This window comes from Pseudoalteromonas sp. 1181_04 (assembly GCF_052850545.1).
Genome location: NZ_VXCS01000008.1, coordinates 57,672 through 173,014 on the forward strand (window position 1 = coordinate 57,672; position 115,343 = coordinate 173,014).

Genomic DNA, 115,343 nt, shown 5'->3' on the forward strand with positions numbered 1-115,343 from the left:
ACCCAGCCAATCGCATTACGTGCCTCAGCCCCCGCTCCGGTTGATAATATTAGCGGCAGTGCACCTAGTAAGGTTGATATCAAGGTCATAGTAATTGGTCTTAAACGTACTAATGCTGCTTGCTCTACAGCTTTACGAACTGTTAAACCTTGGTCGCGCAATTGGTCAGCAAATTCAACTAACAAAATCGCGTTTTTCGCGATTAAGCCAATTAACATCACCAAACCTATTTGCGAGTAAATATTTAACGAAGTACCAGTTAAATACAGCGCTAAAATTGCTGATGTAATACCAAACGGTACTGTTACCATCACCACCACAGCACTATTAACATTTTCAAACTGTGCGGCTAATACTAAAAATACGATTAAAAATGCCAGTATGTAAGTGATAAATACTTCATTAGAAGTTTCTTCAAAGGTTAAAGCTTCACCTTTAAATGCCAAGCTAATGCCACTTGGTAGCGTTTGCTCTGAAATATCACGTAATTGCGATACCAGCTGTGCAATACTCATGTCCGCCGGCAGTTCCATATCAAGCTCGATAGCACGACGCTGTGCGTGGCGTTCAAGCTCGGCGGCAACACCTTCTTCTGTAATGGTTGCAACGCTACTCAGTGGTACTAACTGACCGTTATTTGCACTGATATATAAATTAGCGAGATCACTGGGATCTTTAATGGTTTGATTTTGTGCTTGCAGAATAATCGGTACCGATTGGTCACCAATATTTAAATCTGCAATATCATCGCCATTTATCGCAGCACGCAAGGTGATTGATATATCACTCAGTGACACTCCTAATTCCTCTGCACGACGTCTATCAATATTAACGCGCAATTGCGGCTGTGATGGCTGATATGAAATACGCACGTTGTCAATCGACGGGATAGTCTGCTCAACCTGGGCAGCAAAATCTTGTGCGGCCTTATAAATCTGCAGGTAATCTTGCCCTAATAGTGCCAGCTCAATACCGCCACCTTGACCGCGTAAATTTAAACTATTTGACCCAGACGGATAACCTGCCGCCCCAGGAATATTACCCAGCGGACCTCGAATTTTATTAATGATCTCTTGCTGTGAAAAATGACGCTCATCCCAGTGTTTTAAAGGCACGGTAATAAACACAATATTTGGATCCCACTGCCCTACAACAGTATAAATAGATTCAATTTCGCCGCTTTGCACATACGGCAGCAAAATATCTTCCATTTGCATTGCTTGACGGTCCATAAAATTCAAACCAACACCGTCAGGGCCCCGAGCAAAGATACGTATTTTTCCGCGATCTTCTGAAGGCAGTAATTCATTATCTAAATTGAGATACAAAGCACCCGAACCCGCAGCGACTAATATACTAGCTATAAACGTAAGCCACGCATGATCAAGCACCCAATGAATGGTTTTAGTATAAATATTAGCAAGCCAATGACCTATTTTAGCAAATGGGTGTTTACCACCTTGTTTGAGTTTTAGCTTTGAGGTGAGCGCTGGCACTAATGAAAGCGCTACAAAGCTTGAAATGATCACCGCTCCCGCAAGTACCCCACCAAACTCTCTAAATAATCGCCCTGCTGTTGAGGGTAAAAATGCGATAGGAACAAATACCGCCGCTAACACCGCTGTCGTTGCGACAACAGCAAAAAACACTTCTCGCGTGCCAATTACCGCAGCAGCACGGCGGCCAAGGCCTAAACCGCGTTGACGTTGAATGTTTTCGCTGACCACAATCGCATCATCAACAATCAACCCCGTTGCTAACACTAATGCCAGCAAAGTAAGTATATTGATTGAAAAACCCAGTGCCCATATCAACGCTAATGAACCAACCAAGGCAACAGGAATTGCAAATGCAGGCACTAAAGTCGCGCGCCAAGAGCCGATAAATACCCATAATGTAATGATCACCAGCAGCACAGTTAACACCAGTGAGTAAATCACCTCATCAACTGAGCTCCTGATAAATTGGGCATCATCAGAAGTTAAAGTAAATTTCAGCTCCGGAAAACGCGTTTGCATTTTTGCTAATAAACTTAATACTTCGTCAGATATTTCAATGGTATTTGACTGTGCTTGACGTATAACTTCCATGCCAATCACTGGCTGGCCGTTTAAGCGCACCATAGAGCGAGGATCCGCAGGACCAAAATACACCGCCGCAATATCACCAATACGCGTACCATCACGAATAATAATATCGGCCACTTGCTCAGCGGTAATTGAGGTTGCATCTGCGCGCACTATAATTTGTTGATCCGTCGATTTCAAACTACCGGCAGGTACGTCAAATGGCGCTTGGCGCAGTACTTGGGCTACATCAGGAACGGTTAAATTAAAACTGGTTAATTTAAGTGGATCAAGACGCACCCGTAAAACACGTTTTCGGTCACCATTTAAACGTACATCGGCCACACCTGGAATGGTTAAAAACTGCGGTGCTAAATCAACCTCAACCAGTTCAGTCAACGCTTCAAGGGCTATGGTATCGCTTGATACGGTTAGCGATACCACCGCCTCAGCATCATTATCAGCCTTGATAATAGAAACGCGCTCAACTTCTTCTGGCAACTCCCGTTGTACACGTGCTACCGACTCACGGGTTTCATTCGCAGCATCATCAAGGTCAACACCAGCACGAAACTCAACAACAATCCGTGCATTGCCTTCTTCACTTTGTGCGCGAATAGTTTTTACACCACTTACGCGGGCTACCGCCCCTTCAAGTTTACTGGTTACTTCGGTATCAACAGTCTCTGGAGAGCCCCCAGGAAATGAAGCCGACACCGTGATCCTTGGCGTATCAACATCAGGCAGTTCACGAACTTCAACCCCAGCAATGGCTGCAATACCCGCAATAATGATCAGTAAATTAAGTACTACAATAAGCACTGGGCGGCGAATGGCCATTGAAGGGAGATCTTGCATCATAGGTTGTTGTTTCATACCTACTCCTGCGCTGCTGCAAGCGGCTTGATATAATTAAGCTCTTGCGCTTGGCGTAAACGTTGTACGCCTTCAACTACCAAAATATCGCCTTCGTTTAAAGGCCCAGATACGAGCAAACGACCCGCTAAACGTTGCTGGATTTTAACATCAACGCGAGTTGCCTTTTGCTCAACACTTTTCCATACATAGGGGCCGGTTGCCCCCCATAAAAGCGCAGCTTCAGGCACTGCAGCTAAACTCTGCCCTAATACCTCAATATGTACTCTAAAACTCATACCCGGTAAAAATTGTGCTTGTGCATTATCCAGTTTTGCTTTGACACGCAGCGTACGTGTTTGTGGATCAATGCGTGAGTCAAGATAAGCGACTTGCGCATTGATCGCATCGCTTCCTTGCCACGGCATCACAGTCACGTTACCGCTAGTTCTGAGCATTGAAATAGCTGAATCTGGTGCATTAAAATTAATGTATAACGAACGAGTATCATCAATACTGGCGATGGCTGTTTGTGTGGTAATTCGATCGCCAACTTCGACATCCGTTAACCCCATGGTGCCACTAAAAGGCGCTCGTACTTGGCGATCTTCTAATTCGGTTTCGGCTTTAGTCACCGCAACCTTAGCTAACTCATACACAGTTTTTGCATCATCTAGATCGCTTTTTGGCACCGCGCCTTTAGCATGACTTTGCTGTAAACGTGTTTGTATTCGTTCACTATCTGCAAGCTTTATTTTCGCTTCATTAAGCGCCGCTTTTTGTCTGCGCGAATCGAGCTCTAATAAAATAGCTCCTGCGGTTACCTGATCACCGGGTTTAAAATGCACAGCCGTCACTTTATCCCCCACTGCAGGATAGAGGATAACAGAGCGAATCGCTTCGGCATTACCAACCGCTTGAACTTGCTCTTTTGCACGTTCCATCGCAACAGGTTCAACAATTACGTTAGCAGCAAATGCCGATGGCATTACCGCTGAACAAGTAATAAAAACACTGACTAAAAGAACTCGTAATTTCAAAAAGATCACCTAATTAATTATTATTTCCATTATGGTACGCAGTGTAACAGTGTTTTGATCAATAAAAAGTCTAGTTCGATTAACTGTCAAAACAATACGTTGAAATACCTTTATAGGGGAAAGTAACTAGGGCAGTGTATTTAATGCTAAGAGGCTAACTAGCTATAAATACCCTATACATAAACAGCCTAATTGGTCAGAATAAGGTATTGTCTTAAATTTACTCATAATGGTAGTTTGAGCTTTTAGAACTAAAAATTGTTGAATTTACGGGTTAATAAACCCTGAAAGTGGTCAAAAATATCTAGTTTATTGCTAAGTACTTTTGAGTAAGTGGGCAAACAGGTATAGTATGCAACAATAGTTTTTATTAGGGTCCACTCTGCTAGTTTATATTTAAAAGGACAATTATGTTTAAGCAAAAATTTACCGATATACATGGTATTACACACCAAGAAGCCGTATTTTTGGTCAACCTTATTAACATCAGTGAACAGCTTTCTAAACAACTACAATTCGATCACAGCGGAGAAGTTAGCGTTGAGTCTTACGAACATGGCAATGTTGAATTTTCAGCCGTTTATTGGACATCAGCAAAAGCTAAAGAGGACGGTTGTGAGCCGCTGATTTTTATGTATAAAAAAGATGTGTACACACTAGAGCAATGCACTATTGCTGTAGATAACGCTAAAGACATGACACCTGAACAGCTCACCAATGCCGCCGAAGCGCATTTAAAAACATTAATCTAAAGTTGGCATGTATACATGGTGATTTAATAAAAACATCACCGTGTTAACACGCTTATTTAGAACTTAAGATGACACCTATCACAATTATTTACCTAAAACAGGTTTTCACCACATAAAAATGCACGACGCACGCAGCGAAAAACGCAATGCTAATAACCGGATCTGAATACTAAATCAATAAAGTTGCTGTTGCTCGAATCATAAAATACTAATAGCTTAATCGCTGATGTAATAACTGTGCTTAAAGCTATGATTTTTAAAAATTTGTGCCTGTCCCATTGTTACAGATTAACGCTTACCTGCTAGTATAAAAATTTATATTATTGAAGCCTGATTTCAATCAAGGCGTTAAATAACATCTCTTTGTCTGCTCGTGTTAAATATCGAGAATTTAGTGTGCGTTCAAAAACTTTAAATTCTTGCTGTGAAAAAACGCCTCCATGACGTAAATACTGTGTAAGTTCAATATTGATGTCTTTCCCTAGCTTTATCAGTGCAGGACGGAAACAGTATCTAAATTTCTAGGCTCTTTATCTGTTGGCTTACTAAGCAAGTCAGCGCGGTATCTGTATTGTATAGCCTTAGCCGCAGATATTTGGGCACGAAAAAACGCGAGGACACTTTCTTTGTTTAAGCCTTGTTTTTCTGCTGACAAACTTGCATTGTTAATAACAATTAGCTCACGCTCTTTATCTTCAATGGCTTGGTTATTATTACTCTTATAAAGCGCAACATCTTCCATGTAACTCAAGCGCAAGTTTATTGTTGAAAAAAGCTCTTGTGCTGTACTTGCAGCAAAAGAATTAGTTGAAAGCAGCATAGCTGCAAAGATTGAGATGATTCGAAACATAATATCTTACCTTATGATGGGGACTGTTATCGTGCAATAAAAACCTAACGATTAAAATTCATTCAATCTTGGTTACCTTAAAAAAGCCCCAGACAACGCTGAGGCTTTATAAAACGGTAGTAATAGCTCTACTAAATTACTTTTTACGCTGTGCGTCTTTTTGCGCTTTTTTAGCTTCTTTACGCTTTTGTAAAACGGCTTGTGCTTCGTTGCCAATATGGCCTTCGCCACGAGCTTGCGCTAATTCAATTTGCTTTTGACGCTCAGCAAATCGTTCACGTTGTTCGTCGGTAACATCATCAATACAATGATGACACGAGACACCTTCCATGTACTCTGGTTTGAGTTTTTCGTCTTCAGTGATTGGCATACGACACGCATGACATTGATCGTATGAGCCTTTTTGCAAGTCGTGATCGACTGCTACGCGATTATCAAATACAAAGCACTCACCTTCCCACATGGTTTCTTCTTTTGGCACTTCTTCTAGGTATTTTAAAATGCCGCCTTCAAGATGGTACACATCTTCAAAACCTTGCTCTTTCATGTAAGCAGTTGATTTTTCACAGCGAATACCACCAGTACAAAACATAGCTACTTTTTTATGTTTGCTCGGATCGAGGTTTTCTTTTGCCCACTGCGGAAACTCGCGGAATGTTTTAGTATTTGGGTCTACTGCGTTTTGAAAAGTACCAATTTCGATTTCATAATCGTTACGGGTATCAACTAAAATAACCTCAGGATCTGAGATCAATGCATTCCAATCTTGTGGTTTTACATAACTGCCAACCACTTTCAGCGGATCAATCCCTTCAACACCCATTGTGACGATTTCTTTTTTTAGTTTTACCTTAGTACGGTAAAACGGGCATTCATCATCAAATGATTCTTTGCTAACAATGTTATCAAGGTTTGGTTGGCTGTCTAACCAGCTTAAAAGGTTGTCAATGCCTTCACGCTTGGCAGAAACTGTGCCGTTGATACCTTCTGCGGCAATTAATAAAGTACCACGTACTTCATTGGCTTCCATCACATCTAACAATGGTTGGCGTAGGGCTTCGAATTCAGGTAAAGAAACAAACTTATAAAGTGCACATACAACAAAGTGCTCGCTGGTTACATTGTCTTTATGGACAGCAGTCATGGTGATTCCTATTTTGCTTTAGCCGTTATTGGCGGTAACCGAATCGTAAATCCGGCGCATAATACATATTGAGGGCCGGATTTTACGCTTTTTCTAATTAAATGCAAAAAAAGCAGTGATAATTGGCTTTTTACTATTAGCCGCACTCGGGACTGCGCTATAATAGCGAAATTATTTATACCCAAACAAATTGCTCATTTTGGAGAAACACACTTTGCATTTTACTGATCTTGGGATTGATACTCGCCTTGAAACACAATTAGCGCATCAAGGGATCACCCAGCCCACTGATATTCAGGCCCATGCAGTGCCCACCGCACTGGCAGGCCATGACATTTTCGCCCAGTCTAAAACTGGGTCGGGCAAAACCTTGGCATTTTTATTACCTGCTGTTCAACGGGTTATGAAACAAAAGGCGCTCAGTAAACGTGATCCTCGTGTGCTTATTGTGGCGCCTACTCGTGAACTGGCGACCCAAGTATTTACCCAACTTCGCCTGCTAATTGCAGGTACTAATATTAAAGCGGTGAAAATATTAGGCGGTGAAAACTTTAATGATCAAATTAAAGCACTGCGTAACGACCCGCAATTTGTTATTGCTACACCGGGTCGTTTAGCCGATCACTTAACTCAGCGTTCATTACAACTAAGTGGCCTTGAGTTACTTATTTTTGATGAAGCTGACCGTATTTTAGATTTAGGTTTTACTGCACAGTTAAAGATGATCAACGAACAAGCAGATCATCGCCTGCGCCAAACATTATTGTTTTCAGCGACACTGGATCATGCACAAGTCGATGCGTTATCACGTAATTTACTGAAAAAGCCAAAACAAATTACCCTTAGTGCGGCTAACGAACAACATTCAGATATTAAACAAAGCTTATATTTAGCAGATCACCTTGATCATAAAGAAGCGCTGCTTGAGCATTTTTTAAAGCAAGACGAGGTCGGGCAATGCATTATATTTACAGCGACTCGTACAGATACCAGCCGTTTAAGCGAATCACTTAATGCTAAAGGTTTTAAAGCCCAAGCATTAGCAGGTGATTTAGCCCAAAATAAACGTTTAGATATCATGGACGGCTTTAGCCGTGAAAACTTTAAAATTTTAATAACCACCGATGTTGCCTCTCGTGGTCTTGATTTACTGAGCGTAACTCATGTAATCAATTTTGATTTACCTAAACACGCTGAAGAGTATGTGCATCGTATTGGTAGAACTGGTCGAGCTGGCTTTAAAGGCACCGCTATTTCACTGGTCGGTCCTAAAGATTGGTTAAGCTATAAAGCAATTAAATCATTCTTAAATGATGAACTTGAGTTTCATACCGTTGCAGGGTTAAAAGGTAAGTTTAAAGGTTTACGCGAACCAAAACCTGATGCAACATGGGCTAAAGCACAAGAAAATGTAAAGCCTAAAGTAAAAGCTGTGACTAAACGCAAAGCAAAACCTAAAAAGCCACAAGCGCCAATCAAAGCCCCTCTTAATATTGATGGTGATGCACCAATGCGCCGTCGTAAAAAGCCAGAACAGGAATAATTATGAGTTACCTTGGAACCACCCAAACCCTATTCGTTAACGAAGTAAGTAACGAAGGCGCGTACCTTGATGGTCATGATCTGGGTGAAGTTTTTTTACCAAGCAGTGAAATTAAACATGAGCTAGAAGCTGGCGACAGTGTCAGCGTATTTATCTTTTTAGATAATGCTAATCTCGCCACTGCAACAACTAAAAAGCCGTTAGCTCAAGTAGGTGAATACGCCCTACTTCGTGTTAAAGAAATCAACAGCATTGGCGCTTTTTTAGATTGGGGGCTTGATAAAGATGTACTAGCACCGTTTAACGAACAAAAGCCAAGAATGCAAGAAGGCTATTCTTATTTAGTACGTTTGTATTTAGATAACGCCAGTGGCCGTATTTGTGCATCAAATAACTTTAATCGTTTTATCAATAAAACGGAGCCTGAGTACGCCCCGCTGCAAGAAGTACAGTTAATTGTCGCTGGCAAAACCGATATTGGCTATAAAGTATTAATAGAAGAAGCACATTACGGCGTTATATTTTACAACATGGTGTTTAAAAACATGTTTGTTGGCCAACGCTTAACTGGATTTATTCAAAAAGTACGTGAAGACGGAAAAATTGACGTTATTCTTGAAAAACCAGGTATGGCTAAAGTAAGTGACTTGGGTGAGAAAATAATGGATAGATTAAAATCCGAAGGCGGTGTTATTGCTTTAGGTGATAAATCGGATCCTGAGACAATTAAAAAAGTTTTCTCAACCAGTAAAGCAAATTATAAAAAAGCCATTGGCGGTTTGTTTAAGCAAGGCTTAATTGATATTGAAGCTAAGGCTATTAGGCTTAAGTAAGCGGTCAGCGGTCAGCGGTCAGCGGTCAATTCAAAATGATATAGAAAAGAGTAAAGTGAAAGCTTTACTCTTTTTGTTTATATAAGCTTCAATGACAAGTGTGAGCGTGAAGCGGACGCCGATAAAAGTTAAACTTAAACATGTGTTGATGTGTAGGATGTAATTTTTGTCAGGTAAGATTATTAACAGCAGTTTTGGTGTGTTATAAACCACCAAAATGGTGTTCAATAAGATGTCATAAAAATTATTTAGGCTCGGTAATATGAATACACAAGTAGAAAGATTGGGCGTCGCACGCTTAGATATTTATTTCTCACAAAATGGATGGCTTTTTCGAGAACAATCCATACATGATTATGGTATAGATGCTCAGGTTGAAATAACTGATGCTAACTATCCTACAGGTGATTTAATTGCAATACAGATTAAATCAGGTTTAAGTTTCTTTAAAGAAGAGAAACTAAATAGTTATGTATTTAGAACAACAAGTAAGCACATTGAATATTGGGCAAATCATACACTTCCTGTCATTTTAGTTCTTTACCACCCAAAGCAAGATAAACTTTATTGGCAGGTGATCAATGATCAAACTGTAACTAGTACAGGTAAAGATTGGAAAGTTCATATACCAAAAACAAATGAACTCAATGATCAAAGTTTTTTTCAACTTAGTAAGTTAATCCAACCAGAGCCTTACATAAAAAGAATTAATAAACTTAAGCTAGATTCTAAATGGATTAAAAAACTTCACGAAGGTGAAGAAGTATTCGTTAGTTTTACTGATTGGGTTAATAAATCATTACCACGCTATAAAATAAAAATTTCATGTTCTGATAGTTCACAAATTTGGCCGATGACTTATGCTCCAAATATGTCTATTGAAGAAGCTTTAGAGCACTTCATTCCTTGGGCAGATTTTTCAATGGATATTGAGCATCATAGAATGCAAAGCGAATCACAATGGTCTGCTGAATGTTATGTTGGCAAAGATCCTGAAACTGGAGATGTTTATTTTGGTGAAGACTTTGATGACTGGTATGTTGAACCTGATGAAAGTGAAATTTTGCCAACACATGAAGATGGTGAATGTGCATATTATTCCTTAAAACTTAACCTGAACGAATTAGGTGACTCATTTTTAATTCTTGATGATTATTTATCTGAAGTTTCCCCATTCGATAGTAGAACATTCACAGAAGAAGATTTGAACTGGTAATTTTTATAATCGGGTAGCCGGAGGTCTCCTCCAGCTCCCACACCAGCCATCATCAACTTTTTTATTAACAGGAAGTGCAATGGGCGGTTCATCTCCCGTGATGAATATTGATCCAAATATCCCTCAATGACACTAAACCTTGTGAAGCCAATTAGTCATTGCCTAGCGCGAGGTTTACGCCACTACTGTCAGTAGCACATTCTTATCCTTCAGCGTATCCAGTGTTCTAAATCCACCGTTAGCTGATAAGCGTTGGCTATTAGGTAGTAGTGTCCCCAGACGCGCAAATACTTTTGGGCCTAGAACCTGTATTACTCTTAAGCGCAGCGCCTCTTAACCTCTTTGTGAATAATTTACTAAGTTTTTTGCACAAAGAGAAGGGAATGAGAAATAAATGAGGGGAAACTTAGCGCTTAGTATTTGCATGCTTAATAATTTAACACGAATATTACTAAGCGATTGAATCAAAATAGCAACTCGGCTATGGTTATTGCATCAATAAAAATAAATTAAAGACGAGTAATTCTACAGGCTCGTTAAGCCTCATCTATTCCAGCGTAGGTGCACAAGGATAATTAAGTGGAAGAATTAAAGCACCAAATAAAAATGCAAGCTACCGCCAACATTTTTCAAACTATGGGAAGAGAAGTCGCAGGACATAAAGTTATTGAGCAATTTAAAAGCATGCCTGATGCTAAGTTAAATATGCTCGGATTTTATGCTGGTATTAAAAGTGAACACTTACCGATATATAGAAAGTTAACTCGCGGTGAAAAAAACGAGTTTACTGAAAAACTAAATACCTTTAAAGATGAGCTGAAAACAGGGGATGTCGTTCTTGTTACAGGTACTTCAAACTCATCAAAGATACTAGCAAGCTTACAAAAAACGGTTTACTCAAACGCCCGTTCGAGTCATGTTGTGATTGTTCAAGCTGATTTTATATGTATAGATGCAGTGCCTAAAATAGGTGTTTCGCTTAAACTAATCTCTGAAGTTTTAAAAGACGTTAAAGATGATTGGCGTATTATTAGATTTAAAGGGTTAAAAGAAAAGGACAATGAGCTACTTAGTAAGACGTGCGCTTATTATATTAAGCAACCGTATGTGATTTTACCAAAAAGAAAACCAGCCAAAAAATTCTCATATTGCTCTGAATTAGCACGTAAAGTCTATGTTGATAGTAAAATTAAAAATACTGGAATTCCGAATAGTACAATTATAAAATCATGTGATTTCGATAAAATCGCTGACCAGAATAGTCAGTGGCTAGACATAACAGACTCTGTTAAACCATACATAGAGTTCTGTATAAAGTATGAAGACATTTTAAAGTTTATATCTAAGAGCTTTACACAAGGTATAGACCTAAATCGACAACGATTTAGTGAGCGCAGAAAAACAAAAGAAAGCATATCAAAAATGCATAAAAAAGGTGAAATCTCATCTTCAGGTGCAGCCCAGATTAAAAATAAAATAGAATCCCTAGAGAAATCATTAAACTATAAGTTTTGGGATCACCAATAAAGCCTAATCGGGTAGCCGAAGCGGAAAATGGGGTCGCGGAAAATGGGGTCGCGTCTTGCCTTTTGCCACATTGTGTTTTGAATAACCGCAACTGACATATTCCAGCCTATTCATCGCCAAGTTATTAAGTTTGTATACCCAGAAACAGAAAGAGCAAAGTAAATACTTTGCTCTTTGTTCTTAGTAATAGTAGTAATAGTACCAATTAAAAGACCGCTGTTTATTTTATCGAGTCATTAATTTCTTTTAATGTTGCAACAGGGTCTGCGGCTTGTGTGATTGGACGGCCAACAACTAGGTAATCACTGCCATCTTCAATCGCTTGCTTTGGTGTCATAATACGCTTTTGATCGCCTGCATCACTGCCCGCTGGGCGAATACCTGGCGTAACTAATTTAAACTCTTTCCCTAAAGCAGCCTTTAAACTTTGCGCTTCTTGTGCTGAGCACACTACCCCGTCAAGGCCTGACTCTTTTGCAAGTTTTGCTAAATAGATAACTTGCTCAGCAGGCGTTTTTTCAACACCTAAACGCTTTAGTTCGTTTTCATCCATACTGGTTAAAACGGTAACGGCAATTAATAATGGCGCTTTATCACCAAATTGCTCAAGCGCTTGTTTGGCTTTAGTCATCATTTCAACACCGCCACTGGCGTGAACATTAACCATCCAAACACCCATTTTGGCAGCTGCGGTAACCGCTTTGGCAACCGTATTTGGAATATCATGAAACTTTAAATCTAAGAATACGTCAAAGCCAAGGTCAATTAATTCTTTTACAAAAGCAGGTCCAAAATAGGTAAACATTTCTTTGCCTACTTTTAAACGACATGTATCAGGCGATAATTGCTTTACAAAGTTTAAAGCGGTTTGCTGATCATCGTAATCGAGGGCGATAAGAACTTTTTTTGAATGTTCGAGAGACATAACTTTCCTAAAACTGATTGTAGAAGTAAGTGAATATTTTTATAGAAAACTAAAAACCGTCTAAACCACGGCTCGGTACTATGGTTTCCCAATGTTTGCACGAAGGACAAACCCAATAAATTGTATGACTGGTAAAGCCACAGTGTTGGCACTGAAAATCTGGCTTGGTCGCAATATAAGATGTGACCAGTTTATCTATTTGGTCTAGTACATCTTTAATATCATTATTTTGTTTTGCTAATAGCTGTAATAAAAAACTAAAGCCACGAATTGTCGGCTGACGTTTTAAACTATCAGTTAAAAATTTAATTGCTTGTTCGGTATGCCCTTGCTCAAGTAATGCTTGGCAATGTTTTATTTTTATTAGCACCCCACCCTTATCAAGTAGCTGCTGTAATAATTCATGAAATTGGTGGGTTAGGTTTAATTGCTCATAACTGTGAGCTAAATCATCTATAAACAAGGGAGCAAAAAAAGTGAAACTACAGATCAGCTCACGCCAATAATAAATTGCTTTTACGTAATCTTCTTTTGCAAATGCTGATTTACCTAATTCATATAATGGACGGATCGCTTTATGATTTAGGCTAATGGCTTTGCGCATAATTTGCGGATCATTGCTAAGCAACGCAGCTTCACAATAAAAGTTAGCGATGGCTTTGAAATGTTGCGGCTTTGAAAATAAATCACTGTGTGCTTCGAACATATTGATACCCTTTTCCCATTCGCGTGTTTGCGAATATAAATTAAGTATCGGCTCTAATGCATCACTGTGGTTGGCTTTTACTAACCACACTAAATGTTCTTCGGCGCCATCAAGCAAACCCGCCATAATATAATCTTCAGCAAGTTCAAGGCGACTAGCAGCAGCTTGTTGTTCATTAAGGCTTGGGTGTTTGAGCAGTAATTCGTGGATTTTTATTGCACGATCTAATTCACCTCGGCGGCGAAACATCGTTGCTAATGTAGAATAATGTTCAACAGAGTCAGCGGCGACTTCAAGCAAGTTGATGAGGTGCTCAAGGCCTTGATCTTCCTCTCTGTCGAGTAAAAACTTTAAGCCTTTACTGTATTCAGATGTGATCTGACGATTAAGTTGATGAGCTTGGTTTTTAGCGCTATTTTTACCCATGATCCAGCCATAACCAGCCGCAACAGGTAAAAGTAAAAACAAAAGCTCAATCATAGTTAGGTGTCTTTATTAGCAACAAGCTTATTATTATCTTTTTCAGGCGCTAATTTTTTTTCCAAACGATAGTTTTGCCACTTTAATTGCGAAAACAATTTAAAGCTAATAAAACAACCAATTGCGACACCTAAAGCAAAGCAGATACTTATTATCATTGCGAGGGGTAAAGTATTGCTGGCAATAATATAATTTATTTGCACTAACTGTGGATTTTGCGAACCAAGTACAAATGCAAAAATTAAGCATATTGCTACCAGGATAATTTTTAATACCCTAAACAAGTAACTACTCCAACTAAATAACTAGGCAATGCTCGCGTTTACGCGATCTCGTAACTCTTTGCCTGGTTTAAAATGTGGTACGTGCTTACCTTCTAACTCAACCGTGTCGCCAGTCTTTGGATTACGACCTGTGCGAGGTGAACGAAAGTGTAATGAGAAACTACCAAAGCCACGGATTTCAATACGATCTGAGCTTGATAATGAGCCGGCCATTTGTTCAAGAATTTCTTTAACAGCATTCTCAACATCTTTCACAGGTACATGCGCGTGTTGCTCGGCTAATTTTTCTATCAATTCTGACTTAGTCATAACGTTTCCTTAAAAAGAGATAAAGGAAGGGCAACACTGCCCTTCCAATTAAGACTGATTAATTAGTCTTTTTGTGCATTTGCGAATGCAGCTGCCATTGCGTTTTCGAACACTGGCTCTTCTTTCTTAAGCTTTTCTAGTACTTCTTTCTCTTCTGCTTCGAAAAGAGCTTTAACTGAAAGGCTTAAAGTGCGGTTCTTACGATCAACACCAACATATTTCACTTCAATTTCGTCGCCTACAGAAACAACAGTAGTTGCATCTTCAACGCGCTCTTGAGCGATATCAGCTACACGGATGTAACCTTCAACGCCTTCGATAAGTTCAACAGTTGCGCCTTTCGCATCAACTTCTGTCACTTTACCTTTAACAATAGCACCTTTTTTGTTTGCATCAAGGTAGTTATTGAATGGGTCAGCTTCGATTTGCTTAACACCTAGAGAGATACGTTCACGCTCTGGGTCAACTTGCAATACGATAGCAGTGATTTCGTCGCCTTTCTTGAATTCACGTACAGCGTCTTCGCCAGGTGTATTCCAAGAAATGTCTGAAAGGTGTACAAGACCGTCAATACCACCGTCAAGACCGATAAAGATACCGAAGTCAGTGATTGATTTGATCTTACCAGTAACTTGATCGCCTTTGTTTTGAAGACGAGCAAATTCTTGCCAAGGATTAGCAATACATTGCTTAAGACCAAGTGAAATACGACGACGTTCTTCGTCGATTTCAAGAACCATAACTTCAACAGTGTCGCCTAAGCTAACAACTTTAGAAGGATGGATGTTCTTGTTAGTCCAATCCATTTCAGAAACGTGTACTAGACCTTCAACGCCTTCTTCGATTTCTACGAAGCAACCGTAATCTGTAAGGTTAGTTACACGACCAGAAAGTTTAGAACCTTCTGGGTAACGACCAGCGATAGCTGCCCATGGATCTTCACCAAGCTGTTTAAGGCCTAGAGATACACGAGTTTTATCTTTGTCGAATTTAAGAACTTTAACTGCGATTTCGTCGCCAACATTAACGATTTCTGAAGGGTGCTTAACACGCTTCCACGCCATATCAGTAATGTGTAGTAGACCATCAACACCACCAAGGTCAACGAATGCACCGTAGTCAGTAAGGTTCTTAACGATACCTTTAACTTCTTGACCTTCAACAAGGTTAGCAAGAAGCTCTTCACGTTCTTGTGAGTTTTCAGATTCGATAACTGCACGACGTGAAACTACAACGTTGTTACGTTTTTGATCAAGCTTGATTACTTTAAATTCAAGCTCTTTGCCTTCAAGGTGAGTTGTGTCACGTACTGGACGAACATCAACAAGTGAACCAGGTAGGAAAGCACGGATTGAATCAACTTCAACAGTGAAACCGCCTTTAACTTTACCGTTGATAACACCAGTAACAGTCTCTTGCTCTTCACATGCTTTCTCAAGACGGATCCACGCTTCGTGACGCTTCGCTTTCTCACGAGAAAGGATAGTTTCACCGAAACCGTCTTCAATTGCATCTAGTGCAACATCTACTTCGTCGCCAACAGCAACTTCTAGTTCACCAGCAGCATTTTTGAACTGCTCTGCAGGGATAGCACTTTCTGATTTAAGACCAGCATCTACAAGTACAATGTTGTTCTCGATAGAGATAACTGTACCTTTAACGATAGAGCCTTGCTCTGCTTCAAAACCCTTTAAGCTTTCTTCAAATAACTGCGCAAAATTTTCTGACATACGAATATACGTCTCATATATTATTACCAATAAGCAACCATGCTGCATGGGGTTGTTAAAATAGCACTGGCATCCTGCTGGCGCATAAATAGTTTATCGTCGTTTTGGAAGTTTACCTTCGACGATCGCTGCATCTAATAAAGTCATAACCTTATCAAACACTTGCTGTGCATTAAGCTCGCTAGTATCGAGTTCAATAGCATCGTCAGCTGGTACAAGCGGCGCAACGGCACGATTCATATCGCGGTCATCACGTGCTTGAATATCTTCTAATAGACCACTTAGTGTAACATCAAGACCGCGTTCATTCAACTCAACAAAACGTCGGCGCGCGCGTTCTTCTGCACTAGCGGTTAAATAAATTTTTAATGGAGCATCTTGGAACACCACAGTGCCCATATCGCGGCCATCGGCTATTAGCCCATTTTCAGTTCGAAATGCACGTTGGCGCCGTAATAATGCTTCTCTAACGCGCGGTAAGGCTGCTACTTTTGAAGCGGCAGCTCCTACTTCTTCATTTCGAATTGTTGTTGATACATCTTCACCTTCCAGAATAACCTTTCCAGCGTTAGTTTGACTATCAACTAAAAACTGCACATCTAAGTTAGCAGCTAAAGGCACCAATGCCTCTTCGTTGTCTAGTGCAATTTGGTGATGAAGTGCTGCTAGTGCTAATACGCGATAAATCGCGCCACTATCCAGTACATCCCACCCTAATTTATCGGCTAACAAGCGACAAACAGTTCCTTTACCTGAACCACTTGGGCCATCAACGGTGATCACGGGCATTAATAACGCCTGCATTTAAACCTCCTGCAATGCACACCAAAATAAAACTGCGACATTATACGTTACTTAATTAAATATATCCGCTTTTTGTATGTAACTTTTTATATTTCAACTTTAGTCATTTATTGACTAACTGATGCTAGTACATTGAAAAATGTTGGAAATGTCTTGTATGTACACTTAGGATCATTGATAGTTATTGGCTTGCCGCCTACCGCTACCATGGCAAAACACATCGCAATACGGTGGTCGTCATAGGTATCAATCGCCACATCGTTAAAGTGTTTTGGCGGTGTTATTTCGATGAAATCTTCACCTTCAACTACCTCAGCGCCCACTTTACGCAGCTCCGTCGCCATTGCATGTAAGCGATCAGTTTCTTTTACGCGCCAGTTATAGATATTACGAATAGCGGTTGGACCATCTGCAAATAACGCCACTGTCGCAAGGGTCATCGCCGCATCAGGAATAGCATTGGCATCGATATCCACACCTTTTAATTCGCCTTTACGTACCACTAAGCGCTCGTCATACCAATCTATTTTAGCACCGACCTGCTCCATCACTTTTGCAAAGCCAATATCGCCTTGCACAGATTTTGCGCCTACGCCTTTGATCTCTATTTCACCACCGGCAATTGCCGCCGCAGCGACAAAGTAAGATGCACTTGATGCATCCCCTTCAACCATAATACGCTCAACAGCTTGGTATTGCTGCGCACCTTTTACAGTAAAGGTTTTATAGTTATCGTGAGTTACCGATATGCCAAAGCGAGCCATTACATCTAAGGTAATATCAATATACGGTTTAGATACCAGCGTACCCTTAATTGTAATGCACGTATCGCCATTAAATAACGGCGCAGCCATTAATAATGCGGTAAGAAATTGGCTCGAAATACTGCCATCAATTGCAACGTTGCCGCCATTAATTTGCCCACCAACAATTTTAAGTGGCGGATAGTCTTTATTTTTTAAATAACTAACATCCCCACCGAGCGCTTGTAATGCATCAACTAGGTGACCAATTGGACGTTCCTCCATACGTGGCTCGCCAATTAGTTCATAGTTTCCCTTCACAGCGGCTAAAACCGCAGTCAGTGGGCGATACGCAGTGCCTGCATTACCTAAAAACAATGGCTCAGCTGGAGTCAAAAACTGCCCGCCAACACCTTTTACAGTGGCTACAGTTTTATCATCATTAAGACTGACATCAACGCCCAATAATTTTAATGCACCAAGCATATGACGAATATCATCACTGTCTAATAAGTTTTCTACAACCGTTGTGCCTTGCGCAAGTGCCGCTAACAATAAAATACGATTTGATAAACTTTTTGAGCCAGGTAAGGTAACACTGCCATTTACTAGATTAATTGGCTCTAAGCGTAACTGCTCCATTAACTGTGCTCCTTGGCAAATTTCGCCATAAAGTCAACTAACGCTTGTACACCGGCAAGTGGCATGGCGTTGTAAATACTCGCACGCATACCGCCAACAATACGGTGACCTTCAAGTGCAAGTAAGCCAGCTTCTTTTGCTTGGGCTAAAAACTGTGCATTTAAGCTTTCATCATTGAGCCAAAAAGGCACATTCATACGTGAACGACAATGCTTAGCAACCTTATTGCTATAAAACGGTGATTCATCAATAAAGCCGTACAGCAGTTCGGCTTTTGCTATATTTTGCTGTTCCATGGCTTTAACACCACCATTTTTCTCAAGCCAGTCAAATACTTCTGCCGCTAAATACCAAGCAAACGTAGGTGGCGTGTTATACATGCTGCCTTGTTTTACTTCGAGTGCGTAATCAAATATACCTGGCTTTGCAACCCCTTCACGCTCAAGCAACGTTTTACGAATAATCACAATGGCAAGGCCTGATGGACCAATATTCTTTTGTGCACCAGCGTAAATTAAATCAAACTGATCAACATCAAACTCACGCGATAAAATAGTTGATGACATGTCTGCAACGATCGGCGCTGTTGGGTGACTTGGTACATCAAACACTTCAATGCCATCAATGGTTTCATTTGGACAATAGTGGATGTATGAAGGATCGGCTGGAAATTGCCACTCACTAACTGGTTTGATAGAAAATTGCTCATTTGTGTCATTACGGACATCAAGCTCAGTGACGGTAGTAAATTTAACCGCTTCGTCAACCGCACCTTTAGACCACACACCATTTTCACAATATACGGCGTCTTTACCTGCTTGGTGCAGGTTCAGTGGCACTGCAGCAAATTGGCCTCGACCACCGCCATGCATAAACAGCACTTCAAATTCATCGCTGATATTCATTAACCGGCGTAAGCTTGCTTCACATTGTGCCGTTAATGCTAAAAATTCTTTACTACGGTGACTGATCTCCATCACCGATACACCTAAATCTTGCCAATCAAGAAATTCTTTTTGTGCTTTTTCCATCACAGCTGGCGGTAACATTGCAGGCCCAGCACAAAAATTATATATACTCATTACCTTTCCTCATTCCAGTAATTTAACAATTGTTTTTAATTGCTAATTTTAACAATTAATTTTTTTGATTTTTATAGTAAAAAAAAGCGGCCGAAGCCGCTTTAATGATTAATGTTATGCCTCTGGAGGATTATCCCCAGCGTCATCATTAACAGTGTCGACTAGTTCAACGCTTTCACCTTCGATAATAGCGTTAAGCTCATCGATTTCGATCTCTTCGATACGTTGTAAACCAACTACTTGCTCTTCGTCAATAGTTCTTATCAAAATAACACCTTGGGTATTTCGCCCAACGGTAGAAACTTCATTAACGCGAGTTCGCACCAGAGTACCTCGATTAGAGATAATCATGATTTCATCGTTATCGTCAACTTGTACAGCACCAACTACAGCACCGTTACGCTCACTTACTTTGATTGATACCACACCTTGAGTCGCACGACTCTTAGCAGGGTAGTCACTGAGCAATGTACGCTTACCGTAGCCGTTTTCTGTCACGGTTAAGATAGCACCATTCGTCTTAGGTACAATTAATGATACAACACGTTGGCCTTCAGCCATCTTAATACCACGAACACCTGTTGCAGTTCGGCCCATCTGACGAACACCCTTGAACTTGATTTCCGGGTTACCGTTTTCATCAAGTACTGGGTTGCCGTTTTCATCTAAAACAGGTGATTCTTCGGCTTCTTTAAAGCGAACAACTTTACCAGCATCAGTAAACAACATGATTTCGTTGCTACCATCAGTGATATCGACACCAATCAAGCTATCACCGTCGTTTAAGTTAACGGCAATAATACCGCTAGCACGTTGACGGCTATACGCAGTCAATGGTGTTTTCTTCACGGTACCAAATGCAGTTGCCATAAAGATGTATTTATTTTCTTCATACTCACGTACTGGCAAGATAGCCGTAATACGTTCGTCTGCTTCAAGCGGCAATAAGTTTACAATTGGCTTACCACGGGCTGCACGACTGGCAAGTGGTAATTGATACACTTTAAGCCAATATAAGCGACCTGCCGTTGAGAAACATAAAATAGTATCGTGAGTATTAGCAACTAGTAGACGTTCAATGAAATCTTCATCTTTCATCTTGGTTGCTGATTTACCTTTACCACCACGGCGCTGTGCTTCGTAATCAGACAATGGCTGATACTTCACATACCCTTCGTGAGATAGGGTTACTACTACGTCTTCTTCTGTGATCAAGTCTTCAAGACTAATATCATGAGCCGCTGCATTAATTTCAGTACGACGTTCGTCGCCGTATTGCTCTTTAATTTCAACTAACTCATCGCGGATAACTTCCATTAAACGCTCAGGATTAGCAAGAATATATAAAAGCTCGGCAATTAAATCTAATAACGTTTGGTATTCGCTTAGAATCTTTTCATGTTCAAGACCAGTAAGCTTGTGTAAGCGTAAATCTAGAATTGCTTGGGCTTGTTGCTCAGAAATATAATACTGACCATCACGAATGCCTAAGTCATCCGCTAACCAATCTGGACGGGCAACATTTGCTTCACCGGCTTTTTCAAGCATGGCTTTTACATTACCTAATTCCCACGGGCGGCTAGCAAGTGCTACTTTAGCTTCAGCTGGCGTTGGTGAGTTACGAATAAGCTCGATAATTGGGTCAATGTTAGCAAGTGCAATTGCTAAGCCTTCAAGCATGTGTGCACGATCGCGGGCTTTACGTAGGTCAAATACCGTACGACGAGTCACTACTTCACGGCGGTGAATGATGAATTCTTCAAGCATTTCTTTTAAGTTGAAACACTTAGGCTGGTTATTGATCAACGCAACCATGTTCATACCAAACACAGTTTGTAACTGAGTTTGCGCATACAGGTTGTTTAAGATCACTTCGCCTACGTCACCACGTTTGATCTCGATAACGATACGCATACCGTCTTTATCTGATTCATCACGTAATGCACTAATGCCTTCAATCTTCTTATCTTTAACAAGCTCAGCAATCTTTTCAATTAAGCGGGCTTTATTTACTTGATAAGGGATCTCGTGAACGATGATCGTTTCACGATGGGTTTTTTCGTCAACTTCAATTTCCGCACGTGCACGCATGTACACTTTGCCACGGCCAGTTAAATAGGCTTGTTCAATGCCTTTTTTACCGTTGATAATTGCCGCAGTTGGAAAATCTGGGCCCGGAATATAATCCATTAGTTCATGAATGGTTAATTCAGGGTTTTGAATAAGTGCTAAACAGCCATTCACAACTTCAGTTAAGTTATGAGGAGGAATGTTCGTCGCCATACCTACCGCAATACCCGATGAACCGTTCACTAATAAGTTAGGAACTTTGGTCGGTAATACGTCAGGAATTTGCTCTGTACCATCATAGTTAGGTACAAAATCAACAGTCTCTTTTTCAAGATCAGCCAAAAGCTCATGAGACATTTTCGCCATACGGACTTCGGTATAACGCATTGCTGCTGCTGAGTCACCATCAACTGAACCAAAGTTACCTTGGCCGTCAACTAACATATAACGTAAAGAGAATGGCTGGGCCATACGTACGATTGTGTCATACACCGCACTGTCGCCATGGGGATGGTATTTACCAATTACATCACCAACCACACGGGCTGATTTTTTGTAAGGCTTATTCCAATCATTATTAAGCTCGTTCATAGCAAACAAAACGCGGCGGTGAACAGGTTTTAAACCATCACGTACGTCTGGTAGTGCTCGTCCTACTATTACGCTCATTGCGTAATCTAAATAGGAGTTTTTTAACTCGTCTTCAATATTGACTGGCAGAATTTCATTGGCGAAATCAGTCATTTGATATCACATTCCTTCAGTATTGACCCACGAAAGTGCCACATATGGGCGCTTGCGGGGATTTAGTTATTATTACCAAGTCATGCTACCACAATTTATTTAGATTTACAGGCGCTAAATCTTTGCGATTTATTAATTTACCCCTATATAATGGCCTGAGATTGACGAGGAAGTTTTTTATGACCGAACATCAAAATGTAGATAGTGCAGAAATTGCAAAGTTTGAAGCCATCGCTGAGCGTTGGTGGGATCGTGAAGGCGAATTTAAACCCCTTCATGAAATTAATCCATTAAGATTAGATTTTATTGCCGACAAGGCCAAAGGCTTATTCGACAAAGAAACACTCGATGTCGGCTGTGGTGGCGGTATATTGAGTGAAAGTATGGCGCGAATGGGCGCACATGTGACTGGTATTGATATGGGTCAAGAGCCGTTAACCGTTGCGAAACTGCACAGTTTAGAAACCGGTGTAAACGTTGACTATATAAAAATACCTGCCGAACAGTATGCCAGCGAACACCCTGCCCGCTTTGATACTATTACTTGTATGGAAATGTTAGAGCATGTGCCAGACCCTGCATCTATCATTCATGCAGTAGCAGAATTAGCGAAACCTGGTGCTGATGTATTTTTCTCTACATTAAACAAAACCCCAAAAGCATATTTGTACGCAATTATCGGGGCAGAAAAATTATTGAAGATGGTGCCTGATGGAACCCATGATCACAAAAAGTTTATCAAACCAGCACAACTCATTGCATGGGCAGAACAAGCAGGCCTCAAAGTACGTGCTAGTGCGGGATTGAGTTATAACCCTTTATCAAAGCAGTACAGCTTAAATACCGATGTAAGCGTTAATTATATTCTGCATTTTGAGAAACTAGCGTAATGGCTGGTTTTAACACAGCAACCCCCGCAATTGATTACGACGCCTTTATTTTTGATTTAGACGGTACATTACTCGATACCGCAGATGATTTAGGGGCTGCGCTAAATTACGTACTCGCTGATCATAACCAACCATTAGTAACCGCTGATATATATCGTCCTGCAGCTTCTAACGGTGCAATGGCGCTGCTTGCAGCTGGATTTGGTCAGCAATGGCACGATCACCCAAATCAAGCTGACTTACGCCAGCAGCTATTAACGGCCTACGCAGATAATATTGCCACCCATAGTCAATGCTTTACTGGAATTGCACAATTATTGATCGCGCTTGATCAACAACAGATCAAATGGGGGATCATGACTAATAAACCTGAGTTTTTGACTATTCCATTAGTTGCTGCAATTGCTGAACTCAAAGATGCACAGGCAATTGTCAGTGGTGACACCCTCGATATCGCTAAACCATCTCCTTTACCTTTACTGCATACAGCCCAACTGTTAGATGTTGATCCGAGTCGTTGTTTGTATATCGGTGATGCGCAGCGTGACATAATTGCAGCCAAGGCTGCAAACATGCACAGCGCTGCTGCGTTGTGGGGCTACATCCCTAGTGAAGCTGAAGCATTGAGTTGGCAAGCCGATTTTAATTGGCAATCACCTATTGATGCATTTAACCATATATAGTGCCATGTTAAATTTTAACCACTACATATTGTGATCGTGTTACTTTTTGCACATTGTTTGTTGATAAAAAAAGCAGCCAAAATTTATTTTTAAAATGCGTAAATTTAATCGATCATCAGTTGATTTTTATAAATTTCATTTTAATCAGATGGTCAAAGGTTAATGGCTACTAACACAAGCGTGTTATCCCAACGTTATCCACAATTAGGGGCGTTTATGCCCCTTGCAAATGATCGCATACCACACTATCTTGTGATCTAGAATTTGATGAACACCAGATGTTGTGGCTAAATGTTATTCAATTAAATTCGCGCTAATACAGTTTTATTGCAATAAAAAATTTATTTTAAGAAAAATGTGTCACTAAAAAATATTATATCCCAAGGAATACAGGCAAAACTATGAACCAACAGCTATCTGTAAGCAAACGTGACGGCCGTAAAGAGTCACTTGATTTAGATAAGATCCATCGCGTTATTGCTTGGGCCGCCGAAGGTCTAAATAATGTGTCTGTCTCACAAGTTGAGCTGAAATCGCACATCCAGTTTTATGATGGTATTCGTACTGAAGACATCCATGAAACCATCATCAAAGCGGCCGCTGATCAGATCTCTAAAGAGTCGCCTGATTATCAATATTTATCAGCCCGCTTAGCTGTATTCCATTTGCGTAAAAAAGCCTATGGTCAATTTGAGCCACCGCGCTTGTATGATCATATCGTTAAGTTAGTTGAAGATAAGCGTTACGATGCACACTTACTAGCTGACTACACAGAGCAAGAAATTGATCAACTGGATGAATACCTTGATCATGGACGTGATTTAAACTTCAGCTATGCTGCTGTTAAACAGCTTGAAGGTAAATATTTAGTACAAAACCGTGTTACGGGTGAAATTTATGAAAGCGCACAGTTTTTATATATTTTAGTTGCAGCCAGCTTGTTCTCTGATTACCCAAAAGAAACGCGTTTAGACTACATAAAGCGTTTTTACGATGCAGTGTCATTGTTCAAAATTTCATTACCTACGCCTATTATGGCGGGAGTTCGTACCCCTACGCGTCAATTCAGTTCATGTGTACTGATTGAATGCGGTGACAGCCTAGATTCAATTAATGCAACCTCATCAGCGATTGTAAAATACGTATCGCAACGTGCAGGTATTGGTATTAATGCTGGTCGTATTCGCGCACTAGGTAGCCCTATTCGCAATGGTGAAGCATACCACACCGGTTGTATCCCGTTTTATAAGCACTTTCAAACGGCTGTTAAAAGTTGTTCGCAAGGTGGTGTCCGTGGTGGCGCAGCAACCCTGTTCTATCCACTTTGGCATCTAGAAGTTGAAAACTTATTAGTGCTTAAAAACAACCGTGGTGTTGATGATAACCGCGTTCGTCATTTAGATTACGGTGTACAGTTTAATAAACTAATGTACTCACGTTTGATCAAAGATGATTACATCACATTATTCAGCCCGTCTGATGTGCCTGGTTTATATGATGCATTTTTTGAAGATCAAGATGAATTTGATCGTCTTTACGTACAATATGAACAAGACGAGTCAATTCGTAAAAAACGTATTAAAGCTATTGAGCTGTTTTCAATGTTTGCACAAGAGCGTGCTAGCACTGGCCGCATCTATTTACAAAATGTTGACCACTGTAATACACACAGCCCATTCATTGCTAAAGTGGCACCAATTCGCCAATCTAACTTATGTTTAGAAATTGCATTGCCAACTAAACCACTTAACAATGTTAATGATGAAGAAGGTGAAATTGCACTGTGTACGCTGTCGGCCTTTAACTTAGGTGCGATTGAGTCACTGGATGAACTTGAAGAGCTTGCAGAACTTGCGGTACGTGCACTTGATAACTTACTGGATTTCCAAGACTACCCGGTGCCAGCAGCACATAATGCAACTATGGGCCGTCGTACACTCGGAATAGGCGTAATCAACTACGCATATTACCTTGCTAAAAATGGCAAACGTTATTCTGATGGCAGTGCCAATGCATTGACTCACAAAACATTTGAAGCAATTCAGTATTACCTAATGAAAGCCTCAAATGAACTGGCTAAAGAACGTGGTGCATGTCCTAAATTTAACGAAACAACGTATTCGCAAGGTATTATGCCAACCGATACGTACAAACGTGATTTGGATAAAATTTGTGATGAACCATTGCATTTAGATTGGGATACATTACGTGCCAATATCAAAGAGCATGGTATGCGTAACTCAACGTTATCTGCGTTGATGCCATCTGAGACATCGTCGCAAATTTCAAATGCAACGAATGGTATTGAACCACCACGTGGTCATATCAGTGTTAAAGCCAGTAAAGATGGTATTTTAAAACAAGTTGTACCTGAGTATGAACGCCTTAAAAATAACTATGAATTATTGTGGGATATCCCATCAAATAAAGGTTATTTAGAATTAGTGGGTATTATGCAAAAGTTTGTTGACCAAACAATTTCTGCCAATACTAACTACGATCCAAATAAGTTTGAAGGTGGTAAAGTACCAATGAAGGTCTTATTACAAGATTTACTGGGTGCTTACAAACTTGGCGTTAAAACCCTTTACTACCATAACACCCGTGATGGTGCATCTGATATGCAAGAAGATACACCAGAAGTGGAAGATGATGATTGTGCAGGCGGTGCGTGTAAAATCTAATCGGTAATAAATATAAATTGGAAGCGGGCTATACGCCCGCTTTGCCCTGTTCGTTTTTTGAGTGATCTTATGTCTTATACTACTTTTAGCCGAAACCATAATAACCAACTACAAGAACCGATGTTTTTCGGCCAAACCGTTAACGTATCGCGTTATGATCAACAGAAGTACCCTATTTTCGAAAAGCTAATTGAAAAACAACTATCGTTTTTTTGGCGTCCTGAAGAAGTCGATGTAAGTAAAGATCGGTTAGATTTTCAGGCCTTACCTGATCACGAAAAACATATATTTTTAAGTAACTTAAAATATCAAACCTTACTTGATAGTGTGCAAGGTCGCTCGCCTAATGTTGCGTTACTGCCAATTGTGTCGATCCCAGAACTTGAGACCTGGATTGAAACATGGGCATTTAGTGAAACAATCCATAGCCGTTCATATACACATATTATTCGTAACGTTACCCAAGCCCCTGAGCTTATTTTTGATGATATCGTTAGTAACGAAAAGATCAGTGAACGTGCTGATGCCGTAACTAAATATTACGATGAATTAATTAATAAAGTGGCTGTGTATAACTTATACGGTGAAGGTAAACATGAACTTAATGGCGAAACAGTTCATATCAGTTTATTTGAACTTAAAAAGCTTTTATACCTTGCAATGATGTCAGTGAATATCTTAGAAGCGATCCGTTTTTATGTCAGTTTTGCCTGTTCATTTGCGTTTGCAGAGCGAGAATTAATGGAAGGTAACGCTAAAATTATTAAGCTGATCGCCCGTGATGAAGCGCTTCATCTTTCTGGTACTCAGCATATTTTGAATATTATGCAGGATGGTAAAGACGATCCTGAAATGGCTATCGTAGCAGCCCAGTGTCGTGATGAAGCGATCAAGATGTTTGTTGATGCTGCTGAACAAGAAAAAGAATGGGCTGAATACCTGTTTAAAGATGGTTCAATGATTGGCTTAAACAAAGATATTTTATGCCAATACGTTGAGTACATTACTAATGCTCGTATGACTGCAGTTGGTTTACCAACACAGTTTAAAACCAGCAGTAACCCTATCCCATGGATCAATTCATGGTTAGTGTCAGACAATGTACAAGTTGCTCCACAAGAAGCGGAGATCAGCTCATACCTTGTAGGCCAAATTGACTCTCAAGTTAATGCCTCTGATTTCGGTGACTTCGATCTCTAATGACCAGCAACAAAACTGCAAAGATCCACTTTGCAGATAATAGCCAGTGTGTAGATTTTGACACTGGCTGTCATTCCCTTTTAGACTGCCTAGAACAACAGCAATATGAAATTCCTTTTCAGTGTAGAGAAGGATATTGTGGTGCCTGTAGAGCAACCCTAGTAGCAGGGCAAGTCACCTATAACGAAGAACCACTCGCCTTTGTACGTGATGGAGAAGTACTGCTGTGCTGCTGTAAACCCGATGGCAATATCACTCTCAATTTGAAGTAATTTGTTAATGCCAGTCAAACTGCTTTGTTTCATAGCAATGTATTTTATCACTGATCATTAAACTACTTTCATCTATGGTTACATCCCAATTTAAACTGCGGGTTAAATCCACCTGAATATCATCAATAAACTGCTGGTCAATCTCAATAATATGGCTATTATCAAATAACTTTAACCGTGACTGAGATTGCGTTAACCATTCACTATTGCCCGTTGTTAAAATTAATAATTCATCCACCTGCTTAGCGATCTTAACTAATTCATCAAGGTCAGGTTTATCAACACTTAACCAGGTTTTATAATGTTCATCCAACGCTTGAATTCCTACATCTGGCTGTAGTTTATCAGCAAGTTTATTAAGCACTGCATGGCTGTCATAAGATAAAATACAATAGCCTAACAGCTTTAAAACAAAATGCTCCAGTGTTTCATTTTTAGTCAACGCTGTGGTAAAAATTTCTTTGTGATTACGCTGATGACGCAGATCAGCTATGCTAAATCGTGCTTTAAAAATACGTGTTTTATCAGACATAATATTCACCAGTCTCGCCGTTACTCCTATTGAGTATAGCCCAATCTGATATAAGCACGTTTATTTTAAAAGTTATGGTATAACATTATTGATCAGCACAAATGATGGTGTTATATTATATCACAACATAATAGCAACAACGTAGTAACCATGATCCGACATTCATTAATATCAACTGCAATTATCACTGCTTTAAGCTCTTTTTCTGCTCATGCTGCGCTGGTAACTGGGCAAGTTTTTGACAATAACAAGCAACCACTCAGCTATGCCGATGTGCACGTACACGGTAAAGCACAGTCAATTAAAACTGACGAGAATGGCCGATTTAGTATTAATATTGATGCTAATAGCCAATTACATATTAGTAAAAATAATTTTGTTGATGCTAGAGTTCAAGTAACTGAAACCAGTTCTGCTCTAAATATCACGCTTGTACCTACGTCAGTTGAATCTGTCGTTGTGTATGCCTCTGCCCTGCATAAAAATAGCTTAGAGATGATTTCACCAGTGAGTGTACTCAGTGGTGATGAACTGCGCAATAAAGCAAAACCCACGTTAGGCGAAACGCTCAAAGGCCTTCCAGGTGTTAATGCCAGCTATTTTGGCCCTGTTTCATCTAGCCCTATAATCCGTGGCCTAGATGGCCCTCGCGTTAAAATCACCCAAAATGGCTTAGACAGCAGCGATGCGTCACGTATTGGCCCAGATCACGCAACATCGAATGACAGCCTAGCTGCAGAACAGATTGAAGTTTTGCGTGGCCCAGCTACGCTACTTTATGGCTCAGGCGCGATTGGTGGCGTAGTTAACGTAGTAGATAACCGCATTCCAACTGATAATATCGAGCAGTTAACTGGGGCTGTTGAATACAGCCATGACACGGTTTCAAATGCCAACACCTATGCTGCCAAGCTTGAGACGGGCCATAACAACTTTAACTTCCATTTTGACGGTACCAAACGCACTGGTGATGACTACCAAACTCCGCGTTTTAACTTACCTGAAGAAGAGCACGAAGATCATGAGGGTCATGACGAAGAAGAGCATGAAACAGCCACCTCGGTAAAAAATACCTTTATTGATAGCCAAACCGTTAACTTTGGTACCAGCTATGTAGGTGAGCATTTAACGCTAGGTGTTTCTTATGGCCGTATTGAAACCGACTACGGTATTCCAGCACATAGCCATGAACATGAACATGGCCATGATCACGAACACGAGCATGATGAAGGCGAAGAAGAAGCCGTTTATGCGCGTGTAGAACAAGATCGCTGGCAAGGTTTGATGAGCTATGCATTACACAACAACTGGATTGAAACTATTAATTTACGTCTAGGTTATACTGATTATCGCCATGCTGAAATTGAAGATGGCGCGATCGGTACTATCTTTAGTAATGAAACCACTGAAGCACGTTTAAATATTGAGCATAAGTTAGGTAATTGGCATGGTATGGCTGGTTATCATTTTAGTGACTCTGATTATGATGCCGATGGTGAAGAAGCCTTCACACCCGCTAGCAAAACGACTACTCATGCATTATTTATCCTCGAAGAAAAACAGTTTGGCGACGTGACATTAGAATTAGGTGCGCGTATTGAAGATTATAATATTGATAGTAATGTCGGTGCTGCTGCGCATGACCATGACCATGACCATGACCATGACCATGAAGATGATCATACTTATGAACATGCCAATGAAATAACGCCTTACAGTAAAAGCTTTACTAATCTGAGCGCTTCAGCAGGCGCTATTTGGCAATATACACCCGGACAAAGTATTGCGCTGAGCGTGTCACACTCTGAACGCGCACCGTTATCAGCCGAGCTATTATCAAATGGTGTCCATATTGCAACTGGCACCTATGAGCTTGGTTTAGGCTACGCGATAGAAGACGGTGAAATTCACTTCGAACCTGAAAATATCAAACAAGAAACATCAACCAATATTGATTTTGGCTTTAGACGCTTTAGTGGCGATTTTGGTTATACGGTTAACTTTTTCTATAACGACATTGCCAATTTTTACTATCAGCAGAACACGGGGTTAGTGTTTGATGAAGAGCACGGCCTTGAAGCTGCAGAGCCTGGCCACGATGATGGTATGGCTGTTTATCAATTTGTCAGTAAAGATGCGAAATTATACGGCATTGAATTTGACGCACATTATCAATTAAATTCAAATGCGATGGTAAAAGTATTTGGTGACTCAACCACTGCAAAACTTGCTGATGATGAAGGGTATTTACCGCGTATTCCGGCAAATAAGTTAGGTTCAGAATTACAGTATAATATCAGTGATTGGCAGTTCAGCTTAACTGGCACACACTACTTTGAACAACGTGATATTACGGCTTATGAAACCGCAACTGATAGCTATACACTGTTTGATGCGCAAGCAAATTACCAATTAAGTGTCGGTCCGGTAGATACACAGTTTTATATCAACGTTGATAATATTACGGATGAACTGGGTTTTGTACATAGTTCATTTATTAAAGATGAAGCGCCACTACCCGGGCGTAACTTTAGAATTGGTCTACGTGGTTATTTCTGAACTCAGTAAATAACCATAAAAAAGCCGCGCTAATAGTTATTAGCGCGGCTTTTTATTACTCAATTTCTAATTAAAGAATTTCGTGTAGCTCAACGTCAAATACCAGTGTTGAGAATGGTGCAATTGCAGCACCGGCACCACGTTCTCCATAAGCAAGCTCATGAGGAACATAGATACGCCATTTGGTGCCTTCAGGCATCATTTGTAATGCTTCAGTCCAGCCTTTGATCACGCCACCAACTGGAAACTCAGCAGGTTGACCACGCTCATAAGAGCTGTCAAATACAGTACCGTTGATAAGTGTACCGTGATAATCAACACGCACTGTTGACTCAGCAGTTGGCTTGTTGCCTTCACCTGTTGCTAGTACTTCATATTGAAGACCAGACTCAGTCACTGTGATTTCAGCACGTTTTGCATTTTCTTCTAAGAATGCAATGCCTTCAGCTGCAAGTACTTTCGCCTCTTCTTCACGACGTGCTTGGATTTCAGTGTTGATTTTTTCGAATGCAGCTTGGATCTCAGGGATCTCAACTTGGAAATCGCCGCCCACATACGCATCTTTCATGCCTGCAAATACTGAATTTAAGTTTAAACCTTCGAAAGGGTTAGCTTTAAGTTGCTCACCCATCTGTAGGCCAATACCGTAACTTGCTTTTTCAGCATCTGTAGTAAAATTATCTGACATAATATGTTTCACGTTTTGTTTATACCAAGCTTAATAACGCTGGTATCAGTTAAAAGACGCGCCTATGCTATCATAAAAAAAAGCCCTTTTGGGCTTCTTTAGAGCTAGTTTTTAGTGAGTTTTCGCTTTATTAATCGCACAGCAAAAGTCAAGATTGGCAAGCTGATTAAAATACCAGCAAGTAATGGACGACTCAGTAATGCCTGCGTACCAACTAATAACACCGGCACGACTAATAAACCGATACAACCAATAAATATTGCCGCAATTTCTGGCCAGTATTTATCATATTTAGTAATTAAATGCCCAGCTAATAGATTAAAGCCTAGGCAGTAAAGCATAGCTGTGAGCAATACATGCTCTGGTTGTGCATCCATCGCCATTTTAACGAGTAAGTTAATAGCACTGTGATAACAGTAGCCAAACACCGACCATAACAGTATGTGTTTTAGCACCCGTTGTGTGGTGTTTAATTGATTTTGCTGTGACATCTTAAACTCCAGATAGCAAAAAGCCGCCCATAAGGCGGCTTTTTAAATATGGTGGAGAGATAGGGATTTGAACCCTAGAGGGGCTATAAACCCCTGCCGGTTTTCAAGACCGGTGCATTCGACCACTCTGCCATCTCTCCGTACGGCGCGGATAATAGGGGTTAGCCGCCTTGTTGTAAAGCCCTAAAAGTAAAAAAGTTCAAATTAATCGTTACAATTACTCGAAGCGCTTAAAAATACATCAATAATACTGTTTTGGACGTTTCGCGACCCACGAACACAGTAAGCAGACTAATAAGCTAAAAGTTACAAAACTTAAGCTCTGAAAGATTAAATCAAAGCGGTTTAGATCATCACTTGGTACAAGCACCAATACAAAAGCGGGTAAAATACTCACAAACAACACGTAACAACACACTTTAAACGCTCTACCAAAATCAAATCGTCTTGTGTGTTGCATCCACCACGCTAAGATAACCACAATAGCAGTTGATGAGATCGCGATTAAATGAGGAGTCTGTGTACTAAATGCTGTGTAAAGAGTGATAGCCGCACCAACAAAGCCCCATAAGGACCACGTTAACCATTTTTCTTTTTCACGTAAAAATAAATTTCCCATTATCCTCGTCTTCTTGTTGTTATTCTAATTAAGACACTCCATACATTAACAAACTGCAGAAAAATAACAAACCATTGTATTGAGGGTTATTGCATCCAAGCGCTTCAGACAGCCAAGCTACCTAAAGATAATAACAAAGGTAGCCTTAATGCACTCTGACTGAAATAACACGACAAAGTTCCAATTAATTACGTTTTGGCAACTATAAGTGTGTGAAAAAGTGTTCTGGGCTATGACGAACAGCCTTTTTACAGTCCACTTCTGGAGTGCCTAAATACAGGTAACCGACAATCTCATCTTCATTATCAAGCTTTAACGCCGCTTTTACCGCCTCACTTTGCGCAAAGTAACCAGTACGCCAGACACCACCAAGTCCCTGCGCAAAAGCTGCTTGTTGCATAGCTAACACAGCACAACCAGCACTTTGTACTTGTTCGATACGCGGTACTTTTGGGTGCGCTTGATATTTGGCAATGGCAATGATTATCATCGGTGCACGCAGCGGTAACTCTTTGGCACGATTAATGACTTTTTCATCTTGTTGTTCTGCAACTGCACTTTGATAATAAATTTCGCCGAGTCGTTCTCGCGCATCTTCTGCAACAACAATAAATTGCCAAGGCGCAAGGCAACCATGATCAGGCACACGAAGCGCTGCTTGTTTAATAATATCAAGTTGACTGTTGTTTGGGGCAGGTGCAATCAGTCGAGGATCTGACTGACGAGTCAATAAAAGCTCAATAGCGTCCATAGCGATTCTCTAATTAAAAAAGAAACTAGCATAGCATTGATAGGGATTGCTGAGAAAGTTTGAAAGTTAGAAAGTTTGCGACGGGCGTCGCAAACTGACAGGTAGAGATTTAGATTATTCGAATCTTTTCCGTAACCAGTGATCAAGGCTAACAAAACGCCCACCGCCGGTAAAAAATAAACTCAATAACATCGCAAAATAAATTGCTGAAAACTCAATGCCATTATTCAAAATCGACGGTTTACCCTTTTCATAAAGGTAATCTGGGAAACCATGTTCTTGTACAAGTCCTCGAATTTTCTCAATACGTTCTTTTACTTCACGAGAATTATCTAAACTTTCTTTTGCACCGGGGATCGCCAACCAATCAAGTACTTGTGCAGCACTGGTATCTGGATCTGTCGGCGCAATCGCAAACCAGCCATTGTGCCAATGTACAGAGGTTGCGGCAACGACCATAGTAAACATCAGCGGTATGCTAACCAGACGGGTTAATAAACCAACTAAGAGCAGCCAGCCACCGAGAAATTCACTCCAGCCAGCTAAAAAAGCCAGTAAATCAGGAAAAGGTAAGCCTAAGCCCCAGTCTGGGTTACCAAACCAAGCAACAACATCTGGAGAAGCTAAAAAGAATTCAAAAAACCCATTACCATTACCACTGATATTTAGCTTGTTATAACCTGCGATGATCATAACTGGCGCCAGTATCAGTCTAAATAGTAAAGCAGGGATACCATCAAAAATGGCTATTTTTTGGAGGGAAGTTTTATATAGTGTGATCAATGTATTCATCGTAGCAGTCTAGTCTTTTGTAATGTATTAAACAAAGACCGCTACGATTAAAAGTTTATTTCAGTTAAATTTTACGCGCGACCTGAAGCGCTTCATAAATAGCTCGTTTTGCATCAATTGCTGATGCTAATTTGGCCCCGCCAATTACATGTACTTTAGGATTATCGATTAACCCCGACATTAATTCGTTATTAGAGACTTGCCCGATACAAGCGATCACTGTATCAACAGGTAGCACCTGCTCCTCTCCTGCCACAGTAATTTTTAGACCTTGCTTATCAAAATGATGATACTGACAATCAGCGATCTGTTTTACACCATGTTGCTTTGCAACTTGACGATGTATCCAGCCCGTTGTTTTACCAAGCTCACTGCCAAAACGCCCGGCGCTGCGTTTTAGCATAAACAATTGACGATTATCTTTATCTGGACTTGGCTGACACTCAATTCCCCACTGCGATTTAAAATCAGCAATACTTTGGTCTTTATGTTCACTTAAAAAAGCAACCATATCAAAGCCAATGCCGCCGGCACCTAAAATTGCAATCGATTGCCCTAATTCAACTTCGCCTCGAATAACTTCATCGTATGAAAAAACACGTTTATTATCCGCGCAGGTAAAGTTTGCCTCACGCGGGCGCACACCCGTTGCAAACACCACGTCATCGTATTGCTCAAGCATTTTATCGGTAAAAGGAGTATTGAGTGTTACCGTGACCTTCAGACGTTCAAGTTCATTAATAAAATAACGCAAGGTATGATTGAAATCTTCTTTACCAGGAATTCGCATCGCTAAATTAAATTGGCCGCCCATATCTGTATTTTTATCAATCAGCGTTACCGTATGGCCTTTTTGCGCTAAGTAACAACTGGCAGATAAGCCCGCAGGCCCAGCACCTACAACCAACACATTTTTAGCCTTGTTGGTCAGCTCAAGAGGATAATCTAGCTCAAACCCCGCTTGAGGATTCACTAAGCATGTTGCTCGTTTACCTTTAAATACATGATCTAAACAGCCCTGATTACAGCCGATACAAATATTAATGTGTTTACTTTGTTGTGCTTGATATTTATTAAAAAATTCTGGATCGGCTAATAGTGGTCGTGCCATCGAAATCAGATCTGCATCCCCTGCAGTTAAAATTTCATTGGCAATCTCAGGAGTATTAATACGATTTACAGCAATGACAGGAACCGATACCACTTCTTTTAAACGTTTTGAAGCTTCTTTAAATGCACCTGCTGGCACCATACTCGCAATGGTAGGTACTCGTGCTTCATGCCAGCCTATGCCAGTATTTAAAATATCAACTCCAGCCTGCTCTAATGCTTTGGCCTGGATCGTAACCTCTTCAGGTGTTGACCCATTAGGAATTAAATCCATCACCGATAATCGAAAGATAATTAAAAATTCTTTATTTACTTTGGCACGTACAGCTTTGACTATCTCTAACGCTAAACGCATACGGTTTTCTAAACTTCCACCGTATTCATCTGAGCGTTTATTGGTATGCGGTGCCATAAACTCATTAATCAAATAACCTTCTGAGCCCATCACTTCAACGCCATCGTAGCCAGCCTTTTGTGCTAAATAGGCGGAATGAGCAAAGTCTTTGATGGTTTTTTTTATTGCACTGAGCGACATTGCTTTGGGTTGATATGGGTTAATAGGTGCTTTAATTGCACTTGGTGCTTGATTAAATGGATGATACGCATAACGTCCAGCATGTAATAATTGTAAGCAAATCTTACCGCCGTGTTGATGGACAACATCAGTGTATGCACGGTGCTTAAACACATCATAATAGCTATTAAAAGACGATGAGATTGGGGTTAATTTGCCACGCAAATTAGGACTGTAGCCCCCCGTAATGAGCATCGCAGTACCACCTTTAGCGCGCGCTTCATAAAAAGCACGCAGGCGTTTTCGATTATGCCATCCCTCTTCAAGCCCCGTGTGCATTGAGCCCATTACCAAACGGTTACGTAGCTGTGTGTGTTTCAATTGTAATTGTTGTTCTAACATCCTCTGCCCCAATGAACTGGTCTAACCTCTATACATTAACCAATTTTGCTCGATTGGCAAGCAATAAGCAACAAAAGCGATAAATTAGCTAATATTTTCACATTCTCACGGTTAAAACCTCGCTCATAAATACTTAGTTACGATTTAACAGTTAAATTAATTTTTATTCTGGGCTAAGATGGTGACAGATATAAGTTGTACCAGACTAAGGATTTATTTTGATTGCAAAGCTATTTAAAGGACTGTGGGCAGGAATTAACTTTTCTCGTCGTTTAGTCCTCAATTTTTTATTTGTGTTACTCGTTATTCTTTTCATTGTTTCAATCGCAAGCGATGACAATGAAATCAATGTTGCTGACACATCGGTGCTCAGGCTAAACCTCAATGGTCCAATCGTAGAAGAAAAAGTTTACGTTGATCCAATTGAAGCTGCCATCAATGATGCAACACAGGGCAACGACGAGCCGGCTGAAATTTTACTTGATGATATTATCGAAGTAATTGATCAAGCCACTGAAGATAAACGCATTAGTGTGATTTTGCTGGATTTACAAAAAATGCCTAACGCGCATTTAAATAAATTAAAACAAATCACTCAAGCGTTAGAGCGGTTTAAAGCGAGCGGCAAAAAAGTAATTGCCTCTGGTTATTATTACTCACAAGCACAATATTACATTGCTGCGCACGCTGATGAAATATCGATGCACCCTTATGGCGGTGTAGAGATCCAAGGCTTTGGCATGTACCCATTGTATTTTAAAGATGCGCTTGAAAAACTCGGTATCACTCAGCATATTTTCCGTGTTGGTACATTTAAATCGGCTGTTGAACCGTTTATTCGTAACGATATGTCAGATGCAGCAAAAGAAGCTAATAATGTATGGCTAGGTGCATTGTGGAAAGAATACAAACAAGACGTTGCCGCTGTGCGCCCATTTGATGAAGCAAACTTTGATGAAACAATGGACGTTTTTCTGGCTAAAATGCAAGCAGTTAATGGCGATTCAGGTAAATATGCCCTTGAACATCAATGGGTTGATTCTTTAAAAACCAATCAACAAATGCGTCAACAATTAATTGCCTTAGTAGGCACTGAAGAAACGGGCAAAACCTTCAACCAAGTATCATTTAAAGAATATCTCTCATTGGTTAAACCGCCGATTGAGTTTGATAACCCAATGACAGAAAAAGTCGCCGTTGTGGTTGCACGCGGTACTATCTCTGACGGCGAACGTAAAGCCGGTGAAATTGGTGGTGACTCTACAGCGGCTTTACTACGTAAAGCACGCTTAGATGATAAAGTAAAAGCGGTTGTACTGCGTATTGATTCTGGCGGTGGCAGTATGTTTGCCTCTGAAGTTATTCGTGCTGAAGTGCTTGCTCTTAAAGCAGCTGGTAAACCAGTGGTTGCTTCAATGAGCTCAGTAGCAGCTTCTGGCGGCTACTGGATTGCCTCTGCTGCCAACGAAATTTGGGCAGCGCCGAGCACAATTACCGGCTCAATTGGTGTATTTGGTAACTTTATGACCTTTGAAAACACCATGGCTAAATTAGGTGTTTATTCCGATGGCGTTGCCACAACTGAAATGGCTGGTCTATCGATCGCTCGCCCGCTTAATGAAAAAATGGCACAGGTTATTCAACTAAGTGTAGAAGATGCTTATCAACGCTTCTTAGAGGTTGTTGGTGAAGCACGAAATATGACCCCTGAGCAAGTTGACTCTATTGCACAAGGCCGTGTTTGGATTGCAAGTCAAGCGCAAGAGCTTGGCTTAGTTGACAAATTAGGCAATAAGCAAGACGCTATCAAAGCGGCAGCTGAACTGGCTAAGCTTGATTTTTATGAAGTTAAAACCATTAAGCAGAGTCTATCGGCGGAAGAGAAATTAATGCAGGATATTTTTGGAAATGCATCGATTAGATCGCTAATTGGCTCACAAAGTACGCTACAAAACGCACTCTCAAACCAAGCATCTATCAATGGTTTAGTTAAGCAATTAACAACTGAGGTTGAAGGTCTAAAAGATTACAACGATCCGCAAGGCATTTATGCCCGCTGCTTAGTGTGTAATATTTCGCAATAAATAGTGTATAGGCTGTAATCGCAGCAACTAACCGTTATACTAAGCCCAGTTTTTTTACTGGGCTTTTTTTATGAAACGTAAACGTATTTATATCGCATATACTGGCGGTACGATTGGGATGAAAAAATCGAGTCGAGGCTATATTCCCGCTGAAGGTTTTTTAACACAAACCGTAGAAAACAATGCCGAATTTAATCGTGATGAAATGCCCTTATTCGATATTCACGAGTATTGCCCGCTGATTGACTCATCAGACATGTCCCCTGCTCATTGGCAACTAATCGCAGATGATATTAAAAGTAAATACCAAGATTATGATGGCTTTGTCGTGCTTCATGGCACAGATACCATGGCGTATACCGCATCTGCTTTGTCCTTTATGTTTGAAAACTTAACAAAGCCAGTGATAGTGACAGGCTCGCAAATTCCACTGTCGCAATTGCGCTCTGATGGCCAAGTAAATTTACTTAATGCGATGTATTTAGCGGCTAATTATCCGATTGCTGAGGTTAGTTTATTTTTTAATAATCAATTATTTCGCGGCAATCGTGCGACTAAAGCGCATGCCGATGGCTTTGATGCCTTTGCATCCCCTAACCTAGATCCATTAGCACTATCAGGTATTAATATTCAATTATTAAAAGGCCAGTTAAGCCCGTATGTTGAAAATGAGCTACAAGTCACCAACATCACGCCGCAACCTATTGGTGTTTTATACTTGTATCCTGGGATCAGTCATGCTGTAGTTAAAAGTCTGGTAAACGACAATATCAAAGCCCTCGTATTATTGAGCTTTGGTGTGGGCAATGCGCCACAAGATCCAGACTTTTTAGAGATCCTCTCCAGCGCAAGTAAGCGCGGAATGGTTATCGTCAATTTAACCCAGTGCTTAAAAGGGCATGTAAATATGGGCGGCTATGCAACTGGTAACGCATTACTTAACATTGGTGTGATCAGCGGTTACGATATGACCTTAGAGGCATGCTTAACTAAATTACATTACTTATTTAGCCAAAAGCTTGAAATTGAAACTATTCGCCATTTAATGCAAGACAACTTACGTGGTGAGTTAAGTAGATAAGCTGAGCGCTTTATAATAAAAACTATTTTTTAAATTAAAAAGGCACGCTAATTAGCGTGCCTTTCATTTAAACCTATTGGTCTAATTAACGTACTTTCGCGTCAATCTCTACTAAATCAGTTAAATGACATACCTCACCACTATGAGTTTTAATGCCATGCTCACCAAAATAATCTCGCTGTGCTTGTACGAGATGACCATTGCTTGGTGTCGTCAACGTCGCAAAATACGTTTGCGTTGAGCTAAGTACCGGAAATGCTAATCCAGTCATCATTGCTTGACCTGCTATCTTACGCAGCGCTAATGACTCTTTTTCTAAAGTGTCGATAAACTCAACACCTTCAGCGATGTTATCTAAGTAATCAGCACGGATAATACAACCAGCACGCCACGTTTGCAGTGTTTTAGATAAATCGACTTTCCATTGATGTGCACGTGATGCACCTTTGATCAGCGCAAGGCCTTGACGATAAGCCAGTAAACTTGCAAACAAGAAGGCATCTTTAAGTTCATCTAAATCTAATTCAACCTGTGAAGTTGATTTAGCTGCATACGTCATTTCTTTCGCTGCATGTGTGTCACCAGTATTGGTTAAGTGACGCGCTTGCACAGCTGCAACCAATGAAGGAACGGCGATACCCAGTTCTAATGCATTTTGTGCCGTCCACAAACCAGTGCCTTTCGCGCCAACTTTATTATCAATCAAATCAACTAACGCTTCACCCGCATCGGTTTCTAACGATAAAATATGACTTGAGATAGATAATAAATAGCTATTGAGTGTGCCTTCAGACCATTGATTAAAAATCTCTGCAACTTCATGTGGAGTGCGGTTAGTGCCTAAGCGTAATAATTGATACATTTCTGCGATTAGTTGCATCAATGCATATTCAATTCCGTTGTGCACCATTTTTACAAAGTGACCACTGGCTGATTGACCAACACGGGCAAAACACGATTCACCTTTGTAGCTTGCTGCTACTTTTTCAAACCATGGCTCAACGCGTTCCCAGCCGCCTTCTGAACCACTTGCCATCATCGCAGGACCATGACGCGCGCCTTCGGCACCGCCAGAAATACCCATAGTGGCAAATTCAAATTTATTTTGATATTTAAGTTTACGAGTAATACCGTCTTTATAATTACTATTGCCACAATCGACGATAATATCGTCACAATCAACGCCTGCATCAACTAAATCGCTGCAAACTTTATCGACTAACTCACCCGCTGGCACTAATAACAAAATTGAGCGAGGCGGCGTTAACCGTTTTACCATATCACCTAAATCAGACACAATGTGCAGACGATCTGCCATGCCTTGTAATTTAGCACAGCTTAATAGCTCTTCGCCCGCGTCTGGGTTTTTATCATAAGCTACTAGCGTCATCCCTTGTTCAATCAAGTTGAGAGCAAGATTTTTACCCATAACGCCTAACCCTACTAATGCAACTTGCATTTAGTGTCCTCCTCGGTAACAACTATTGGTTAGTAAATGAAATAATACCGCGCGCATTATATACCCAAGCCACTTAAAATTGCGAGCCTAGACAACAGATACAACGCTTTGCGCAAGACAAACACGCAAGATACAGTGATTATATCAAACAACCGTTGCCTCGGGGCGATAAATTTTCCTGATATGGATTTCTGAGTCGAGCATTGACGAGACCTGACACCGGTGTCATAATGTGGTCATAATTTTTTTGTATAAAATAATGACAGCTTTACACGTTACCTTGATGTCAACGCGCTATTTGCTGTCAGTAAAAACTGTATTATGCGTGTCAGTTAAACTAACACCTATAAATAACGAAAAACCGTCAACCTGCTTACAACATTGTAAGCCTACAGGAGAATTTGATGCTTAGACGCACAAAAATAGTCGCGACCCTTGGACCTGCAACCGATCGAGATAACAACTTAGAAAAAATAATCCGTGCTGGTGCAAACGTAGTGCGTTTGAATTTCTCACACGGCATTGCACAAGATCACAAAGACCGTGCCCAAGCAGTGCGTGACATTGCCAAAAAACTAGGCAAGCACATTGCTATTTTAGCCGATCTACAAGGCCCAAAAATTCGTGTATCGACATTTAAAGATGGCAAAGTAACGCTACCTGTTGGTGCAAAATTTATTCTTGATGCAAAAATGGAAAAAGGCCTAGGCGATATCAACGCCGTAGGTATTGATTATAAAGAATTACCACAAGATGTTGCCCCTGGTGACTTACTACTTTTAAACGATGGTTTAATTCAATTAACAGTAGTAAATGTTGAAGGTCATTTAGTGCATACCACAGTAACTGTTGGTGGCGTGTTATCTAACAATAAAGGCATCAACCGCTTAGGTGGTGGTTTAACTGCTCCAGCCTTCACTGATAAAGATAAAGAAGATTTATTAACTGCAGCAGAAATTGATGTTGATTATATCGCAGTATCGTTCCCACGCAGTGGCGACGATATGCGTTATGTGCGTTCACTAGCTGAAGCTGCAGGCTCTAAAGCACAGCTTTTAGCTAAAATTGAGCGTGCTGAAGCCGTTGAAACGGTAGAAGCAGTTGATGATATTATCCTTGCTTCAGATGCGGTGATGGTTGCTCGTGGTGACTTAGGTGTTGAAATTGGTGATGCTGCCTTAATGGGTAAACAAAAACTCATTATCCGTCGTGCTCGCTCACTTAACCGTACCGTGATCACAGCAACACAAATGATGGAATCAATGATCGATAACCCAATGCCTACCCGTGCAGAAGTTATGGATGTTGCCAACGCAGTCCTTGATGGCACTGATGCGGTAATGCTTTCAGCTGAAACAGCGGCAGGCGATTACCCAGAAGAAACCGTGGCAACCATGGCGCGCGTTTGTTTAGGGGCAGAATCACAAAAAGAAACTCACGTTTCTAAACATCGCTTAGATAGTCGTTTCTCTTCTAATGCAGAATCAATTGCATTGTCAGCTATGTATGCGGCAAACCATTTAGATTCAGTAAAAGCGATTATTACTTTAACTGAATCAGGTAGCACAGCAAAATTGATGTCACGTATCAGCTCTGGCTTACCTATTTATTCATTGTCTCGTCATGCCAGTACGCTTGGTCAAACAGCATTATATCGTGGTGTTTACCCGGTATTCTTTGACTCAACACAATGTGAAAAAGATAACATGGTAAAAGATGCCCTTAACACACTTGTGAATGCGGGTTCATTACAATCTGGCGATACTGTGATCATCACTCATGGTGATGCTATGGAAACGATTGGTGCAACCAATACTATGAAAATTGTTACTGTTTCTTAATTAACGCAGTTATAAAAAAACGCGAGCCAAGGCTCGCGTTTTTTTATTTAAAACACATGGTTTAATTTACTTCGTTATATAACAGCTATTGAGCCCGTTTCTAAGTTAACTTGCTAACGCAGCTTTTACTTTATCGCGATAACTACGGCTTACTTTTAATTCTTGGCCGTTCTCAAGCACTAATAAATACTCACCACTTACCTGAGTTACAAGCTTGCTAATTTGTTTAGTATTTACAATCGCACTGCGGTGTACACGTACAAATAGCTGAGGATCAAGTTCCTGTTCAAGCTCTTTCATTGTTTTTCGTAAAATATGCGTTTGACCATCTTGGCAATGTAAACACATATAGTCACCAGCGGCATCAACCCATTGAATTGTTGCTACAGGTACACGGATTATTTCACCCTGCTCTTTCACCGCTAAAGATTCTGGGTAACGGCGATCTGTTAATGTATCGCCAGTTGCCAGTTTTTTCAAAATCTCTTCACAATTATTACCAGTAATTCCAGCTACAAAACTCGCCAATTTCTTTTTATGGGCGTTGTCTTGTTGCGTCTTCAAGTAGGTATGCACTTTTTCTACCGCCTGTTTTAGTCTGTTGTCGTCGACTGGTTTAAGGATATAATCTAAAGCATGGATCTCAAATGCTTTGACTGCGAACTGATCAAATGCGGTTACGAATACAATAGCTGGTAACGCTCTGACACTTTCACTGAGTGCTCTGGCAACCTCAAATCCATTCATTCCAGGCATTTGAATATCTAAAAAAACTAAATCTATTTTCCCTGCTTGGCATGCATCGATTGCCTCTTGGCCAGAGCTACATAATTTAATGACTTCGATATCATCAAACTCCTCTAGCCTTACAGCTAAGCCTCTACGGGCTAATGGTTCATCATCGACAATCAGGGTCTTAATCTTGCTCATTTCTTCACAGCCTTCTCAAACGGAACGCGCAGATTCACTTTCAATCCACTTGGCGTATTATGTGATAACACAAACGAATAGTTATTTTCATACAAAGTTTTCAGGCGGTCTTTCGTATTTGCCACCCCTACCCCTTGTGAATTAACTAATTGGCCATTAAGTAATTCAGTACCAGGGCCATTATCGCCTACTTCCAGTAATAGTTCATTAGCAAAAACTTGTGCTTTAATATCAATCACCCCACCTTCGATCAGATGAGCTATCGCATATTTAATCGCATTTTCGATGATCGGTTGCAATATTAAACTCGGCACTAATGCATTTTTTGCTTCATCACTGATTTGCACATTCACTTGCAACCGTTCATCAAAGCGTACTCGCTCTATTTCAAGATAAAGCATCAGTGCATGCAACTCTTGTTCAAGTGGGACTTTCTTTATCGGATCGGTATTGAGTGTATAACGTAAAAAGTCGCTCAATTTCGACACCATTAAATTAGCATCTTTATTCTCTTTTACCAAAATCAATGTAGATATAGCATTAAGAGTATTAAACAAAAAATGAGGATTTAATTGATAACGTAGCATCTTCAGTTGTGCTTCATGCGCCATCGTAGTAGCTTTTAGGGCTTTTTGGCGCTCACTTTGCAGTAGTTGATAATATTTAATGCCAAAGTACAAACCACTCCAACAAAGAATAATATAAACCGAATCTAAGCCTTGTTGTAGATAGTAAAACCACTCTGTAGGACGATAGCCATGGCGATAAATCTCCCATAAATTGAACTTTTGTATTACCGCCCATAAAGTACCTGTAATGTACGAAGCGCCAAACACTACTAACATTAAAACCCAAGGAGATGCATTCCAGGCTTTGCGATACATATAACGCAATGGCACAGTCATTAAACAGCCGGCGTAAGCATTGAGTACGATCACAAATACATAAATATCGCGCATCTCAAAGACTTTAGAACCAATGTAGTTAACAAGTGCATAACCGACCCAACCCGCAATCTGTAATACCCAGAAAAAGCGTTGACGGTTATCAACTAAGGATTGCCAATTCAAAATAGTTAATTACCTCATTTATTTGTAATTATTATATAGCGTTAGCGCGGTTGGGATCACTACCGACTATCTCGCTTTTCACGAGCCTTACCGCAAATAACTGTTGGTGAAAACTTTATTTTAGCCACAAAAAAAGGAGCCATAGGCTCCTTTTTAATACTTATTTTAAAAACTTAAGCTGCCGCTAGGCCTTCTTTAGCTTTTGCAACAAGCGCTGCGAATGCAACTTGGTCATAAACAGCGATATCTGCAAGGATCTTACGATCGATTTCTACAGATGTCTTTTTAAGACCATTGATAAAACGGCTGTAAGACAGACCATTTTGACGTGAAGCAGCATTGATACGTGCAATCCATAATTGACGGAAAGTACGTTTCTTCGCACGACGGTCACGGTAAGCGTATTGACCCGCTTTAGTAACAGCCTGGAAAGCTACGCGGTAAACACGTGAACGTGCTCCGTAGTAACCTTTTGCTTGTTTTAAAACTTTTTTGTGACGTGCACGTGCGACAACGCCGCGTTTAACTCTTGCCATTTCTAAAAACCCCTATTAAGCGAATGGTAACATACGTGAAACTAGACCATGGTCGTTCTTATGAACCATCATCTTAGGACGTAGGTGTAACTTACGCTTAGAAGTTTTCTTAGTCAGAATGTGACGAAGATGCGCTTGTTTACGCTTGAAACCGCCAGAAGCAGTCTTTTTGAAACGCTTAGCCGCGCCTCTGTGACTTTTTAGCTTATAAGCCATTGCAATAACTCCAAATGTATTGCTTTAAAATTAGTAAGCAGGCGTGAGATATATTGCTATAGCTCCACTTTTAGGCCTAACTTACTGCCATATTCCGGTGAAAACCCAACATAAATGCTGCAGTTTTACTTTATTACCGGTTAGCACAGGTGAATATTTGCATATTACTTGGTGACCTGAGCTAAATTCGCTGCGTATCTTAGCTTGTTTATTGCTTTTTAGCAACAGGCGCCATCATCATAACCATTTGGCGACCTTCAACACGATTAGGGAAAGACTCAACAACTGCAAGCTCTTCCAAATCGCCTTTGATACGGTTTAATAATTCTATACCAATTTCTTGGTGGGCCATTTCACGACCACGGAAGCGGATGGTAATCTTAGCTTTATCGCCACCTTCTAAGAACTTACGTAAGTTGCGAAGCTTAACCTGATAATCACCTTCATCCGTGCCAGGACGGAATTTGATTTCTTTTATCTGGATTTGCTTTTGCTTCTTCTTCTGCTCTTTTAGTTCTTTGCTTTTTTCAAAGATGAACTTACCGTAGTCCATGATTCTACAAACAGGCGGCTCAGCATTTGGGCTAATCTCTACTAGATCAACACCAGCGGCATCAGCCATAGTTTGCGCGTCTTTTAATGACTGAATTCCAGCTTGCTCGCCTTCAATGTCAATTAAGCGAACTTCTTGAGCTGTAATTTCTTCGTTAATACGATTTTTTTGGGCTGTTTGTTGCCCTTTCTTGCCGCCTCTAATAGTACGTTCCTCCAAGAATATCAAATAATAAGCGTGTAGTTAGCAATTAAATGTAAGCCCTACACGCAGAGTTTTTATAGTCGATTTTTAATTTCTTCGCTAATTTTAGCGACAAATTCATCAACATTAAATTTGCCCAAGTCTTCACCTGTGCGGGTACGTACTGCTACTTCTTGTTGTTCAACTTCTTTATCACCAACAACAAGTAAATAGGGGATACGTTTTAATGTATGTTCACGGATTTTAAAGCCAATCTTCTCATTTCTCAAGTCAGCAGCGGCTCTAATTCCAAGTTTATTTAATTTTTGTACAATTTCCTGCACATAAGCTGCTTGTTTATCAGTGATATTCATAATCACTACTTGCTTTGGTGCAAGCCAAGTCGGGAATAAGCCCGCGTACTCTTCTGTAAGAATACCGATAAAGCGCTCGATAGAGCCCAATATTGCACGGTGGATCATTACAGGTGTACGACGTTCGTTGTTTTCAGCAACATAAGTTGCCCCTAAACGCCCTGGTAATGCAAAATCTAGTTGCACTGTACCACACTGCCACGCTCTGTCTAAGCAATCGTACAAAGTAAATTCAATTTTTGGACCGTAGAAAGCACCTTCACCCGGTAAATAATCAAATTCGATGTTATTTGCTTTCAGGGCATCAGCTAATGCAAGCTCTGCTTTGTCCCACATATGATCTTCGCCAATACGCTGTTCAGGGCGTGTTGACAGCTTAACCACAATTTTTTCAAAGCCGAATGTTTCGTACGTATCGTAAACCATTTGGATACACGCTGATACTTCGTCCATGATTTGCTCTTCAGTACAGAAGATATGGGCATCATCCTGAGTAAAGCCACGTACGCGCATTAGACCATGAAGTGCGCCTGACGGCTCGTTGCGATGACAACAACCAAATTCAGCCATACGCAGTGGAAGATCACGGTACGATTTTAAACCTTGATTAAAGATCTGTACGTGACCTGGGCAGTTCATTGGTTTGATTGCGTATTCACGCTTTTCAGATTCAGTGGTAAACATTGCTTCTGAATACTTTTCCCAGTGACCTGATTTTTCCCACAAAGAACGATCCATCATCATTGGACCTTTTACTTCTTCGTACTGGTACTCGCGTAACTTTTCACGCACAAACTCTTCAAGTTCACGGTAAATGCTCCACCCATCGTTGTGCCAAAACACCATGCCTGGCGCTTCTTCTTGCCAATGCCATAAATCAAGTGCTTTACCAATACGACGGTGATCACGTTTTTCGGCTTCTTCTAAACGTTGTAAGTAGGCTTTAAGTTGCTTTTTATCGCCCCATGCAGTGCCATAAATACGCTGCAACATTTTATTATCTGAATCGCCACGCCAGTAGGCACCGGCTACTTTCATTATTTTGAAATGTTGGCAAAAACGCATGTTCGGTACGTGTGGACCACGACACATATCGATGTATTCTTGGTGGTGATATAATCCTGGACGGTCATCTTTAGCAATGTTTTCGTCAAGGATTTGAATTTTGTACATTTCACCGCGCGCTGCAAATGCATCACGGGCTTCTTGCCAGCTTACGGTTTTCTTAACCACGTCGTAGTTTGTTTTAGCAAGTTGCAACATGCGCTTTTCAATAGCTTCTAAGTCATCTTGACTTAATGAATGTTCCATATCGATATCATAGTAAAAACCATTATCAATCGTTGGACCAATTGCCATTTTTGCATCAGGAAACAGTTGCTTAACTGCATGACCAATCAAGTGAGCACATGAGTGACGAATTATTTCTAAGCCGTCATCATCTTTTGCGGTGATGATTTCAAGGCGAGAATCGTCAGAAATTAAATCACAGGCATCAACACGAGTGCCATTAACACGACCAGCGATAGTGGCTTTTGCTAAGCCTGGGCCGATATCATTGGCTACATCAAGTGTACTTACAGGGTTTTCAAAACTACGCTGACTGCCGTCAGGAAGAGTAATAACTGGCATTATAAGTCCTTACTACAGTGGTGACGCCTACAATGCATCACATGTATTTATTAAATTAAAATGAATAACTCGACAACGCTTTTACGAATAAGCATTGTTAATTTTAACCGTATTTGGTTAATGTATTTGTTGAGTCTTAGCAAACACAAGCAGTTATTGTCGCGTTTGGAGCCACTAAATACAAGTATTTAGCCAGACAAATTGACAAATAACCCTCGCATTTCATACTTAATTTAATTTCAGCTGTTGGATAACCTAATGACGACGTCTAATCGTATCCGTTTTGCCACTTTAAATTTACTTAATTTTGCGGCGCCACCTTATTCTTTTTATCAATTACATGAACGTTACAACGCAACGCAATGGCGGCAAAAACAGCAATTTATCACTGACTTTCTACAGCAAAGTCAAGCAACGGTTGTTGCTTTCCAAGAGGTGTTTAGCCCTAAAGAATTGGCCATTTTGTGTAAAGAGCAAGGCTATGACTATTTTGCTACTGTTGCCAGTCCGCGTAGTGATAGCCTCTACCCACAGGTGTTATTTAACCCTGTGGTGGCGATTGCCGCGAAAATCCCTTTTCAAGCATGCCACGAACTCACCCCTTGCCCAGAACTACTTGAGTACTTAAATAATCAAAATGAATTTAAATTTAATCGCACACCTATAAAATGCAGTTTTGATGTACCTGAATTTGGTGATTTAACCTGCTATGTGGTGCACTTTAAATCACAACGGGTGCATTCAATGGCGCATATTTTAAACATTCATAATCAAGACGATCCCTTATTAAATCTATTACAACAAACCGTTGGCATGATGCAATCGCAAATATCACGCTCACTGGAAGCTTCGATTGTTTATTATGATGCACTAAAAACCCAGCGTGAAAAAAACTGTGCAACATTAGTAATGGGGGATTTTAACGACAATATTGACAGCCCTGCGCTGTCATTCATGACCCAAGGATTTCACCCTACTCGTTGCGAGCCCTGTTTAGAGCTTGAACAACCCATTGTAGGATTAACTGATTCGTTTGAATTAAGCAGTGAATCGGCAAATGGTAAAGTAAAACCAGCAACACATTACTATCAAGGTCGTGGCAATGTGCTTGATTATATTTTGACCTCAGGACACTTTAATACTGATTGTGCATTATCGCGGATAAAATCGTTGCACTATCTAAGCTTTGATAAACACTTAAATCCAAACCAAATTGATGAAGATATCTGCGTAAGCGACCACAGCGGCATTGGGATTGAAATCGGTTTTTAAAATGCACTGTTTTTAAGGCGTTTAATTGATATAATGCTGCCCAAATTAGTTATTTAGAGAATGACAATGAGAACATGCGGTGTAGAAATTACCGGTAGTGACGTACTACTGTGTATTTTAACAAAAGATAACGATGTATTTGATATACGAGATATTCGCCAAACTCGCTTTACCTTAGGTAATGGTAATGACACTGAAGTAATGCGTAAATTCCAATTTGATTTTGCGAAACTTATGCAGGACTATCAAATTGACTCAGTTGCTATTCGCCAACGTGCGCCTAAAGGTAAATTTGCCGGTAGTGCGAACGGTTTCAAAATGGAAACTGCAATTCAATTGATCCCTGAGCTGAGTGTTTATTTATTCAGTACAACCGAGATCAAAGAGCAATTAAAACGTAATCCTATTCCAATTGATTTCGCTGAAACGGGGCTTAAAAAGTACCAAGAAAATGCGTTTGTAAATGCATATGTACATTTAATGAAAAAAACCTACCGCAGCGAAGAACTTTAATTTTCAATTAGAGTTCAATTTATAATCAGATACTACGCTAGTGTGTACTGCAATGTTTTTGTTGTAGCTACAGCTAGCGTTTTTTATTGCCTAATATTTATCATTTTTATTACTACATTGGTCGTATAGCGCTTTCATTTGTCGACAATCTGTGTTTTTCTAACTGAGTAGACTCTCACAACATTGACACGGAGACCGTACATGCAAATAAGTAACAATAATACAACTGCAACCGATGCGAATAAAACAGTCAAAGATGCAGCTGGCTTAGAGCATAGCTACTATAAAGGAGCACAAAGCCCAGCATTGATCAATAAAACCATAGGTGATTACCTCGACTCCATTGTCGACAATAACCCAGACCACCCTGCAATAGTGCTGCATCATCAAAACATTCGTTTAAGCTATAAAGAGTATCAGCAGCAGATCAACCAGCTGGCAATGGGGTTACTGGCTTTAGGTGTAAAACCAGGTGATCGTGTTGGTATCTGGTCACCAAACAACCTTGAGTGGTGCTTAACCCAATTTGCGACCGCCAAAATTGGCGCAATCATGGTCTGTATTAACCCAGCGTATCGTCCAAACGAACTACAATTTGCACTAAATTCAGTCGAGTGTTCAACTCTTATAACAGCTTCAAGTTTCAAAGCCAGTAATTACCTAGGCATGCTTAATGAATTACTGCCCGAACTTGCCGCTGCAAAAGCTGGGCAACTGCAGGCAAAAAACCTCCCCTATTTAAAAAATATTATTCGCATTGGTGATGAGCCTGCCGCTGGCATGTTTAGTTTTAGTCAAGTTATGGCAATGCCAACGGCCGCCCAGCGCGTTGAGCTCAACGCCATTGGTGCAACTTTGCAACCAGATCAAGACATCAACATTCAGTTTACCTCCGGCACAACAGGCAATCCCAAAGGCGCTACGCTCTCCCATAAAAACATTTTAAATAATGGTTTTCTTATGGCTAATGCAATGCGCTTAACTGCAGATGATAAGCTGTGTATTCCAGTGCCGTTATATCACTGTTTTGGAATGGTATTAGGTAATTTAGTATGTATAAGTAAAGGAGCTACGGCAGTATTTCCAGGAGATTCTTTTGATCCAACAATCACGCTTGAGGTGGTTGAAAAAGAACGCTGTACTGCACTGCATGGCGTACCTACGATGTTTATTGCTGAACTGGAACTAAAAGATTTTGCTCGTTTTGACTTATCCAGTTTACGTACGGGTATCATGGCAGGCTCTACGTGTCCTGAACAAGTAATGCGTAAAGTACAATCGCTGATGCATATGAATGAAGTTGTTATCGGTTACGGCCAAACGGAATGTAGTCCCATTAATAATGCCACGGAGATTGACTCATCCATTGAAAAACAAGTTACTACCGTCGGCCGCGCGCTGGCGCATACAGAAGTAAAAATTATTGACGAAGTGGGTAATATACAAAAAATAGGGCTTGCTGGCGAAGTATGCAGCCGTGGTGCGGGTATTATGCGTTGCTATTGGAATGATGAAGAAAAAACCGCCGCAACTATCGATAAAGAAGGCTGGTTACACTCTGGTGATTTAGGTGTAATGGATGCGGAAGGTTTTGTTGCAATAGTGGGCAGAATTAAAGATATGATCATTCGTGGTGGCGAAAATATCTACCCGCGCGAAATTGAAGAAGTACTTTACACTTACCCTGGCGTGCAAGATGCTGCTATTTTTGGCATCAGTGACGACAAGTACGGCGAAGAAGTATGTGCTTGGGTGCAGCCTAAAGATGATGCCGTGTTAATAGAGCAAGAAATTCGCAGCTTCTTAAAAGATAAATTAGCTTATTTTAAAATACCAAAACACATTCAATTTGTTGAAAGTTACCCTATGACGGTTACCGGAAAACTACAAAAATTTAAAATGCGCGAACAAATGCAAGCACAATTAAAAGACAACGCGTTTTCATAATTAGCCAAAGCTCATCACGTTAGTTAATAACGCCCAATGTAATTTAAAACCTTGGGCGTATTATAAGATTAATAGCTTAACAGGCCTATTCTGGCGGTTTTAAAAAATACGTTTGCGCTAATGCATTATGAATGCCCGCTAATTCAATTTGAATTTGATCCATATAATTATGTAAGTGGCCATTTTTAAGCGCTCTTACATCTTCAGCTTTCAATTGTTTTACCACTGCATCTATTAAATTTATAATCTCTGTAGAATTTGGCAAAGGTGAAATCAGCGTTTTCAGCTCTATTAAGCAAAACAAAATTGACCGTGGAAATACTTCACTGTGCATCACGAATTCTAATACATCAGCACGTTGCACCCGTACGCTCATCTCTTGTCGATACATTTGATAAGCACTAAGCGAGCGCAATAAGCTGATCCACTGAATATTTTCATAAGGTTTTGCTTCATCGCTGGTGATCAACGTCTCTGAACGAATGTCTAATATTCGTGACGTCATATCAGCACGTTCTATTAACGACCCAAAGCGGATAAACGTAAAACCATGATCATGGTTAATAGTCGCATCTAAAGCACCAAATATTTGATGGGCTGATTCGATGATTTTCTTTAGATAAGCAAATCGGCCACGCTTAGCAAGCCCTTCTTTTTGATTATCTTTTACATAGTAATAAAGGGAGTTAATTTCTTCCCATACATCGCGAGGCATTACGTCTCGGATTGTCCGAGCGCTCTCTCTTGCATAGATAATAGAATTTAAAATAGACGAGCCATTATCACTACCGACAAGTAAATAACGCAGCGCTTTTTGCTCTGTGTAATCAGCGTGTTTATCTTCATACGCCTGACGCGCGCCAATAATATCTATTAATGGCTCCCAGCCTGTACATACGCCTTTAGGTAAATCCAACATCAGCATGTTGTTGACATTAATTAACCGTGCAACATTTTCTGCACGTTCAATGTAACGAGCTACCCAATATAAAGTTTCACCTACTCTTGATAACATATTATTTAGCCTCTTCGTCAACAATCCAGGTATCTTTACTACCACCTCCTTGAGATGAATTTACCACTAATGAACCTTTCACCATCGCAACACGAGTAAGGCCACCAGTAGTGATCTGTGTGTCTTTACCTGACGATAATATAAACGGTCTCAAGTCAACGTGACGTCCATCAGGCTCGGTGCCGTCAAGGGTGGGAACCGTAGACAAATCAAGAGTTGGTTGCGCTACCCAATTCCGTGGATCGGCTTTTATTTGTGCAATGGTTGCTTGTTGCTCTTTTTTAGTCGATTTAGGACCAATCAATAAACCATAGCCACCCGACTCGTTTGCAGGTTTGACAACTAGTTTATCAATATTTTTAATAACATAATCACATTCTTTAGGATCTAAACACTTATAGGTTGGCACATTTTCTATCTTGGGTTCTTCGTCCAAGTAATATTTTATGATGTCAGGTACATAGGCATAAACCACCTTATCATCCGCAACCCCTGCACCGGGTGCATTGACTAACGCCACATTACCTTTCGACCATGCTCGCATTAAACCGGGTACACCTAATTGTGATTCAGGTAAAAAAGCGTCGGGATCTAAGAATAAATCGTCGATGCGTCGATAAATTACATCAACGCGTTGCAAGCCTGTAATTGTGCGCATATAGACACAGTCGTCTTTTTCGACTACTAAATCACGCCCCTCTACTAATTCACAGCCCATCTCTTGAGCAAGGTAACAATGTTCAAAATAGGCGGAGTTAAATACACCGGGTGTTAATACCACTACTTCAGGCTTATCGTCTGGACGAGGTGACATTGCTGCCAACATATCAAACAGTTGTGAAGGATAATCATCAACTGGCAAAATCGACACTTGTTCGAATAACTCAGGGAAAACACGTTTCATCACAGAGCGGTTCTCAAGCATATAAGACACCCCAGACGGCACGCGTAAGTTATCTTCGAGTACAAACATAGTGCCATTTCCATCGCGCACTAAATCGGAGCCGCAGATATGCGCCCATATATTATTTGGCGGAGTAATTCCAACACATTGAGAGCGAAAGTTAACTGATTTTTCGAGTAAGCCTTTTGGAAAAATACCGTCTTTTATTATTTTTTGATCATGGTATAAATCATTTATAAACAGATTCAACGCTTCAACACGCTGTTTTAAACCTACCTCAATAGTTTGCCATTCTTTTTTACCAATAGTGCGCGGAATAATGTCAAACGGCCACGCTCTATCGATCATATTGCCTTCATTATAAACTGTAAACGTAATGCCCATTTCTTTTATGGCAAGATCTGCAACAGCTCTGGCTTTAACTAATTCTTCTTTTGATAAGCTAGAAAAAAACTGTGCTAACTGTTTACCGTGCGTTCGAATATTTCCTTGTGCGTCTATTAATTCATCAAAAAAGCCATTTGTTTGATATGCTTTCCAGTCAATTTTCATACATCCTTCCGCCTTATCCATTATTAATATTGAGTTGTTTTAATCACTCCAATCGAATCATATCAACCGCTACATCAAGCAATTGTGTACCGCCACCAAAAACCACGCCTTTCAAAGGAGTGACATCAGAAAAATCACGGCCAACAGCAAGTGTTATATGCTGCTCTTTAGGCATAACATTATTTGTTGGATCAAAGTCGACCCAACCAAACCTTGGCACAAACACAGAAAACCATGCATGGGTCGCATCTGCACCAGCTAACTTTTCTTCCCCCTCGGGAGGCATTGTTTCTATATACCCGCTAACATAACGTGCTGCTAAACCAATACTGCGTAAGCACGCTATCGCAAAATGTGCAAAATCTTGGCAAACGCCCCTTTTTTGTGCAAAAACAACACTCAAAGGCGTACTAATCGTAGTAAAACCGGGATCATACTGAAACTCATGAAAAATCCGTGCCATGAGATCTTTACAGCCGCAAATCAAGCTAATATCAGCTAAAAACGACGTTAAAGCGTATTCCTTTATACCCTGTACAAAAGGAGTATATTGAGATGGCAAAATAAACTCCGATGTTTTTAACAGCTGATATGTATTTGGCTTTGCGACGATATCGCGAGCCTCTTGCCAAGGCATATCAGTGTCGACGAGGTTAATATTTGCACTTAATAAAAGTTCCACTTCACTGGTCATAGTCACTTTCAGTTTTTTATGCTGAGTGGCTATTTCAAACGCGGTCACTTTATTATCAAAATAATCCGTAAATTCTTGTAGATAATTTGCCGGCGGCTCAATATCTATGCGGCTACTGTGGCATATCTGAGCACGATTTGTTTTTGGTGTTAACCGTGCTTGGTTTTGACACAAGCTAACAAAATCGGCATAACTGTAAGTTGTGGAATGCTTTATTTTATATTTCACGATTGAGCTTGCTCAATATTAGTCCAATTCAATTTATTCGCCGTTTGTGTATGAGAAAAATACTGCAATAATAATACATCACAAAAGGTATTTAAGTTCAGGCGAATATTATGGTTAAACTCGATTAACTGTTTACGAACTCCAGCGTCCGTCCTTTGCAGGTAGTCTTTTTCTGTGACATAGCAACTCGTTTTAGAAAGTAAAATTGCTTTTTCATGTGCTGCTATCACTCCCTGTCTGCGTTTAGTCGGTAAATGCTTGCATAACTGGTTTATTTGCTCTAACTGAAAAAGTAATGAGCGAGGGTATTCTGCATCAAGTAATAATAGCTCAAGCCCAGTACCTATACTTTGATACATTCTATAGCGACGTTTATGGGTCACTAAGCTAACTTGACTACTCAAAACCGCTTCGAGTAAACCAAGCTCTTCAGCTTGCTCGAGTTCTTGCGTTAATAAAGCCCCTGTTAATGAGGTGATTTGTAAGCTGCGCTCAATCCTGCGACCCATCTCAAGTAAAAACCAGCCATTGCTGTTTGGCATACAATCCACTAACGAGCCATTAAAGGCCATGATCAAACCAATCACTTTATCTAAAATACTTTGCATCGCACGTGATGAAATATTGATATTGATATGCTTTAGCACTTTAACTTGTTCATTGATTTCATCAATAATACGACGACTATCATGGGACAATAATTCTTGGATCTGTACTGATGCATTCGCTAAATAATGTAACGTATTTATTATACTACCCGCGCGTAGCTCATCAGCGAGTAAAGCAAACGCTGTTTGCTTAGACACTGCGCTATCAAATTCTTCAAGCTTGATAGCTTGCTCTACATAAGGGTAGACAATATGCTGAGCGCTGATAGCAGCCAACAAACGAGCAACAGTACTGCGGCGTATTAAATCTGGATAAATAGCCAACTCAGTGTAACGATCAATAAAGATACGTAATATTCTTATGGTATTTTCACAGCGCTCTAAATAACGACCGAGCCAAAATAAATGTTCTGCAGTACGACTTGATATAACCCCTTCAAGTAAGCTTACATCCATTCTTTTTTTAATTGGTGTTGGTACACTTTGCTCAGTTAAATCAATATCTTTACTGGTATTTATCCAAGTATCTTTGAGCCAACCAGCGCCCTTAGCGTTAGCACTATTTTGATAAGAGAAACACAGTGCCGATGGCAGCACTTCGATGCCATTTTCTGTGGTTAATACATAACACCTAAATACCACAGGTTTTGCAATTAACTTACCGTCATCCCAAAATGGTGCGCTACTAAATGCGGGTTTATCTTGAAAATAATAATCGCTAGGTTGCTTAGTTATAAGTTGTTTAATTTTATCCGCGTCTAAATGGCCATCAAGTGTTAGTTTAGGATCTTTATAACTACCAAACACTAACTGTGACCAATCCGATGATTTAACATCTTCAATGCTGTGGTACTTAGGGCAATCTAGTAATAATGGTTGTTGTAAAAGTTGCTCTGATAGCTGGGCTAAATTACATTGTATTGCTGGTGATGAGAGTACCCCGCAACCAAAAGGATTTAATACTTTTACTGAGCCCTCACGTACAGCTTGTAATAAGCCTGGAATACCATGTAACGAGTATTGTGTTTGTTCAAGTGAATCGATACTTTGATCTGGGATCCAACGTAAAATCACATTGATTTTCCCCAACCCTTGTAATGACTTTAAACACACTTCGCCATTACGCACTGTTAAATCAGCGCTTTGCACTAAAGTATAGCCAAAGTAAGTAGATAGAAACGCATGCTCGTTATAATTTGGATCATCGATCCCTTGAGTTAAAATAACAATACGAGGATCATCCATATAATGAATAAACTCGTTAATGCCTTCTTGAAACAAATTTAAAAACTCTTTAATTTGTTGCACGTTGCATTCAGCAAACTCTTCAGCCATAACGCGCCTAGCTATAATGCGGTTTTTAAGCAATAGCCCTAGACCTAACGGACATTGGCAATGATCAGCTAAGACTTTAAATTCACCCGATGGTGCGCGATACACATCAACCGCTGTAAAAAACAGTTTTAGCTCATCACTTGGTAAGCTAAATCCTTCACGTAAGTAATGACTATCTTGGTACAGCTGCTGCGGTGATATTTGCCCACTCAAAAGTAGCTTTTGCTCAGAATAAACATCTTGTTGGATCTTATTAAGTAATAAAGTTCGCTGTTTTATGCCTTGCTCTAACGTATTCCAATCTGCTCGAGAAAACATAAAAGGCAGTGGATCGAAGTGCCACTGTTGATTACTCTCACTTTTAATATTGCCATTTTGCAAAAGTTGCGTAATTTCAATGGCACGACTACTTACATCTTCAGCGGTTAAACTTGCTAAACGATTAAATAAAGTATCCCAATGCTCAGGGTTTAAGCCACTGTGATCCGCCAATTCATCATGACCGTGGCGTTTATCAAGGTATAAAGACAACCAATTAGGAAGCTCTGGCATCGTATTATTATTAATGTACAAGCTAAAAGCGCTCCGCTATAAAAAGTAAACTATCATTCTAGTTCAATTTGTTGGTAATTGTATTAACAAAAGCGTCTGTTAAATAATGACTCTACTTTGCGTAATGTCAAAGTGGAGTCATACAATTAACAACCCAAAAATATGATTTATTTGAACTTAGGTTGTCTCCTTAAATCGAGCGTATTAGGGTAATCTGAATTAGTATTTTCTTCATCGGGAACAACAAATTCACTCACCGATTGTGCTGATTCAAAGCTTTGTGTCGCAGCCGATGGGCTCCAACTTGGCTGATCAGATGCTAATAATGATGGTGTGTGACCATGCTCCCAAAATCGTGCAACCCTTCGCCCTTCAGCTTCAAATGCATTAACGGGTAATGTTTCTGGATTTCGCCCACCAGCATGACTAACATGGTAGACAAAACCACCCATTGAGCGGCCTTCCCAGGTATCGATCAGATCAAATACTAACGGTGCATGTACACCAATTGTAGGATGCAGCGCTGTTGGTGGCTGCCATGCACGGTAACGGATCCCGGCAACCATTTCATCTTTCGCTTTGCCTTTAACAATTTTAAGCGGCACGCGTCGGCCATTACACGTAACGATATAGCGGTCACTCATTGTGCCAATTACTTTGATTTGCACGCGCTCTAATGACGAATCGACATACCGAGCAGTACCAGATGCACTGGCTTCTTCACCCAGTACATGCCAAGGTTCAATCGCGGTTCTAAGCTCTAACGTCACATCATCGAGTTCTCGGGTGCCGCAAACAGGGAACCTAAACTCAAAAAATGGGTTTAGCCAACTTACTTGGAATGCAAAACCAGCTTGCTGCAGATCTCTAACAACCTCAGCTAAATCATTTTCAACATACTGAGGTAATAAAAATTTATCATGTAATTCGGTGCCCCAACGGATCAACGGTTTGTGATAAGGCTTTTTCCAAAACCAAGCTAATAAAGTCCGTAATAACAACATTTGCACTAAGCTCATTTGTGAGTGAGGTGGCATTTCAAACCCCCTAAACTCGACAATACCTAGTCGTCCTGTTGCTGAATCGGGTGAATATAGCTTATCAATACAAAACTCCGCCCTGTGTGTATTACCTGTTAAATCAACAAGTAAGTTGCGTAACAAACGATCAACGAGCCATGGCTCAGGCACTTCCCCTTCAGGCATGTGTGAAAATGCGATTTCAAGCTCATAGAGCAACTCATCACGTGCTTCATCCACACGAGGTGCTTGGCTTGTAGGGCCGATAAATAAACCTGAAAATAAATAAGATAATCCAGGATGGTGCTGCCAATAAGTAATAAAACTTCTTAAAATATCTGGGCGTCGTAAGAACGGGCTTTGCTGCGGCGTTTCACCACCTAAAGTGACATGATTACCCCCCCCGGTGCCGGTATGACGACCGTCCGCCATAAACTTATCTGTTCCTAAACGTGCTTGTTTGGCTAGATCGTAAAGTGTCGTTGTTCTATCTACCAATTGCTGCCATGACGAAGATGGGTGGATGTTCACTTCAATGACACCTGGATCAGGTGTCACGGCGTATTTTTCTACACGACTATCTTTAGGCGGGCTATAGCCTTCAATAACAACCGGGATTCGCAGGGTTTTTGCGGTGCTTTCAATCGCATTTAATAGCGACATATAATGTTCAAAATGGCTCGTTGGGGGCATAAAGATGTACAACCGCCCTTCTCTTACTTCCAATGCCATTGCGGTTTTGATCATCTGTTGACCAATAAAGCCTTTTTGCAGTTTTTTAGCTTTTGTAAAGTTATCTGGAATATCAAACGGATCTCGCTCAATAATGTTGCTTGTCCACTCAAGGCTATCAAGCGGTAATCTATAACCAAGGGGTGATTCACCTGGTAATAAAAAACAGTATTCGCGTTTAAATTCCCATTTGCATGACTGCCAGCAATGTTTCGCTTGATTAAACTGCAGCGGCAATGCATAACCAACAGGCTTTTCAATACCTTGTTCCATTTTAGCTAAAAAGCCTTTACGGCTCATTGCACTAAGAAGTTCAGGCTGTTTAGGCCCCACCTCTTTGGGTAACGATGCCTCTTGCCATAAATGATATAAAATATCTTCATAGGCTGTAGTGATAGCCTTGGTTTCAAGGCCTATTTCTGCACATAGCTGTTCTGTAAAACGCTTGGTATCTGTGTGGTCTAATTTATAATCTTTATTCGGATCAGCTAATAAACTGGCATCTTGCCACAAAGCTTCACCGTCTTTTCGCCAATAACATGCATATTGCCAGCGAGGCAGTGACTCTCCCGGATACCATTTACCTTGCCCATAATGTGTAAAGCCACCTTTGGTATATGCTTTGTTCATCGCAATAAATAAGCTTTGTGCTAACACTCGTTTTTCTTTACCGTCGGCTTCTGTGTTCCATTGGGGATGTTCCATATCATCAATAGAAATAAACGTCGGCTCACCGCCCATTGTTAAATGAACCCCTTCCTTAACATATACATCATCAACTTGCTGACCCAAGCGGTTTATTGCAGCCCATTGTGTTTCTGAATACGGCTTTGTAACGCGAGGGTCTTCATGTACGCGCGTTACTTTGTTATAAAAACTAAATTCTGATTCGCACTTATCTATGCCACCAGAGACAGGTGCTGCTGAGCTAGGTTCAGGAGTGCACGCAAGCGGAATATGGCCTTCCCCAGCAAATAAGCCGGAGGTAGGATCAAGCCCGATCCAACCTGCGCCTGGAATATATACTTCCGTCCATGCGTGTAAATCAGTAAAATCTTCATCAGGACCACTTGGGCCATCAAGTGATTTTTGATCTGATGTAAGTTGGATTAAATAACCAGATACAAAACGAGCAGCCAAACCTAAATGACGAAACAGTTGTACTAACAACCACGCAGAATCTCGACATGAACCGGTTTTTTTTGTGATGGTTTCGTTCGCCGTTTGAACTCCAGGCTCTAAACGAATGCCGTAGCCAACAAGATTATAAATTGACTGATTGACCGCAACTAAAAAATCAACACTTCTGATTGGTTTTTCCGGACGTAACGAATCAATCAATTCTAAAAACTTAGGACTCGCCTTACGTTTTTTTAAATAGGGATTAAGCTCAGCCTTTGCGACTTTATCGTATTCAAATGGAAACTCTTCAGCATATTCTTCTAAAAAGAAATCAAACGGATTAATTACCGTCATTTCAGCCACTAAATCAACAGTAAAACTAAACTCAGTTGTGGGGCTATTAAATACCACTCTTGCCTGATAATTACCAAAAGGGTCTTGCTGCCAATTGATGTAATGATCTTCCGGCACTATTTTTAATGAATAGCTTTTAATTTTAGTTCGGCTATGCGGTGCTGGACGTAAGCGGAAAATATGCGGCCCCATATTTACTGGGCGGTCGTACTTGTATTGAGTATGGTGCGCTATACCAACAGTAATTGTCATCGATTAATCCCTCTTTAATTTTTTGTATAGCCATTTAAGTATAACTTACTACTACCTGCCTGCTATTTAAGCAATATACATTCCATATAGATTACATAATAAAATTAGGCTGTTAGCCTATATATTGGTCACTATTGACTGTTTAGAATCAAAGAGCGAGCGCTGTGAAGAATTATTTGGTGCGACATCCGCACCAAATTAGCACAAAGCTAGGTATTAAAAATCACACAGCGCTTATTATTTTATGTAATTCACCAATAAAGCATGCCTGTTTTTTCTAGCGATTAAATAGAAAAAAGTCCCAATTAATCACAACACCAGTTAAATGCTTCGCTAAAACGAACTTAAAAAATTGTTCACAATAAAACCACGATTAAGCTTCTTAACAGTGTTATAGTAGTTTGATTTTTAATCGCCCTGAAAGCCAAACTAGCAAGCTTAGTGTCTTTAAACAAGCAATGTTGGCATTTTATTTTGCTAATTTATGATTAGCATCAATGCTTAAGGTAGATTGTTCACAGTTAGATCATGACGTAATACACATCCCGCCTATCTTCATATTAAGGACGCTATTTATGCAAACATTAACAAACATTGGTGACAACTTGGTTAAAGGGATATCTGCCCGCTATGGTTTAAGTTATGGGGCAGTAGTACATATGTTAGTTGCAGTAAATAATGGCGGCGGTTCAATGGCGCAGTTTAATTGCCCAGAACTTGGCGGCTCAGGTCAATGGATGCGCGGTGGAATGACAATGGTAGGAGACATGTTCAATAATGGCTTGAAAAACACCGTTGATAACTTATGTAACGAACTTGCCACTATTTTAGCAAACAACCAAGTTTTCCCCGTCATTCCTGCAGGTACTTTAGGAAGCAACCAGTGGTGGCCAGTTAATTTAGGTAATCCATCGAGTACCGGTTCACAAAACAACACCCGATATGCTGTCTTCCCTAATCGCTTAGCCATTGAAAAAAATGGTCAGGTCACAGTCTATGATACACTCGATCACCAGATCGGGGGGGTAAGCCAGCAACAAGGCAACGATATATCGCTTACCTTTAGTAGCCAGTGGGGAAACATTAGCGTAAATAGTTTGCCAGTGATTGCTGATGATAGCTTCACTCAGACACATTCAAGTCACAATACCAACTTTGCCCAATCAACAGACTTTGCAAAACAACAGCAATCTCCCCCTGAGACAGGCTTAAATGATAAAATGATGAGTAGCGAGTCGACAGCTATTAATGCTTCGCAATACTCAGTGAATGAAACCCTCGACATTATTGAAAAATTAGCACAATTACGTGATTTAGGCGCACTCACTGATGCTGAGTTTAATGAAAAAAAATCAGATTTATTGCAACGAATTTAACGGCAAGTAATCTCAGGCTTATTAATTTTATAATTTGCTAACTATATAATTTGTTAGCAATATAGCTAATGTAAGTCTGTTCACTGAATAATTTGTCATTGTATTTATCAACGGATACGGTAAGAAAATATGAAAACGTTTAAATGTAACTGCAAAGATAATCAAATATTGTTTTTTGAAAGTAGTCACTGCCTTGCCTGTGGCAAAACTGTTGGTATTGATGATAATTTTAACCTTGTAGAACCCTACGAATTTAATGACACAACGGGCTTATATTACAAAGCGTCAGCCCCTGATGTGCCCTATCAAAAATGTGATAACAATGCACACTATAAGGCATGCAATGGCATGGTTGATATCGACAGTTTTGTACCAGCGCCAGACACAGAAGAAGTGCTGTGTTTCGCATGTCGGTTTAATGAAACAATCCCAGATCTAAGTATTAATCAACACATTCCACTTTGGACCAAAATGGAAACAGCAAAACGCCGAGCATTGTATACACTTAAAGCGCTTTCTTTACCATTAAATAACCTCAGCCAAGATGCCGAAGGTGGCCTTAGTTTTGATTTTATAACCGACCGCAGTGTTAATGACCATTTCGTGACTAAATTAGCAGGTCAAGAAAATGTTTTTACTGGCCATAACTGCGGCCATATTACAATTAATTTGGCTGAAGCTGATGATGTCGCTCGCTCACAAACAAAGCATGCTATGGGTGAGCGCTATCGCACTTTGCTTGGTCATTTTCGTCATGAGTTAGGGCATTATTATTTTGACCAGTTAATTGCAAATTCACCGCAAAAACATGCTTTATGTAAACAATATTTTGGCGATGATTCTTTAGATTACCAACAAGCGATTGATGCCCATTATAAAAATGGCGCTCCTGCTAATTGGCATGAAAACTATATTAGTGAATACGCCACCATGCACCCTTTTGAAGACTGGGCAGAAACTTGGGCGCACTACATGCATATTATTGATACTTTAGAGACAGCAAAAAATTTCTCTATTACCGGTTCTACACTCGGTAATGAATTTGAAGTTGAGGACACTGATGAGTTAAGGCTACCGCAAAACTCGTATTACTTTAATAGCCAAACATCAATCTCAGTAATGTTGGATAGCTGGATGGAATTTTCGATTATTTTAAATTCGTTAAATCGCAGCATGGGCTTAGCTGATGCTTATCCATTTGTTTTAACACAGGCGGTACGCACTAAGCTTTCGTTTGTTCATCACGCGATCCATAACAGACTTAACCTTATGCCTGATTTAAATACAACAGCTGAGAACACATAACAACAGCTTTGATAATGTAATTTCGGCAAATGCTCTATCCGGATTAACAGTACTGACACAGATAACACAACACATCCGCTAATGAGTATGACCTGTATTGCGTTATAAACTTTTGGTATTACAAACTAAAGCTTGCCTGATACTTAGTTGAAATTAATCGTACTCGTTCAAATGGCCAATGCTCAGCGAGCCAATGTAAGATGCATAACCGTAAGGTATTATTTAATTCCTGACTATCATTACGTAGCCAAAAAGTAATCTCACTATCGAATTCATTGTTTACCCCAGGATCGATATACACTGAGCCTAGGCAGCGTGTTTTTTTCGGGTTTAATATCGCATAAGCAAATGCTTTTTTTTCGTTAAACTCTGCGGCATGTTGAGCTAAGCTTTGACGATTCTCTTCAAGGGTCATATCGGCTTTTGGCCAATCAGGCTTGGGGGCGAATAAACCTTTTAGCTGCGGCACACTTGACATTACAGCAGTAAAATCAAGCTCGACTACCTGCTCATTTAATGGGGTAAAATAAAACGCAGTTGTTTGCAGCGCTTCTGGGGGGTTAAAATCCGTCGATACAAATAAAGACATTGCTTCCTTCCTTGCTAATATTTAACTGATAAAACCAGCCATTGTTGTTTTAATCCTATAAAATGAAAGCCGCCAATCAGTAAACAAATGATCGAGCTGCAAAGCCAAAACATCTCACTGCGTCCTAGCGGATTAGTCATTAAATATAATCCTGCAATACCGCGAAATAAATAAATCGCAGTTACCACAACTAACGCAAAGCGTATGAAAGGTAGCTGTTTGAACAAACCCGCGGCTGAAAAAGCATATAACGACCAAACGCTTAATACAAAAGCGATGAAGAAAGTGATCAGCGAAGGCGTCAACTTACCCTGCTCTGCGAGCATTGCCATGTGCTCACCAGCACCGAAAAAGCGATACCACGGCGCACCAAAAACAATACAACCAAGGTGAGCGAGTGCGGCTAAAGCACTTAAGCTGCCTGCAATCAGCAAAAATAGATTCATACACTGTCAACTAATTCACATTTAACTCCACCATAATACGAAAAAGCCATTAACTTCAAGTATTCACTGAAATTATTGTATGAAAAGTGTACATTCATAAACTAAGGTCAACATAAAATACAACTATTGCTGTTCAATTGCGAAGTCCGCTACTAAATTGTCTTGCCTGATATTCAAGCGCAACTGTAATTACGCTTGAATATCAGACGCTACACATTACTTTAGTGTTTGCTCAAACGCACCTACATCGCCAGGGAAAACCACCGGTGATTCAATACCGTCTTTATTAACCGCAGCAACCCCAAAATAATAATTATCAATGACTACATTTTTAAGAGTCGCTTCACTTACATCACCCACATAGCGGCTAAACTGCCATTGTGGTTCACTGGTATAACGCCAATAGAGTCTGTACCCCGTGGTCGTTTTATCATTATTTTTTTGCCATTTTAAGGTCGTACTAGGTTGCACAGCACCTGATATTTCAACGTTATTAGGTGGTGCCGGTGCCCATGCCATTGACGCTAAACTTACCGCATTAAGCGCTGTTAATTTTGCGGTATAATCAAAATCAACGCCATCAATGGTATCACCATAAACAATACCATCCTCAGTGCGTAAGTCTTGATGTTGATGGTTATAATTTTCGTTCGTTTCCATTACTCTTACAGCAGCATAACCCATGTCGTTAAACGGGCGATGATGCCCTCCTCGACCAAAGCGATCGAGTCGATAAACTAGCAATGTGTCAAGATTGGGAATATAGCGATCGGCAATGGTATCGATATAACGGGCTAAATTACGACTAGCTGAATCGACCTCGCCACCGGTAAAACGGCGTTTATGCGCTTGCTCTTTGGTTTCGATAACCCGCGTACCTTCAGAGAAAATACGTGCAGTCGTGTTATCAGTAACGCCATTAATACCAGTAATATTACCAATCATGTCATTATTGAGTACACCGTGTACTTGCCAGCCTTGCTTTTGTGCATAGTCGGCTAAAATTTTACCACCAAACAGTCCTTGCTCTTCGCCTGAAAGTGCGGCATAAACAATTGAGCCATTAAATTTATATTTAGATAACACGCGAGCTGATTCAATCACCCCAGCAACACCCGATGCATTATCATTCGCCCCTGGTGCGTCGCTGGTAAAATCCATTACATCGCTGACCCGTGAATCAATATCGCCCGACATCATCACCATCCGGTTTGGCTGATCAGTACCGCGTTGAATAGCAATAATATTCACCACTTCAACAGGATTTGGAATACGCTTTTCGCCAGAAATGGTATCTTTAACTTCTATTACTTCTAAACAGCCACCGCATTGCTGAGAAATTTTCTCAAACTCAGCCTTGATCCAACGCCGAGCTGCACCAATTCCTCGGGTGTTTGATTTCGTTTCTGATAACGTATGACGAGTGCCAAAATCAACAAGTGTTTGAATATCACTGCCAATACGTGTTGCTGAAACATCAGCGGCAATATCATGAAGCTTGGTTTGATCTTGATAATTTAGCTCAGCGGCCAAGGTGCTTGTTGAAATAAACAATGTAGTTATTAAAATTGCGGGCTTGAGGGTCGATAGCTGATAGGTTTTATGATCAGACATAGTGTTGATGCTCTTTATTATTTGATAAATATACAATACGTGAGCAGTTACCTGCTGCAAATAATTTTGAGACCAACACCTGTTTAACTCGTTCAATCACTGATTGGTTAGATAAACGGGATAATAATCGCGGTATGAACAAATATACGTCAATAAAAAACCCACCAATATAGTGGGCTTATGCATAGTAAAACTATCGTATGTTAAACAACACCTTGCTCAATCATAGCATCGGCTACACGACGAAAAGCAGCAATATTAGCACCTAACACTAAATTAGCAGGTTGATCAAATTCAGCGGCTGTATTACTTGCAGTATCAAAGATATTTTTCATTATTTGTTGCAGCTTAGTATCGACCTCTTCGAACGTCCACATTTGCATACTGGCATTTTGCGCCATTTCTAATTGGCTCGTCGCAACACCACCCGCATTAGCTGCTTTGCCAGGGCCATAGGCTATTTTAGCAGCAAGCAACACATCGACCGCTTCTTTAGTACTTGGCATATTTGCGCCTTCACAAACTAATATACAGCCATTGTTTATTAACGTTCGCGCATCAGCTTCAGTTAACTCATTTTGCGTCGCACAGGGAAAAGCGGCATCAGCAACAAAACGCCATACCGCATGTCCATCACTTGGGTAATCTGCACAAGCAATATACTTCGCATCGCTGTGGGTTTCTAAATAGACAGCTAAACTTTCACGCGCACCTTCTTTAAGCTTTTTAACAAGTGCAACATCAATACCTGATTCATGATACAGCGTACCGCTTGAATCACTGCAAGTGATAGGTGTTGCCTCTAATTGATAAAGTTTTTCCATCGCGTAAATTGCCACGTTCCCGGCACCAGAAACTAAACAGCGCTTACCTTTAAGTGAGTCATCATTGTCTTGCAACATGTAATTGGCAAAATAAACAGCGCCATATCCTGTCGCTTCTTTTCGAGCCAATGATCCACCCCACAATAAACTTTTGCCGGTAAACGCACCGTCGTAACGTCCGGTCAACCGTTTATATTGACCAAACATATAGCCTATTTCGCGTGCCCCAACGCCAATATCACCCGCAGGCACATCGGTGGTTGGGCCGATATGACGATACAACTCATTGATAAATGATTGGCAAAAACGCATTATTTCGCTGTCAGAGCGGCCCTTAGGATCAAAGTTTGCGCCGCCTTTACCACCACCAATCGGTAAGCCAGTTAACGCATTTTTAAAAATTTGCTCAAACCCTAAAAATTTTATGATGCTGGCATTTACACTTGGATGGAAACGTAAACCACCTTTGTATGGACCTAAGCTTGAGTTAAATTCAATTCGATAGCCTTTATTGACATGAATGTTACCGTCATCATCAACCCAGGGGACTCTAAACATAATTTGACGTTCAGGTTCGACTAGACGTTGAATAATCGCATTTTTTTGATAGTCGGCTGAGTTTTCAAGAATAGGTTCAAGTGATTCAAGCACTTCTTCAACGGCTTGATAAAATTCGCATTGTGCTGGGCTAGTTTGTTTTAAATGTGAAATGGTATCATGGATATAATTCATAATTATTCTTCCGTGTTAAAAGTTATGCTTGTCTCAGATGTTAAAATAGACGTGATCAAGTTTATGGGTCATCTAGTTAAGAGCCTTAAAAATTGTAATATTTTTAACACTGTAACATGATAAACCTATATATTTAACGTTCGATAACGTGAATTATTTTTGAGTTGATACGCAAGAGCAACAATTAACGCTCATTAAAACAGAATATAAATTTATGAAATGTGAATAAATAAAGATTTAAATACTAACGCAGAGAGCAGCTTAAAACACCGATGCTTAAAGTGGGGTTAAAAATCATATCCGTACGATATAAATACGGATATGAACACGTAAATTATTCGCCGCTTGCCTCTGGACGAAGTTGTAGCTGTAAACCAGTTAAAAAGTTACGTAATATTTGGTCATTACATACACGATAATGCTTGTTATCGGCTTTTCGAGAAAATGCACTTAACTCATGCTTACTCAAACTAAAATCAGTTAAGGCAAGGACATCGATCACGTCTTCCGTTTTCATATTTAATGCGATACGTAATTTCATTAAAATAATATTATTATTTAATTTACTTTCTGGCGCTGGTTGCTCACCGTCGCGCTTACCGCGCTTTGTATTAATAAAACCATTTAAAAAAATGGCAAACTCAGTATCACTTGGATCTACGTAACCCTCTTCCCCTTCTCTGGTTAGCCAACCAATCACTTGTTGTTGAGTCACGTCATGATCTGCTGCAGCAAAAATTTCAATCATGGTAGTATCAGCTAAATTAAAGGTATAGCGAAGGCGGCGTAAAATATCATTATTAGTCAAAGTAAATTCCAGAGTAAGATAAGACAACCAAGCAGGTATTGCTGGCTTATGAGTAGCCATACAGTTTAGCAGAGTTAACAAGGTCACCCTATTGATTTTTTGTTTTGCTCAACATCCCCATTATGAAGGAACGGCATGATTGATTTAACGCCATTTACTACCGATGCATACCTAGTAGCAACGATCCAAAGTAAGCAAGACACGCTAAAGGTTTTTGAAAATGCTGATTATCGTTGGCTTACACTCGGGGATGAGCTAACTTTACAAGGTGTAATGGAAAAGTCACAACCGCAGCAAGTATGTAATCCGGTAAATCAAGCTATGCTGCTATTTTTGCTTTGTAGCGAGCCCTACTCACAGATATTAAATTTAGGTTTAGGCAGCGGTTGTTTTGAACGAGCAGTGACTAATAAAGCCGGATTTGAATTAACGACTGTCGAAATTAATCCGAATGTAATTAAAGCAGCTAAGCAGTATTTTTTCCTCAATGACAACAATCATATTGTAGCGCAATGCGCTGAACAATTTGTTGCTCAAAGTAGCCGCAAATTTGATGTGATTATAATTGATGTTTTTAGTGGTAAATCGCAGCCAGCATTTTTACAAAAACAGGCATTTTTGTGCGACTGTCATGCGCGACTTAGCACATACGGTAAGATCTGCATCAACTTTACTGCAAAAAATAAACAACAATTAATCGCTCTACTAACGACACTTCGAAGTCTATTCAGTCATATTGTGGTGATTGAATTTAACCAATATAAAAATATTGTGCTGATCGCCAGTGAGCAACGCCTTGATGCTATTAATATTGAACAGATAAAACAGCACAACAATTTTAGCTCGCCTGATTTAGCTGCTGAAATTAAACAATTATTTTATATACCTAAGCTTGATTAAAATTGCGAGCCTGGTTGAGCTAAAAACGCAACTTCCTCGGCGCTGGACTGACGCCCTAAAATAGTATTTCGGTGTGGGTAGCGACCAAACTGATCGATAATATTTTTATGGGCAAGTTCATAATCTTCATTACTCAAACCTTTAAATAATACCATCGCCTGTTGGTGTATAAAGCTCGATTCGCTGTGCATAAACGGCATATAAAAAAACACCCGCTGCTCAACAGGTAATAATTGATCAAAGCCTTTTTCGATTGCCAACTGTGCCAATGTTAACGCTTGCGGATCTTGACTAAACGCGTGAGGGGTATCCCGATAAATATTACGAGAAAACTGATCAAGCACAATCACTTCAGCTAATGCACCTAAGGCAGTCACTCGCCAAGACGCATACTCGCCTTTTGTAATAGCTATCAACAGATCACTAAATGTATCTCGTATCTTAATATCTGTAGCATCAGATTTTTTATACCAACCAGATGGACCGAGTTCATCAAACCAATAATCTATTACTACTTGATAACTAAACATAAATTCCCCTTAGTTGCCTAATACCTTGGCTGGATCCACTGTTGTTGCCTGCCATGCAGGGTAAATAGTGGCTAATACTGCCAACACAAAAGTTACAATAACAGTGATCACAATATCTTGCCATACCAGCTTACTGGGTAAAAACTCAATAAAATACACCCCTTCCAGCGGGTTTGAGCCTAACAACTGACTCAGTAGGGTAAAAAGCTCACTGATGTTCAGCGCCAGTATCACACCTATAAATGAGCCCAGTACCACGCCAATAAATGCTTGGCTAAGTCCTTGTAAAATAAAGGTCGCTAATATCGTACTGTCTTTAGCGCCCATGGTTTTTAATATCGCTATGTTGGCCTGTTTTTCACGTACTTCCATCACTAATGACGAAACAATATTAAAACTTGCCACCGCAATGATTAAAAACACCACAATATAAACAATGGTTCTGACCATTTGTATATCTTGGTATAAGCTACCTTGGGTTCTAAACCAGCTAGAGATATAAACATAATCATCAATTGTTTGGCCAACCCGTAGCGCAATTTGGTGCGCTTGAAAAACATCGGTTACTGCTAAGCGAAGCCCTGTTACTTGCAGTGGTTCATAACCAAGTACTGATTGCGCCTTACTGAGATGGATGAAGGCAGCAGAACTATCAATAGGGCCCCCCATTTCAATAATACCCGCAAGGGTTAAAGTGACCCTTTTGGGTGCTAAAATCTCAGTACTTATCTCGTTAACTTGCGGGATCAATAAGGTAATTAACTCCCCTTGCTTAACACCTAATTGTTTAACAATTTGTTGGCCTAAAATAATTTCGTCTTCGCTTATTTGGCTGACCAACTTGCCATGGGTAAACTGATTAACCGCCGATACGTCACTTTCTAGAGCAGGATCAACCCCTCGCACTTCAACCGCTTTTAGTTCACTTTTATATTGCGCCATGCCATTGACACTAATAAAAGGTGCTGCACCGGTTACGCCACGTTGCTCTGAGAGCTTTTGAACTTTATCCGGCCAGTTATCAATTGGACGATTAGGCGCAACATATTCAACTTGTGGCACAACGCTTAATAAGCGATGTACTAGTTGTTGTTCAAAGCCATTGATCACCGACAAAGCAACAATTAACACTGCAACGCCGAGTAAAATACCAATGGTTGACGCTTTGGCAATAAAACTAACAAAGCCATTTTTTTCATCGCTGCTGCCGGAGCTTGCTCTAAAACGTTTACTTAAATAGGCACTAAGCAACATGGCTGGCCTCTTTAATTGCCAATTTCCCAGCATCAAGGTAAGCAATTTTACCCAGCTTATCGGCTAATTCTAGGTCGTGCGTCACCACCACAAAACTGGTATTCAAACTGCTATTAAGCTCTTTGATCAAATCGTAAATTTTAATCGCATTTTGTTTGTCTAAGTTACCTGTTGGCTCATCGGCCAATACTAAATCAGGTTCGCTCACCAATGCCCGCGCAATTGCCACCCGTTGACGCTCGCCACCAGAGAGCATTGATGGTTTATGGCTACTACGGTGCGATAGCCCTACTTTATCGAGCATTACGAGGGCTTTAGCTTTGGCTTTTTTAGCGCTGAGACCTTTGATCAACAGCGGCATCGCAACATTTTCTAACGCGTTAAACTCCATTAATAAATGATGGAACTGATAAATAAACCCTAAATGCTCATTACGAAATTTTGCTTGCTCAGCACGTGATAGCTTAGCAACTTGTTGACCTTTAATTTTTGCCACACCGGCACTTTGTGAATCCAAAGTCCCCAAAATGTGCAGTAAAGTACTTTTACCAGAACCAGAGCTGCCAACGATAGCCAGCATCTCACCTTGTTGTAAGGTTAAATCAACCCCTTTTAAAACCTCAACGTGATTTTCACCATCTTGATACACTTTACTTAACTGTTCACATTGGATAACTAAATCATTCATAGCGCAATACCTCTGCTGGGCTAACATTGGCAGCTTTACGCGCCGGATATAAAGTGGCTAAAAAGCTCATGGTAATACTGCCTACGGCAATCAGCGATAAGCTCATTACGTCAAATTTTACTGGTAAGGCAATCCCTGTTAACAAGTTTAAACCTATGCCTGCCAGCACTTCGTTGATATAAGCACTGAGTAATAAGCCAAGGGCTGCACCGATACTGGTACCAATCAAACCATTGTACAAACCTTGGATCATAAATACTTGCTGCACTTGAGCCGGCGTTAAGCCAAGCGTTTGTAAAATAGCCACTTCACTTTGTTTTTCGCTCACCATCATGGTCAACGCAGAGACAATATTAAATACCGCAACTAATACAATCAGCGCCAGCAGCATCGACATAATGCGTTTTTCCATTGCGACTGCTGCAAACAAAGTACCTTGTGACTGGCGCCAATCGGTGACTGTATGTTGACTTAAAATTGCACTAGCTGAAGCGCTAAAGGCATCTAGTTGAAAAGGATCGTTCAGTGAAATACTCAAATTAGGAGCACTAGTTTGTGGCAACTTTAATACCCGTTGTAGCGATTCGCCGCTAGTAAAAGCAAGTCCCATATCAATTTCAGAACCTGTTTCATAAATGGCAGCAACGGTGAACAAACGTTGGCTTGGTACGCGACCTAAAGGTGTATAGGTTGACGCATTAGGCATGATCACGCGCACTTTATCACCTAAACCAATTCCCAGTTTACGTGTTAAATAACGACTAACCGCAATGTGATAGCGCGATGTCATGACTGTTTGCCAATTACCTTGAATAACTTTATCGCTGATTTTATAAAGCGATGCGTTATCGTCGTACAAACCTTGCAATAGCACGCCATGTAAATCGCGATTGGTTTGTAAAATGGCTTCACCATGGCGATACAAACTCGCTCTTTTCACAAATTTGGACGCAACAATGGTATCTTGCAGCTGGATCATTTGTGCTTGAGTTTGTCCATCAGACGCAATTTCAACATGAGGAATGAGGCCCAACATATTGGTTTTAAGGTTATTTTCAAAACCATTCATCACTGAGCTGACAGTAAATAATGCCATTAAACCAATGGCGATACCGGCAATGGAGAAAAACGAAATAAAAGAGATAAATGCGTTCCCTTTCGAGGAGCGACTGTATCTCAGCCCGATAAACAGGCTAACAGGTTGAAACATAATTATTTATGGTCACATTTAATGCCAATTCAGCGCTCATACTAGCATAAATAAAGTGCCATTGGGTATGCGCAAAAGTGTAAAAATTCATGACAAATCAACTGCTGTATCAAAATTAAGCCGCTTTATTTAAACTTTTAGTTTAGAGATTTAATAAGGTGATCGAGTAATGCTCTGACGTTGGTCGCAACAAATTGTCGCGGAGGATACACTCCCCATACACCTTCTGGTTTTGGCTGATTATTGGTTAAAATAGGCACTAAATCACCCGTGGCTAAATCACTCTCAATGTAGTAGTTTGGCACTTGTATGATGCCAAGACCCTTTTTAGCTGCATCAGCTAACGCCCAGCCACTATTACACTGTAACCGCCCCGCAATTTTGATATGTTTATCACGCCCTTGCTCGCACACCCGCCAATAACTGCTGTTGCCGACTAAGCATTGATGGTGCTGTAATTCAGCTAATGTGTGAGGTTCGCCAAAACGGGCTAAATAGGCTTTTGAGCAGCAAATTACAAAATGACGTGCACTTAAACGTCGTGCTTTTAAGCTAGAGTCTTTTAAATGACCAAGGCGAATAGCTAAGTCAAAGCCGCCCTCAAGTAAATTTTCTTGTTCATTGCTCAGCGCCATCACCACTTCTACATCAGGGTGCAGTTGCATAAAAGTATGCACTGCTGGCATCACGAAGCTTTCGCCATACATAACCGGAGCTGTGAGTTTAATTTTACCTTTAGGAGCATTTTGCTGTTGTGCTAATAACGCGGTGGCGTCGTCCATTGCATGCTGTAAATGTTTTGTTTGATGTAAAAAGACTTCGCCTTCTTTAGTCAGTACAACTTTACGGGTAGTACGCGTTAATAATTGGGTATTTAAGCGCTGCTCTAATTGCGTTACATGGCGGCTTATGTGTGCAACGGATACCCCTAATGCGGTTGCAGCGCGGGTAAAGCTGCCTTCTTCACCGACTGCGATAAATTCGTCTATGCCTAACCAACGACTCATTATTACCATACTGTAAAAGTGTTTTATTAAAATGAAGATTAACATTGTTTGAGAAACAAATAAAATAGCGTTATTGTTTTCAAGTCATCTTCGTATTTAACCAGCAAGAGAGTTACTATGTCTGAATTTATAAAATCAAAAGCCGCAATTGCTTGGGGTCCAAAGCAACCACTATCTGTAGAAGAAGTGGATGTAATGATGCCTAAAAAAGGCGAAGTAATGGTAAAAATTACTGCTACTGGCGTATGTCACACCGATGCATTTACATTATCAGGTGCCGATCCTGAAGGGATTTTCCCAGCCATTTTAGGGCATGAAGGCGCTGGTGTTGTTTATGCTATCGGCGAAGGCGTAACCAGTGTTGCTGTGGGCGATCATGTTATTCCTTTATATACTGCAGAATGCGGTGTATGTAAAATGTGTACTTCAGGCAAAACAAACTTGTGTTCCGCTGTACGTGAAACGCAAGGTAAAGGCCTAATGCCAGACGGCACGACTCGCTTTTTCAAAGATGGCCAACCAATTTATCACTACATGGGCACATCAACCTTTTCTGAATATACGGTACTGCCAGAGATCTCACTGGCTAAAGTAAACAAAGCAGCATCACTTGAAGAAATTTGCTTACTGGGCTGTGGTGTTACAACTGGTATGGGCGCGGTCACAAACACTGCAAAAGTTCAAGCAGGCGATACCGTTGCTATCTTTGGTTTAGGTGGTATAGGTTTGTCAGCAATTATCGGCGCGAAAATGGCTGGTGCCTCGCGTATTATCGGTATTGATATCAACACGTCTAAGTTTGATCTAGCCACTAAATTAGGTGCCACAGACTTGATCAATCCAAAAGATTTCGACAAGCCTATTCAAGAAGTTATTGTCGAGATGACCGATGGTGGCGTTGATTTCTCATTTGAGTGTATAGGTAATGTTGATGTCATGCGCTCAGCCCTTGAATGTTGTCATAAAGGTTGGGGGGAATCGGTGATCATTGGTGTTGCTGGTGCAGGACAAGAAATTTCAACTCGCCCATTCCAGCTAGTCACTGGCCGTGTCTGGCGTGGTAGCGCATTTGGTGGGGTTAAAGGTCGTTCACAACTACCTGAGATTGTTGAACGTTACATGGCTGGCGAATTTGCATTAAATGACTTTATCACTCATACCATGGGTCTTGAAGACATAAACGACGCGTTTGATTTAATGCATGAAGGCAAAAGTATTCGTACTGTGATCCACTACTAATATTAAAAATACAGATACCGCATAGCGTGTAAGCTATGTGGTATTTTAGCGAGGAATCTATGTTAGACAATTTAAGCGCCACAAAAGTTAGCGGTGGCTGGCACAAGCAATACAGCCATACATCTACAAGCACCCATTGCCCAATGCGGTTTGCTATTTTCTTGCCACCCGGTGCCAGCCAAACTAATAAAGTACCGGTGCTGTATTGGTTATCAGGCTTAACCTGTACGGATGAAAATTTTATGCAAAAAGCAGGTGCATTTAAAAAAGCGGCAGCGCTTGGTATTGCTATCGTTGCACCTGATACTAGTCCTCGTGGCGACACTGTGCCAGACCAAGACAGTTATGATTTTGGCCAAGGCGCGGGGTTTTATTTAAACGCCACCCAAGCCCCCTATAACACGCACTATAATATGTATGACTATGTGGTAAATGAATTGCCTTCGCTAATTGAACAGCACTTTCCCGTGACTGATAAAAAAGCGATTAGCGGGCATTCTATGGGGGGGCACGGTGCGTTGATGATTGCATTGCGCAATCCAAAAAGTTACACCAGTGTTTCTGCTTTTAGCCCAATCACCAACCCTATTGACTGTCCTTGGGGGCAAAAAGCGTTTAGTCAGTACTTAGGAGATGATCAATCACAATGGGCCAATTACGATAGCTCTGAACTAATGAAAAAAGCACACAGTAACGAATTTTTACCAATGCGTATTGACCAAGGTGATGCCGATAATTTTTTAGTCGAGCAACTAAAACCAGACAACCTAACTGCAGTGGCAAAGCAAGTTAATTACCCGCTAACGTTGAATATGCACGCAGGCTACGATCATAGTTACTTTTTTATCAGCAGCTTTATCGACGAACACTTATCATTTCATCAACTGTATCTTCAGCGTTAATTGTATTCTCTACTGTGAGGTTGTCAGTCGTTACTTCCTCACATTGTTGTATTGATTTAGTTATTCTTTTGCATACCAGAGTAGGCTCTGAGCTTTCTTGCACTAACCCCACTAAAAAACGATCTACTTCGATGCCTAAGTCCGCAAATGACAAAGTCTGTTCATGACTAAAGTAAGTATTATCTTGAGGCGATACATGTGCGGGGGCCTGCGCTAAATCAGCATCATAATTTGTATCCGCTTTTGAATAAATAACTCCATCAACTAATACACCCGCTACAGTGCATGCGCTTAGTAATTGGCTGACAAGTAAAACAGTAATAAAGTGCTTGAACATAAATTTAATCCTTTATATCCCATTGCTTAAATGCGTAAGTTATTATTTAACTACCTCGAATGAGCCAGTTTTTAATAGCATTAGTATTGCTTAGTGGTTGTATCTGTAATACTCACTATAAACGAACGAGTATAAAACACTGTAAAAAACTGTAAGTGAATGACAATAAAGTAATTAAACTATAAACTAGCTCGAGCATAGCAACAGTAATAGGTTTAACTACACTTGTAACTCCTTCATAAACTCTTTTACAAATCCTATCAGCTGCAAAATAAAAATAAACAAAAATGGCACTGCACCAATAATTGCAATACTTCGGTTAAGTAATTCATTATTTTGTAATAACAATACCCAACTACTTAGAGCTAAAGTAAAAGACCACACATACAAACTAAATCGATGACTGCTTTTTGTCCCCGCTAAATTACGGATCACTAAAATTGCAGAATCTGCCGAAGTAGCAACAAAGATCAGTAATAATAATAAGCTCGACCAAATAAGCACACCTCCTTGCCAACCTAACTGCTTAAAAAATACAAATAAGCCTTGTGTATAATCAGTTTTAATAGCGGCCATAATGCCACTACTATGGCCGCTATCCCAAGCAATAGCAGATCCCGAAAAAACACTAAACCAAATTAAAGTGACGAAAGTTGGCACAATTACTACGCCAACAATGTATTGCCAAACTGGCCGACCTTGACTTATTTTAGCTAAAAAAACCCCAACAAAAGGTCCCCACGCTAGCCACCAAAAATAATAATTATACGTCCAACTATTAGCCCAAGCAGGATCATTTAGTTGACTTGATAATTGCCATGTCCCTGTCACTAATAAGTGGCTATAAAATTTAACGCCACTGATCGCCACATCTATAATCGGTTGTAGTGGTACCATCATGATGAGCCAAATAAGTACTCCAAATGCTAAAAAAACATTAAATTGACTGAGTGTTTGAATACCCTTTTTTAATCCTAAGCGCGCAGATAAGCTAAACAACAGCGCTAATAACATAATAATAATCAAACCAACTAACCAAGGCGAGTTAATGCCAAGCTCAAGCTCAATCCCTTTTCGTAGTAATAATGTTGAATTTGCAATCGTGCCAACTACACCAAAAAAAATAGCTAAAATGGCCACTAACTGGATCACGTATTTACACTTTAGCTGCCCTGCGCGACTTAAAAATGAAGTTGTTACACTCAACACCGGAGCACTTATATCTCCCGCTTTGCCACTGTTATGGCTCAAACCACCTAAGACTAAGCCAAATACTGCGTAGAGTGCCCATGCATGAGCGCCCCAGTTTACTAACGTAATAGCCAATGCAGCACCTTGTCTATCAGGGTAAAGACTTTGCTTTAATGGCGGTTGCAATACGTGCATGGCAGGCTCTGCTACGCCCCAAAAAATTAAACCCGATCCCATTCCTGCAGCAAATAACATTGACAACCAACCAAAAGTTGAAAACTCGACAGATGTATGCTCTCCACCTATTTTACGTTGTCCGAGTGGGCTAATAGCCAGCACAATAACGCTTATCAATAAAAAATTAACTAACAGAAAAAATGGTCCACCCAACACTGATAATGCATTAATGATCAGTGGTTGAATATGCGCGGTGAGCATATCAGGAAATAATAGAGCCCCGCTAACAAATAGCACACACAAGGTGGGCGCTAGTTTTTCAAGATTCGACACTAATTTAGTAATACGAGCTTTAATTACCACATAGATACCTTAAAAATTATACTAATTAAATCGGTTTTATCAGCGCTAACGTTACGACGCTTTAAAGCTACACCAAAGCAACTTTTTAATTTTACATAATTTAGACATAAAAAAACCGGCCGCAGCCGGTTTTCTGATACTTAATACCAATTATATTGATTTACAGAGCTCTTGAACTCGCTTGCATGATCATGCATTTAATAAAACTGAGATCAATAAACTTTACTTTGCAGCCAAAAGCTTCGCTTGCTCTTGTTGGCTTGCCATAAATTCGTTAAAGGTGCCGTGGAAATTAACCACTTCTTTGTCACGAATATCAATAATACGAGTTGCCAATGATGAAACAAACTCACGGTCATGGCTGACAAAAATCAGCGTACCTTCAAAGCCTTTTAATGCATTATTAAGCGCTTCAATGGCTTCCATATCCATGTGGTTTGTCGGTTCGTCCATCACCAAAACATTTACGTCTTGCATCATTAATTTGCCAAACAATAGGCGATTTTTCTCACCACCTGAGCAGTTTTTAGCTTTTTTATTCGCATCATCCGCAGTAAACAATAACCGACCTAACATGCCACGCACCATTAAATCGTTATGCTTGGCTGTACGCCACTGTGACATCCAATCAAACAAGGTTAAATCGTTATCAAAGTCTTTACTACTATCTTGCGGACAATAGCCAATCGATGCATTTTCTGACCATTTTACAACACCGTGATTAGCTTCAAGTTCACCCACTAAACAGCGAATAAAGGTTGATTTACCAACACCGTTTTCACCAATAATCGCAAGTTTTGAACCTGCTTCTAAAATCAGCTCGCCGCCTTCAAACAATACTTCACCGTCAAAACCATGGCCAAAGTCTTCTAAGATCAATGCTTGGCGGTGCATCTTTTTACCTTCATCAAAATACAATGACGGCGCCATTCGGCTTGACGACTTCACTTCATCTAAGCTGATTTTATCCATGCGTTTAGCACGTGAACTCGCTTGTTTTGCTTTTGACGCATTAGCACCAAAGCGGTTAACGAAATCTTGTAACTCTTCAATTTCAGATTGCTTTTTAGCATTACCAGCAAGTAATTGATCACGAATAAGTGTTGATGCTTCAATGTATTTTTCGTAGTTACCTGGGTAAATACGCAGCTCACCGTAGTCAATATCAGCCATATGAGTACATACCGCATTAAGAAAATAGCGGTCATGAGAAATAATGATCATGGTACATTTACGCTGGTTAAGTTCGTGCTCTAACCAGCTAATGGTATGAATATCCAAGTTATTGGTTGGCTCATCCAGTAATAAAATATCAGGGTTAGCAAACAAGGCTTGCGCAAGTAAGACGCGCAGCTTCCAGCCAGGGGCTACTTGTGACATTAGACCAAAATGAAATTCTTCTTCAATACCCGCTTTTAATAAAATATCACCCGCGCGGCTTTCTGCACTGTAACCATCCATTTCAGCAAAAACGCTTTCAAGCTCAGCGACTTTCATACCATCTTCTTCACTCATTTCTGGCAGTGAATAAATACGTTCACGTTCTTGCTTTATTTTCCATAATGCAACGTCACCCATGATCACAGTATCAACCACTGAGTATTGCTCAAATGCAAACTGATCTTGGCTTAAGTTACCGACTTTCAGTCCTGGGCCAATTGATACGTTACCTGATGTTGGCACTAATGAGCCATTGAGGATTTTCATGAAGGTTGACTTACCGCATCCATTGGCGCCAATTAAGCCATAACGATTACCGTTACTAAATTTAGCGGAGATATTTTCGAACAAGGGTTCGGCACCAAACTGCATGGTGATATTAGCGGTAGAGATCAAAATGAATTTCCTAAGCAAATACTGACAAGTACACTGTTCGCTGAATAAGGAAAAGTTAATACAGGCAATAAGACGGTATAAAGAGGCCGCGAATTATACAGGCACTAGCTGCACTAGTCGAGCTTAGTCTCAATAATTGACTCACCGAGCACTGGTTTTTATGTGACTTAAATAAATTTTAATGTCATCTACGGTTTCAGCCAATGATTTGTTCGATAGCAACAAAAAAGCGAAGGCAGTGCCTTCGCTTTTTTATCAAACGTCTCGTTTAAGCAAGTTTGTCTGAAGCAACTTTATAAGTTGGATCTTCTATTACATTAACTTCGACTAAGTCGCGCGCTTTATGTAATAACTGTATACAGTCTGGGCTCAAGTGGCGTAAATGCAACTGCTTACCTGCCTTGGTGTATTTATCAGCTAAAGTATCAATTGCTTCAATGGCACTGTGATCTGCCACTCGGCTGTATTTAAATTCGATGATAACGTCTTTAGGGTCATTTTTCACATCAAACAACTCCGCGAACTTTTTCACTGAGCCAAAAAATAATGGGCCGTGTAGTTCGTAGACTTTAGAACCTTCTTCATCAATGTAGTTTGTAGTAAAAATATGTTTAGCATGTTGCCATGCAAATACTAAGGCTGACACAATCACACCCACACATACTGCAATTGCTAAGTCAGTTATCACCGTTACACCCGATACTAATACAATGACAAAAGCATCTGATTTTGGGACGCGTTTCATCATTTTGAAACTCGCCCATTCAAAGGTGCCTAATACCACCATAAACATCACGCCAACCAATGCTGCCAGCGGCACCATTTCAATCAAACTGGCGGCAAAAATAATGAATGCTAGGAGCATTAATGCTGCTGTAATACCAGATAAACGCGAACGACCACCTGAGTTAATGTTGATCATTGATTGACCAATCATCGCGCAGCCCCCCATCGCACCAAAGAAACCACAGGTAACGTTTGCAGCGCCTTGACCAATGCATTCTTTATTGCTGTGACCACGGGTTTCTGTGATTTCATCAATTAGGCTAAGGGTTAATAATGATTCAATCAAACCAATTGCCGCTAAAATAAGTGCATAAGGTAAAATAATTTTCAGTGTTTCAAAGGTAAATGGCACCATTGGAATGTGAAATTGTGGTAAACCACCAGCAATAGTTGCCGCACTGTCACCGGTCATATCTTTTAAGAAATCAAGTACTGTACGCGCTTCTAAATCAAATCCGATAACAATGGCGGTTACAGTAACAATAGCGACTAATGTTGATGGCACAGCTGTAGTCAACTTTGGCAAAAAGTGAATAATAGCCATCGTTAAGGCGACTAATCCTAGCATGATCATCATCGGCGTGCCGGTCATCCACTGCATGCCACCTTGACCATCGGACACCTTAAATTGCCCTAGTTGCGCTAAGAAGATAACAATCGCTAAACCATTTACAAACCCGAGCATCACCGGATGCGGAACCATACGAATAAACTTACCGAGCTTAAACACCCCTGCTAGTATTTGCAGTATCCCCATCAGTAATACAGTCGCGAAGAGATACTCAACCCCATGATCTAGCACTAAACTTACCATAACAACGGCAAGTGCACCGGTTGCACCGGAGATCATACCTGGGCGGCCGCCAAAAATAGCGGTGATCAAGCCAACAATAAATGCTGCATATAAACCAACTAAAGGCTCTACATTTGCAACAAACGCAAATGCAACAGCTTCAGGAACGAGCGCTAGGGCAACCGTTATACCTGATAAGATATCGTTTTTAGCAGAGCTCGGCGCCTTGCTTAATAAGTTAAACATTGAATTCCTCTTCGGGGTGTGGGATCAAAAAAGCGCTGAATTCTAACAAATTAAGCTAAGGTTAACAATTGCAGTAAGAGGAACAAGCTAACGCCTTTATAGCGCTAGCATGATTAAATACGATTAAAGTGGCAGCGATGTACTGCGTTTGACACAAGTCATAGTGACGTTTGAGTGAACTTCTTGAACAAATTCAAGATTCAATAAATTATCACGAACAAACTGTTCATAGCCTTCAATGCCTTTAGAAATGATCCGCAACATAAAGTCCATAGTGCCAGCCATACTGTAACATTCTGTTACTTCATCATAACTTAGGATAAGTCGTTCAAACTCAGCTAAATTTGTACGGCCATGATTTGATAAACGAACATGAGCGTACACTAGCATATCAAAGCCGAGCTTTTTCTCATCCAATAAGGCAACTTTGCCTTTGATGTAACCATCTTGCTCAAGCTTAGCAATACGACGCCAACAAGGTGATTGAGATAAACCGACTTTATCAGCAATATCAGCGGTCGAAAGACTTGCATCTTGCTGTAACAGTGCCAAAATTTGGCGGTCAACATGATTTAGAGACATTTTATTTCTTATTTATTTTACTAAATTGGTTAAATTATACATTGGTTTATAGGTTGAGTCTTGTACTTTTATGCATTTATTATGCGCAACTAACCAAATTTACCACTTATAAATGGATTCGATATGCGCTCAGTCAGCACTTTAGTGTCAGGTCCATGCCCAGATAGAATTCGCGTTTCATCAGGCAGTGTCAAAATTTGATTTTTAATCGAGTCAAGTAACTGCTGGGCATCCCCTTTAGGGAAGTCTGTACGCCCTACTGAGCCTTTAAAAATAACATCACCCACTATCACTAACTGATGTGTTGCTTCATAAAATACAATATGCCCAGGCGTGTGGCCCGGACAATGACGAATGTCAAATCGCAATTGACCCAATGTAAACGTATCGCCATGACTTAACCAATGCTGAGGATGAAAAGGCGCAATTGGTGCAAAGCCAAACATTTGCGCTTGCATAGGTAATGCATCAAACCAAAACAATTCGTCTTTTTGTGGCCCGACAATATCAACAGAAAAATGCTCAGCAAGTACTTTTGCCGCACCGACATGATCAAGATGGCCATGGGTGAGTAAAATACACTGCAAGCTTAACTGATGCTTGGCAAGCTCAGTAATGATTTTATCAGCGTCGCCACCCGGGTCGATAACCGCTGCGTGGCGTGTTTGTTTACAAATAACCACTCGGCAATTTTGTGCAAAAGCGGTCACCGGTACGGTAATTATTTCCATATGTTAATTCTTTATTTGCGGTTTAGTGTCAAATGTCATCAGCACAGGATACTTTAAATAAGCTTGATCATAAAATGGCGTATGCTCATAGAGCCAGTTTAATCGTGCTTGTGCATCTTTAGCAAAAGCGGCATCCTCACGAATTTTTTTATCAAACTCAAGTGCAAGTGCCGGTTTATCTTTGAGCATATGGCGAGCATACGGCGCTAATGCATAGTTTTCCATGTACTCAGTACGTTGAAAAATCGTATTAAACTCACCCCACGCAAAAAATGAATCCGGTGCTTTGGGGTGTAAAAGATGGGCAACTAACTCACCGAAAGGTTGAGCAGTTTCAACTTTATACCAACCGGTCAAAGACTTTTCTGGTACATCAACAAAATCAAAATCTGCGTTTACTCGAAAGCGTCCTTCAAACGGTGCTTTATCAAATTCATGCTTTGTTACTACCGCGACTTTTAAATTAGTTACCAGCTCATCACTGCTCACGTTTTCTACTGTAATACCATGTAATTTGAGTTTTTCGACAATGTGTGGATACGCAGGTGGAATATAAAATGTACTTGGTACGGTGATCACGGTTTTTGCGTCCTTCTGCCAGTAAATGGGCAACGCATCATAGTGCTGTTTTTCGCCTAAATACTTTACTTCCATCTGGCCACTCAAGGCGCTTTTACTGCGCGAATACTTGATCCCTGCAAATGCGATAGTGTTTGGCTCTTTTGCATAACCGCGTTCAACAATAAGCTGGCTTGGCACAAAAGTACGTTCTTTTTCAACCGCTTCGGTTAATTGTTGATGATGTTGCGCCAATGCTGAAATAGCCCCATCTAAAAATACATAGGTGCCAAGTACACGTTGTTTATACGGTTTTAATGAATGATTTTCGACAAGAATTGTGGGTAACGATCTTAAATCCCCCCAACCATTCGAATAACGAGGCGTGGCAACCCAGCCCGCTAAGCCTTTTTTAAACTCGCGCTTATCCATTACAAATACCAGCGGCCCAGGTATATGGCCTTGCTCTTGTAGTTTTGTGTCGATGATAGGTTTAAAATAATTATTGAGCGCATCTGACACACTTGGCGATTCACTGGCAAATACGGGGTTGTACCCGTAAGTTACATCGTATTGATAATCTGCACCGTCAGTCACATGCACATCGATATATAAATCTGGGTTAAACTGCTTGATCACCTTTAATACACCACGTACTTCCGGCGTATCTAGTTTGGTGAAATCACGATTTAAATTTAAATTATTAGCATTGGTTCTAAAGCCCATTTCAACTGGCCCACGCTGGTTTATGCGATTAAACTGACTACTACGCTCATGGCCATCAACATTTAAAATAGGAATAAATAAGATGTTCACTTGGCTTAAAATATCTCGACGTTTACCGGTTGCAATATCGCGTAGCAACATAAACATCGCATCTTTACCGTCAATTTCGCCGGCATGAATTCCCGCTTGAATAAAAATAGTCGGCTTGGCGTTTTGCATTAACTGCGAAGGTGTAAATGCACCATCTTCGCTTGCTACCATCATGTTGATCGCACGGCCACTGGCACTATGTGCAATAGTTTGCACTTGGAATTGGGTAGGGTTTGCTGCAACAAGACGATCTACAAAGGCCATAGTTTGCTGATAATTTGGTGACTTTAGCCCTTCGCTTAGTTCGAAATCAGTGGTTAATGGGCCTTTTTGTTGTATCAGTGCCAAACTTTGACCTTGCCATGGCAACAATGGCGGTAAATGGCTATCTAATGTAACACTGGCACTTAACAATAATAAACTGGCGATCATAGGACTCTCAAACGTTGGCCTCTTTAATAGCTTGAAATTATAACAAGGATAAATGACAGATCGCGTAAACTGCGGTGATTCAACAAAAAAATGCAGCCAATGACAATTTAAAAATTTTATAGGGCTAATTTTCACGCATTAAAAAAGGCGCTATAAAAGCGCCTTGCCACTCAAGAATAATGTGCTTAAAACATATCTTGATAAGGATTCGTTTTACTAAATGCAATGGCTTTATCAAAACCGGGAATATGCATGTCGGTATCAGAAATGACAATTTCATCTTCATCAATCATGCCATCACCAAAGCGATAGATTAGCTCATATTGTCCTAAGTCAGCTTGTTGCTGATAATTAGTCTGAGCAGCTGTAACGGTTTGATTGCTCAATGCATATGCATCCATCACCGCACTACCATGGCGTTTTGCTAACATTTTCATGGTCACCATGGGTGACAAAACAGTGGCGGTGGCATTATTTCCGCCAAAGCCTTTTGAATTAATAAAAGCAATATCCATGTCTTCGCATTGATAATGCTCAGTACGAATATCTAAATACTGGTTATGCACATCCTTGGCCACTTTATCTATGGTGGTAATACCCGGCATAATATTATGTGCAAATACACCCAGCGCCATCGCTAATTGGTCGCCACTAGCTGGCGCAATTGTGTGCCCTACATACGCTTTTGGTGCTGCTACTTTCCAATTATCAATGGCAAACGTTTGTGCCACCTTATGATAAATTAATGACTCTGTTACGCGGTTTTGCGGTGTGCTTGAACCATGCGCTAAAATAAAGCTACGTTGTTGTAATGCTTCTTTACCTAATAAGCTCGTGGCTAATGCCGCCGACTTCGCCATGGTTATATAATTACCCGGTCCCGGTGATGTAATTGATTTTTTAACGCCATCAGCATTTACAAATACATCAGGCACGCAGCCTAGAATGTCTGCCCCCAACTCCAGTGCTAACGCATCATCCATTAGAATCGCTACTTGTGCGCCTTCACCTAAAGTAAAGCCACAATTTTCGCCAAATGGGCGGCTACTTTTACGATAATCAGGCTCATCATCATTGCTTAAGTTATCCAAGCGTCGTAAACCTTCAATATTCGCCAGCGCACTCATATTACCAAAGCCTTCAACAACTTCAGGGGTAATTGCGCATTCAACACTTGCCACAATAGCAACACGTGTACGCCCTGCTTGTATATCGTTTACTGCAGCGCGCAAGTTATATAAAAATGTTGCACACGCGCCTGAAGTTGAAAACGTAGTGCCTACATTGCCCGTCACATAGGCATTAATAAAATCGGTCGACATTGTATTTAAGCCAAGCGCTAACTGCTTGGTGCTGACGCGATCACCTTGCTGGCGCGCTTTTACTAAACCACCTAAGCCCTTGTCATCCATTTGACCAATAACCGACGCTGAATAAGTGCCAATTTTATCAGGCTCAACACTATTCATAATGTGTTGCCAATCAAGTCCGGTTGATTTAATCGCGTCAGTAGCAGCAAAAATAGTGGCTTGTAAACCACGTGGCTGGTAGCGACTGTTGTACATAATAGATGGATCAAACCCTGTTGGTAGTTGCCCAGCCGATTTAATCGGATTATCGCGAGTAGAATCATGTTTAATATCAAACTGAGCCGCAATGGTTACTTTTACTTTTTTATTTTCAAGCTCTTCTACTTGCCAACTTGTAGGGACCGGCGAAGGTAAATCTCGACGACGTGTTTCAAACACAATGGCGCTTTCATCTGACGCGGTTAACGTCATTTTTTGCTGCCATGGTGTTGCATCGACATCAAAATGCTCTTTTTCAATTTTGCGAATTAACGTACCGGCAATAATTTGCTCACCAAAGCGTGCTTCTATGTCGCTTTGCTCAACAGTATTGCCTTTTAAATCTTGCAGTTGCCCATTCACAAGACTCACTAAATTCATTAACGTGGCGAGGCCTAAAAATGTTTCTTGCCGGGCTTGAGTATCTAAGTTATTTAACACGATACGACGATAACCTTGATGAAAAGAAGTACGGCCTGCGGCGTTAATTCCACCCATGCCGATAATAACGGGTAATGCTGTCATAATTTACCTTGAGAAAACGTGTTATAGGAGAAGCTTGCAGTTTAGATGGATTTAATTATCAACATTGTGCTTAAATAGCCAAATAATGAGCCTATGAGGCCAAATCAAACTGGTCGGAGCAATTAAATGGACAACAACTTGGTACTTAGCCCTTTGCAAATAAGTATTTTGGTATACCAGCACTTATTGATCACCAGTGTCACCTTGCCAATTGAAATGCTCAGAGCCGGTGAGGCGTACGCCAAGGGGCATCTAAACAGCAAAATTTTTCGGCCATTAACGATTAATTTAATCGCTGAGGACAGCGAACCTATCAAAAATCGCAGCGGCTTAGCAATATTACCGGATCACACTTACGGCACAGCACCTTACAGTGACTTGATTATTGTGCCCGGTATTTGGCGCAATCCTCGCCCTGTTGTCAGAGCAAACTCTGGGTTAGTTCAGTGGCTTGCCAGCAGCTGGCAAACGGGTAGCTCAATCATTGGCGTGGGTACTGGCAATTGCTTAGTCGCTGAAGCTAAGTTATTAAATGGTCACCCCGCTACCACTCATTGGCATTATGCAGAACAATTTAAACGCGACTACCCACAAGTACTGCTCAAGCCTGATTTTTTTATCACTCAATCTGAGCGCTTATACAGTGTGGCAAGTCTAAATGCCTTAGCAGATGTGATCGTGCATATTATTAGCCAATACTACGGACAGGCCGCCGCTCAGCATGTTGAGCGCAACTTTTCTCACGAAATTAGGAAACCTTACGAAGATCAGCGCTACCTTGAAGGCGCCGTTGATCGGCATCCAGATGAACTCATCGCGCAAATTCAATTTTGGTTAAAAAACAACTTAACCACAGAACAAAGTTTAACAGAGGTCGCTCAACTATTTAGTTTGAGTTACCGCTCTTTTACCCGCCGTTTTCGCATTGCGACCAACCAAAGCCCCATTGAATATTGGCAGCAATTACGCGTACAAACAGCCAAAGAGCTACTTGCATCATCTAACTTATCAATTCAGGAGGTTGCTTTAGAGGTGGGTTACAATGATCAAGGTCATTTAACCCGCGTGTTTAAGAAAGTGCTCTCGCAAACGCCTAGCGAGTATCGAAAAGTGGTTAGAAGAAAGTTATTTGGTTAATAAGTTGCGGGGTGTTATTTTTAAACAGTTAAACCTTTTAGATAGCAAAATATACAGTGCGGGTTAAACATCAGTATCGACGTTTAACGCGCATCATTTATCATCGCTGTCGATTTGAGTACGCCTTTCAAATACTAACTTTAATGCTGCGTCCATTTCTTTAATAAAGTCATCCTTAAATGGAAATTTTTCTGATGGTGCTTTCAAATAACCAATGTGAGCAGTTCGCTTGAAAATAATTCTGTCTTGCTGAAGTTGACTCAAATCAACAAATGGATGGCTTTGCTTAAGTGCTTTAATACCTGATAAGATGGCCCACTTGTCATTGATATAACAGTCGATTCTATTTTTAGCCAGCTTCAAAATATTTGATAATGTATCTTTGTTTTCCCATATTTTTATTTTGTTTTGCTCCAGGGCAGTGTTCAATGCTTGATCGAATAAAAGATACCCTGCATTGATACCAACATTAATCGGCTTTAATGGATATTCTGTGTTTTCAATCTTGAGTAAGCTTGAGTTTGGATTACAAAAAGCTTGTATTACTTCTTCATGTAGCGGCTCTGAGTAAGGCCAAATAAAACTGCGTCCTTGCACATTTTTATAAGGAGGTAGTAAGGCAAAGTCCTCTCCTCGTCTAAGTGCGTCAACACCGCGCTTCCACGGTACTGGTTGCAACTCTATAATATATTTTTCACTGATCAAATCGGCAGCTTGACGAACTACATCAACATATAAGCCCACTAACTCACCGTCTTTAAGGTAAGAATATGGGGGATAACTATCATCGACTAATATCACAACACGATAGCTTGGTTTGGCCACTACCGGTATTGTAAAAAAGAAAGCAAACAGCAGTAATGCAACTCTTTTCGGCCCATTCCACTGTATTATTTGCCAACTCGATTCCATTAAACAACACCTAAATAAATAATCACTGGTTATTAGCGTAGTCAGATTAATATTTTTTACAAATCTTAACTTCCCCAATTAGTATACCTACTCAAACGCTAAAATAACAAAAGCATAGGCTTACTCTTATTATTACGATAAGCGTACGACAAGGACCATCTAGATGTCGGACTTGCTAGGCAACTAACGACCGATTTAATCGCGCTGGACTGTAAATCTTTAAACGAGCTAGTCCCTCGATCATAGATAGAGAAAACCGAACTAAGCAGCAAATAAAATCAAACGCTAATTAGACGTTTATATCTATATAAATTATAGTAATAGCATTAAAAGTGCTAAAAATTACATGGAGGCGCCATGACGGCAAATTTTAGCGATGTGCTTTTGGATCAAAAAGATAATTCAACAATCGATGCTAAATTGACAAATTTGCTGGGATTGGTGCGCAAACATTTAAATATGGATGTTGCTTTTATTTCAGAGTTTATTAACGATGAGCGCGTTTTCAAAGTTGTCGATAATCCATCAGCAAATAAAACGGTTAAAGTGGGCAATTCCGATCCTATTAATGAAACATATTGCCATAAAATCAGTGAGAAACAGCTTAGCCCTATTATTACCAATTCAAAAACAAATCCAATTACTCAAATAATGCCAGTAACCGACAAGTTAAACATAGGCGCTTATATTGGTGTGCCTATCAATCTTTCAAATGGTAAATTATATGGTACATTTTGTTGTTACAAATCGCATCATGATGAAAGCTTAAACGAGCGGGACTTGTCTTTTTTAAAGATGATCTCTGAAATTGCAACTGGATTAATTGAAAAAAACCTGCATAACACTGCATTGCATGGCCAAACCAAATTAGCAATTGAAGAGGTTATTGCAAGCAACAATATAAGTATTTATTTTCAGCCTATTTTTAATCTATTTAGTAATAAAATTGCGGGCTTTGAATCACTGTCACGCTTTTTTACCAAACCTTATAAAACACCTGATCTCTGGTTTAAAGAGGCAACAGATGTGGGCCTAGATGAATCTCTGGAAATGCTGGCAATAAAAAACAGCCTCGCCTATATTGCGCAATTTAATGATACCACTTATATCGCCATTAATTGTTCACCATCCCATATACTCTCGGGTGCACTTGAATATACTCTGCAAGGAGCCGATTGTTCAAGGTTGGTATTAGAAATAACTGAACATTCACCAATATCAGACTATACAGTAATGCGAGCTGCATTAGCGCCACTGCGAAAAAAAGGGCTACGTTTGGCTATTGATGATGTAGGTGCTGGCTTTTCGTCGTTTCAACATATTTTAGAACTAGAAGCCGACATTATTAAATTAGATATCAGCCTTACGCAAAATATAAATAAAGACAATCGGAAGTTTTTACTGGCCAAGGCACTGTGTGGCTTTGCTAAAGCAATAGACTGTACGATTGTTGCCGAAGGCATTGAAACGCAAGCAGAGCTTAACGCATTAAGAAAATTAAATGTTGATAATGTGCAAGGTTACTTTATTGGCCGCCCTGCTCCTATTGAAGATGCATTGAGCTATCAAAGCATTACTTTATCAACATAAAAACGCCACTCTTAGTGGCGTTCTGACTCGTTAATTTCTTTTCGATAGTATCGTTTGTGATAACTTTTAACTTTAGCGTGTACACCTTTACTTAAGCTTTTAAACTTAGCTTCAAGGACATCTACACCATATAAAATACCCACCACTAAAATGGATAGTTTAATAGCTGCCAATAAATTATCGGTTGCAATCACTACACCAATAGATGCCAAAACCCAGATAGTTGCCGCCGATGTTACCCCAACCACAGCACCATCTTTAGCGAGCATAACTCCAGCACCTAAAAAGCCGATGCCAGTAATAATTTGACCAACCACGCGCGAGTGGTCAATCACATCACCATGGAGCATAAACGCCGTGGCTAAAAACAAATAAGTACCTAATATAATCAGCACTGAGGTTCTTATTCCTACTGGTTTGCCCCGTAACTGGCGTTCCATACCAATCAAAGCGCCACAAAATGCAGCACTGCCTATTGCCGACCACGAATAGGGGGCGATATCTACTAATTCAAAAAAAGTCACTCAAAATCCTAAAATTACTGCATGTGTATAGCCAGTGCCGTACTCAAACGAGAACTACCGAAACTGGCCATTTTTAAAAAGTCACTCTTAGCGATGGGTACGTGTTGACAATCAATCGCCAGCTGTTTATCGCTTTCACAAAAAGGGTCATGAACATATAAACAATGCTCATCTAAATGCGTTACACACACCCAATGCGGTGACTTTTTACCATCAAAGCGATACGTACTGATCAATAGCACCACGGCCATTTTTGCTGCTAACCAGCGCTCTATGTGCTCAAGGGTTAAGTCTTGATACTTCACATCTAGTTTGTGATTAATTGCCTCAACCACAAATTGATTATGAACCGTATGTAAAATCGCTTTCTTCTTGTCACTTCTTACGCCATCAACAAACAATGTATCACGTGTATTAATAATCACATCGGCTGTAAAACCGCGTTTATTGGCAGCTAAAGCAAGTCCTAATGGATGACAACCGCCATGACCTGAGGTCATAAAAATAGTGGTTGCTTCACGCCAAATATCAAGCTCATTCACTTGTGAAATAATCGCTTTTTTTATTGATGACATTGCCATTAGTAATGCCGCTGGCCCGCAAGTAAATTCGGTTGTTTGTTGATACCAAGGCGTTACACGCGAAAACTCAAGCTCATTAGTTTTACGAATGTTTTTTTGCATCCGCAAGGCATCACTATGATCATCATAATAGTCACTGTATTGCCCAAATACCCGATAGCCAAGCTTTTCATAAAGTGCGATTGCAGCTTTATTATTTACCGCCACTTCAAGACGCATAAATAACCGCCCGCGTTCAGCCGTTGCTCTTTCTAGTGCTTTCAAAAGCTGCTGAGCAATGCCTTTGCCTTGTGCATTTGGTGCAACTGCTAGCGAATATAAACGTGCTAAACGAGTGCCTTTATGACACCACACTAAGCCATAGCCGAGTATCTGTTGATCTAACTCTGCAACCATTAAAATACCATGTTTGGCTGCAATCCAGCGCTTCAAGCTACGCGCACTCAATCTATCTTGATTAAAACTTTGCTGCTCTATCTCAAGTAACGCTTTTAAATCGCTATCTGTGGCAGCGCGAACTGCCACACTATGCTCGGTCATTAACTCCGGCCTCGTGCTTCGAGGCGTTGTTTAAATTCTTCCATAATGATCATATAGAGTTCATCACCTAAGTAACCATCTTCTACTTTATGGTCAATACTTGGGTTATCGTTTACTTCAAGCACATATGCACGGCCTTGGTGTTCTTTAACATCCACACCATAGAGCCCTTTGCCTACAGTTTTACATGCTTTTAATGCCGCATCTAAAACTGCTTTTGGCAACTCAAAAGTAGGCAGTGTTTCAAAACCACCAGAGAAAAACCGTTTTGCATCATGATTATAAATTTGCCAATGATTGCGAGCCATTAAATAACGGCATGCATAGATAGCACGACCATTTAGTACCCCTACTCGCCAATCGTATTCTGTGTACATATATTCTTGGGCTAGAACTAAAGCGCTAAATTCAAATAGCTCAGCCAATTTTGCTGCCAGCTCATTGCGATCAGTTACTTTGTAGACACCTTTTGAAAACGACCCTTCCGGCATTTTAAGCACTAGTGGATAAGTAAATGCCTCTTCAAGCTGACTGATGGTTTCATCACTTTGATCAGCTACTACTACGGTTTTTAAGCTCGGTACTTTTTGATAATTAAACGCATCATGCAAATACACTTTATTACAACAGCGTAAAATAGACTCAGCATCATCAATCACCACTAATCCTAGGCTCTGCGCCTTACTTGCCAGACGATAAGTTGGGTGGTCAATTGCAGTTGTTTGACGAATAAATAGCGCATCAAACTGAGCGATATTATCTATTTCGTCAAAGCTTAGCGCTTGAGCATAGATACCATGTTTAGCTGCCGCTTTGATAAAACGGGCTATTGCATCTTTATCGCTTGGTGGTACTTTTTCATTGTGATCAACTAAAATAGCCATATCCCAGCGGTAACGTTTTTGCGTACTACTTATACGCCACTGTGTTTGCGTAAACTCAGTTAATTTAGCAACAAAGTCTTGATGCTGCTGAGCATTAAGCGACGCCAATGAACCTTGCTGTAACAACCCAGCTTCATCTACAAATAAAATAGGCGCTGGGTATTGTTTAAATACCATTTTTGCCGCTTTGTTTTGTAATTCATTTACTGCGTGCCCAAAATATAAGGCATCATCAAGATGACCAACATTAAGCATTAAAGTTTGGCCACAACGTAGCGCATTAATCGTTTTTACACTTGGTAATACCTGATGTTTACGTGCCTCAGCAAGTAATGAGCAATAATAGCCTTTACTCAAGTATTGGCTTGAGTCGCATAGATTAATAATGCGCGTTTTTGGCTCATTATGCTTTGGGTAATCTCGTAAGTAAGTGTTGAAGGTAATTACGTTTTCGAATGAATGAGCAAGTGCCTGCTCGTTGTTATCAACCACAATCAAGGTTTTAAACACGACTTTTCCTAAAATAAGTCAAAATACAAATATAAGAGTGAATGTAAATAGAAACACCCATACTGCTAAGTCATTGTTGTGCTACTGGTGTACTTAACAGGATGGGTGCTTTAGATTCAGCTACTGCTTAATCTACAGGTGATTTATAAAGGGTTTTTCGCTACCTTACCAACGAGTAATTTTTAGCGTTAAGATAAGTAAATTTAATCAACCACAGTAAGGTCTAATAAAGCTGGTTAAAGCGCCTTTCAGCACCACTAACTTATTGAAACAATTTCTAATAACGTGGATTTATTTGCTATTGTAAAACTAAACTCATCACCTTGTTGCTTATCCATCAGTAATTGACCTAATGGTGACAGTGGTGTGAGAACATACACTGTGGTGTCTTTTATTTTAATGCTTAAACCACCAGAAAGTGGTCCTAAAAAATACCATTTTAGATTTTCGTCTTCATCGCAGATACAGACCAGCGAACCAATGGTAACTTTACTTGATACAGCGATTTTAAATGCCTTTTCAAACTCGATAATACTCAAATGGCAGTCATTCACACGCTGTGCTTGCCCTTGTGCCAAATAGGCAGCTTCTAGGCCTAATGTATCGTATTTATTTTCAGCAATATTTTCTTCATGAGTGGCGGTGTCATGGGCTGTCTTTGCAGCAGCCTGCGCGGTAGTAAGTTGCGCTTCTAAAGCAAAACGCAGGCATTCAATCACATGGGTTTTATTCATATCTAAGGAATTATTTTAAATCTATAATGACTGTATTTTAACGTGCTTTGGGCTGCGTGTAACTTAATTGCCTAAAAACAAGGTTATTCATAGGCATTGATTAGTAATAACATAAATCAAGCGCTGCTGTTAACAACGCTTGCTGAACTGTTTTTTACTACTTAGCTATCCATGGCGTTACTTTTAGTAATGGCACCGACACAGCAAATGCTGTTTTATCGTCTTCCCACTGCTCAGTAACTCTGACATGACAAATTGCCCCTTGGCAATCCAAAGCAGGATCGGCAATAGTGACTGGCTCTGCAAAAGTCAGCACTACACCTTGTTGTTCAGGCAATAAAAAGCTCATCAGTTTGCTAACAAAAAAACCCGACAGATCCGATAATAATTCATCAAACTCATTATTAAGCTGATACAACTGGTGTTTATTCAAATTACTATTATTAAACTCACGCGCTTCAATTTGCAGTTTTAACTGGCAATCGTGATTTTCGTTCTGAGGCTCGATAACCACCACAGCTTTATTTGTATCAAGTTGTTTATCAAAAGGAAGTAAAAGCTGAGCATGCTCAGTATAATTAAGTGGAAACTCCTCTCGCTCAGTAATAATGCGCCCGGTTTTAATTAAACATTCATCATTACTAGCAATGTCGGTGATGTAAAAATTGACCTGAGCAAATTGAAAATCACCTTTATTGACGACTTTTAAACGATCATAAAAGCCATCATAGGAGACCACAAACTCTTTTGCTTGCACAGTAAACGTTGCTATTAGTACAACGGCAGCTGCCATAATATGACTGATACTACGTACTGGGTTATTCATCAAAGTAGGCTCTATTTTGGTTGATCATTTGATTTAATTCTTCGATATACGCCTCACCACGCTCAGAGTATGAGGTTAATCCGTAGCTTAGTTTAGTCGCTGAAATTGGCTTTTCTTGTAAACGTAAATCGGCGCGGATACTACGTAAGTGTTTATAGGCGGCATGAGTATTAATATTCTTAAAATAAGAAGTCACGGCTGCGCGCACAGATTTAAATGCCGCCACCTCATGATCTGCACCGGTATTTCGACGATTAGGCACCATACCGCAGCCCTTGCTATAACACCACTGACCAAAAAAGTTTAAACCTATTCGAGCAAACCGAGACGTCCCCCATGCTGATTCGTTGGCCGCTTGCATCAGCGCTAACTCTTTAGGAATAATATCAACTCGGTTTAATGCCTTACGCAAAGACAAACTATCAATCGTTTCTGGTAATTTATAGCTATTTAAAATCGTTTTAACTTGCTTGGTTTGCGTGCGACTTAATGGTTCATCGTATTGCATCATCATCAATGCAATCTCCAACGTTGCCCGCTGCTGCAGAATTTTTTTATTTTCAGCCTCAACATGCGGCCGAATAAAGTTAAAAAAAGCATGTTTTTTTTCTTTTACATCACTAAAACCATCAAAGTCAGGAAGTTTAACATTATGTAATGGCTTTTCTTTCTTTTTGACTGGTGGCTTGATTGAGGTTGTTTCGTCCTCAATAACTGGATCCGATTTTTCTATAAATGGGTAACTCAATGCCCAAATAAAAAATAGGCTAACGATTAAACGAAAAAGATACTTAAGCATGTATTCTCTCAAAGAAACTAACATTTATGCATGGTATATCCACACGCATCTGACCATTCATTATACCTAAGCCCTTCAATAAAGGCGAATATACCCATTGGAAGGATTTATAATCTAAAAAAATCAGCTACAATTAAGCGCATAGAAACGCTAAAAAAGTTACCGGATACTCATTAATGGAATTAGACTGGCAAAGCCGCATAATAAATCAAAACAAGTTTCGCCCTAATGACAATCGCTCAGCGTGGCAAGTAGACCGCTCCCGGATAATCCATGCAGCTGCATTTAGACGTTTGCAAGCTAAAACTCAGATAATGGGAATTGGCCTAAATGATTTTCATCGTACACGATTAACTCATTCTTTAGAGGTATCGCAAATTGGCAGTGGTTTACTTCGTCATTTAGAGAAACAACACCCTGACTTCACACATTTTCCCGACCCTAGTTTGCTTGAGACGCTTTGTTTGGCGCATGATATAGGCCATCCTCCTTATGGCCATGGCGGTGAAATTGCCCTTAACTACATGATGCGTGAACATGGTGGTTTTGAAGGCAATGCACAAACACTGCGCATTGTTTCAAGACTCGAACCATACAGTGATGGTCATGGTATGAACTTAACCCGCCGTACTTTGCTTGGCTTTATAAAATACCCGGCTTTTATTGATGACTTATGGCACACCATCCCACATCATGATCCGCAACGTGCATTTATAAAAGCTGACGACTGGCGTCCAGCAAAAGGTTTATACAAGGATGATAAAGCGACCTTTGACTGGATTGTAGCGCCTTTATCTGACGCTGATAAACAACGCTTAGGCGATTTTAAGGCCGTCGATGAGTTTAGATCTAAAACCAGTTTTAAATCCCTTGATGCAGCAATTATGGAACTTGCCGACGATATTGCTTATGCCGTACATGACCTTGAAGACGCAATTGCAACAGAGCAAATCACCCTAAAAGAGTGGCAAAATCATGCCTTACCCGCACTTGAGCTTGTGCAATGTGAGTGGCTTGGCGACAGTAACTTAACCGAGCGGCTATTTTTAGGTAGCGAAGCACAACGTAAAGATGTGATTGGGGAATTAGTAAACTTATTTATTACTCAATCATCCATTGTGCACACAGAACTTGAGTTTGAAAATCCAATTTTAAATTACACCGTTGAACTACCCCACTGTTATCAGCATTTACTTGAGACTTTAAAGTCATTTATTTATCAACGACTCATTCGTGCTTCACATATGCAGCAAATTGAGTTTAAAGGACAAAAGTTAATTATTGAATTATTTGAAGCATTTGCCTGCGAACCATTACGACTTTTACCTGAAACCACAGCAAATGTGTTTCGCCTAGCACAACAACAAAATGGTAATACACACAGAGTAATTTGTGATTATTTAAGTGGCATGACTGACGAGTATGCGTTTAAAACACACCAACGCCTTTTTTCAAGTAATAGCTAGCATTAACAAGATATGTGATATGAAAAGTACACCAGAATTTACTAGCTTTAAGAAGTTTTACCCATACTACTTACAAGAACATAAAAATATTACCTGCAAACGGTTACATTTTTTTGGTAGCTCTTTGGTGCTTATTATCGTTTTGTATGTGCTGTATAGCCAACAATTTATGCTGTTGTGGTTGCTACCCATTATTGGTTATGGTTTTGCCTGGGTTGGTCATTTTTTCTTTGAGAAAAACCGCCCTGCTACGTTCAAATACCCGTTTTATAGCTTATGGGCAGACTGGGTGATGTTTAAAGATATGCTGATTGGCAAAATAAAATGGTAGTCACTGTTGTTTTGTAATAACCGACGAACAAGCAAAAAGATCATTATGCAAACCTGTTTTTGTCGCTTTTCAGTGATATAGTTAACGCCATTTTTGCTATTCAAGATATTAAAATGTATCGATTATTTGAGCGGATGATCAAGCCGTTTCCCGAACAAAAGCCTACCCAGCCTCCTGCGACGCTATTTGCATTTTGTCGTCACTACACTAAAGGTATGGAAGTCTCGCTATTTTTTATGTCGCTAAGCGCAGCATTGCTCGCGATTTTAGAAGTATCACTGTTTAGCTATATGGGCCAGCTTGTTGATTGGCTAAGTATCTACACCCCTGAAACATTATTTGTTGAGCAAAAATCTGAACTCATAAAAATGGCGATAGTGCTACTTGTTGTCCTACCTATCGTGGTGTTTTTTCATTCTGCGATATTGCACCAAGCCTTGTTAGGTAATTACCCGATGTCAATTCGTTGGTTAGCACATCGCTACTTGCTTCGCCAAAGTGTGAGCTTTTACCAAAATGAATTTGCAGGGCGCATCGCCACCAAAGTAATGCAAACATCCCTCGCGGTGCGTGAAACCGTGATGAAACTACTTGATGTATTAATGTACATAGTGGTTTATTTTGGCGCTATGGTGTTTTTAGTAGCCGAAGCCGATTGGCGCTTAATGCTTCCTTTGCTTGTATGGTTAGCTCTGTATATTTTGATCCAAATGTACTATGTACCTAAGCTCAAAAAAGTGGCTAGCTCGCAAGCAGACGCTCGCTCTGAGATGACCGGCCGAATAGTTGACAGTTACACTAATATTTCGACTATTAAATTGTTCTCATATACCCAACGTGAAGAGCAGTACGCAAAAGACAGCATGGATGTATTTTTACAACCTGTGTATAAGCAAATGCGCTTAGTTACCAGTTTAAATTTTGCCATTCAAACGCTTAACTACTTATTAGTATTTAGTGTTGCGGCATTATCTTTGTATTTATGGACTCTGAGCGCCATTAGTGCCGGCGCAATTGCAATTGCGGTAAGCTTAGCTCTGCGTTTAAATGGCATGGCACAGTGGATCATGTGGGAAATTAGTGGCTTGTTTGAAAACATCGGCACTGTCGCTGATGGTATGAAAACGTTATCAAACCCAATTGAAGTCGATGATCTGCCTGATGCCAGCACATTAAGTGTAACCACAGGTGCAATTGACTTTAATAATGTGCATTTTAACTACGGTAAAGCCGCAAACGAAACGAATCGCGGCGCTGTTATCAATGGCTTAAATCTCAACATCAAGGCCGGAGAGAAAATAGGTCTTGTTGGTCGCTCTGGCGCTGGTAAGTCAACACTCGTTAATTTGTTGCTACGTTTTTACGATATTGATAGCGGTAGTATCAACATCGACGGCCAAGATATCTCAAAAGTGAGTCAAGAAAGCCTGCGTAAGTACATTGCGATGGTTACCCAAGATACTTCTTTACTGCATCGGACAGTCAAAGAAAATATCCTTTATGGCCGCCCAGATGCCAGCGATGAAGAAATGATGAAAGCGGCTAAACAAGCCAAAGCGCTAGAGTTTATTGATGACCTTGAAGATAGCAAAGGCAACAAAGGTTTTGCAGCTCAAGTGGGTGAGCGCGGCGTAAAACTCTCTGGAGGTCAACGCCAACGTATCGCCATTGCTCGGGTGCTGCTGAAAAACGCCCCGATATTAATTTTAGATGAAGCCACCAGCGCGCTCGATTCTGAAGTTGAAGCGGCTATTCAAGCTAGTCTTGATGATTTAATGACCGGTAAAACCGTCATTGCCATCGCGCATCGACTATCCACTATTGCACAAATGGATCGGCTCATCGTACTTGATGAGGGCGGCATTGTAGAGCTAGGTAGCCATGAAGAACTGCTGGCACAAAATGGCATTTATGCCGCGTTGTGGACACACCAAACCGGCGGGTTTATTGGTGTAGAATAACAACTTACATATACATGAGTTTAAGTTTCACTATCGCTGAAAGAGCCTTTGCAACTTAAACTCAGCCATATCAAGCTTAGAAGCTAAACTTATAGCCTTAACCCCCCGTATATCCTTAATGCTCAATTACGCAAAGATTTTTATACACACTTAACCCCACGACAAAACTCATATTTTGGGTGGCTTGGCCGTCGATTTACATGCTATAATCGCGGCCTTTCATAGCCTATGTAGTCAATCAAGGTTGCTTTTATCACCCTGTTTTGTTCGCATAAGCTCTAGTAGTGTAAATGACAGCAACCTGTATAAGCGAAATTATCCATGAGCGAAAATAGTCACATTAAAGTCATCGTTGGCATGTCCGGCGGTGTTGATTCTTCTGTATCAGCTTATTTATTAAAACAACAAGGCTATCAAGTTGAAGGCCTGTTTATGAAAAACTGGGAAGAAGATGATAATGATGAATATTGCGCTGCTGCCGACGATTTAAAAGACGCGCAAGCAGTCTGTGACAAGCTGGGGATTGAACTACACACAGTTAATTTTGCCGCAGAATATTGGGATAACGTATTTGAGTACTTTCTTGCTGAATATAAAGCAGGCCGTACGCCAAATCCTGACATCATGTGTAATAAAGAAATCAAATTCAAAGCTTTTTTAGAATTTGCAGCAACGGCGCTTGGCGCTGACTTTATAGCCACGGGCCATTATGTACGCCGTGAATTACGCGATGATAAATACGTTATGTGTCGTGGTCTTGATGATAACAAAGATCAAAGCTACTTTTTATACACATTAAGTCATGAACATATTGCACAAACGCTGTTCCCAGTTGGTGATATTGCCAAACCTGAAGTGCGCCGCATTGCTGAAGAGCAAGACTTAATTACCCACGATAAAAAAGACAGTACCGGTATTTGCTTTATCGGTGAGCGTAAGTTTAAAGACTTCCTACAAAAATTCTTACCTGCACAACCGGGTGTTATTGAAGACACAGACGGTAACAACGTTGGTGAGCACGAAGGCTTGATGTATCACACTCTCGGTCAACGTAAAGGTTTGCTAATTGGTGGCATGAAAGAAGGCTCTGGCGAACCATGGTATGTAGTAGATAAAGACTTAGAACGCAACGTATTGATTGTTGGTCAAGGTAAAGACCATCCGCGTCTTTACAGCAATGGACTAAATGCCAACCAATTACACTGGGTTGATCGTGTTGGACCAAAAGCTACCACCCGCTGCACGGTAAAAACTCGCTACCGTCAAGAAGACCTAAACTGTACGCTGCTCGTTGGCGATGATGGTTTTGCCCGAGTATTATTTGATGAACCACAAAAAGCAGTAACCCCAGGACAATCTGCGGTATTTTATGCCAACGAAATATGTTTAGGTGGCGGTATTATTGATTCGGTGATCAAATAATGAATGAACACCAAGTCATGGCATTAGCAGCCATGTGCCAAGTTGCTAAACAAGTTCAAAAAATAGCGCAGTACGGCAGTAGCAACGATTACGAATTAGAAAAACTATTAACCAGTATTGTACAAACCTCCCCTGATTCACCCAGTGATGTGTATCAAGGCACTGAGAATCTAAGAGATGGTTATAAAATATTACTTGATCAACTCAGTGCAGGTGAAAAGAAAGATGTTGAAATCGTCAAATACGTTGGCGGTTTAATGCAACTTGAGCGTGCACTGAGCGCAAAAGCAAGTAGCTTAGCAGAGCTTGGTAAAAGCATTGATGATATCAAGCGACGTCTTGATCACTTTGCTATTACTGATGACACTGTTATTACGGCTCTTGCCGATATTTATTCAAAGGTGCTTAGCCCCCTAGGGCACCGAATTCAGGTTTATGGCAAGCCTGACTTACTAAAACAGCAATTAGTACAACACAAAATACGTGCATTATTATTAGCAGGTATTCGCAGTGCAGTATTATGGCGACAAATGGGCGGTAAACGCCGTCACTTTTTCTTTGCGAAAAGAAGAATTATCGCCATTGCTAAAAACCATATTTAATTATCGTTCAAAACTAAAATTTAGGAGTTATTATGGAGCTTTCAGCGTTAACAGCTATCTCTCCGGTGGATGGTCGCTACGGCAGCAAAACCACTGAACTACGCAGTATTTTCAGCGAATTTGGCTTGATAAAATACCGTGTAACAGTCGAAGTTCGTTGGTTACAAGCCCTTGCAGCAGCTGATGCGATCAAAGAAGTACCGGCATTTAGCGACGAAGCCAATGCTTTACTTAACGCGATTGTTGATAACTTCAGCGAAGCCGATGCGCAACGTGTAAAAGATATCGAGCGTACTACAAACCACGATGTTAAAGCCGTTGAATACTTATTAAAAGAAAAAGTAGCTGACAACGCCGAGTTACATGCAATTAATGAATTTATTCACTTTGCATGTACATCAGAAGACATCAATAACCTGTCTCACGGTTTAATGCTCACTGAAGCACGTAACGAAGTATTACTTCCTTACTGTGATCAACTACTTAATGCAATTAAAGAAAAAGCCATTGAGTACAAAGCAGTACCAATGATGACACGTACTCACGGTCAACCTGCAACACCTTCAACTATGGGCAAAGAATTTGCCAACGTATATATGCGTTTAAAGCGTCAACGTGACCAAATTGCACAAGTTGAAATGCTAGGTAAAATCAACGGTGCTGTAGGTAACTACAATGCTCACCTCAGTGCCTACCCTGATTACGATTGGCACAATCATGCTGAGCAATTTGTAACTAGCCTAGGGTTAACATTCAACCCATTTACAACGCAAATTGAACCGCATGACTACATTGCCGAGTTATTTGATGCGATTGCTCGCTTTAACACTATCTTATTAGATTTTGACCGTGATGCATGGGGCTATATAGCGCTAAATCACTTTAAACAAAAAACCATTGCGGGTGAAATTGGTTCATCAACTATGCCACATAAAGTTAACCCGATTGATTTTGAAAACTCCGAAGGTAACTTAGGCCTAGCAAATGCTATTTTCGCTCATCTAGCGCAAAAGCTGCCGGTATCTCGCTGGCAACGTGACCTTACTGACTCAACAGTACTGCGTAACTTAGGTGTTGGTATGGGTTATGCGCTAATTGCATACCAATCAACCCTAAAAGGTGTAAGCAAGTTAGAAGTAAACGAGCAACGTTTACTTGACGAGTTAGATCAGAACTGGGAACTGCTAGCAGAGCCAATTCAGACGGTAATGCGTAAATACGGTATCGAAAAACCATACGAAAAGCTAAAAGATTTAACCCGTGGTAAACGTGTAAATCAAGAGATCATGGCTGACTTCATCGATGGTTTAGAGTTACCGGAAGAAGCAAAAGTAGAAATGAAAAAACTAACACCGGCTAACTATATTGGTCGTGCTGTCGAGTTTATCGACAACCTAGTTTAAGCTTTCTGCGACAACTTATTTTATATACACTATAAAGCGAAAGGCTCTTGCCTTTCGCTTTTTTCATTTTAATGGGCGCAGCATGTATCAATTAACGATTAACGACTTATCCGAGCAAGACTTTCTAACACAGTATTGGCAAAAAAAACCGCTCTTGATCAAGCAAGGGTTTACAGACTTTGCCGACCCGCTTGATGCTAATGAGCTTGCCGGTCTTGCCATGGAAGAGAGCATTGAATCGCGTATTATCACTAATCATGATAATGACTGGCAAGCGCATCATGGCCCATTTGAAGATTTTGAATTACTAACCGAGCAACATTCTACCCTACTCGTACAAGCAGTCGATCATTGGCACCCTAATGCTGCGCAGCTGCTGGAACCATTTCGGTTTATTCCTAATTGGCGTATTGATGACCTAATGATCAGCTTTTCAACGCCTGGGGGTGGAGTCGGTCCGCATTTAGATCAATATGACGTATTTATTATTCAAGGTGAAGGCAAGCGTCATTGGCGTGTCGGTATGCCAGATAATAAACTAAAACAATTTGCACAAAATAAAAGTTTATTACAAGTTGAACAATTTCCAGCCGTGATTGATTGCATCCTAGAACCAGGCGATATTTTATACATCCCGCCGGGCTGCCCACATGAAGGTTATGCTGTAGAAAACGCATTAAACTACTCGATCGGATTTCGTGCACCAAATCAACGCGATCTATTATCAAACTTTGCTGATCACATTATTGATAAAGAAGCGGGAAATAGCCGTTATCAAGATCCTGCAATAACACTGCGCGATTCTAAAGGTGAGATCCAAGCTTGCGAAGTCGAAAACATTAAACTATTAATGCAAGCGGCCCTAAATGACGACGCATTACTTAAATCTTGGTTAGGTAATACACTTAGTCAACCTAAGCATGAAATGGATTTAATGCCGCCAGAAGATTTATTTGATAGTGAGCAAATAGCTGAGCTATTGAATGATGATGATGTGATTTTTGAGCGCCTCGGTGGCACCCGTGCATTGTATCAAGTTTTTGAAAAAGAAATACTTCTCAGCGTAAATGGTGAAAACTACCCACTCCCTGTTAGTGACTTAACTGCGGTTAAATTACTCACTGACCATACTATGGTGACAGCAGAGCAACTAAATAGTTCAAAAAATAGTTTAGTTTTTATACAAACCTTTACTACACTAATTAATGAGGGGATTTGGTTTTGCTAGGAGTGTGTTTGTATGGGCTATCATATCAACAAGGTAGAATGGGATATAGGCAAGGAGTTACTACAACAGATCAGAGAGCGGGTATTTGTATGTGAACTACATATTCCCAAACATATCGAGTTTGATAATCTTGATAGATATGCTCATCATATACTGGTAACAGATGACAGCCAAGGCCCAGTTGCAACAGGCCGATTATGTAGCGATGGCCTTATTGGCCGTATTGCGGTGCTGCCAGAGCACCGTAATCGCTCCGTCTATCGTTCATTGCTGAATTATATTGTTGAGCTTGCACAACAGCAGGGTTGTGATTGCGTCAGCATTAATTGTATTTTAAATGAGGTAGAACGATTTAAACGTAATGGCTTTGAACAACAAGGTTGTGTGTTTATGGAAGCAGGTATTCCACGGCTTCGTATGCAATGCCCCATTAATAAATTCAATACGAAACCATTTACACTGGTGCATTGATAAAAATTTATTAAAAATGGCCATCCTAGCGAGTTAAAAACCACCAATTTAATGCAATAGGCATAAAAAAAAGCGAACATATTAATGTGTAACTCCACATAACACGTTCGCTTTTTTAATTTTTAAAGCTGTTTTTTATATTAAAATCTTTAAGTTAAAATTATAAATAAGCTTTCAGATTAATTAACTTCATTTGCCCACAGCTGTTCTTTTTCGTACATTTCATAAATACCATGCGCACGATTAATTAGTAGGTTTGCAAAATCAACTTTAGTTTTATCGTGTCCACCAATTTGCATAATTTGATCTGCTTTTAACTGCCATTGCAGAGAAAAATATCGCAGCGCATCACGCGCATTTTCGGCAACTGATGCTAACGCATGATCCGTTGGTAAGCGACCGGTGATAACCCAATAACTTTTACCGTCTTGGCCTTTAAACTTCCATAGGGCACATAACGGAGCGATAAAGCGGCTTTCTTTTTCTAGCAAAGTTTTTGGCATTACGCCCTTCTCTGCTAAATGCTTTTGTGCATTTTGAAAACACTCACGTTGCCATGCAATACTTTGCTGCTTTGCTTGTTCTTGTTCTTCTGGTGTTAATTCTTTAAGTTGTTTTTGTTCCACAGTATTCATCACTCGTTTACATAATTTTAGTTACTTTAAGGGCATATAATTATCGGTGCAAGTATAAAAGACCAATTCCAGCGAGAGCATAAACGATCGCCTGTTTTTTCTACACTCTAACCCATCGTTCTACGCACAACTGTTTACTAATACAGCAGAAAAATCAATTTATAGCTAATTTATAAACTATAAAGCCGTTGTTAATGCATACCAGCACGGTATTATTCATCGTTTGTTTAACGATAATTCTTTTTCGCTGTCATACGATTAAAAAAACTAGGAAAGAAACGTTTTATAGTCGGAGCCCAGCCACTGATCCCCTCGCCAACCACCACTTCATCTTTACGTTTAGCTATTGCACTGACCATTTGCTTCACAGCAGCCGTTACATCCATACCATTTTCAATGGAGTATTCAGCCTTATTTTGCGCAATACCATGTTCATTAAGTGAATTATGAGCAATAGCCGTTTTTATAGAGCCTGGGCAGATAGTCAAACAATGAATGTTTTTATCGGCCACTTCAGCTCGCAAACAATCCATAAAACCAACGACTGCATATTTAGAGCCTGAGTAACCGGTTCTGAACTTAGAGCCAACTTTACCTGCGACACTGCTGATTGATACTACACAGCCGCCGCCATTTTTAACCATACTCGGTAATACCGCTTTAGTTAGCGCAATCAAACCAAAATAGTTAACTTCCATAAGTTGACGATACACAATAAAGTCATTTTCTAAAAACAAACTACGCTGCGACACGCCACCATTATTAATTAAAATATCAACGTTACCAATCGTAGCCATACTATTTGTAACATACTCAAGTACCCGCTCAGGTTGTGATAAATCAAGAGGTATTACTTTGTGTTGTCCAGCCGGTAACTCGCTACAAAGTTGATTTAGTTTATCTGCACTTCTGGCTGATAAAATAATATTAGCGCCTAAGTGTGCTAACTGTATCGCTAACTCTTTACCAATACCTGATGATGCCCCGGTGATCCACACCGTTTTATTATTAAAGTTCATGCTCTACCTATGATTATTATTAAGGCTTTGTAGGACCCGCAATGTCTGTGATCTGTTGCTCAAGTTGTTTATATAGTCCGAGTAAAAAAAGCGCCTCAACAAGCACAAATAATGGCCCAATGATAAGCCCGATTAAGTCATCAACAAAAGCTGGTTTTTTACCTTCAAAATAATGCCCAATAAACTGTAAAACCCAGCCAAAAATAAAAACACCTATACTAACAGCTAACCAGCTAGTAAAACTAAGTGAAGCAATTGGCGCAGCCGCTATACTCATTACTACTAAAATAACAGCCATTATCAAACCTAGTGAGACATTAAGCAGTAAATAATAAATCACAGTAGCTAACACAAAAACATGAGCGCCATTGATAACATGATCAGCAACCGGTAAATAAATACGCGCTAATAAACACAATACAGCGTATACAATGAGTGGAATACCAAAAAAGTGTGTGAGTACATTGCGTTTTGAACGGTGATATAAGCCATAATTGCCCAGTTGTTGTTGCAGTGTTTTCATTTTCTTTACTTTATATAATTATCTTATTATTTACTTTAGCAGTTAACACAACGTAACAATGTCTTCTACCCGACATTTGTAAAATCCACTTATACAAATGCGCTTATGATTTTACCTTTATCGTGATCCGGAGTTTTAGATTGTAACTCACGGCCTTTTTGATATTCTTGTCCAAGCATTTTTTGTAACGATTCCATTTGTTTTGCTAATTCGTCATTCCCCCCTGCTGTTGTATTTTTTCTGTCAGCTTTTCAATCGCGGCCTTATGTTCAGCTATTTAATCTTTATCAACACCTAGTCGTTGATAAATAAGCGCTTCATTTACTTCTTCTAAAAAGTCTTTTCCATATGAAGGGTTTTTAAGGCTACTAACAGTATCAGCTTGGCTATTTTTTGCCGTTTCTGGCAATTCGGTTATTGCTTCGAATCCATTGATAGTTTTATTTTATAAAGCAAATTTAAGGCCAGTGAACCCATATCAGGTAAAAAATAGCACAGCTAATGTACAAGTAAAGCCAGCTGTTGTTTATCAAGAATTTCTATACGCTGGTAATGCAGGGAAATAAGCTTTTTTTCACTTAATAACTGCAAGATTTGATTAATAGTTTGACGAGTTAAATAGGTCATATCTGCGAGTTGTTGCTGCGATAACATAATAGTAGCGGTATTACTGGGCAGCGACATGGTTGCCATCATAACCAGCCGTTTACAGACTTTCTGCTGTGCAGTTAATAAAGCATGATCTTCTAATGAAGTGAACAGCAGCCGCATTTTTTGTGAAAGTAAAACACCAAAATCATGCCAATAAACAGGCGTGATTGTTAATAATTGTATCAGTGCCCGATGCGGTACATGTAGCAATCGAGCGGGTGTTTGTGCATAAACATCGTGGGTACGCAAACCACCATCAAATAAAGCAACTTCACCAAACCAAATAGCGGGATCTATAAAACTCAGTACCGCTTCTTTACCTTCTCCATTTACTCCACTAACTCGCATAACTCCATTAACAACAGCGTATAAACCCGCATTTTCATCTCCTCTTAAAAATAATGCTTCACCCGCATCGAGTTTAATTACTTTTGCATGTAACAATAGCTGGTGTTGAAATTCTTCCGAGCGGCTACTAAACCAATTTCCTTGGTTAATTATCGCACGGTCCTGTTCATTCATATCGGTTTACTCTACATTAGTTTTAATAATCAAATAATAAAAGGGATCACTATGTTACACAAAGTTATTTACAGCGGGTTATTGCTAAGTACGTTATCTGCACCAAGTTTTGCAGCAGCTCCTGATCAACAGCTCAACAAGAATCTAAAAAAAGCTAACCACAGTGTAAGTGAAAAAGTGATCACTTGGCGACGCCATCTTCACCAATACCCAGAGCTTAGTAACCGCGAATTTGAAACGGCTAAATACATTACTAAACATTTAAAAGCACTGGGGCTCGAAGTACAAACTGGGATAGCCCATACTGGTGTAGTTGCTAAACTCAAAGGTGGTAAAAAAGGCTCTTTGGTGGCACTGCGTGCCGATATGGACGCCTTGCCTGTCACTGAGCAAGTTGATTTACCGTTTGCTTCAACTCAGACCTCAACCTACCGTGGTAATGAAGTAGGTGTTATGCACGCCTGCGGCCATGATAACCATGTCGCTATTCTAATGGCTGTAGCTGAATCTTTGGCTAAAATTCAAGATGACTTAGCGGGTGATGTATTATTTGTCTTTCAACCAGCTGAAGAAGGTGCCCCAGAAGGTGAAGAAGGCGGTGCTGAACTCATGCTAAAAGAAGGCTTATTTAAAGAAAAACCTGATGCCGTGTTTGGTTTACATGTAACCAGTTCATTAAACACAGGCCAAATTGGCTTCCGTGAAGGTCCGCTTATGGCCAGTGAAGATTCATTTACAATCAATGTACAAGGCCGCCAAACTCATGGTTCACGACCATGGAATGGTGTTGATCCGATTGTGGCATCATCACAAATAATTATGGCCACACAAACAATTTCATCTCGCCAAGTTGATGTTACTAAAGCGCCGTCAGTTATTTCGTTTGGTGCTATTAATGGCGGCGTACGTTCCAATATCATTCCGGATAGTGTCGAGTTAATTGGCACGATTCGCACCTTTGACCAAGCAATGCGCGCTGATATCAAAAAACGTTTAGTGAAAACAGCTGAAATGGTCGCTGAATCCGGTGGTGCTAAAGCTGATGTACATATCGACCACGGCTACCCTGTCACCGTAAACGATGTAAAACTCACGCAAAAAATGACGCCAACACTAACTAAAGTTGCTGGGGCTGAGAATATCATTACCACTGATTTGATCACCGGCGCTGAAGATTTCAGCTATTACGCTTTAGAAACTCCTGGATTGTTTTTCTTTTTAGGTGTTACCCCACAAGGTCAAGATGCAAAAACGGCAGCAAGTAATCATTCACCACAGTTTTTCGCTGACGAGCAAGCACTGCAATTAGGCGTGAATGCTATGACGCAGTTAGTTGTGGATTACTTTGCAATGAAAAAATAACCATAACTTCAACGTACATGCAAAATCATAATCGGTTGGCATGAAATAAATATACCCACACTCTGTGGGTATATTTAAAAGTATTGATAAACCTACGCGGATTTATTTTATCGTGCGGTTAGTAGTTGTGATAAATAGTCAGGCTTACCTTCAATACGTTCAAGGTGAGGATATTTAAGGCCATCATGATAATCGATCTGAATTTCACTGTACTGATCAAAGTTTTTCACCAAGAGCTTAATTGGCGCTTTTGAGCCTTTAGCATCCGTCACTGCATCTTTGAGTGCATCAGCACTAAACTGAGTATTATTAACGGCAACAATTTGCATACTTGGCGCAAGACCCGCATTAAATGCAGGGCTATCCCATAATACGTCACGCATTTTGCCTTCTTTATTTACCGAGAAGCCCAGAGAATAAAGTAAATCAGTTGATTTATAGCGGCTTTCAATTGCTTTAATGCCATCAGAGGCTTTATCGTTATAGGTCAATTTCCAACCTTGGTCTTCCAGTGATTTAGATAAGTTAACATGGCCTTTTAAACGCGAATTAATAAAGTCATCCCATTGATACTTTTCAATACCATTAAGCGTGTTAATCACATCATCAAATTTGTAGGTCAACACATTCCAATCACCTGGGTTTACGCCAAAAAAATTCTGGGCAAAATCATCTAATGAATGACTGTTGTTACTCAATTCACGTAATTTTGCATCAACCGCAAACCAAATTAATTCTCCACCAGAGTAATAGTCTTCGCTCATTTGATAACTACGATAAGGCAAAGATGAACGCTGAGCGATAGTTGGATCGTTGGTTGTATCTAAAATATTACGCCATGCCATGCCAGGGCGTCCTTGGTCATAGGTTGCACCTAAACGAGCGAGCATATCCATCGCATTTTCTTGGCTCCAAAGTCCTGAACGAGCCGCAATGACTTGCCCCCAAAACTGTGTTTGCCCTTCATATACCCATAAACCATTAGCTTCTTTAACTTGGTTATAGGTCGGTGTCCATAATGCGTCAGGGCGACGATATTTACCATTCCATGAATGATTAAATTCGTGTGCTAATAAATCGCGACCGACCCATGACTTATCCCAGTCAGTAAAATAATTTTCTTTCGCGCTATTTTCACTTGAGCGATGATGTTCCATGCCGATACCGCCTAACTTATCTGTCAGGGCAAGTAAAAAGTCATAATGATCAAAGTGATGTGCACCATAAAGCGCATACATTTGTTGAATAAGCTCACGGTGTGCTGTTAACCCTTCAGCACTGATCTCAAGATCTTTTTCTTTATCGGCAAAGACATTTAAGAATACCGGAGTATCTGCATTTGGGTTTAAATCAACACGCTTATAGTGGCTACCGGCAAACATTGGCGAGTCTACAAGGTTTTCAAAATCAATTCCCTCAAAGGTAACTGTATTACCTTTTTGCGAAGACTTTTCAAGTGCAGTAGCAAACTGCCACCCTTTTGGTAACGTTACACTCGGTTGAAATTTAATTTTATGGCTATAGTGCCCAGCAGGGTAAAGCGCTACTGTATCCCATTGTAAATTTAGCATTTCTGGCGTCATCATAACGCGCCCTTGCGCTGAACTTTGTGGTGACAAGAATTGATATTCAACATGCAACTCACGTACACCTTTAGGAACTTTAAGATTAAAAGCATATACGTTGCCAGGATCTCGTTGCCATTCGATCACTTTACCTTTTGCTGACATTTTCAATCCAGCCAACTGACTTATTGGTCCAACTGGTGAGTGATGTCCAGGTATCCATTGCGGATAAAGCAAAGTCATTTCACCAGCATTAACAGGGATAGTTTCGTTTATTTTAAAAATACGATGAGCTAGATCTGTGGCATCAACCGCTATTTTTATAGTGCCGGAATATGGGGTATCAGTCGGGTTTGGAACATCAGCAAACGCTGGAAGCGTAAAGCCCATAACAGAGCTGAGGGCGGCAGCAGCAAAAACATGTTTATTCACTTACTTCTCCAATTAGAGAGGCGCAAAACACGCGCATTAGATGGGTATTATCCTGGTAATTTGAGTGCAAAACACTCGGCAACCTCCTTTTTACTTTCAGAAACTTCTGAAACAACCAACATCAGTTATAACTATAACAACAGCTAATAGCAATGATTTATGGACGAACAACCATTTAATGCGTTCAATTTATTTGCGCTTTAAGTCAATTTATAGTGCCGAATTTAGCTGTATCAGCGCTTATTTGCATTCTTGTACTGAGAATATAAGAGCGCTGCAAGCACTGTTTTAAAACTTAATCATGCACAATACCTATGTTCAGGCTAAATAAATCATCAGTACGCTATCCTAATAGGCTACTTTTTTGGTAATGGTATGGAGACCACAATGGCATCTGACTATTTTCATTTGTTAAATTTGATCGGGGTAGCGTTTTTTGCCATCTCAGGTACTCTAATGGGCCATGAAAAAAACATAGGAGGTTTTGGTGTTGTGGTTGTCGCGTCAGTAACAGCGCTCGGCGGTGGCACACTGCGCGACGTATTGTTAAACCAGCCAGTATTTTGGATAGCCGAACCGGATTACTTATACGCAACATACAGCGCCATATTTATCGCCGTAATATTTATTCGTCATTTACCTCACGTATCAAACTATTACATGTTGCTGGTCGATGCTTTGGGCATGGCAATTTTTAATATTGTTGGCATTGAAAAATCCTTAATCGAAGGCACTACGATGATTGTGGCTATTACTATGGGCATGACCACGGGCATCTTTGGTGGTCTAATGCGCGATGTAATATGCCGTGAAGTCCCCCTTGTCATGCGCGAAGAGCTCTACTCCACCGCGTGTCTATCTGGTGGCTTAACTTATGCCACACTGTTTCTATTAGAAGTACCTTATGTTTGGTGTATTTTAGGCGCACTCTTTATTACCGTATTTTTACGGCTCGGTTCCCTACACTGGGGATGGCAACCAAATATATTTAGAAAAAGGTCGGTTAGAAAACAATAGTTTGCTTTGTGAAGTTCCGATTAAAACGCCGAAATTTTGTACGTATCTTTTTCATCGGTGATGACGAATTAAACTGAATCTTACGTCCCAATATCCATTTTTCGTACCAGGTTACAGCATACAATTCATAGTTATTTAAGCTGAAATAAGCAAGAGTATATCGTTTGCCTTAAATTCAAGCTCCATAAGTAGATCATCGTATTTCCAGTCTCGATACTCTTGTTATTGGGTCAGGATATGCTTTTTGAAATCAGGCCGTTATAGGTGGTAATATGATACTTTTAGGCACCTTGTCTTATTTTACCCCTATTTTTTCAACTGTGTTTGCCTCTATTTACTTATCCGTTGCTTTAGCTGACTCTTTTTAACAAGGTGTTGTGCTGGTGACGATTGGTTCGTTAATTTGCTTTTGGGTTTCTCGCACAAAAAAACCTGTAGTAGATAATTAAATTTAAAAACGAGAAGCAAATAATGCTTCTCGCTTTATCAGGTTTTATTAGCTGGCTAATCTTAGCCCTAGCATCACCAGCATAACTAGATTCGCAATTACGCCAATCAAAAAGAAGTAGCTACGCGGGCTGGGGTTTTTCTCGGTGGCAATTGCGTAATACAGTGCCATATGAATTAAACGTGCAATGACGTAAACCCAAATACAGATTGCAAAAACCGAACTGTGGTAATTCATCACAAAAGCAAATAAAACCGTTCCTATAAATAACGCGCTGTTTTCTAATGTGTTATGAAAGGTGCGATGCGCTCTAAATATAAAACTCTCATGAGATAGGTCTTTATCAATTTTTCCTGGCACAGCCTCAGGCTGTTTGGCTTTACTAAACGTCGCCACTGCCCACTGTACTAACATCATAATTAAATATAAATAAAATGCTATAAACGCTGAATGTGCTATATCGGTCATTGTTTAATCCTTTGTGTTGTTATTAGAGTAGTAGTTACAGCAACTATCAAGCCAAAGATAAGCCACTGATGTATATAGCAATTACTTTTTAGTAAAATAATTTTTTGTAATAGATTCATTCTTTATATAAAACTTACTCTATCACAGCGTCTTGGTATTTTTTTAGAGTCTGAGCGCAACTTAAAACCAGTACTAATTACGTATTTTATAATTTTTATTTGATTATTTATTCTAAGTATTGTTTTATAGCGTTACTGATTACGGAACGGTAAAATAAATATGATGAATAAAATAACCAAGTGCTTAGCAACTTTAGCGCTGTTGAACTGTGTATCAGCGCCCGCTTTTTCAGCTCAATATGAAATCGAAAAAGGTGAAAACTTGTCTAAGTTGGCGCAATACAAAGACGTAACCACCATTAAACGCAATTTCGCAAAACAAATAGCGCTTAATTACAGTGTATTAAACGCTGATCTTAAACAAACGCTAAGCCAATATAAACTGGTTTTGAATGCGGACCAGCTACCGTCTTTAGGCATGCACACACAACAAAATACTCGTTTAGCAAACAGCGCGTTACAACAACTTAAAGGTTTACCACAAAACACCGGTAGTTTGTTACAAGTGCGTTTGGCAAGTGACACAATGCTTAGCGCTTGGCAGCAAGGCGAACGCCCTTTATTTGCATTTGCACCTGCTGGTGACGATTCGCAATGGAGCGAGATTGAAGCGTTCGATCAGTATGGTGACATTCATTATCTTAGTGTTGATCAAATGCCGACCCAACCTGTATTTATTGTCGAATTAGATCAACAAAAAGTACAA

99 protein-coding genes, 1 tRNA gene and 2 pseudogenes (2 of these 102 cut by a window edge) are annotated in these 115,343 nt (G+C 40.3%); 36 read left to right on the forward strand and 66 right to left on the reverse strand.

What is annotated here, in order from left to right:
* On the reverse strand, window positions 1-2,942 hold the 5' portion of the coding sequence (locus tag FW757_RS08215) for an efflux RND transporter permease subunit (protein ID WP_182719009.1). 139 nt of this gene lie to the left of the window's left edge; only the first 2,942 of its 3,081 coding nucleotides appear in the window; it begins with the start codon at window positions 2,940-2,942; its stop codon lies off the left edge, out of view.
* A gap of 2 nt (window positions 2,943-2,944) precedes the next feature.
* Window positions 2,945-3,961, reverse strand: a complete 1,017-nt coding sequence (locus FW757_RS08220) for an efflux RND transporter periplasmic adaptor subunit (protein ID WP_446441090.1) — start codon at window positions 3,959-3,961, stop codon at window positions 2,945-2,947.
* A 410-nt stretch (window positions 3,962-4,371) separates the two neighbouring features.
* On the opposite strand from FW757_RS08220, the gene FW757_RS08225 reads away from it, so the two are divergent.
* Complete coding sequence (locus FW757_RS08225) at window positions 4,372-4,713, forward strand: hypothetical protein (RefSeq protein ID WP_149982479.1); 342 nt, start codon at window positions 4,372-4,374, stop codon at window positions 4,711-4,713.
* 490 nt (window positions 4,714-5,203) lie between these two features.
* Here the strand turns inward: FW757_RS08225 and aroQ are convergent, their stop codons facing one another.
* Window positions 5,204-5,563, reverse strand: a complete 360-nt coding sequence (gene aroQ / locus FW757_RS08230) for a gamma subclass chorismate mutase AroQ (RefSeq protein WP_446441091.1) — start codon at window positions 5,561-5,563, stop codon at window positions 5,204-5,206.
* Window positions 5,564-5,699: 136 nt separating this feature from the next.
* On the reverse strand, window positions 5,700-6,707 hold the full coding sequence (gene trhO / locus FW757_RS08235) for an oxygen-dependent tRNA uridine(34) hydroxylase TrhO (protein ID WP_182761865.1): 1,008 nt from the start codon (window positions 6,705-6,707) through the stop codon (window positions 5,700-5,702).
* A 214-nt stretch (window positions 6,708-6,921) separates the two neighbouring features.
* Between trhO and FW757_RS08240 the strand changes: the two genes are divergently transcribed.
* The 4 genes from FW757_RS08240 to FW757_RS08255 all read left to right on the forward strand — a co-directional run bounded on the left by FW757_RS08240 (window position 6,922) and on the right by FW757_RS08255 (window position 11,826).
* Window positions 6,922-8,250: a DEAD/DEAH box helicase gene (locus FW757_RS08240; protein WP_145233234.1), complete on the forward strand. Its 1,329-nt coding sequence runs from the start codon at window positions 6,922-6,924 to the stop codon at window positions 8,248-8,250.
* A 2-nt stretch (window positions 8,251-8,252) separates the two neighbouring features.
* Window positions 8,253-9,083, forward strand: a complete 831-nt coding sequence (locus FW757_RS08245) for a CvfB family protein (protein ID WP_182719011.1) — start codon at window positions 8,253-8,255, stop codon at window positions 9,081-9,083.
* 262 nt (window positions 9,084-9,345) lie between these two features.
* A complete protein-coding gene (locus FW757_RS08250) occupies window positions 9,346-10,299 on the forward strand; it encodes a DUF4365 domain-containing protein (protein ID WP_182740740.1) in 954 nt (317 codons plus the stop codon).
* 579 nt (window positions 10,300-10,878) lie between these two features.
* A complete protein-coding gene (locus tag FW757_RS08255; protein WP_182740741.1) occupies window positions 10,879-11,826 on the forward strand; it encodes a hypothetical protein in 948 nt (315 codons plus the stop codon).
* A 220-nt stretch (window positions 11,827-12,046) separates the two neighbouring features.
* Here the strand turns inward: FW757_RS08255 and pyrF are convergent, their stop codons facing one another.
* The 9 genes from pyrF to gyrA all read right to left on the reverse strand — a co-directional run bounded on the left by pyrF (window position 12,047) and on the right by gyrA (window position 22,345).
* On the reverse strand, window positions 12,047-12,751 hold the full coding sequence (gene pyrF, locus FW757_RS08260; RefSeq protein WP_182740742.1) for an orotidine-5'-phosphate decarboxylase: 705 nt from the start codon (window positions 12,749-12,751) through the stop codon (window positions 12,047-12,049).
* Between the two features lie 49 nt (window positions 12,752-12,800).
* Window positions 12,801-13,937 carry a lipopolysaccharide assembly protein LapB gene (gene lapB, locus FW757_RS08265; RefSeq protein ID WP_145233226.1) on the reverse strand — a complete coding sequence of 379 codons (1,137 nt, stop codon included), beginning with the start codon at window positions 13,935-13,937 and terminating at the stop codon, window positions 12,801-12,803.
* Window positions 13,938-13,939: 2 nt separating this feature from the next.
* Window positions 13,940-14,221, reverse strand: coding sequence for a lipopolysaccharide assembly protein LapA domain-containing protein (locus FW757_RS08270; protein ID WP_446441092.1), 282 nt, complete (start codon window positions 14,219-14,221; stop codon window positions 13,940-13,942).
* A gap of 21 nt (window positions 14,222-14,242) precedes the next feature.
* Window positions 14,243-14,530 carry an integration host factor subunit beta gene (gene ihfB / locus FW757_RS08275; protein WP_446441093.1) on the reverse strand — a complete coding sequence of 96 codons (288 nt, stop codon included), beginning with the start codon at window positions 14,528-14,530 and terminating at the stop codon, window positions 14,243-14,245.
* Window positions 14,531-14,592: 62 nt separating this feature from the next.
* On the reverse strand, window positions 14,593-16,260 hold the full coding sequence (rpsA, locus tag FW757_RS08280) for a 30S ribosomal protein S1 (RefSeq protein WP_029216020.1): 1,668 nt from the start codon (window positions 16,258-16,260) through the stop codon (window positions 14,593-14,595).
* A 93-nt stretch (window positions 16,261-16,353) separates the two neighbouring features.
* On the reverse strand, window positions 16,354-17,064 hold the full coding sequence (cmk, locus tag FW757_RS08285; protein ID WP_149982486.1) for a (d)CMP kinase: 711 nt from the start codon (window positions 17,062-17,064) through the stop codon (window positions 16,354-16,356).
* Window positions 17,065-17,171: 107 nt separating this feature from the next.
* Entirely contained in the window at window positions 17,172-18,449 is a 1,278-nt protein-coding gene (gene aroA, locus FW757_RS08290) for a 3-phosphoshikimate 1-carboxyvinyltransferase (protein WP_182730600.1), read from the reverse strand.
* Window positions 18,449-19,531, reverse strand: a complete 1,083-nt coding sequence (gene serC, locus FW757_RS08295) for a 3-phosphoserine/phosphohydroxythreonine transaminase (protein WP_182717451.1) — start codon at window positions 19,529-19,531, stop codon at window positions 18,449-18,451. The genes aroA and serC overlap by 1 nt, the downstream gene beginning before the upstream one ends.
* 114 nt (window positions 19,532-19,645) lie before the next feature.
* Complete coding sequence (gene gyrA / locus FW757_RS08300) at window positions 19,646-22,345, reverse strand: DNA topoisomerase (ATP-hydrolyzing) subunit A (RefSeq protein ID WP_145233217.1); 2,700 nt, start codon at window positions 22,343-22,345, stop codon at window positions 19,646-19,648.
* 179 nt (window positions 22,346-22,524) lie between these two features.
* On the opposite strand from gyrA, the gene ubiG reads away from it, so the two are divergent.
* The 5 genes from ubiG (at window position 22,525) to yfaE (ending at window position 28,074) form a co-directional block, all read left to right on the forward strand.
* A complete protein-coding gene (gene ubiG / locus FW757_RS08305) occupies window positions 22,525-23,235 on the forward strand; it encodes a bifunctional 2-polyprenyl-6-hydroxyphenol methylase/3-demethylubiquinol 3-O-methyltransferase UbiG (RefSeq protein WP_145233215.1) in 711 nt (236 codons plus the stop codon).
* Entirely contained in the window at window positions 23,235-23,918 is a 684-nt protein-coding gene (locus FW757_RS08310) for an HAD family hydrolase (protein ID WP_182831034.1), read from the forward strand. The genes ubiG and FW757_RS08310 overlap by 1 nt, the downstream gene beginning before the upstream one ends.
* Window positions 23,919-24,319: 401 nt before the next feature.
* Window positions 24,320-26,602: a class 1a ribonucleoside-diphosphate reductase subunit alpha gene (gene nrdA / locus FW757_RS08315; RefSeq protein ID WP_145233211.1), complete on the forward strand. Its 2,283-nt coding sequence runs from the start codon at window positions 24,320-24,322 to the stop codon at window positions 26,600-26,602.
* A gap of 69 nt (window positions 26,603-26,671) precedes the next feature.
* Window positions 26,672-27,802 (forward strand): class Ia ribonucleoside-diphosphate reductase subunit beta, encoded by a 1,131-nt coding sequence (gene nrdB, locus FW757_RS08320; RefSeq protein ID WP_145233209.1) that lies wholly within the window; start codon window positions 26,672-26,674, stop codon window positions 27,800-27,802.
* Window positions 27,802-28,074, forward strand: coding sequence for a class I ribonucleotide reductase maintenance protein YfaE (yfaE, locus tag FW757_RS08325; RefSeq protein ID WP_145233207.1), 273 nt, complete (start codon window positions 27,802-27,804; stop codon window positions 28,072-28,074). Before nrdB ends, yfaE begins: the two co-directional genes overlap by 1 nt.
* 4 nt (window positions 28,075-28,078) lie before the next feature.
* Here yfaE and FW757_RS08330 read toward each other — a convergent pair whose 3' ends face one another.
* Window positions 28,079-28,606: a YaeQ family protein gene (locus FW757_RS08330; RefSeq protein ID WP_182717449.1), complete on the reverse strand. Its 528-nt coding sequence runs from the start codon at window positions 28,604-28,606 to the stop codon at window positions 28,079-28,081.
* 150 nt (window positions 28,607-28,756) lie between these two features.
* Between FW757_RS08330 and FW757_RS08335 the strand changes: the two genes are divergently transcribed.
* On the forward strand, window positions 28,757-31,165 hold the full coding sequence (locus FW757_RS08335; RefSeq protein ID WP_446441094.1) for a TonB-dependent receptor: 2,409 nt from the start codon (window positions 28,757-28,759) through the stop codon (window positions 31,163-31,165).
* Between the two features lie 70 nt (window positions 31,166-31,235).
* Here the strand turns inward: FW757_RS08335 and FW757_RS08340 are convergent, their stop codons facing one another.
* The 7 genes from FW757_RS08340 to FW757_RS08370 form a co-directional block, all read right to left on the reverse strand.
* A complete protein-coding gene (locus FW757_RS08340; protein WP_182717447.1) occupies window positions 31,236-31,853 on the reverse strand; it encodes an FKBP-type peptidyl-prolyl cis-trans isomerase in 618 nt (205 codons plus the stop codon).
* Window positions 31,854-31,957: 104 nt separating this feature from the next.
* Window positions 31,958-32,344 (reverse strand): hypothetical protein, encoded by a 387-nt coding sequence (locus FW757_RS08345; protein ID WP_182717446.1) that lies wholly within the window; start codon window positions 32,342-32,344, stop codon window positions 31,958-31,960.
* Between the two features lie 49 nt (window positions 32,345-32,393).
* Window positions 32,394-32,484 (reverse strand) — tRNA-Ser (locus FW757_RS08350).
* A 101-nt stretch (window positions 32,485-32,585) separates the two neighbouring features.
* Complete coding sequence (locus FW757_RS08355) at window positions 32,586-32,963, reverse strand: hypothetical protein (RefSeq protein ID WP_182717445.1); 378 nt, start codon at window positions 32,961-32,963, stop codon at window positions 32,586-32,588.
* Window positions 32,964-33,165: 202 nt separating this feature from the next.
* Entirely contained in the window at window positions 33,166-33,714 is a 549-nt protein-coding gene (locus tag FW757_RS08360) for an NAD(P)H nitroreductase (RefSeq protein ID WP_182717444.1), read from the reverse strand.
* 114 nt (window positions 33,715-33,828) lie between these two features.
* Entirely contained in the window at window positions 33,829-34,506 is a 678-nt protein-coding gene (locus tag FW757_RS08365) for an HvfX family Cu-binding RiPP maturation protein (protein ID WP_149982495.1), read from the reverse strand.
* Between the two features lie 64 nt (window positions 34,507-34,570).
* A complete protein-coding gene (locus FW757_RS08370; protein WP_182717443.1) occupies window positions 34,571-36,532 on the reverse strand; it encodes an oxidoreductase in 1,962 nt (653 codons plus the stop codon).
* A gap of 218 nt (window positions 36,533-36,750) precedes the next feature.
* Here FW757_RS08370 and sppA point away from each other — a divergent pair, with 218 nt between their 5' ends.
* Both sppA and ansA read left to right on the forward strand, forming a co-directional pair.
* Window positions 36,751-38,616 carry a signal peptide peptidase SppA gene (sppA, locus tag FW757_RS08375; protein WP_182717442.1) on the forward strand — a complete coding sequence of 622 codons (1,866 nt, stop codon included), beginning with the start codon at window positions 36,751-36,753 and terminating at the stop codon, window positions 38,614-38,616.
* Window positions 38,617-38,686: 70 nt separating this feature from the next.
* Entirely contained in the window at window positions 38,687-39,697 is a 1,011-nt protein-coding gene (gene ansA / locus FW757_RS08380; RefSeq protein ID WP_149982498.1) for an asparaginase, read from the forward strand.
* An 85-nt stretch (window positions 39,698-39,782) separates the two neighbouring features.
* Here the strand turns inward: ansA and gndA are convergent, their stop codons facing one another.
* Window positions 39,783-41,156 carry an NADP-dependent phosphogluconate dehydrogenase gene (gene gndA / locus FW757_RS08385; protein WP_182717440.1) on the reverse strand — a complete coding sequence of 458 codons (1,374 nt, stop codon included), beginning with the start codon at window positions 41,154-41,156 and terminating at the stop codon, window positions 39,783-39,785.
* A 404-nt stretch (window positions 41,157-41,560) separates the two neighbouring features.
* Here gndA and pyk point away from each other — a divergent pair, with 404 nt between their 5' ends.
* Entirely contained in the window at window positions 41,561-42,997 is a 1,437-nt protein-coding gene (pyk, locus tag FW757_RS08390) for a pyruvate kinase (protein ID WP_145233183.1), read from the forward strand.
* Between the two features lie 105 nt (window positions 42,998-43,102).
* Here pyk and FW757_RS08395 read toward each other — a convergent pair whose 3' ends face one another.
* The 6 genes from FW757_RS08395 to thrS all read right to left on the reverse strand — a co-directional run bounded on the left by FW757_RS08395 (window position 43,103) and on the right by thrS (window position 48,491).
* Entirely contained in the window at window positions 43,103-43,927 is an 825-nt protein-coding gene (locus FW757_RS08395) for a LytR/AlgR family response regulator transcription factor (protein ID WP_404687226.1), read from the reverse strand.
* Window positions 43,924-44,997, reverse strand: coding sequence for a sensor histidine kinase (locus FW757_RS08400; RefSeq protein WP_149982502.1), 1,074 nt, complete (start codon window positions 44,995-44,997; stop codon window positions 43,924-43,926). Before FW757_RS08400 ends, FW757_RS08395 begins: the two co-directional genes overlap by 4 nt.
* Before the next feature lie 173 nt (window positions 44,998-45,170).
* Window positions 45,171-45,533: a 50S ribosomal protein L20 gene (gene rplT / locus FW757_RS08405; RefSeq protein ID WP_008110477.1), complete on the reverse strand. Its 363-nt coding sequence runs from the start codon at window positions 45,531-45,533 to the stop codon at window positions 45,171-45,173.
* 15 nt (window positions 45,534-45,548) lie between these two features.
* Window positions 45,549-45,749: a 50S ribosomal protein L35 gene (gene rpmI, locus FW757_RS08410; protein ID WP_004587840.1), complete on the reverse strand. Its 201-nt coding sequence runs from the start codon at window positions 45,747-45,749 to the stop codon at window positions 45,549-45,551.
* Between the two features lie 208 nt (window positions 45,750-45,957).
* Entirely contained in the window at window positions 45,958-46,521 is a 564-nt protein-coding gene (infC, locus tag FW757_RS08415; RefSeq protein WP_145233176.1) for a translation initiation factor IF-3, read from the reverse strand.
* Window positions 46,522-46,580: 59 nt separating this feature from the next.
* On the reverse strand, window positions 46,581-48,491 hold the full coding sequence (thrS, locus tag FW757_RS08420; protein WP_446441095.1) for a threonine--tRNA ligase: 1,911 nt from the start codon (window positions 48,489-48,491) through the stop codon (window positions 46,581-46,583).
* 258 nt (window positions 48,492-48,749) lie between these two features.
* Here thrS and FW757_RS08425 point away from each other — a divergent pair, with 258 nt between their 5' ends.
* The 3 genes from FW757_RS08425 to FW757_RS08435 all read left to right on the forward strand — a co-directional run bounded on the left by FW757_RS08425 (window position 48,750) and on the right by FW757_RS08435 (window position 52,223).
* Window positions 48,750-49,763: an endonuclease/exonuclease/phosphatase family protein gene (locus FW757_RS08425; protein WP_446441096.1), complete on the forward strand. Its 1,014-nt coding sequence runs from the start codon at window positions 48,750-48,752 to the stop codon at window positions 49,761-49,763.
* A 66-nt stretch (window positions 49,764-49,829) separates the two neighbouring features.
* Window positions 49,830-50,276, forward strand: a complete 447-nt coding sequence (locus FW757_RS08430; RefSeq protein ID WP_145233170.1) for a DUF3010 family protein — start codon at window positions 49,830-49,832, stop codon at window positions 50,274-50,276.
* Between the two features lie 201 nt (window positions 50,277-50,477).
* Window positions 50,478-52,223, forward strand: coding sequence for an AMP-binding protein (locus tag FW757_RS08435; protein WP_446441097.1), 1,746 nt, complete (start codon window positions 50,478-50,480; stop codon window positions 52,221-52,223).
* 85 nt (window positions 52,224-52,308) lie between these two features.
* On the opposite strand, the gene FW757_RS08440 is transcribed toward FW757_RS08435, so the two are convergent.
* The 5 genes from FW757_RS08440 to FW757_RS08460 form a co-directional block, all read right to left on the reverse strand.
* On the reverse strand, window positions 52,309-53,238 hold the full coding sequence (locus FW757_RS08440; RefSeq protein ID WP_149982505.1) for an alpha-E domain-containing protein: 930 nt from the start codon (window positions 53,236-53,238) through the stop codon (window positions 52,309-52,311).
* 1 nt (window position 53,239) lies between these two features.
* Window positions 53,240-54,694: a circularly permuted type 2 ATP-grasp protein gene (locus tag FW757_RS08445; RefSeq protein ID WP_182739606.1), complete on the reverse strand. Its 1,455-nt coding sequence runs from the start codon at window positions 54,692-54,694 to the stop codon at window positions 53,240-53,242.
* Window positions 54,695-54,737: 43 nt separating this feature from the next.
* Window positions 54,738-55,616 (reverse strand): transglutaminase family protein, encoded by an 879-nt coding sequence (locus FW757_RS08450; RefSeq protein WP_446441098.1) that lies wholly within the window; start codon window positions 55,614-55,616, stop codon window positions 54,738-54,740.
* On the reverse strand, window positions 55,613-58,132 hold the full coding sequence (locus FW757_RS08455) for a circularly permuted type 2 ATP-grasp protein (RefSeq protein ID WP_446441099.1): 2,520 nt from the start codon (window positions 58,130-58,132) through the stop codon (window positions 55,613-55,615). Before FW757_RS08455 ends, FW757_RS08450 begins: the two co-directional genes overlap by 4 nt.
* A 146-nt stretch (window positions 58,133-58,278) precedes the next feature.
* On the reverse strand, window positions 58,279-61,590 hold the full coding sequence (locus tag FW757_RS08460; protein WP_182830724.1) for a transglutaminase family protein: 3,312 nt from the start codon (window positions 61,588-61,590) through the stop codon (window positions 58,279-58,281).
* A gap of 575 nt (window positions 61,591-62,165) precedes the next feature.
* Between FW757_RS08460 and FW757_RS08465 the strand changes: the two genes are divergently transcribed.
* Together FW757_RS08465 and FW757_RS08470 are read left to right on the forward strand one after the other, a co-directional pair.
* Complete coding sequence (locus tag FW757_RS08465; protein ID WP_182717432.1) at window positions 62,166-62,966, forward strand: SHOCT domain-containing protein; 801 nt, start codon at window positions 62,166-62,168, stop codon at window positions 62,964-62,966.
* Window positions 62,967-63,095: 129 nt separating this feature from the next.
* Complete coding sequence (locus FW757_RS08470) at window positions 63,096-64,271, forward strand: zinc-binding metallopeptidase family protein (RefSeq protein WP_149982509.1); 1,176 nt, start codon at window positions 63,096-63,098, stop codon at window positions 64,269-64,271.
* Between the two features lie 118 nt (window positions 64,272-64,389).
* Here the strand turns inward: FW757_RS08470 and FW757_RS08475 are convergent, their stop codons facing one another.
* The 5 genes from FW757_RS08475 to FW757_RS08495 all read right to left on the reverse strand — a co-directional run bounded on the left by FW757_RS08475 (window position 64,390) and on the right by FW757_RS08495 (window position 69,284).
* Window positions 64,390-64,860: a hypothetical protein gene (locus FW757_RS08475; protein WP_182830722.1), complete on the reverse strand. Its 471-nt coding sequence runs from the start codon at window positions 64,858-64,860 to the stop codon at window positions 64,390-64,392.
* Between the two features lie 14 nt (window positions 64,861-64,874).
* Window positions 64,875-65,306: a hypothetical protein gene (locus tag FW757_RS08480; protein ID WP_446441100.1), complete on the reverse strand. Its 432-nt coding sequence runs from the start codon at window positions 65,304-65,306 to the stop codon at window positions 64,875-64,877.
* A 216-nt stretch (window positions 65,307-65,522) separates the two neighbouring features.
* Window positions 65,523-66,920 carry a M28 family peptidase gene (locus tag FW757_RS08485; RefSeq protein ID WP_182760911.1) on the reverse strand — a complete coding sequence of 466 codons (1,398 nt, stop codon included), beginning with the start codon at window positions 66,918-66,920 and terminating at the stop codon, window positions 65,523-65,525.
* A 203-nt stretch (window positions 66,921-67,123) separates the two neighbouring features.
* Window positions 67,124-68,476, reverse strand: a complete 1,353-nt coding sequence (gene gdhA / locus FW757_RS08490; protein WP_446441101.1) for an NADP-specific glutamate dehydrogenase — start codon at window positions 68,474-68,476, stop codon at window positions 67,124-67,126.
* Window positions 68,477-68,810: 334 nt separating this feature from the next.
* Window positions 68,811-69,284, reverse strand: a complete 474-nt coding sequence (locus FW757_RS08495; protein ID WP_145233406.1) for a DUF1456 family protein — start codon at window positions 69,282-69,284, stop codon at window positions 68,811-68,813.
* A 135-nt stretch (window positions 69,285-69,419) separates the two neighbouring features.
* Here FW757_RS08495 and FW757_RS08500 point away from each other — a divergent pair, with 135 nt between their 5' ends.
* A complete protein-coding gene (locus FW757_RS08500; protein WP_446441102.1) occupies window positions 69,420-70,184 on the forward strand; it encodes a spermidine synthase in 765 nt (254 codons plus the stop codon).
* On the opposite strand, the gene FW757_RS08505 is transcribed toward FW757_RS08500, so the two are convergent.
* The 5 genes from FW757_RS08505 to FW757_RS08525 all read right to left on the reverse strand — a co-directional run bounded on the left by FW757_RS08505 (window position 70,181) and on the right by FW757_RS08525 (window position 74,873).
* A complete protein-coding gene (locus FW757_RS08505) occupies window positions 70,181-70,714 on the reverse strand; it encodes a DUF924 family protein (protein ID WP_182717426.1) in 534 nt (177 codons plus the stop codon). The two genes, FW757_RS08500 and FW757_RS08505, sit on opposite strands and share 4 nt — an antisense overlap.
* A 9-nt stretch (window positions 70,715-70,723) precedes the next feature.
* Window positions 70,724-71,968: a lipoprotein-releasing ABC transporter permease subunit gene (locus tag FW757_RS08510; RefSeq protein ID WP_182730617.1), complete on the reverse strand. Its 1,245-nt coding sequence runs from the start codon at window positions 71,966-71,968 to the stop codon at window positions 70,724-70,726.
* Window positions 71,958-72,656, reverse strand: a complete 699-nt coding sequence (lolD, locus tag FW757_RS08515) for a lipoprotein-releasing ABC transporter ATP-binding protein LolD (protein WP_182794026.1) — start codon at window positions 72,654-72,656, stop codon at window positions 71,958-71,960. The genes FW757_RS08510 and lolD overlap by 11 nt, the downstream gene beginning before the upstream one ends.
* Window positions 72,649-73,866, reverse strand: coding sequence for a lipoprotein-releasing ABC transporter permease subunit (locus FW757_RS08520; protein ID WP_145233153.1), 1,218 nt, complete (start codon window positions 73,864-73,866; stop codon window positions 72,649-72,651). The genes lolD and FW757_RS08520 overlap by 8 nt, the downstream gene beginning before the upstream one ends.
* A 137-nt stretch (window positions 73,867-74,003) precedes the next feature.
* Complete coding sequence (locus tag FW757_RS08525) at window positions 74,004-74,873, reverse strand: LysR family transcriptional regulator (protein WP_182739612.1); 870 nt, start codon at window positions 74,871-74,873, stop codon at window positions 74,004-74,006.
* A gap of 117 nt (window positions 74,874-74,990) precedes the next feature.
* Here FW757_RS08525 and FW757_RS08530 point away from each other — a divergent pair, with 117 nt between their 5' ends.
* Complete coding sequence (locus FW757_RS08530; RefSeq protein WP_446441103.1) at window positions 74,991-76,112, forward strand: S-(hydroxymethyl)glutathione dehydrogenase/class III alcohol dehydrogenase; 1,122 nt, start codon at window positions 74,991-74,993, stop codon at window positions 76,110-76,112.
* 59 nt (window positions 76,113-76,171) lie between these two features.
* Window positions 76,172-77,014 (forward strand): S-formylglutathione hydrolase, encoded by an 843-nt coding sequence (gene fghA, locus FW757_RS08535; RefSeq protein ID WP_446441104.1) that lies wholly within the window; start codon window positions 76,172-76,174, stop codon window positions 77,012-77,014.
* Here the strand turns inward: fghA and FW757_RS08540 are convergent.
* The 8 genes from FW757_RS08540 to FW757_RS08575 all read right to left on the reverse strand — a co-directional run bounded on the left by FW757_RS08540 (window position 76,968) and on the right by FW757_RS08575 (window position 87,955).
* Entirely contained in the window at window positions 76,968-77,351 is a 384-nt protein-coding gene (locus FW757_RS08540) for a hypothetical protein (protein ID WP_182797483.1), read from the reverse strand. The genes fghA and FW757_RS08540 overlap by 47 nt on opposite strands.
* A gap of 219 nt (window positions 77,352-77,570) precedes the next feature.
* The gene (locus tag FW757_RS08545) at window positions 77,571-79,082 is read right to left on the reverse strand and encodes a BCCT family transporter (protein WP_446441105.1); all 1,512 of its coding nucleotides are present in this window, start codon (window positions 79,080-79,082) and stop codon (window positions 77,571-77,573) included.
* Between the two features lie 222 nt (window positions 79,083-79,304).
* Window positions 79,305-80,918, reverse strand: a complete 1,614-nt coding sequence (locus FW757_RS08550; RefSeq protein ID WP_145233148.1) for an ABC-F family ATPase — start codon at window positions 80,916-80,918, stop codon at window positions 79,305-79,307.
* 268 nt (window positions 80,919-81,186) lie between these two features.
* The gene (locus tag FW757_RS08555; protein ID WP_145233147.1) at window positions 81,187-82,743 is read right to left on the reverse strand and encodes a SulP family inorganic anion transporter; all 1,557 of its coding nucleotides are present in this window, start codon (window positions 82,741-82,743) and stop codon (window positions 81,187-81,189) included.
* Between the two features lie 123 nt (window positions 82,744-82,866).
* Window positions 82,867-83,325: an Lrp/AsnC family transcriptional regulator gene (locus tag FW757_RS08560; protein WP_016707271.1), complete on the reverse strand. Its 459-nt coding sequence runs from the start codon at window positions 83,323-83,325 to the stop codon at window positions 82,867-82,869.
* An 89-nt stretch (window positions 83,326-83,414) separates the two neighbouring features.
* Window positions 83,415-84,056: an MBL fold metallo-hydrolase gene (locus FW757_RS08565; RefSeq protein WP_145233146.1), complete on the reverse strand. Its 642-nt coding sequence runs from the start codon at window positions 84,054-84,056 to the stop codon at window positions 83,415-83,417.
* A gap of 3 nt (window positions 84,057-84,059) precedes the next feature.
* Entirely contained in the window at window positions 84,060-85,862 is a 1,803-nt protein-coding gene (locus FW757_RS08570; protein ID WP_182794023.1) for a M14 family metallopeptidase, read from the reverse strand.
* Window positions 85,863-86,047: 185 nt separating this feature from the next.
* Window positions 86,048-87,955 carry a beta-ketoacyl synthase gene (locus FW757_RS08575; RefSeq protein ID WP_182739617.1) on the reverse strand — a complete coding sequence of 636 codons (1,908 nt, stop codon included), beginning with the start codon at window positions 87,953-87,955 and terminating at the stop codon, window positions 86,048-86,050.
* Between the two features lie 126 nt (window positions 87,956-88,081).
* Here FW757_RS08575 and FW757_RS08580 point away from each other — a divergent pair, with 126 nt between their 5' ends.
* Window positions 88,082-89,092: a GlxA family transcriptional regulator gene (locus tag FW757_RS08580; RefSeq protein WP_182717418.1), complete on the forward strand. Its 1,011-nt coding sequence runs from the start codon at window positions 88,082-88,084 to the stop codon at window positions 89,090-89,092.
* A gap of 93 nt (window positions 89,093-89,185) precedes the next feature.
* On the opposite strand, the gene FW757_RS08585 is transcribed toward FW757_RS08580, so the two are convergent.
* A complete protein-coding gene (locus FW757_RS08585; protein ID WP_182783576.1) occupies window positions 89,186-90,004 on the reverse strand; it encodes a substrate-binding periplasmic protein in 819 nt (272 codons plus the stop codon).
* Window positions 90,005-90,361: 357 nt separating this feature from the next.
* Between FW757_RS08585 and FW757_RS08590 the strand changes: the two genes are divergently transcribed.
* The gene (locus FW757_RS08590) at window positions 90,362-91,594 is read left to right on the forward strand and encodes a sensor domain-containing phosphodiesterase (RefSeq protein WP_446441106.1); all 1,233 of its coding nucleotides are present in this window, start codon (window positions 90,362-90,364) and stop codon (window positions 91,592-91,594) included.
* A gap of 11 nt (window positions 91,595-91,605) precedes the next feature.
* Here FW757_RS08590 and FW757_RS08595 read toward each other — a convergent pair whose 3' ends face one another.
* The 6 genes from FW757_RS08595 to FW757_RS08620 form a co-directional block, all read right to left on the reverse strand.
* Window positions 91,606-92,118: an MgtC/SapB family protein gene (locus FW757_RS08595; protein WP_145233140.1), complete on the reverse strand. Its 513-nt coding sequence runs from the start codon at window positions 92,116-92,118 to the stop codon at window positions 91,606-91,608.
* A 14-nt stretch (window positions 92,119-92,132) separates the two neighbouring features.
* Window positions 92,133-93,239 (reverse strand): ribosomal protein S18-alanine N-acetyltransferase, encoded by a 1,107-nt coding sequence (gene rimI, locus FW757_RS08600; protein ID WP_149982527.1) that lies wholly within the window; start codon window positions 93,237-93,239, stop codon window positions 92,133-92,135.
* Window positions 93,239-94,633: a RimK family protein gene (locus FW757_RS08605; protein ID WP_182767642.1), complete on the reverse strand. Its 1,395-nt coding sequence runs from the start codon at window positions 94,631-94,633 to the stop codon at window positions 93,239-93,241. The genes rimI and FW757_RS08605 overlap by 1 nt, the downstream gene beginning before the upstream one ends.
* A 257-nt stretch (window positions 94,634-94,890) precedes the next feature.
* The gene (locus tag FW757_RS08610) at window positions 94,891-95,367 is read right to left on the reverse strand and encodes a GreA/GreB family elongation factor (protein WP_149982529.1); all 477 of its coding nucleotides are present in this window, start codon (window positions 95,365-95,367) and stop codon (window positions 94,891-94,893) included.
* 157 nt (window positions 95,368-95,524) lie between these two features.
* Window positions 95,525-96,193, reverse strand: a complete 669-nt coding sequence (locus tag FW757_RS08615) for a DUF2987 domain-containing protein (protein WP_182760900.1) — start codon at window positions 96,191-96,193, stop codon at window positions 95,525-95,527.
* A complete protein-coding gene (locus tag FW757_RS08620; RefSeq protein WP_182760899.1) occupies window positions 96,186-96,992 on the reverse strand; it encodes a glucosaminidase domain-containing protein in 807 nt (268 codons plus the stop codon). Before FW757_RS08620 ends, FW757_RS08615 begins: the two co-directional genes overlap by 8 nt.
* Before the next feature lie 176 nt (window positions 96,993-97,168).
* Here FW757_RS08620 and FW757_RS08625 point away from each other — a divergent pair, with 176 nt between their 5' ends.
* The 8 genes from FW757_RS08625 (at window position 97,169) to FW757_RS08660 (ending at window position 105,876) form a co-directional block, all read left to right on the forward strand.
* Window positions 97,169-98,458, forward strand: coding sequence for an anti-phage deoxyguanosine triphosphatase (locus tag FW757_RS08625; protein ID WP_149982532.1), 1,290 nt, complete (start codon window positions 97,169-97,171; stop codon window positions 98,456-98,458).
* 19 nt (window positions 98,459-98,477) lie between these two features.
* Window positions 98,478-98,789 carry a DUF962 domain-containing protein gene (locus FW757_RS08630; protein ID WP_149982533.1) on the forward strand — a complete coding sequence of 104 codons (312 nt, stop codon included), beginning with the start codon at window positions 98,478-98,480 and terminating at the stop codon, window positions 98,787-98,789.
* Between the two features lie 113 nt (window positions 98,790-98,902).
* On the forward strand, window positions 98,903-100,750 hold the full coding sequence (locus FW757_RS08635) for an ABC transporter ATP-binding protein (RefSeq protein ID WP_446441107.1): 1,848 nt from the start codon (window positions 98,903-98,905) through the stop codon (window positions 100,748-100,750).
* 321 nt (window positions 100,751-101,071) lie between these two features.
* A complete protein-coding gene (gene mnmA / locus FW757_RS08640; RefSeq protein ID WP_446441108.1) occupies window positions 101,072-102,172 on the forward strand; it encodes a tRNA 2-thiouridine(34) synthase MnmA in 1,101 nt (366 codons plus the stop codon).
* Entirely contained in the window at window positions 102,172-102,774 is a 603-nt protein-coding gene (hflD, locus tag FW757_RS08645) for a high frequency lysogenization protein HflD (protein ID WP_149982535.1), read from the forward strand. Before mnmA ends, hflD begins: the two co-directional genes overlap by 1 nt.
* Window positions 102,775-102,806: 32 nt before the next feature.
* Window positions 102,807-104,177 carry an adenylosuccinate lyase gene (gene purB / locus FW757_RS08650; protein ID WP_145233128.1) on the forward strand — a complete coding sequence of 457 codons (1,371 nt, stop codon included), beginning with the start codon at window positions 102,807-102,809 and terminating at the stop codon, window positions 104,175-104,177.
* 82 nt (window positions 104,178-104,259) lie between these two features.
* Window positions 104,260-105,405 (forward strand): ribosomal protein uL16 3-hydroxylase, encoded by a 1,146-nt coding sequence (locus tag FW757_RS08655; RefSeq protein WP_446441109.1) that lies wholly within the window; start codon window positions 104,260-104,262, stop codon window positions 105,403-105,405.
* 12 nt (window positions 105,406-105,417) lie between these two features.
* Window positions 105,418-105,876, forward strand: a complete 459-nt coding sequence (locus FW757_RS08660) for a GNAT family N-acetyltransferase (protein ID WP_145233126.1) — start codon at window positions 105,418-105,420, stop codon at window positions 105,874-105,876.
* Between the two features lie 179 nt (window positions 105,877-106,055).
* Here the strand turns inward: FW757_RS08660 and FW757_RS08665 are convergent, their stop codons facing one another.
* The 5 genes from FW757_RS08665 to FW757_RS08685 all read right to left on the reverse strand — a co-directional run bounded on the left by FW757_RS08665 (window position 106,056) and on the right by FW757_RS08685 (window position 109,226).
* A complete protein-coding gene (locus FW757_RS08665) occupies window positions 106,056-106,511 on the reverse strand; it encodes a DUF4826 family protein (RefSeq protein WP_446441110.1) in 456 nt (151 codons plus the stop codon).
* A 227-nt stretch (window positions 106,512-106,738) separates the two neighbouring features.
* Window positions 106,739-107,530 carry an SDR family oxidoreductase gene (locus FW757_RS08670; protein ID WP_149982537.1) on the reverse strand — a complete coding sequence of 264 codons (792 nt, stop codon included), beginning with the start codon at window positions 107,528-107,530 and terminating at the stop codon, window positions 106,739-106,741.
* Between the two features lie 19 nt (window positions 107,531-107,549).
* Window positions 107,550-108,053 carry an Mpo1 family 2-hydroxy fatty acid dioxygenase gene (locus FW757_RS08675; RefSeq protein WP_145233124.1) on the reverse strand — a complete coding sequence of 168 codons (504 nt, stop codon included), beginning with the start codon at window positions 108,051-108,053 and terminating at the stop codon, window positions 107,550-107,552.
* A gap of 277 nt (window positions 108,054-108,330) precedes the next feature.
* Window positions 108,331-108,462 (reverse strand): hypothetical protein, encoded by a 132-nt coding sequence (locus FW757_RS08680; protein ID WP_259398447.1) that lies wholly within the window; start codon window positions 108,460-108,462, stop codon window positions 108,331-108,333.
* An 89-nt stretch (window positions 108,463-108,551) separates the two neighbouring features.
* Window positions 108,552-109,226: a Crp/Fnr family transcriptional regulator gene (locus FW757_RS08685; RefSeq protein ID WP_446441111.1), complete on the reverse strand. Its 675-nt coding sequence runs from the start codon at window positions 109,224-109,226 to the stop codon at window positions 108,552-108,554.
* Window positions 109,227-109,277: 51 nt separating this feature from the next.
* Between FW757_RS08685 and FW757_RS08690 the strand changes: the two genes are divergently transcribed.
* Window positions 109,278-110,588 (forward strand): amidohydrolase, encoded by a 1,311-nt coding sequence (locus FW757_RS08690; RefSeq protein WP_182717404.1) that lies wholly within the window; start codon window positions 109,278-109,280, stop codon window positions 110,586-110,588.
* 107 nt (window positions 110,589-110,695) lie between these two features.
* Here the strand turns inward: FW757_RS08690 and FW757_RS08695 are convergent, their stop codons facing one another.
* Window positions 110,696-112,585, reverse strand: a complete 1,890-nt coding sequence (locus tag FW757_RS08695) for a M61 family metallopeptidase (protein WP_446441112.1) — start codon at window positions 112,583-112,585, stop codon at window positions 110,696-110,698.
* A gap of 387 nt (window positions 112,586-112,972) precedes the next feature.
* Between FW757_RS08695 and FW757_RS08700 the strand changes: the two genes are divergently transcribed.
* Window positions 112,973-113,602: a trimeric intracellular cation channel family protein gene (locus tag FW757_RS08700; RefSeq protein WP_182717403.1), complete on the forward strand. Its 630-nt coding sequence runs from the start codon at window positions 112,973-112,975 to the stop codon at window positions 113,600-113,602.
* On the opposite strand, the pseudogene FW757_RS08705 reads toward FW757_RS08700, so the two are convergent.
* A pseudogene (locus FW757_RS08705) lies at window positions 113,589-113,824 on the reverse strand (ClbS/DfsB family four-helix bundle protein); the annotation flags it as partial. The gene FW757_RS08700 and the pseudogene FW757_RS08705 sit on opposite strands and share 14 nt — an antisense overlap.
* Here FW757_RS08705 and FW757_RS08710 point away from each other — a divergent pair.
* Window positions 113,821-114,051 (forward strand): annotated as a pseudogene (locus tag FW757_RS08710) (EamA family transporter); the annotation flags it as partial. The pseudogenes FW757_RS08705 and FW757_RS08710 sit on opposite strands and share 4 nt — an antisense overlap.
* A 47-nt stretch (window positions 114,052-114,098) precedes the next feature.
* Here the strand turns inward: FW757_RS08710 and FW757_RS08715 are convergent.
* Entirely contained in the window at window positions 114,099-114,518 is a 420-nt protein-coding gene (locus FW757_RS08715) for an MAPEG family protein (RefSeq protein WP_446441113.1), read from the reverse strand.
* A 279-nt stretch (window positions 114,519-114,797) separates the two neighbouring features.
* On the opposite strand from FW757_RS08715, the gene FW757_RS08720 reads away from it, so the two are divergent.
* Window positions 114,798-115,343, forward strand: partial view of a DUF3103 family protein gene (locus FW757_RS08720; RefSeq protein ID WP_182794016.1) — the 5' portion only. 621 nt of this gene lie beyond the right edge of the window; 546 of the gene's 1,167 nt are visible here — the first part of the coding sequence; its start codon is at window positions 114,798-114,800; the stop codon falls past the right edge of the window.

Excerpts from the sequence above, each read along its gene's own strand:
- FW757_RS08225 (WP_149982479.1), top strand. The coding sequence starts at position 4,372 with ATGTTTAAGCAAAAATTTACCGATATACATGGTATTACACACCAAGAA.
- aroQ (WP_446441091.1), bottom strand. The coding sequence starts at position 5,563 with ATGTTTCGAATCATCTCAATCTTTGCAGCTATGCTGCTTTCAACTAAT.
- trhO (WP_182761865.1), bottom strand. The coding sequence starts at position 6,707 with ATGACTGCTGTCCATAAAGACAATGTAACCAGCGAGCACTTTGTTGTA.
- FW757_RS08245 (WP_182719011.1), top strand. The coding sequence starts at position 8,253 with ATGAGTTACCTTGGAACCACCCAAACCCTATTCGTTAACGAAGTAAGT.
- FW757_RS08250 (WP_182740740.1), top strand. The coding sequence starts at position 9,346 with ATGAATACACAAGTAGAAAGATTGGGCGTCGCACGCTTAGATATTTAT.
- pyrF (WP_182740742.1), bottom strand. The coding sequence starts at position 12,751 with ATGTCTCTCGAACATTCAAAAAAAGTTCTTATCGCCCTCGATTACGAT.
- lapB (WP_145233226.1), bottom strand. The coding sequence starts at position 13,937 with ATGATTGAGCTTTTGTTTTTACTTTTACCTGTTGCGGCTGGTTATGGC.
- ihfB (WP_446441093.1), bottom strand. The coding sequence starts at position 14,530 with ATGACTAAGTCAGAATTGATAGAAAAATTAGCCGAGCAACACGCGCAT.
- rpsA (WP_029216020.1), bottom strand. The coding sequence starts at position 16,260 with ATGTCAGAAAATTTTGCGCAGTTATTTGAAGAAAGCTTAAAGGGTTTT.
- cmk (WP_149982486.1), bottom strand. The coding sequence starts at position 17,064 with ATGCAGGCGTTATTAATGCCCGTGATCACCGTTGATGGCCCAAGTGGT.
- aroA (WP_182730600.1), bottom strand. The coding sequence starts at position 18,449 with ATGGAGCAGTTACGCTTAGAGCCAATTAATCTAGTAAATGGCAGTGTT.
- serC (WP_182717451.1), bottom strand. The coding sequence starts at position 19,531 with ATGAGTATATATAATTTTTGTGCTGGGCCTGCAATGTTACCGCCAGCT.
- gyrA (WP_145233217.1), bottom strand. The coding sequence starts at position 22,345 with ATGACTGATTTCGCCAATGAAATTCTGCCAGTCAATATTGAAGACGAG.
- ubiG (WP_145233215.1), top strand. The coding sequence starts at position 22,525 with ATGACCGAACATCAAAATGTAGATAGTGCAGAAATTGCAAAGTTTGAA.
- FW757_RS08310 (WP_182831034.1), top strand. The coding sequence starts at position 23,235 with ATGGCTGGTTTTAACACAGCAACCCCCGCAATTGATTACGACGCCTTT.
- nrdA (WP_145233211.1), top strand. The coding sequence starts at position 24,320 with ATGAACCAACAGCTATCTGTAAGCAAACGTGACGGCCGTAAAGAGTCA.
- nrdB (WP_145233209.1), top strand. The coding sequence starts at position 26,672 with ATGTCTTATACTACTTTTAGCCGAAACCATAATAACCAACTACAAGAA.
- yfaE (WP_145233207.1), top strand. The coding sequence starts at position 27,802 with ATGACCAGCAACAAAACTGCAAAGATCCACTTTGCAGATAATAGCCAG.
- FW757_RS08330 (WP_182717449.1), bottom strand. The coding sequence starts at position 28,606 with ATGTCTGATAAAACACGTATTTTTAAAGCACGATTTAGCATAGCTGAT.
- FW757_RS08335 (WP_446441094.1), top strand. The coding sequence starts at position 28,757 with ATGATCCGACATTCATTAATATCAACTGCAATTATCACTGCTTTAAGC.
- FW757_RS08340 (WP_182717447.1), bottom strand. The coding sequence starts at position 31,853 with ATGTCAGATAATTTTACTACAGATGCTGAAAAAGCAAGTTACGGTATT.
- FW757_RS08345 (WP_182717446.1), bottom strand. The coding sequence starts at position 32,344 with ATGTCACAGCAAAATCAATTAAACACCACACAACGGGTGCTAAAACAC.
- FW757_RS08355 (WP_182717445.1), bottom strand. The coding sequence starts at position 32,963 with ATGGGAAATTTATTTTTACGTGAAAAAGAAAAATGGTTAACGTGGTCC.
- FW757_RS08360 (WP_182717444.1), bottom strand. The coding sequence starts at position 33,714 with ATGGACGCTATTGAGCTTTTATTGACTCGTCAGTCAGATCCTCGACTG.
- FW757_RS08365 (WP_149982495.1), bottom strand. The coding sequence starts at position 34,506 with ATGAATACATTGATCACACTATATAAAACTTCCCTCCAAAAAATAGCC.
- FW757_RS08370 (WP_182717443.1), bottom strand. The coding sequence starts at position 36,532 with ATGTTAGAACAACAATTACAATTGAAACACACACAGCTACGTAACCGT.
- ansA (WP_149982498.1), top strand. The coding sequence starts at position 38,687 with ATGAAACGTAAACGTATTTATATCGCATATACTGGCGGTACGATTGGG.
- gndA (WP_182717440.1), bottom strand. The coding sequence starts at position 41,156 with ATGCAAGTTGCATTAGTAGGGTTAGGCGTTATGGGTAAAAATCTTGCT.
- pyk (WP_145233183.1), top strand. The coding sequence starts at position 41,561 with ATGCTTAGACGCACAAAAATAGTCGCGACCCTTGGACCTGCAACCGAT.
- FW757_RS08395 (WP_404687226.1), bottom strand. The coding sequence starts at position 43,927 with ATGAGCAAGATTAAGACCCTGATTGTCGATGATGAACCATTAGCCCGT.
- rplT (WP_008110477.1), bottom strand. The coding sequence starts at position 45,533 with ATGGCAAGAGTTAAACGCGGCGTTGTCGCACGTGCACGTCACAAAAAA.
- rpmI (WP_004587840.1), bottom strand. The coding sequence starts at position 45,749 with ATGGCTTATAAGCTAAAAAGTCACAGAGGCGCGGCTAAGCGTTTCAAA.
- thrS (WP_446441095.1), bottom strand. The coding sequence starts at position 48,491 with ATGCCAGTTATTACTCTTCCTGACGGCAGTCAGCGTAGTTTTGAAAAC.
- FW757_RS08425 (WP_446441096.1), top strand. The coding sequence starts at position 48,750 with ATGACGACGTCTAATCGTATCCGTTTTGCCACTTTAAATTTACTTAAT.
- FW757_RS08430 (WP_145233170.1), top strand. The coding sequence starts at position 49,830 with ATGAGAACATGCGGTGTAGAAATTACCGGTAGTGACGTACTACTGTGT.
- FW757_RS08435 (WP_446441097.1), top strand. The coding sequence starts at position 50,478 with ATGCAAATAAGTAACAATAATACAACTGCAACCGATGCGAATAAAACA.
- FW757_RS08440 (WP_149982505.1), bottom strand. The coding sequence starts at position 53,238 with ATGTTATCAAGAGTAGGTGAAACTTTATATTGGGTAGCTCGTTACATT.
- FW757_RS08445 (WP_182739606.1), bottom strand. The coding sequence starts at position 54,694 with ATGAAAATTGACTGGAAAGCATATCAAACAAATGGCTTTTTTGATGAA.
- FW757_RS08460 (WP_182830724.1), bottom strand. The coding sequence starts at position 61,590 with ATGACAATTACTGTTGGTATAGCGCACCATACTCAATACAAGTACGAC.
- FW757_RS08465 (WP_182717432.1), top strand. The coding sequence starts at position 62,166 with ATGCAAACATTAACAAACATTGGTGACAACTTGGTTAAAGGGATATCT.
- FW757_RS08470 (WP_149982509.1), top strand. The coding sequence starts at position 63,096 with ATGAAAACGTTTAAATGTAACTGCAAAGATAATCAAATATTGTTTTTT.
- FW757_RS08475 (WP_182830722.1), bottom strand. The coding sequence starts at position 64,860 with ATGTCTTTATTTGTATCGACGGATTTTAACCCCCCAGAAGCGCTGCAA.
- FW757_RS08480 (WP_446441100.1), bottom strand. The coding sequence starts at position 65,306 with ATGAATCTATTTTTGCTGATTGCAGGCAGCTTAAGTGCTTTAGCCGCA.
- FW757_RS08485 (WP_182760911.1), bottom strand. The coding sequence starts at position 66,920 with ATGTCTGATCATAAAACCTATCAGCTATCGACCCTCAAGCCCGCAATT.
- gdhA (WP_446441101.1), bottom strand. The coding sequence starts at position 68,476 with ATGAATTATATCCATGATACCATTTCACATTTAAAACAAACTAGCCCA.
- FW757_RS08500 (WP_446441102.1), top strand. The coding sequence starts at position 69,420 with ATGATTGATTTAACGCCATTTACTACCGATGCATACCTAGTAGCAACG.
- FW757_RS08505 (WP_182717426.1), bottom strand. The coding sequence starts at position 70,714 with ATGTTTAGTTATCAAGTAGTAATAGATTATTGGTTTGATGAACTCGGT.
- FW757_RS08510 (WP_182730617.1), bottom strand. The coding sequence starts at position 71,968 with ATGTTGCTTAGTGCCTATTTAAGTAAACGTTTTAGAGCAAGCTCCGGC.
- lolD (WP_182794026.1), bottom strand. The coding sequence starts at position 72,656 with ATGAATGATTTAGTTATCCAATGTGAACAGTTAAGTAAAGTGTATCAA.
- FW757_RS08520 (WP_145233153.1), bottom strand. The coding sequence starts at position 73,866 with ATGTTTCAACCTGTTAGCCTGTTTATCGGGCTGAGATACAGTCGCTCC.
- FW757_RS08525 (WP_182739612.1), bottom strand. The coding sequence starts at position 74,873 with ATGAGTCGTTGGTTAGGCATAGACGAATTTATCGCAGTCGGTGAAGAA.
- FW757_RS08530 (WP_446441103.1), top strand. The coding sequence starts at position 74,991 with ATGTCTGAATTTATAAAATCAAAAGCCGCAATTGCTTGGGGTCCAAAG.
- fghA (WP_446441104.1), top strand. The coding sequence starts at position 76,172 with ATGTTAGACAATTTAAGCGCCACAAAAGTTAGCGGTGGCTGGCACAAG.
- FW757_RS08540 (WP_182797483.1), bottom strand. The coding sequence starts at position 77,351 with ATGTTCAAGCACTTTATTACTGTTTTACTTGTCAGCCAATTACTAAGC.
- FW757_RS08555 (WP_145233147.1), bottom strand. The coding sequence starts at position 82,743 with ATGTTTAACTTATTAAGCAAGGCGCCGAGCTCTGCTAAAAACGATATC.
- FW757_RS08560 (WP_016707271.1), bottom strand. The coding sequence starts at position 83,325 with ATGTCTCTAAATCATGTTGACCGCCAAATTTTGGCACTGTTACAGCAA.
- FW757_RS08565 (WP_145233146.1), bottom strand. The coding sequence starts at position 84,056 with ATGGAAATAATTACCGTACCGGTGACCGCTTTTGCACAAAATTGCCGA.
- FW757_RS08570 (WP_182794023.1), bottom strand. The coding sequence starts at position 85,862 with ATGATCGCCAGTTTATTATTGTTAAGTGCCAGTGTTACATTAGATAGC.
- FW757_RS08575 (WP_182739617.1), bottom strand. The coding sequence starts at position 87,955 with ATGACAGCATTACCCGTTATTATCGGCATGGGTGGAATTAACGCCGCA.
- FW757_RS08580 (WP_182717418.1), top strand. The coding sequence starts at position 88,082 with ATGGACAACAACTTGGTACTTAGCCCTTTGCAAATAAGTATTTTGGTA.
- FW757_RS08585 (WP_182783576.1), bottom strand. The coding sequence starts at position 90,004 with ATGGAATCGAGTTGGCAAATAATACAGTGGAATGGGCCGAAAAGAGTT.
- FW757_RS08590 (WP_446441106.1), top strand. The coding sequence starts at position 90,362 with ATGACGGCAAATTTTAGCGATGTGCTTTTGGATCAAAAAGATAATTCA.
- rimI (WP_149982527.1), bottom strand. The coding sequence starts at position 93,239 with ATGACCGAGCATAGTGTGGCAGTTCGCGCTGCCACAGATAGCGATTTA.
- FW757_RS08610 (WP_149982529.1), bottom strand. The coding sequence starts at position 95,367 with ATGAATAAAACCCATGTGATTGAATGCCTGCGTTTTGCTTTAGAAGCG.
- FW757_RS08615 (WP_182760900.1), bottom strand. The coding sequence starts at position 96,193 with ATGAATAACCCAGTACGTAGTATCAGTCATATTATGGCAGCTGCCGTT.
- FW757_RS08620 (WP_182760899.1), bottom strand. The coding sequence starts at position 96,992 with ATGCTTAAGTATCTTTTTCGTTTAATCGTTAGCCTATTTTTTATTTGG.
- FW757_RS08625 (WP_149982532.1), top strand. The coding sequence starts at position 97,169 with ATGGAATTAGACTGGCAAAGCCGCATAATAAATCAAAACAAGTTTCGC.
- FW757_RS08630 (WP_149982533.1), top strand. The coding sequence starts at position 98,478 with ATGAAAAGTACACCAGAATTTACTAGCTTTAAGAAGTTTTACCCATAC.
- FW757_RS08635 (WP_446441107.1), top strand. The coding sequence starts at position 98,903 with ATGTATCGATTATTTGAGCGGATGATCAAGCCGTTTCCCGAACAAAAG.
- mnmA (WP_446441108.1), top strand. The coding sequence starts at position 101,072 with ATGAGCGAAAATAGTCACATTAAAGTCATCGTTGGCATGTCCGGCGGT.
- hflD (WP_149982535.1), top strand. The coding sequence starts at position 102,172 with ATGAATGAACACCAAGTCATGGCATTAGCAGCCATGTGCCAAGTTGCT.
- purB (WP_145233128.1), top strand. The coding sequence starts at position 102,807 with ATGGAGCTTTCAGCGTTAACAGCTATCTCTCCGGTGGATGGTCGCTAC.
- FW757_RS08655 (WP_446441109.1), top strand. The coding sequence starts at position 104,260 with ATGTATCAATTAACGATTAACGACTTATCCGAGCAAGACTTTCTAACA.
- FW757_RS08660 (WP_145233126.1), top strand. The coding sequence starts at position 105,418 with ATGGGCTATCATATCAACAAGGTAGAATGGGATATAGGCAAGGAGTTA.
- FW757_RS08665 (WP_446441110.1), bottom strand. The coding sequence starts at position 106,511 with ATGAATACTGTGGAACAAAAACAACTTAAAGAATTAACACCAGAAGAA.
- FW757_RS08670 (WP_149982537.1), bottom strand. The coding sequence starts at position 107,530 with ATGAACTTTAATAATAAAACGGTGTGGATCACCGGGGCATCATCAGGT.
- FW757_RS08675 (WP_145233124.1), bottom strand. The coding sequence starts at position 108,053 with ATGAAAACACTGCAACAACAACTGGGCAATTATGGCTTATATCACCGT.
- FW757_RS08685 (WP_446441111.1), bottom strand. The coding sequence starts at position 109,226 with ATGAATGAACAGGACCGTGCGATAATTAACCAAGGAAATTGGTTTAGT.
- FW757_RS08690 (WP_182717404.1), top strand. The coding sequence starts at position 109,278 with ATGTTACACAAAGTTATTTACAGCGGGTTATTGCTAAGTACGTTATCT.
- FW757_RS08700 (WP_182717403.1), top strand. The coding sequence starts at position 112,973 with ATGGCATCTGACTATTTTCATTTGTTAAATTTGATCGGGGTAGCGTTT.
- FW757_RS08715 (WP_446441113.1), bottom strand. The coding sequence starts at position 114,518 with ATGACCGATATAGCACATTCAGCGTTTATAGCATTTTATTTATATTTA.